The organism is Limnothrix sp. CMB-01, assembly GCF_055193175.1.
In genome coordinates this window covers 2,941,374-3,056,716 of the sequence record NZ_CM143720.1, presented here as the reverse complement: position 1 = coordinate 3,056,716, position 115,343 = coordinate 2,941,374, and the positions used below count along the sequence as shown (strand labels likewise).

General features: G+C 56.1%; 93 protein-coding genes and 1 riboswitch (1 of these 94 only partly in view). Of the genes, 50 read left to right on the top strand and 43 right to left on the bottom strand.

The window, feature by feature from the left end:
* From ACZA91_RS12740 to ACZA91_RS12730, 3 genes are all read right to left on the bottom strand, one after another.
* A protein-coding gene (locus ACZA91_RS12740) for a ribulose bisphosphate carboxylase small subunit (protein ID WP_463182505.1) crosses the window boundary here: on the bottom strand, positions 1 to 995 show its 5' portion. The gene continues 910 nt to the left of window position 1, outside the view; only the first 995 of its 1,905 coding nucleotides appear in the window; it begins with the start codon at positions 993 to 995; the stop codon falls past the left edge of the window.
* A 409-nt stretch (positions 996 to 1,404) separates the two neighbouring features.
* The gene (locus ACZA91_RS12735) at positions 1,405 to 1,740 is read right to left on the bottom strand and encodes a EutN/CcmL family microcompartment protein (RefSeq protein WP_099533297.1); all 336 of its coding nucleotides are present in this window, start codon (positions 1,738 to 1,740) and stop codon (positions 1,405 to 1,407) included.
* A gap of 472 nt (positions 1,741 to 2,212) precedes the next feature.
* Entirely contained in the window at positions 2,213 to 2,521 is a 309-nt protein-coding gene (locus ACZA91_RS12730; RefSeq protein WP_099533298.1) for a carbon dioxide-concentrating mechanism protein CcmK, read from the bottom strand.
* Positions 2,522 to 3,465: 944 nt separating this feature from the next.
* Between ACZA91_RS12730 and ACZA91_RS12725 the strand changes: the two genes are divergently transcribed.
* The 6 genes from ACZA91_RS12725 (at position 3,466) to ACZA91_RS12700 (ending at position 12,154) form a co-directional block, all read left to right on the top strand.
* The gene (locus ACZA91_RS12725; RefSeq protein WP_463186437.1) at positions 3,466 to 5,319 is read left to right on the top strand and encodes an NAD(P)H-quinone oxidoreductase subunit F; all 1,854 of its coding nucleotides are present in this window, start codon (positions 3,466 to 3,468) and stop codon (positions 5,317 to 5,319) included.
* 148 nt (positions 5,320 to 5,467) lie between these two features.
* Complete coding sequence (locus ACZA91_RS12720; protein ID WP_099533313.1) at positions 5,468 to 6,979, top strand: NADH-quinone oxidoreductase subunit M; 1,512 nt, start codon at positions 5,468 to 5,470, stop codon at positions 6,977 to 6,979.
* A gap of 313 nt (positions 6,980 to 7,292) precedes the next feature.
* Positions 7,293 to 8,417, top strand: coding sequence for a CO2 hydration protein (locus tag ACZA91_RS12715; RefSeq protein ID WP_463182504.1), 1,125 nt, complete (start codon positions 7,293 to 7,295; stop codon positions 8,415 to 8,417).
* Between the two features lie 57 nt (positions 8,418 to 8,474).
* Positions 8,475 to 8,861: a DUF4346 domain-containing protein gene (locus tag ACZA91_RS12710; protein ID WP_099533300.1), complete on the top strand. Its 387-nt coding sequence runs from the start codon at positions 8,475 to 8,477 to the stop codon at positions 8,859 to 8,861.
* Positions 8,839 to 11,280, top strand: coding sequence for a hypothetical protein (locus ACZA91_RS12705; protein ID WP_463182503.1), 2,442 nt, complete (start codon positions 8,839 to 8,841; stop codon positions 11,278 to 11,280). The genes ACZA91_RS12710 and ACZA91_RS12705 overlap by 23 nt, the downstream gene beginning before the upstream one ends.
* Positions 11,281 to 11,533: 253 nt before the next feature.
* The gene (locus tag ACZA91_RS12700; RefSeq protein ID WP_463182502.1) at positions 11,534 to 12,154 is read left to right on the top strand and encodes a Uma2 family endonuclease; all 621 of its coding nucleotides are present in this window, start codon (positions 11,534 to 11,536) and stop codon (positions 12,152 to 12,154) included.
* Between the two features lie 21 nt (positions 12,155 to 12,175).
* Here the strand turns inward: ACZA91_RS12700 and ACZA91_RS12695 are convergent, their stop codons facing one another.
* From ACZA91_RS12695 to ACZA91_RS12680, 4 genes are all read right to left on the bottom strand, one after another.
* Positions 12,176 to 14,242, bottom strand: a complete 2,067-nt coding sequence (locus tag ACZA91_RS12695; RefSeq protein ID WP_463182501.1) for an NAD-binding protein — start codon at positions 14,240 to 14,242, stop codon at positions 12,176 to 12,178.
* Positions 14,243 to 14,285: 43 nt separating this feature from the next.
* Complete coding sequence (locus ACZA91_RS12690; protein WP_463182500.1) at positions 14,286 to 14,921, bottom strand: Uma2 family endonuclease; 636 nt, start codon at positions 14,919 to 14,921, stop codon at positions 14,286 to 14,288.
* Between the two features lie 92 nt (positions 14,922 to 15,013).
* The gene (locus ACZA91_RS12685; protein ID WP_463182499.1) at positions 15,014 to 16,417 is read right to left on the bottom strand and encodes a (Fe-S)-binding protein; all 1,404 of its coding nucleotides are present in this window, start codon (positions 16,415 to 16,417) and stop codon (positions 15,014 to 15,016) included.
* 87 nt (positions 16,418 to 16,504) lie between these two features.
* On the bottom strand, positions 16,505 to 17,803 hold the full coding sequence (locus ACZA91_RS12680) for an FAD-binding oxidoreductase (RefSeq protein WP_463186436.1): 1,299 nt from the start codon (positions 17,801 to 17,803) through the stop codon (positions 16,505 to 16,507).
* Between the two features lie 502 nt (positions 17,804 to 18,305).
* On the opposite strand from ACZA91_RS12680, the gene ACZA91_RS12675 reads away from it, so the two are divergent.
* The 5 genes from ACZA91_RS12675 to ACZA91_RS12655 all read left to right on the top strand — a co-directional run bounded on the left by ACZA91_RS12675 (position 18,306) and on the right by ACZA91_RS12655 (position 26,481).
* Positions 18,306 to 18,890, top strand: a complete 585-nt coding sequence (locus tag ACZA91_RS12675) for a hypothetical protein (RefSeq protein WP_099533307.1) — start codon at positions 18,306 to 18,308, stop codon at positions 18,888 to 18,890.
* 274 nt (positions 18,891 to 19,164) lie between these two features.
* Positions 19,165 to 20,043: a hypothetical protein gene (locus tag ACZA91_RS12670; RefSeq protein ID WP_190355488.1), complete on the top strand. Its 879-nt coding sequence runs from the start codon at positions 19,165 to 19,167 to the stop codon at positions 20,041 to 20,043.
* Between the two features lie 501 nt (positions 20,044 to 20,544).
* Positions 20,545 to 22,044, top strand: coding sequence for a TAXI family TRAP transporter solute-binding subunit (locus ACZA91_RS12665; RefSeq protein WP_463182498.1), 1,500 nt, complete (start codon positions 20,545 to 20,547; stop codon positions 22,042 to 22,044).
* An 824-nt stretch (positions 22,045 to 22,868) separates the two neighbouring features.
* The gene (locus tag ACZA91_RS12660; RefSeq protein ID WP_463182497.1) at positions 22,869 to 24,914 is read left to right on the top strand and encodes an elongation factor G; all 2,046 of its coding nucleotides are present in this window, start codon (positions 22,869 to 22,871) and stop codon (positions 24,912 to 24,914) included.
* A gap of 508 nt (positions 24,915 to 25,422) precedes the next feature.
* The gene (locus ACZA91_RS12655) at positions 25,423 to 26,481 is read left to right on the top strand and encodes a Fe(3+) ABC transporter substrate-binding protein (RefSeq protein WP_190355485.1); all 1,059 of its coding nucleotides are present in this window, start codon (positions 25,423 to 25,425) and stop codon (positions 26,479 to 26,481) included.
* Between the two features lie 390 nt (positions 26,482 to 26,871).
* On the opposite strand, the gene ACZA91_RS12650 is transcribed toward ACZA91_RS12655, so the two are convergent.
* Entirely contained in the window at positions 26,872 to 27,885 is a 1,014-nt protein-coding gene (locus ACZA91_RS12650; protein WP_463182496.1) for a hypothetical protein, read from the bottom strand.
* On the bottom strand, positions 27,882 to 28,397 hold the full coding sequence (locus ACZA91_RS12645) for a pentapeptide repeat-containing protein (RefSeq protein WP_158234392.1): 516 nt from the start codon (positions 28,395 to 28,397) through the stop codon (positions 27,882 to 27,884). Before ACZA91_RS12645 ends, ACZA91_RS12650 begins: the two co-directional genes overlap by 4 nt.
* A gap of 749 nt (positions 28,398 to 29,146) precedes the next feature.
* On the opposite strand from ACZA91_RS12645, the gene ACZA91_RS12640 reads away from it, so the two are divergent.
* From ACZA91_RS12640 to mnmE, 9 genes are all read left to right on the top strand, one after another.
* Positions 29,147 to 29,410, top strand: coding sequence for a DUF3493 domain-containing protein (locus tag ACZA91_RS12640; protein ID WP_099532774.1), 264 nt, complete (start codon positions 29,147 to 29,149; stop codon positions 29,408 to 29,410).
* A 728-nt stretch (positions 29,411 to 30,138) separates the two neighbouring features.
* Complete coding sequence (locus ACZA91_RS12635; RefSeq protein WP_242027970.1) at positions 30,139 to 30,693, top strand: LptA/OstA family protein; 555 nt, start codon at positions 30,139 to 30,141, stop codon at positions 30,691 to 30,693.
* 58 nt (positions 30,694 to 30,751) lie between these two features.
* On the top strand, positions 30,752 to 31,480 hold the full coding sequence (gene lptB, locus ACZA91_RS12630) for an LPS export ABC transporter ATP-binding protein (protein WP_190355482.1): 729 nt from the start codon (positions 30,752 to 30,754) through the stop codon (positions 31,478 to 31,480).
* 153 nt (positions 31,481 to 31,633) lie between these two features.
* Positions 31,634 to 32,755 (top strand): LptF/LptG family permease, encoded by a 1,122-nt coding sequence (locus ACZA91_RS12625; RefSeq protein ID WP_190355538.1) that lies wholly within the window; start codon positions 31,634 to 31,636, stop codon positions 32,753 to 32,755.
* 442 nt (positions 32,756 to 33,197) lie between these two features.
* Positions 33,198 to 34,349: a tRNA guanosine(34) transglycosylase Tgt gene (tgt, locus tag ACZA91_RS12620; RefSeq protein WP_199291584.1), complete on the top strand. Its 1,152-nt coding sequence runs from the start codon at positions 33,198 to 33,200 to the stop codon at positions 34,347 to 34,349.
* Between the two features lie 125 nt (positions 34,350 to 34,474).
* The gene (locus tag ACZA91_RS12615; protein ID WP_099532778.1) at positions 34,475 to 34,948 is read left to right on the top strand and encodes a Tic20 family protein; all 474 of its coding nucleotides are present in this window, start codon (positions 34,475 to 34,477) and stop codon (positions 34,946 to 34,948) included.
* Positions 34,949 to 35,121: 173 nt separating this feature from the next.
* Positions 35,122 to 35,460 carry a 30S ribosomal protein S6 gene (gene rpsF, locus ACZA91_RS12610; RefSeq protein ID WP_099532772.1) on the top strand — a complete coding sequence of 113 codons (339 nt, stop codon included), beginning with the start codon at positions 35,122 to 35,124 and terminating at the stop codon, positions 35,458 to 35,460.
* A 411-nt stretch (positions 35,461 to 35,871) separates the two neighbouring features.
* On the top strand, positions 35,872 to 36,513 hold the full coding sequence (locus ACZA91_RS12605; protein ID WP_463182495.1) for a DUF1499 domain-containing protein: 642 nt from the start codon (positions 35,872 to 35,874) through the stop codon (positions 36,511 to 36,513).
* 130 nt (positions 36,514 to 36,643) lie between these two features.
* Complete coding sequence (gene mnmE / locus ACZA91_RS12600) at positions 36,644 to 38,053, top strand: tRNA uridine-5-carboxymethylaminomethyl(34) synthesis GTPase MnmE (protein ID WP_463182494.1); 1,410 nt, start codon at positions 36,644 to 36,646, stop codon at positions 38,051 to 38,053.
* Positions 38,054 to 38,460: 407 nt separating this feature from the next.
* Here the strand turns inward: mnmE and ACZA91_RS12595 are convergent, their stop codons facing one another.
* Positions 38,461 to 39,435, bottom strand: a complete 975-nt coding sequence (locus ACZA91_RS12595) for an isoaspartyl peptidase/L-asparaginase (RefSeq protein WP_463182493.1) — start codon at positions 39,433 to 39,435, stop codon at positions 38,461 to 38,463.
* A 573-nt stretch (positions 39,436 to 40,008) separates the two neighbouring features.
* Here ACZA91_RS12595 and ACZA91_RS12590 point away from each other — a divergent pair.
* Complete coding sequence (locus ACZA91_RS12590; RefSeq protein ID WP_463182492.1) at positions 40,009 to 42,015, top strand: CHASE2 domain-containing protein; 2,007 nt, start codon at positions 40,009 to 40,011, stop codon at positions 42,013 to 42,015.
* Positions 42,016 to 43,118: 1,103 nt separating this feature from the next.
* Positions 43,119 to 46,142, top strand: coding sequence for a bifunctional diguanylate cyclase/phosphodiesterase (locus ACZA91_RS12585; protein ID WP_190532817.1), 3,024 nt, complete (start codon positions 43,119 to 43,121; stop codon positions 46,140 to 46,142).
* On the opposite strand, the gene recJ is transcribed toward ACZA91_RS12585, so the two are convergent.
* The 5 genes from recJ to ACZA91_RS12560 all read right to left on the bottom strand — a co-directional run bounded on the left by recJ (position 46,114) and on the right by ACZA91_RS12560 (position 51,127).
* Positions 46,114 to 48,252, bottom strand: a complete 2,139-nt coding sequence (gene recJ / locus ACZA91_RS12580) for a single-stranded-DNA-specific exonuclease RecJ (protein ID WP_463182491.1) — start codon at positions 48,250 to 48,252, stop codon at positions 46,114 to 46,116. The two genes, ACZA91_RS12585 and recJ, sit on opposite strands and share 29 nt — an antisense overlap.
* Before the next feature lie 112 nt (positions 48,253 to 48,364).
* Positions 48,365 to 49,114 carry a 3-oxoacyl-[acyl-carrier-protein] reductase gene (gene fabG, locus ACZA91_RS12575; RefSeq protein WP_099534767.1) on the bottom strand — a complete coding sequence of 250 codons (750 nt, stop codon included), beginning with the start codon at positions 49,112 to 49,114 and terminating at the stop codon, positions 48,365 to 48,367.
* A gap of 203 nt (positions 49,115 to 49,317) precedes the next feature.
* Positions 49,318 to 49,926: an orotate phosphoribosyltransferase gene (gene pyrE, locus ACZA91_RS12570; RefSeq protein ID WP_463182490.1), complete on the bottom strand. Its 609-nt coding sequence runs from the start codon at positions 49,924 to 49,926 to the stop codon at positions 49,318 to 49,320.
* 62 nt (positions 49,927 to 49,988) lie between these two features.
* Entirely contained in the window at positions 49,989 to 50,150 is a 162-nt protein-coding gene (locus ACZA91_RS12565) for a hypothetical protein (RefSeq protein ID WP_190532809.1), read from the bottom strand.
* A complete protein-coding gene (locus tag ACZA91_RS12560; RefSeq protein WP_099534760.1) occupies positions 50,150 to 51,127 on the bottom strand; it encodes a cysteine synthase A in 978 nt (325 codons plus the stop codon). Before ACZA91_RS12560 ends, ACZA91_RS12565 begins: the two co-directional genes overlap by 1 nt.
* A 547-nt stretch (positions 51,128 to 51,674) precedes the next feature.
* Positions 51,675 to 51,827: riboswitch (cyclic di-AMP (ydaO/yuaA leader) on the top strand.
* 3 nt (positions 51,828 to 51,830) lie between these two features.
* Between ACZA91_RS12560 and ACZA91_RS12555 the strand changes: the two genes are divergently transcribed.
* Positions 51,831 to 53,192 carry an ArsB/NhaD family transporter gene (locus ACZA91_RS12555; protein WP_463182489.1) on the top strand — a complete coding sequence of 454 codons (1,362 nt, stop codon included), beginning with the start codon at positions 51,831 to 51,833 and terminating at the stop codon, positions 53,190 to 53,192.
* A 259-nt stretch (positions 53,193 to 53,451) separates the two neighbouring features.
* On the opposite strand, the gene ACZA91_RS12550 is transcribed toward ACZA91_RS12555, so the two are convergent.
* The 6 genes from ACZA91_RS12550 to ACZA91_RS12525 form a co-directional block, all read right to left on the bottom strand.
* A complete protein-coding gene (locus tag ACZA91_RS12550) occupies positions 53,452 to 53,790 on the bottom strand; it encodes a HepT-like ribonuclease domain-containing protein (RefSeq protein WP_190532807.1) in 339 nt (112 codons plus the stop codon).
* Positions 53,777 to 54,133, bottom strand: a complete 357-nt coding sequence (locus tag ACZA91_RS12545; RefSeq protein WP_190532803.1) for a nucleotidyltransferase family protein — start codon at positions 54,131 to 54,133, stop codon at positions 53,777 to 53,779. Before ACZA91_RS12545 ends, ACZA91_RS12550 begins: the two co-directional genes overlap by 14 nt.
* Before the next feature lie 59 nt (positions 54,134 to 54,192).
* A complete protein-coding gene (locus tag ACZA91_RS12540; RefSeq protein ID WP_190532799.1) occupies positions 54,193 to 54,549 on the bottom strand; it encodes a HepT-like ribonuclease domain-containing protein in 357 nt (118 codons plus the stop codon).
* Complete coding sequence (locus ACZA91_RS12535; protein WP_190355471.1) at positions 54,536 to 54,892, bottom strand: nucleotidyltransferase family protein; 357 nt, start codon at positions 54,890 to 54,892, stop codon at positions 54,536 to 54,538. Before ACZA91_RS12535 ends, ACZA91_RS12540 begins: the two co-directional genes overlap by 14 nt.
* A 132-nt stretch (positions 54,893 to 55,024) precedes the next feature.
* A complete protein-coding gene (locus ACZA91_RS12530) occupies positions 55,025 to 55,384 on the bottom strand; it encodes a VOC family protein (RefSeq protein ID WP_463182488.1) in 360 nt (119 codons plus the stop codon).
* Between the two features lie 6 nt (positions 55,385 to 55,390).
* Positions 55,391 to 56,902, bottom strand: coding sequence for a UbiD family decarboxylase (locus ACZA91_RS12525; protein WP_463182487.1), 1,512 nt, complete (start codon positions 56,900 to 56,902; stop codon positions 55,391 to 55,393).
* Between the two features lie 175 nt (positions 56,903 to 57,077).
* On the opposite strand from ACZA91_RS12525, the gene ACZA91_RS12520 reads away from it, so the two are divergent.
* The gene (locus tag ACZA91_RS12520) at positions 57,078 to 59,594 is read left to right on the top strand and encodes an HAD-IC family P-type ATPase (protein WP_463182486.1); all 2,517 of its coding nucleotides are present in this window, start codon (positions 57,078 to 57,080) and stop codon (positions 59,592 to 59,594) included.
* On the opposite strand, the gene ACZA91_RS12515 is transcribed toward ACZA91_RS12520, so the two are convergent.
* Positions 59,575 to 60,876 (bottom strand): acyltransferase family protein, encoded by a 1,302-nt coding sequence (locus ACZA91_RS12515; protein WP_463182485.1) that lies wholly within the window; start codon positions 60,874 to 60,876, stop codon positions 59,575 to 59,577. The two genes, ACZA91_RS12520 and ACZA91_RS12515, sit on opposite strands and share 20 nt — an antisense overlap.
* Positions 60,877 to 61,009: 133 nt before the next feature.
* On the opposite strand from ACZA91_RS12515, the gene ACZA91_RS12510 reads away from it, so the two are divergent.
* Positions 61,010 to 62,428, top strand: a complete 1,419-nt coding sequence (locus tag ACZA91_RS12510; protein WP_463182484.1) for a hypothetical protein — start codon at positions 61,010 to 61,012, stop codon at positions 62,426 to 62,428.
* Positions 62,429 to 62,640: 212 nt separating this feature from the next.
* Here ACZA91_RS12510 and ACZA91_RS12505 read toward each other — a convergent pair whose 3' ends face one another.
* Positions 62,641 to 62,811, bottom strand: a complete 171-nt coding sequence (locus tag ACZA91_RS12505; protein ID WP_463182483.1) for a CU044_2847 family protein — start codon at positions 62,809 to 62,811, stop codon at positions 62,641 to 62,643.
* A 230-nt stretch (positions 62,812 to 63,041) separates the two neighbouring features.
* On the opposite strand from ACZA91_RS12505, the gene ACZA91_RS12500 reads away from it, so the two are divergent.
* Entirely contained in the window at positions 63,042 to 63,527 is a 486-nt protein-coding gene (locus ACZA91_RS12500; RefSeq protein WP_463182482.1) for an REP-associated tyrosine transposase, read from the top strand.
* Positions 63,528 to 63,812: 285 nt separating this feature from the next.
* On the opposite strand, the gene ACZA91_RS12495 is transcribed toward ACZA91_RS12500, so the two are convergent.
* The 4 genes from ACZA91_RS12495 to ACZA91_RS12480 form a co-directional block, all read right to left on the bottom strand.
* Positions 63,813 to 65,777 (bottom strand): GAF domain-containing protein, encoded by a 1,965-nt coding sequence (locus tag ACZA91_RS12495; protein WP_463182481.1) that lies wholly within the window; start codon positions 65,775 to 65,777, stop codon positions 63,813 to 63,815.
* 636 nt (positions 65,778 to 66,413) lie between these two features.
* Complete coding sequence (locus ACZA91_RS12490) at positions 66,414 to 70,193, bottom strand: GAF domain-containing protein (protein ID WP_463182480.1); 3,780 nt, start codon at positions 70,191 to 70,193, stop codon at positions 66,414 to 66,416.
* Positions 70,194 to 70,955: 762 nt separating this feature from the next.
* Positions 70,956 to 71,693, bottom strand: a complete 738-nt coding sequence (locus ACZA91_RS12485; protein ID WP_099534996.1) for a DUF554 domain-containing protein — start codon at positions 71,691 to 71,693, stop codon at positions 70,956 to 70,958.
* Positions 71,680 to 71,817 carry a hypothetical protein gene (locus ACZA91_RS12480; protein WP_463182479.1) on the bottom strand — a complete coding sequence of 46 codons (138 nt, stop codon included), beginning with the start codon at positions 71,815 to 71,817 and terminating at the stop codon, positions 71,680 to 71,682. The genes ACZA91_RS12485 and ACZA91_RS12480 overlap by 14 nt, the downstream gene beginning before the upstream one ends.
* Positions 71,818 to 72,036: 219 nt before the next feature.
* Between ACZA91_RS12480 and psb32 the strand changes: the two genes are divergently transcribed.
* The 9 genes from psb32 (at position 72,037) to ACZA91_RS12435 (ending at position 81,814) form a co-directional block, all read left to right on the top strand.
* Positions 72,037 to 72,765 carry a photosystem II repair protein Psb32 gene (psb32, locus tag ACZA91_RS12475; RefSeq protein WP_190532776.1) on the top strand — a complete coding sequence of 243 codons (729 nt, stop codon included), beginning with the start codon at positions 72,037 to 72,039 and terminating at the stop codon, positions 72,763 to 72,765.
* Between the two features lie 640 nt (positions 72,766 to 73,405).
* Positions 73,406 to 74,107 (top strand): aldehyde oxygenase (deformylating), encoded by a 702-nt coding sequence (locus ACZA91_RS12470; protein ID WP_463182478.1) that lies wholly within the window; start codon positions 73,406 to 73,408, stop codon positions 74,105 to 74,107.
* Positions 74,108 to 74,490: 383 nt separating this feature from the next.
* Positions 74,491 to 75,522 carry a long-chain acyl-[acyl-carrier-protein] reductase gene (locus tag ACZA91_RS12465; protein WP_099535008.1) on the top strand — a complete coding sequence of 344 codons (1,032 nt, stop codon included), beginning with the start codon at positions 74,491 to 74,493 and terminating at the stop codon, positions 75,520 to 75,522.
* 97 nt (positions 75,523 to 75,619) lie between these two features.
* Positions 75,620 to 76,624, top strand: a complete 1,005-nt coding sequence (locus tag ACZA91_RS12460; RefSeq protein WP_190528362.1) for an acetyl-CoA carboxylase carboxyltransferase subunit alpha — start codon at positions 75,620 to 75,622, stop codon at positions 76,622 to 76,624.
* Positions 76,625 to 76,730: 106 nt separating this feature from the next.
* On the top strand, positions 76,731 to 77,126 hold the full coding sequence (gene psb28, locus ACZA91_RS12455) for a photosystem II reaction center protein Psb28 (protein ID WP_463182477.1): 396 nt from the start codon (positions 76,731 to 76,733) through the stop codon (positions 77,124 to 77,126).
* A 242-nt stretch (positions 77,127 to 77,368) separates the two neighbouring features.
* Positions 77,369 to 78,286 carry a thylakoid membrane protein ThyD gene (gene thyD, locus ACZA91_RS12450; protein ID WP_463182476.1) on the top strand — a complete coding sequence of 306 codons (918 nt, stop codon included), beginning with the start codon at positions 77,369 to 77,371 and terminating at the stop codon, positions 78,284 to 78,286.
* 201 nt (positions 78,287 to 78,487) lie between these two features.
* Positions 78,488 to 79,171, top strand: a complete 684-nt coding sequence (locus tag ACZA91_RS12445; protein WP_463182475.1) for a class I SAM-dependent methyltransferase — start codon at positions 78,488 to 78,490, stop codon at positions 79,169 to 79,171.
* Between the two features lie 87 nt (positions 79,172 to 79,258).
* On the top strand, positions 79,259 to 80,251 hold the full coding sequence (locus tag ACZA91_RS12440; RefSeq protein WP_463182474.1) for a methyltransferase domain-containing protein: 993 nt from the start codon (positions 79,259 to 79,261) through the stop codon (positions 80,249 to 80,251).
* Positions 80,252 to 80,380: 129 nt separating this feature from the next.
* Positions 80,381 to 81,814, top strand: coding sequence for a cytochrome P450 (locus tag ACZA91_RS12435; RefSeq protein WP_463182473.1), 1,434 nt, complete (start codon positions 80,381 to 80,383; stop codon positions 81,812 to 81,814).
* Positions 81,815 to 81,850: 36 nt separating this feature from the next.
* On the opposite strand, the gene ACZA91_RS12430 is transcribed toward ACZA91_RS12435, so the two are convergent.
* The gene (locus ACZA91_RS12430; RefSeq protein ID WP_463182472.1) at positions 81,851 to 83,233 is read right to left on the bottom strand and encodes an FGGY-family carbohydrate kinase; all 1,383 of its coding nucleotides are present in this window, start codon (positions 83,231 to 83,233) and stop codon (positions 81,851 to 81,853) included.
* An 88-nt stretch (positions 83,234 to 83,321) separates the two neighbouring features.
* On the opposite strand from ACZA91_RS12430, the gene ACZA91_RS12425 reads away from it, so the two are divergent.
* The 8 genes from ACZA91_RS12425 (at position 83,322) to ACZA91_RS12390 (ending at position 94,570) form a co-directional block, all read left to right on the top strand.
* Positions 83,322 to 84,722: an aldehyde dehydrogenase family protein gene (locus tag ACZA91_RS12425; RefSeq protein WP_463182471.1), complete on the top strand. Its 1,401-nt coding sequence runs from the start codon at positions 83,322 to 83,324 to the stop codon at positions 84,720 to 84,722.
* Positions 84,723 to 84,942: 220 nt separating this feature from the next.
* Complete coding sequence (serA, locus tag ACZA91_RS12420; RefSeq protein ID WP_099534988.1) at positions 84,943 to 86,523, top strand: phosphoglycerate dehydrogenase; 1,581 nt, start codon at positions 84,943 to 84,945, stop codon at positions 86,521 to 86,523.
* Positions 86,524 to 87,372: 849 nt separating this feature from the next.
* Entirely contained in the window at positions 87,373 to 89,103 is a 1,731-nt protein-coding gene (locus ACZA91_RS12415) for an ABC transporter ATP-binding protein (protein ID WP_463182470.1), read from the top strand.
* A gap of 107 nt (positions 89,104 to 89,210) precedes the next feature.
* On the top strand, positions 89,211 to 90,809 hold the full coding sequence (gene gpmI, locus ACZA91_RS12410) for a 2,3-bisphosphoglycerate-independent phosphoglycerate mutase (protein ID WP_099534986.1): 1,599 nt from the start codon (positions 89,211 to 89,213) through the stop codon (positions 90,807 to 90,809).
* Positions 90,810 to 90,889: 80 nt separating this feature from the next.
* On the top strand, positions 90,890 to 91,120 hold the full coding sequence (gene secG / locus ACZA91_RS12405) for a preprotein translocase subunit SecG (RefSeq protein WP_099534985.1): 231 nt from the start codon (positions 90,890 to 90,892) through the stop codon (positions 91,118 to 91,120).
* 13 nt (positions 91,121 to 91,133) lie between these two features.
* A complete protein-coding gene (locus tag ACZA91_RS12400) occupies positions 91,134 to 91,985 on the top strand; it encodes a matrixin family metalloprotease (protein ID WP_463182469.1) in 852 nt (283 codons plus the stop codon).
* Positions 91,986 to 92,061: 76 nt separating this feature from the next.
* Positions 92,062 to 92,406 carry a DMT family protein gene (locus ACZA91_RS12395; RefSeq protein ID WP_393015107.1) on the top strand — a complete coding sequence of 115 codons (345 nt, stop codon included), beginning with the start codon at positions 92,062 to 92,064 and terminating at the stop codon, positions 92,404 to 92,406.
* A gap of 76 nt (positions 92,407 to 92,482) precedes the next feature.
* Positions 92,483 to 94,570, top strand: a complete 2,088-nt coding sequence (locus tag ACZA91_RS12390) for a thioredoxin domain-containing protein (protein ID WP_190532761.1) — start codon at positions 92,483 to 92,485, stop codon at positions 94,568 to 94,570.
* Positions 94,571 to 94,774: 204 nt separating this feature from the next.
* Here the strand turns inward: ACZA91_RS12390 and ACZA91_RS12385 are convergent, their stop codons facing one another.
* The 5 genes from ACZA91_RS12385 to ACZA91_RS12365 all read right to left on the bottom strand — a co-directional run bounded on the left by ACZA91_RS12385 (position 94,775) and on the right by ACZA91_RS12365 (position 97,347).
* Complete coding sequence (locus ACZA91_RS12385) at positions 94,775 to 95,272, bottom strand: hypothetical protein (protein ID WP_190532758.1); 498 nt, start codon at positions 95,270 to 95,272, stop codon at positions 94,775 to 94,777.
* A gap of 202 nt (positions 95,273 to 95,474) precedes the next feature.
* Positions 95,475 to 95,993 (bottom strand): tetratricopeptide repeat protein, encoded by a 519-nt coding sequence (locus ACZA91_RS12380; protein WP_099534981.1) that lies wholly within the window; start codon positions 95,991 to 95,993, stop codon positions 95,475 to 95,477.
* Positions 95,994 to 96,272: 279 nt separating this feature from the next.
* Entirely contained in the window at positions 96,273 to 96,632 is a 360-nt protein-coding gene (gene rplT / locus ACZA91_RS12375) for a 50S ribosomal protein L20 (RefSeq protein ID WP_099534980.1), read from the bottom strand.
* Positions 96,633 to 96,758: 126 nt separating this feature from the next.
* Positions 96,759 to 96,956 (bottom strand): 50S ribosomal protein L35, encoded by a 198-nt coding sequence (gene rpmI / locus ACZA91_RS12370; protein WP_099534979.1) that lies wholly within the window; start codon positions 96,954 to 96,956, stop codon positions 96,759 to 96,761.
* A 157-nt stretch (positions 96,957 to 97,113) separates the two neighbouring features.
* The gene (locus ACZA91_RS12365; protein WP_234407086.1) at positions 97,114 to 97,347 is read right to left on the bottom strand and encodes a DUF3134 domain-containing protein; all 234 of its coding nucleotides are present in this window, start codon (positions 97,345 to 97,347) and stop codon (positions 97,114 to 97,116) included.
* A 151-nt stretch (positions 97,348 to 97,498) separates the two neighbouring features.
* Here ACZA91_RS12365 and ACZA91_RS12360 point away from each other — a divergent pair, with 151 nt between their 5' ends.
* Positions 97,499 to 98,086 (top strand): PAP/fibrillin family protein, encoded by a 588-nt coding sequence (locus tag ACZA91_RS12360; RefSeq protein ID WP_463182468.1) that lies wholly within the window; start codon positions 97,499 to 97,501, stop codon positions 98,084 to 98,086.
* A gap of 27 nt (positions 98,087 to 98,113) precedes the next feature.
* Here ACZA91_RS12360 and ACZA91_RS12355 read toward each other — a convergent pair whose 3' ends face one another.
* Positions 98,114 to 99,199, bottom strand: coding sequence for an ABC transporter permease (locus ACZA91_RS12355; protein ID WP_099534977.1), 1,086 nt, complete (start codon positions 99,197 to 99,199; stop codon positions 98,114 to 98,116).
* 136 nt (positions 99,200 to 99,335) lie between these two features.
* Between ACZA91_RS12355 and tatC the strand changes: the two genes are divergently transcribed.
* Positions 99,336 to 100,133, top strand: a complete 798-nt coding sequence (gene tatC, locus ACZA91_RS12350) for a twin-arginine translocase subunit TatC (protein WP_463182467.1) — start codon at positions 99,336 to 99,338, stop codon at positions 100,131 to 100,133.
* A gap of 109 nt (positions 100,134 to 100,242) precedes the next feature.
* Here the strand turns inward: tatC and ACZA91_RS12345 are convergent, their stop codons facing one another.
* The 4 genes from ACZA91_RS12345 to ACZA91_RS12330 form a co-directional block, all read right to left on the bottom strand.
* Positions 100,243 to 100,782: a COP23 domain-containing protein gene (locus tag ACZA91_RS12345; RefSeq protein ID WP_099534975.1), complete on the bottom strand. Its 540-nt coding sequence runs from the start codon at positions 100,780 to 100,782 to the stop codon at positions 100,243 to 100,245.
* A gap of 452 nt (positions 100,783 to 101,234) precedes the next feature.
* Positions 101,235 to 101,882, bottom strand: a complete 648-nt coding sequence (locus ACZA91_RS12340; RefSeq protein ID WP_463182466.1) for an anti-sigma factor family protein — start codon at positions 101,880 to 101,882, stop codon at positions 101,235 to 101,237.
* Positions 101,883 to 102,265: 383 nt separating this feature from the next.
* Positions 102,266 to 102,922 (bottom strand): sigma-70 family RNA polymerase sigma factor, encoded by a 657-nt coding sequence (locus ACZA91_RS12335; protein ID WP_099534973.1) that lies wholly within the window; start codon positions 102,920 to 102,922, stop codon positions 102,266 to 102,268.
* 193 nt (positions 102,923 to 103,115) lie between these two features.
* On the bottom strand, positions 103,116 to 103,670 hold the full coding sequence (locus ACZA91_RS12330) for a late competence development ComFB family protein (protein WP_099534972.1): 555 nt from the start codon (positions 103,668 to 103,670) through the stop codon (positions 103,116 to 103,118).
* A gap of 595 nt (positions 103,671 to 104,265) precedes the next feature.
* Between ACZA91_RS12330 and ftsH2 the strand changes: the two genes are divergently transcribed.
* From ftsH2 to ACZA91_RS12310, 4 genes are all read left to right on the top strand, one after another.
* Entirely contained in the window at positions 104,266 to 106,158 is a 1,893-nt protein-coding gene (ftsH2, locus tag ACZA91_RS12325; RefSeq protein WP_099534971.1) for an ATP-dependent zinc metalloprotease FtsH2, read from the top strand.
* Between the two features lie 62 nt (positions 106,159 to 106,220).
* Positions 106,221 to 106,484 carry a hypothetical protein gene (locus ACZA91_RS12320; protein ID WP_463182465.1) on the top strand — a complete coding sequence of 88 codons (264 nt, stop codon included), beginning with the start codon at positions 106,221 to 106,223 and terminating at the stop codon, positions 106,482 to 106,484.
* A gap of 250 nt (positions 106,485 to 106,734) precedes the next feature.
* Entirely contained in the window at positions 106,735 to 107,850 is a 1,116-nt protein-coding gene (gene mraY / locus ACZA91_RS12315) for a phospho-N-acetylmuramoyl-pentapeptide-transferase (RefSeq protein WP_190355623.1), read from the top strand.
* A 398-nt stretch (positions 107,851 to 108,248) separates the two neighbouring features.
* Positions 108,249 to 109,211 carry a glycosyltransferase family 2 protein gene (locus ACZA91_RS12310; protein ID WP_463186435.1) on the top strand — a complete coding sequence of 321 codons (963 nt, stop codon included), beginning with the start codon at positions 108,249 to 108,251 and terminating at the stop codon, positions 109,209 to 109,211.
* Between the two features lie 74 nt (positions 109,212 to 109,285).
* Here the strand turns inward: ACZA91_RS12310 and argS are convergent, their stop codons facing one another.
* Together argS and ACZA91_RS12300 are read right to left on the bottom strand one after the other, a co-directional pair.
* Entirely contained in the window at positions 109,286 to 111,040 is a 1,755-nt protein-coding gene (argS, locus tag ACZA91_RS12305) for an arginine--tRNA ligase (RefSeq protein WP_190532878.1), read from the bottom strand.
* Positions 111,041 to 111,258: 218 nt separating this feature from the next.
* Complete coding sequence (locus tag ACZA91_RS12300; protein ID WP_190532743.1) at positions 111,259 to 111,789, bottom strand: pentapeptide repeat-containing protein; 531 nt, start codon at positions 111,787 to 111,789, stop codon at positions 111,259 to 111,261.
* A 508-nt stretch (positions 111,790 to 112,297) separates the two neighbouring features.
* Between ACZA91_RS12300 and ACZA91_RS12295 the strand changes: the two genes are divergently transcribed.
* Positions 112,298 to 113,038, top strand: coding sequence for a tetratricopeptide repeat protein (locus tag ACZA91_RS12295; protein ID WP_347278345.1), 741 nt, complete (start codon positions 112,298 to 112,300; stop codon positions 113,036 to 113,038).
* A gap of 93 nt (positions 113,039 to 113,131) precedes the next feature.
* Here the strand turns inward: ACZA91_RS12295 and ACZA91_RS12290 are convergent, their stop codons facing one another.
* The 3 genes from ACZA91_RS12290 to ACZA91_RS12280 form a co-directional block, all read right to left on the bottom strand.
* A complete protein-coding gene (locus ACZA91_RS12290) occupies positions 113,132 to 114,028 on the bottom strand; it encodes a tetratricopeptide repeat protein (protein WP_463182464.1) in 897 nt (298 codons plus the stop codon).
* Positions 114,029 to 114,249: 221 nt separating this feature from the next.
* Positions 114,250 to 114,612: a response regulator transcription factor gene (locus ACZA91_RS12285; protein ID WP_099534967.1), complete on the bottom strand. Its 363-nt coding sequence runs from the start codon at positions 114,610 to 114,612 to the stop codon at positions 114,250 to 114,252.
* Positions 114,613 to 114,671: 59 nt separating this feature from the next.
* The gene (locus ACZA91_RS12280; RefSeq protein WP_190532740.1) at positions 114,672 to 115,151 is read right to left on the bottom strand and encodes a secondary thiamine-phosphate synthase enzyme YjbQ; all 480 of its coding nucleotides are present in this window, start codon (positions 115,149 to 115,151) and stop codon (positions 114,672 to 114,674) included.
* Between the last annotated feature and the right edge of the window lie 192 nt (positions 115,152 to 115,343).

Here is a 115,343-nt window from a genome sequence, read left to right as displayed (position 1 = left end):
CGCACTTGGGTGGCCAAATCACCACCAACCGCACCATTGCTGGTCGGAGCTTTGGAGCCGTTGCCGTTGCTGCTCGGTTGGCCGGCTTTGGCACTGGTGACCGTGCCTTGACCCACCTTGTCGCCCGGGCGATGGACAACCGATTCATAAACCCGTTTCTTAACCGCAGGATCAATTCCGATCACCCGCACATATTCACCCGCGTGATCACGCAGGCAGCCTTCTAGGGCCGTCAGCACGTCGCTTTCATAGGCCGATCGCGGCAGGGCGCAGCTCGTCCAGGCATTGGCCCGGAAGCGGCGTGCATCGGCATATTCAGCGCTGACTTGGTATCCCTGAGCCAGCAATTGGCGAACCTGTTGCACCAACTCGGCGCTCAACGTCGTCGTAACCACGGAACCCCCAGAACCTTCAGAACGATAATCTTGAACAGCAGAACCGTTGGCGGGCCAATTGCCCGTCGGGTTGGCGATCGCCCCCTCAGGCCAATGATCCAACCCGGCCAACTGGCGCACAAACTCCCGATCGCGCTCCCGAGCCACCGGCAACGCATCGGCCTGTTCCTGCGTCAGAATCGTTGAACCCGACGGCACGTAACGCCCCGACGGAATTTCCACGTCTTGAATCAGCACATGCATCATCACAATACAGCCATCGCCGACCCGCGCATTAAACACGGTCGATCGAAAGCCAATGAAGCAATCGCTGCCGATGTAGGCGGGGCCATGAATCAGCGCCAGGTGTGATACTGTCGCCGATTCACCAATCCAAACCGCATAATCTTGGCCGTCATCCCCCAACACACAGCCGTCGGCCAACCCATGGATCAACGCTCCATCTTCCACCGATGCCCCCGCACCGATGTGGAACGCTGCGCCCCGATCAGCTCGCACCGATGTGCCTGGCCCCACCCTTGCCCCAGCGGCGATCGTTACTTGACCAACCACATTGGCGAACGGATGAACTTGAGCCGTGGGATGGATGGCGGGCCGCACGGATTGATCGGAAGCCAGTGACTTCCGATCAATAACCGTTCCATTTGCCCCTCGCGATCCCATGCTTAAAACCTCCGTCACGACTTCACTAACAATTGCTGCAATTCGCTAGCGAATGCTGCAACCAGGAAGCTTCCTACTCAATCGCGGTGCAGGTGGCTGCGTTTGCGACCCAGGCTGGCAGGGCCAAACTGGCTGCCTTCCATGTCGTTGATTTAGATGATCAAGTGACTCCATTGAGTTGACCTGATCGCTAGATCGCCGCACTTCAGTTGCCATTCACCCAAGTTGCCATTCACCCAAGCTGCCATGAGTCCCCATTGCCATTGGCCACCTTTAATTGCAAATCCCTGGAACAGACCTAGAAGTAAGTCCCTAGACCATTCCTGGCAACTCCGCACTGGTGACCCTAATTCGGCAACCGGGCATTATTGGGCAACAGCAGCCGGTCTTCATCACTCTTGCTGTACAAGCGCATATTCTCAGCGCTCACGGTGTCGATGATCGCAATGGCCGCCGCGTCAATTGGACGACCTTCGCCCCCCTCCACTTGACGAGCAGCACTGCCCCGGGCCACCAGCACCCATTCATCCATGCCAGCCCCCACCCCGTCAGCCACCACCTCATATTTCGGCGTGAGCTGACCAGCCGCATCGACCAACTGCACTAACAGAAACTTCACACCCCGTAGGCTGGGTTCCTTTTGGGTGCTAACCACCGTGCCGCAGACCCGTGCAATTTGCATAGCAACTGATTCAAACCAGCACTGTGAACGATCGCGAAAACAACAGGCACTTTGAAGCTTTTTTTACGAGGACTCACCCTCAACACTTCCTATCCGTTTTAGCCACTGACCTGATCGAAGCGATCGCCTCGATCAGAAAGTTCTAAAAACGCTTTGCAATTCAATAAATTGCATTGTTTCGGAATATCGGGACAAGCACTGACTAACCGACAGTGCGATCGAGTCGTTATCAGACCCAAACAAAAATTTTTGGCCCGTTGGATGAAGTTAGGTCTTAACCAATTTCGATAGGGCGATCGCGTCATGCCAGCGCATTCGGAACCTTGATCTCAACACCAATGGTTTAAGCTCCCCAGTTCCCTGGGGTTTGCCCGCTGATGGAGACGACTGATTCTCATGCTCGATCGCTTAAAAACTGCTGCCCGCTGAAATTGCGTCAAAGCCTAACGCAGCCAACTTCGCGCTTGGATGACTATTCCGAGAACTGTTGCACTGCCTCGGTGTAGCGGATCGGCAGCACATACTCCAGGTTTTCGTGGGGACGGGCAATGATGTGGGTCGAAACCACTTCACCACCGTTCACGCGGCGCACAGATTCCACGCCAGCGGCCACGGAAGCTTGCACTTCCGACACATCGCCACGGACGATTACGGTCACGCGGGCGCTACCAATCTTTTCGTAGCCCACCAAGGTCACCCGAGCGGCCTTCACCATCGCATCAGCGGCTTCCACAACGGCGGGAAAACCACGGGTTTCAATCATTCCGACTGCAATAGGCATTGCCGAACTCCTTATGTTGTGTCGTAAACGCGAATGTTGTAGAACGCCTTGGTTGTTTCCAAGGACGATCGTCCCTGCGCTAGTGCGATCGCGGCATTTATCGTACCCCCCTTGGGGATCTGGCGCTAGCCATTATTTCTCAAGAATTGGAAATAATACGCACGATAGAGCGCGGGTTTTCGTAAAAAAACCCGCTGAACCCGCGATTCCCCCGCAGAATAGCGTTGACGAACTTCCCAAGCCTAGTTACGGCTCCCTACGCATTAGGCTACAGGGGGCAGCACCTAAGGCAATTCGCCCCGCAACGATTCGTTACGGATTGCTACCTGGGCAGGAATGAACGCTTTACTAACTAGTTTGCCTATTCCCTAGTGTAGTGAAAAGCGTCCCCAATCAGCTTTTTTAATCTCAATCGTTTTGATAACTTGCGGTTAAGCCCTCGTTCGCTTATCAGAAAATCAGAAAAATTAATCCCCCTGCAAAGGAATTACAAAGTTGATCTCGATTGCCCAAGGCATCCCATCAACGCCTTTGCATGACCTTTGCATGAAATGATCAAAAACATTGGATCATCGTCTTCAACGTTGATATCCTCCCCAGCCTAAAGGCGTAGGGATTCCGGCCCTAACCGAACAACCGAAGTTGCTCGACTAGACCATGGGGTCAAAATACCCGATCGCCCCGGGCACAATTCCCTTGGCAGCGGCACAAACCCAGCTACAGGGGATGCCAAACTGAGGATCGCAGAGGATCAAAACCGATCCAATCACTTGCTAGGCTTAACGATGGCCGGCCAACTTGCCGTCTGTTTCGCGCCTGATTGTTTTTAGCTCTATTGCTGGCTATTGCTGTCTTTTTCGCCTGATTGCGCCTTTTTGCGCCTTTTTAAATTTTCCTGTTCACCCTTACCTTGAGCGCGATCGCCCATGACCGCCTTACCCCCTCTGACTCAATGGCTGGTGCAAACCGTCTGGCTTGTGCCGGCCTATGGCTTGATTGGGGCGTTGATGACCCTGCCTTGGGCCACGGGAACCATCCGACGCACGGGGCCCCGGCCCGCCGCCTACATCAACCTATTGATGACGATCTTGGCCGCCATCCACGGCGGTTGGCTGTTTCGGGAGTTTTGGGGTCAGGAGGCGCAATACCTCAGTTTTAATTGGCTGGAGGTGGCGGATTTCAAGCTCTCCTTTGTCTTGGAGGTTTCTCCGGTCAGTTTGGGGGCCATGGAGCTGGTCACGGGGCTGAGTTTGGTGGCGCAGGTCTACTCTCTGGGTTACCTGGAAAAGGACTGGGGCTTAGCGCGATTCTTCGCCATGATGGGCTTTTTTGAAGGGGCCATGAGCGGCTTAGCGATCAGCGATTCTTTGCTGTTGAGCTACTGCCTGCTGGAGATGCTGACCCTTTCCACCTATCTGATCGTGGGCTATTGGTATGCACAGCCCTTGGCCGTTACGGGGGCCCGCGATGCTTTTCTGACCAAGCGGGTGGGGGATATTTTGCTGCTGATGGGGACATTGGCCCTTTCGACCCTCAGCGGCAGTTTGAATTTTTCGGACTTGGCGGATTGGGCCCAAACAGCTCAGTTAACGGACTGGCAAGCAGGTTTGCTGGCGATCGCCCTCATTGCGGGGCCCACGGGCAAATGTGCCCAATTTCCGCTGCACCTGTGGCTGGACGAAGCCATGGAAGGGCCCAATCCAGCTTCCTTGATGCGGAATTCGATCGTGGTGGCCTGTGGAGCCTATGTGCTGATTAAGCTGGCTCCGGTGTTGGCCCTGTCGCCCTTGGGGTCGGCGATTCCCATTGCCTTGGGAACCATGACGGCGATCGGGGCTTCGTTGGTGGGAATTGCCCAAGTTGACCTGAAGCGGGCCCTGTCCCACACCACCAGCGCCTATCTGGGGTTGGTGTTCATTGCGGTGGGGTTGCAACAAACGGATGTGGCGTTGCTGTTGCTGCTGACCCATGCGATCGCGAAGGCGGCTCTGTTCACCAGCATTGGCGGTGTCATTCTGAACACCAGCACCCAAGACATGACCCAAATGGGCGGCCTGTGGTCAAAAATGCCCGTTTCGACTATGGCTTTTGTGGCTGGCTCCATGGGGATGGTCGCCCTGTTGCCCTTGGGATCCTTTTGGGCCATGGAGCGGTGGCTCAGTGAGCCAGCCATGCCCAGTTGGTCGATCGCGGTGGTCTTGTTGGTGAATGGCTTGACGGCACTGAACTTGGCCCGGGTGTTTGGGCTGGTGTTTGGTGGCTCCACACAACCCAAAACTCGCCGGGCCCCGGAGGTGGGCTGGACTATGGCCGTGCCGATCGTGTCCTCGATCGTCCTGACCCTGTTGGTTCCCTTGATGTTGGAGCGGTGGCAACTGCTGTTAACCCGAGTGGGAATGCTGCAATTTCCGATCACAGAAACGATCGCCCTGGTGACTTCGGCGGCCCTGGGCGCGGCGATCGGGATTGCAATCTATAGCTTTGGGGTTGTGGCGCGGCCGGTGAAGTTGCCGATTCCAGCCCTGCAAGATTTGTTGGCCTACGACTTTTATATCGATCGAATCTATCGGTTTACCATTGCCCTCGTGGTCGGGGCGGCGGCCCGGTTCACGGCCTGGATCGATCGCTACGTCATTGACGGACTGGTGAATTTGGTCGGGGTAGCGGCCCTATTTGGTGGCGAGGGCTTGAAATACAGCACCTCTGGCCAATCCCAAGGCTACGTTTTGGTGGTGCTGATCAGCGTCAGCATGATGGTGGTCTTGGCTGGATGGTCTTTGGCGCAACTGTGGTTCTAGGAACCCAATGGGCAAGAAACGGAAGATTCAGAAGCGAATAGCAGGCAAGTCACGGGCGAGCCACGGGCCAATAAACGGCTGATTGATGGCTGAGATAGATGATTGGTTGCTGATGATTGATGGCTGAGACAGAGAGGCAAAAACTGTGCTGCTGAGTTTGTTGGTTTGGATTCCCATTGTCGGCGCGATCGCGATCGCCCTTTGGCCGGGCAAAGTCAACGCCACCCAGGCCCGCCAGGCGGCCATCTTGAACTGGATTGGCCTGACGATTATTACCGGGGTGATCGTGACCCAATTTGACCCCGGCACCGATCGCCTGTCCCTGGTTGAATCCTTCCCCTGGATCGATCGACTCGGCCTCAGCTACAGCCTCGCCATTGATGGCCTGTCCTTCCCGCTGGTGGTGCTCAACACCATGCTGGTCGGCATCGCCATCTTCAGCACCAACGAAGCCATCAACCGCCCCCGGTTTTACTACAGCCTGCTGTTGTTACTCACCAGCGGTGTCTATGGAGCTTTCCTAGCACAAGACCTGCTGCTGTTCTTCCTGTTCTATGAACTAGAACTCATCCCGCTCTATTTCCTAATTGCCATTTGGGGCGGGGCCCGGCGCGGCTATGCGGCCACCAAATTTTTGATCTACACGGCCGTTTCTGGAATCTTGATCTTGGCCGCCTTCCTAGGATTAGCCAGCGCCGCCGGTTTCAGCACCTTTGGCTATGAACCCCTGCGGGAATTTGCGATCGCCCAAGCCACCGCCCCCGAATCCCTCTTGCCCGCTGCGTCCCAACTCTTGCTGCTGGCGCTGCTTGTAGTGGGCTTTGGCATCAAAATTCCCCTGGTTCCTCTCCATACCTGGCTGCCCGATGCCCACGTGGAAGCCTCCACACCCATCTCCGTTCTGCTAGCCGGTGTGCTGCTGAAGCTGGGAACCTATGGCTTAATCCGGTTTGGGTTGGGCATGTTCCCCGAAGCCTGGACCCAAATTGCACCTTGGATGGCCGCCTGGGCCGTGGTGAGCGTGCTCTATGGTTCCTTTGCCGCCATTTCCGAAGGCATCGCCAATGGGGACATGAAACGCCTGGTCGCCTACAGTTCCGTGGGGCACATGGGCTTTATTTTGCTGGCGGCGGCAGCGGCCACCCCCGTCAGCCTCATGGGTGCGGAATTTCAGATGGTGGCCCATGGCTTGATTTCTGGCCTGTTGTTTCTGCTGGTGGGGATTGTTTATAAAAAGGTGGGTACTCGCCAACTGAGCGCCCTCAGCGGGTTATTTAATCCCCAACGGGGTTTGCCGGTGGTGGGGTCGTTGATGGTGTTGGGGGTGATGGCCAGCAGTGGCATTCCCGGAATGGCGGGCTTCATTGCGGAGTTTTTGATCTTCCGAGGCAGCTTCCCCACCTATCCGATCTATACCTTGCTCTGCATGGTTGGCACGGGGCTAACGGCAGTCTACTTCCTGATTTTGCTGAATCAGTCATTTTTTGGGCGGCTGACGGAGCGGGTGGCCAATTTGCCCTCGGTGAGTTGGCTCGATCGGGCCCCGGCCATTGCCTTGGCTGTCCCGATCGCCCTGTTTGGTCTGCAACCCAGTTGGCTGGCCTACTGGAGCGAGCCGGTCACCACCGCGATCGCCCTAGCGGCTCATCACAGTCCCTAAATACTCACCGCTTCAGGCCCCGTTTCAGGGCTTGGCACTGCCCGATCGCCCGTCATCACCCCGCGATCGGGCACGAACATCACCAACCGCCGGCCGATTCTGATTGCTCCTTTGGGATCCTCATATAATCAGATCATCATCAGTAATCAGACCATCATCAGACCCGATCATTAGAATTGTCAGTTCCCAAACTGTGAATTCAAACTGCGAATTCAAGCTATGAATTCAAGCCACGAATTTAAACCGCAAATTTAAGCTGTGAATTCAAGCTGCGAACTTCAACACCATTGCCCCAGCTTAAGGTTTTCAACCCATGCTCTCTATGACTGCCACCCATCCCCTAAACAGCACGATCGAGCGGCTCTTGCAAGGGGAAGCCATGCTGAAAGATAGCCCCAGCAACGTGCTGGAAGTGGTGGGCATTCTGCATAGCTACGGCATTATTTTAGATGCCTATTCTAACAACCTAAACTATATTGCTCTGCATCAGTTTTTGCGATTTTTTCCATTTTTTAAATACTTTAATGGCGAAATTTCGCTACCGAAGTTACTGAAACATTGGCGGCACGATCGAATCAATTTTGAATATGCCGAATATTGTATGAAAGCCATGTTCTGGCATGGGGGCGGTCGCTATGATAACTATCTAGATTCACCAGAATTTATTACCCTTGCCAAAAAAGCGATTCGGGCCCGTTTCGCCAAAAACCCGATCGTCTTGGGAATGGATCAGCTCTTTCCTGAGTTTTTGCTAGAACAAGTGCGGCAATTAGCCTATTACCGAGCCTTGGGGCAATTTTGGCGAATCATGAGCGACATGTTCATGAGCCTTTCAGATCAGTACGATCGCCGCAAAATCACCACCATTCCCCAAGTGGTTCAACATATCCAAGACGGTCTAGTGGCGGGGGCCAATTCCCCCATTGAATATGCCGTGGAATTGGGTGGGGTGACCTATGACATTGTGCCCCGATCGGCCAAGATGACCTTCCTAATGGATGCGGCTGTGCCCTACGTGGAGGCGGTCTTTTTCCGAGGAACCCCCTTCAGTGGCACGATTTCCTACAATGCCCAAGCGGCCCGCATTCCCACCGAACAGGGCGATTTTGCCTATGGTGCGCTCTACGCTGACCCGTTGCCCGTGGGCGGCGCAGGCATTCCGCCGACTCTCCTGATGCAGGACATGCGGCATTTTGTGCCCGATTATTTGCACCAATTCTATGAAAATAGCCTGCGCCATGAAGACGATTTATTGGTGAAAATTTGCCAATCATTTCAAAAGTCCATGTATTGTGTCACCACGGCGGCTCTGCGTGGCTTGGCTCCCCATCCCCTGGAGTCGGTTGACCCGGCCCATCAATCGGCTAATATTGCCTACTTGAATGGTTGGATGGATCGGTTTATTTCGTCGCAGCTTGGCAATGTGAACCGTGATTAGGCATCAAATTCATCTGATAATTGATCCATTCATCTACCCGTCAATATGTCAGTTGATATGACCCTCAATTCTGTGGAAACACGCCAGGCGATCGACGATGAATTATCCAAACGGCCTTTAGACCTTGACCCGGCTGGCTATTTCGTGATCTACCTCGATCGGGAACAGGCCTTAATTTGCGCCAAGCACTACAGCACCGTGATTAACGATCGAGGCTTGGCCACGGATCCGGTCACCGGCAAGGTGATTCCGGCGAAGGGTTCTGTTCCGCGCACGGCCGAGGCCCTCTATACCGGACGCACCGCCAAGGAACTCTGTGTGAAATTGCTCGAACAAACCCAGCCGATACCGGTTTCAATGCTGGATCATGCGGCTTATCTAGGCCGAGAGTTCATGCGTGCAGAACAGGCTTTGGCCACCGGTGCGGAATATATTCAAGACTAAGACCAAGGCCCTGGCAGCGGCCTGGCGCAGCGCCCGAACACAACATCCTCAGGGGTGGTGGTTGGCGGCGCTGTTGTATGGTCTGCTGGGGGTTTTGATTTTGGGGCCCCAGCCCTGGCTCCCGGTGGTGGGAGCGGGGGACACGGATCTCTGGGAAGCGATGGGATTTTATGTGCGGGAGCATTGGCACTGGTGGCCCCTGCCGCATATCGATTTAGTCAGCGATCGGGCGTTTTATCCCTACGGGGGGCAAGTGGCTCTCCAGGCCTGGGGTCTGGAGCGAGATTTGTTCTATGCCTTGCTTTTCAGTCTGGGCGGGGCGGGCCCTTGGCTGAAGCTATATTTTCTGCTGTCGGTGGCGATCGCCCTCTTTGGCATTGCGCGGATTTTGCAGCCGGACTTTGGGGAGCGGCGGGCAATTTTAACAGCGATCGGGGCGGTGTTTTTGAACATCTACGCCCTAATTTGTAAGTTTCCGTTTCACAGCAACATGGCAATCGTCCATTGGCTGGGTCTGAGCCTGGCCACGGATTTTGTGTTGGTGTGGCGATTTGTGCGGGGCCGGGCGATCGGGCGGGCCTGGTGGCTGGGGCGCATGGCGTTGGTGCTCCTGAGCTTGGGCCAGGACTTGGGCTATGTGGCGGGGTTTGGGCTGCTGTCGCTGGTGCTGTCGGGGGGATGGATGTTGGCGGTGAGGTGGTGGCGGTGGCGAACCCAAGCAATTGAGCTGGCCGCCGATGCCCACCAAGACGCAAAGAACCAAGATTGGCAGCTCCGGCTTGGCTATTGGATTTATGGCTGGCCACCCTTCCGCCCGATCGAGTGGGGATTGATCGCCCTCATCATTTGGGCCGCTTGGTTATATCTGCTGCCGGTGATTCCCATCGTGCAGTTAGCCAAGGAGTTGGACTGGAGCAACACCTTCGATCGCGCTTGGTTTGCCCATCCCCTGCGCCTTTTGGCCCCCTATTGGCCGCAAATCAACCCGATCGCGGCGGCCGGCTGGTGGCGAGCCGTGCTGCCCAGTCCCCTAGAAACAGATTTTGATGGGGTGGTTGGCTGGGGGTTGTTGCTGGCGGGGGCGATCGGCTGCTGGCAACGGCGGCGCTGGTGGGCGGCTTTTGTGCCCCTCGGTTTGCTGATGGGCTGTTTAATCGCCTATCGCCCCTGGGATTTACCGATTTTGCAGTGGTTTCCCTGGTTTTCGTTTAATCGCGTGGCCGGACGGGGTACGGTGGTCTTCCCGATCGCCCTGGCCCTATGCAGCCTGGGTTGGCAGCCGGATGCAAGCCGATCGGCCCGAACGCGACAATGGAACCGCTGGGCCGCCTTGGCCGTAGCAGGCATCTGCTTGCTGGACTTAATCGGCGGCTATGGCCTCAAGCCCCGCGCACAACCCCTAGATCCCAGCTTTCAGCCCTACATGGCCCTGGTGGCCCAGCAGCCAGGCACGGCTGTTTTGGACTGGCCCTTTTGCGTAACAGGGGGAAACGGTGTGGGCAGTGGCGATGGCACCTGCCCTTTTTTTGCCCATCATCCCAGCACCCACGCCCTCAGCCGGTTTCACCACAAGGCCACCGTGGGGCAATACTTGGGGCGATTGCACCCCAGCCAGCTCACCCCCTACCTCGAAGCCGGTTGGCAATATTTGGCCCTGCCCGATCATCCGGATTTAAACCAAACCCAACGCCAGCGCCGCTGTTTTCGCAGGGACGAATGGGAGTTTTTTCGGCGATTCTTCCAATTAGGCGATTTTGCGGGCATTAATCTCTATGTCGATCGCCTAGCCCGGGGATGTGAAAGGGAGTTTTATGCCCAATTGGGCCACCCGATCGCCCAAACCACCGTGCCGGGCATGGGGCGTGTGGTGTTTATTCCCAAGCCAGCCCCCTGGCAAGGCCTAGTTGATTTGGATCAGGCGCGACTGTTGCGTTTTTCGCCCTTTCTCGACCCAGCCCCCGTCAGCCCGGATCCTGCCAATCGCGATCGCCTGGATCCGGAAACCGCCCCCCTGAAAACCGCCGTGCCGGAGCTAGACCTCGTGCAGTTCGGAACCGTGCGCGGTGTGGAAATTCGCGGCGGGTTGGATCGCAATCGCCAAGGTCAACGCTGGGGTTTGGCCCCCATGACCGTCCTGGATTTGCAGAGCGATCGGTCTCAAACTCGACAGCTCAAAATTCAAGCGACAGTGCCTGTGACCAATCAGCAACTCAGCATCTTTTTAGATGATCAACTCCTGTGGCGCAGTGAGCTTTTATCCCGTAACCAAGCCCTGGATTTGAACTTGCCGATCGCCCTACCGGCCGGCAAGAGTCAGCTATGCTTGGTTTATGAGCAATCCATCATTCTGCGCGATCAAATTCCTGCGGCTGGCAACCGCCCGATCGCGTTAACTTTCCAGCATTTAGCAATTGAATAATTATCAATTCAAGTTACTTAAAATCACAATACAGACCTTACCCCGATTACTAAGCACAGTTGCCCGTAGGGTGGGCAATGCCCACCAAACCGTTGCTTCATGGCATCTGCAATATGGCGTGCCAATAATTCTAGGTAAAGGCTGTAATTACTAGCCCAAATCACGATCAGGCAAAATTCCAAACTATCTCGAACTTTAATGGAATCAAGATTTCAAACAAGAACCAAAATAGCCAACATCAGGACAGAACTCGATGGTTACAACTCGCGATTGCCTCTTGACCTTTGAGGACTATCTCAATCATCAAACCGATGATGCGGCCAGTGATGTTCGTTATGAATTAGTGGATGGTGAACTAATTCCCATGAATCCACCCAGAATCGAGCACTTTTTGATTGCTCAGTTTTTAAGTGACTATCTTCGCCAGGTAATTGGTCAAAACAACCTACCTTGGATGGTATTTGCCGAAATTGGTGTCAGAACGGGATTTCGGCGATCGCGCGTGGTGGATTTATGCGTTGTGCAACGGGAGCAGGTGCAGGAATTAGCGGGGCGATCGGCAGTTTTTGAAACGCCGCCCTTGCTCGCTGTGGAAATTGTCAGCCTTGATTCGATCGGGCGGGATTACCGCTACAAGCGATCGGAATATGCCGCAGCGGGAATTCCTGAATATTGGATTGTAGATTCCCTCGAAAATCGCTTGACTATTCTGCAATTACAAGAAGGGTTATATGACGAAATTCCCCAAGATCAATCCGGCTTAATTCAGTCGCCTATTCTTTCAACCATGGGCCAGCAATCGGCCGATCAGCAGCCAGCGATCACGATCGAGCAAATTTGGCAAGCAGCTAATCTGGATCAGAATCCTCTGTAAAATTCCCAGCGATCGCGAGCCTTATCCCAAATCTGTCGCCCAGCAGAGGGCTTCCGCGTCCACTAGGCGCTGTCGCAAACTGGCCACCAGCGATCGCGCCTGATATTCATACATCGCGCAAACCGTGGGCGGCTCCCCCGCTTCCACCAAGGTGGGCAACCGCTGAAACAGCGATCGCGCATGGGCCAAGCTGCAGCCTGTGATGCGGGCGATCGCGTTGGCCCCTTCAAAATCCGCCTGGGGACTGGCGGAATGCAACCGCACACACCACGATCGAGGAGCCAGCTCGCCCCGTTCAATCCGCCGCAACCCCTCAATGGAAGCCAACACCACCAGGCGATCGCCCGATCGCAAGTGGCGATCGAGGCGCGGAAAGTCCAACTCCCCATCCGCCAACGCCTTGCGACCCACCCGCTCATGCAACAACGGCACAGCACCATAGCCACAGGCAAACTCCGCCAACAGCAAATCCACTAACGTATCGCCCGGCTCAATCCGATATTCCGCCACCAGCATCGTGGTGCGCCCCCAGCGGTAGAGACTGAGGATATTTTCGCCAAAGGCCGCCCCCGCAAAGGCTTCCGCCGCCAGGGCATAGGCGCAAAGCACCTGCGCATCGGGCAACAGCCCCACCAAGGTATCGCTGAAGGCGCGATCGAACGTGCGAATCACCAACCCTGTGGAGAGCGACGCTTGGCGCACCATCAACGCCATTTCCAAATTGGCAATTTCGTCATCGGTGGCAAAGACGATCGACTTAGCCCGCTCCAGTTCCACCCGATCCAGCGTATCCGGCAACTTACCCACCATCAGCGGCAAATCGCCCAAGGTATTGTCATCCAAGCCCTGGCGTGTCAGCCCCGCCACCGACTGCCCAGACTGCAACAGCAAACGGGCAATTTGCTGGCCCACCTGTCCCATACCCACCACCAGCACATGATCCTTGTCCGGCAGGCGGGGGCGACTGGGAGAAAACCGCAGCCGCAACGACAACAGCCGCTCCGTCAGCAGCGCATAGAGCACGCCCACCAAACCCGTGCCCACCACCGTCAAGCTAAACCCAAACAAACGCAACCAGCGAGGCACAGCACTGGACTGGGCGGGATCGCCAAATAAATCGGCATAGCCCCCCAGCAGCAACAAAGCCGTGTTGCAAAAGGCATCGAACCAATCGCGATAGGGCGAATAGTGCCGCAAAATCACGGTTCCCAGCAGCAGCAAGCCCAGCACGGCTCCGGCGTAGATCAGGGCAATTTGCAACAGCCGACTGCGATGCAGCAGCGATCGCGCGGCTTGCTGGAGCGATCGCAACAGTTGCCAACGGGGTGCCGATCGCGGAGTCGTCGTCAGCATTGGCCGCGTCGGGTGCAAGGTGGCGGCAGCTTCCCACTCATGCCAACGGCCCCCACGCCGCATTTCCACATAGGCCACCCAATCACCGAGCCGCAAGGGTTCCATGATGCTCGACCCGTAGAACAAAGAATCCGGCGGCAGGGGTAGTGATCCTGTCCAGTGACCCAAAATCAGGCGCGATCGATTGTTCAGATTCGCGGGAATGTCCCCCAGCCAAGGATCATCCGCCTGGAGAGAGCGCTGGCGCACCCGATAGGCCACGCCGTTGATTTCAAAGGCCCCGATCGTCTGATCCTGCAATGCGGCCAGGGCAAAGGCCATGGCAGATAACCGAGAAGGCTCGAAGGCCACAAAATTGCCAAATTGCCGAGCCAGCAAGTCATTCAAGTGGGGACGGTTGGAGCGCACCACCAGCCGCACCGCCGGATTCAGCAACCGCGCCGCCAAGGCCGCCTTGAGGTTAATTCGGTCATCCCCAGCCAGCAACAAAATGGCTCGACAATCGGCAATCCCCGCCTGCTGCAAAATGCTCGATCGACAAAAATCCCCCTGAATCACCTGTTCCAGCATGGCGGGCAAATCCGGCACATCCCACCCGCTTGGAATCGTGCGTTCGATCGCCCGGACTCGCACCCCAAAATTCGCCAAGGCCGCGACGCAATGTTGACCTAAATTGCCTAACCCACAAACCAAGAACCTGTCAGACAGCACCGTTTGCATCTGCGAATTTTGCATCTGCCAATTTCGCACCCGCCAACCTTCTGGGACAGGCGATTAATCAACCGTCGCCCCACCGAATCTCTTCATAGATCATGGCCAATGTGTCTGAAAAATCCAAACTTTGTAGTGCAAATGACACTTCTAATAATGAGCGCTGTTGTTCGTCAGGAGTCAGGATTTTGGGATCAAAATCGATCGCACTGTAGCGGGTCAGTTCCCAGCAATTTGGCGCAGCACCTTCGGGGCGATAGTAGCGATCGAGGGCCGGGCGATCGCTGCTGATCAACACATATTCCTTGAGGGATTCCATCCGCGCGTATTGCTGAAACTTTTGGTCGCGATCGAACTCGGCGGTTCCGGGCGACAGCACCTCCGCAATCAAGCAAGGATATTGAATGGCTTGGCGCGATCGCAAATCCCGAGGATCACAACTCACCACCAAATCAGGATAGAAATAGGGCCCTTTTTCCGAAACGTAAACCTTCACATCACCGATAAAGACTCGGCAGGTTTTACCGCGTAGGTAAGCTTTCAGTGCAAAAAATAGATTTCCAGCGATCGTGTTGTGGTCAAGCGTGCCGCCGGCCATGGCGTAGGCTTCACCGTTGAGGTATTCATAGCGCTCCGGCTGTTGAGCTTCCCAGGCGAGAAATTCTTCGGGAGAAAAATAGCGGGAATCCGTTAAAGCAACCATGGCCGTGCCGACATACGGGATTTTTGGATAGAGCCGGTAGGGGCAGGTTTCAAACCTGCCCCTACGACAACGGTAGCAACTGTAAAACCAGTCTAGCGATCGCCCTTGGGTAATGCTTCACCCCGCATGGCGCGATCGAGCAATTCGATCGGGTGCAAAATCGGCACAGTTTTCCCCTGCAAACCCAGGTGTTTTTGAATTTGCAACGAGCAGCCCGGATTCGGCGAGGCGATCGCGTCGGCTCCCGTGTTGGTCAGATTTTGCACCTTCAGTTCGCCCAGCTCGTCGGCGATTTCCGGTTGCAGCAGGTTGTAGATCCCCGCGCTGCCACAGCAGAGTTGCGAATCGATCGGCTCGCGCAGGGTCACGCCGGGAATTTGCCGCAACAGGTCGCGGGGTGGGGCGCTGATTTTTTGGCCATGCAACAGGTGGCAAGCGTCGTGATAAACCAGCGTCACCGGTTCCGGGGCGATCGGCTGAAGCGGCGCAATCCAGCCCACTTCCGCGAAAAATTCGTGGATGTCGCGCACCTTTTCCACAAAGGCAACGGCCCGATCGCGGTACTGCGGATCGTCTTGCAGGATGTGGTGATATTCCTTGAGCGTGTGCCCACAACCGGCGGCGTTGATGATGATGTAGTCCACATTGGTGGCCGCGAAGGCATCGATCATCTGGCGGGCGATCGCCTGGGCCTGGTTGGTTTGACCCTGGTGGGCGGGCAGGGCCGAGCAGCAACCCTGGCTGGGCGGAATCACCACCTCGCAACCGTTGGCCGTCAGGGCCCGCAGGGTGGCAGCGTTCACCCCGCCAAAGAGGGTGCGCTGCACACAACCGAGAATCATCCCCACCCGATAGCGCTGGGTTCCTTGGGCGGGAATGGTTTCGGGAAAGTCGCGGTTGAGGGTGTCCCAGCTCAGGCGCGGCAAAATTTCTTCCATGGCCGCCAGGTTGGGCAGCCATTTTTTCAGCAGGCCGGTCGATCGCACCAGGGTTTGCAAGCCCGACTGTTGATAGAGCAACAGGAACGGCATCAGCAGTTTCAGGCGATCGGGATAGGGAAAAATTTGGAAAATCAGTGTCCGCAGGGCCTGTTCCGGCAGCGATCGGGGCACGTTGCGCTCCACCTGCGGCCGGGTGGCGCTGATCAGTTGGTCATATTTCACCCCGGACGGGCAGGTGGTGACGCAGGCCAGGCAACCCAAGCAGGTGTCGAAATGCTGGGCGGTGGTGCGATCCAGCTCGGCCGTACCTTCGTTGATCGCATCCATCAGATAGATGCGGCCGCGGGGCGAGTCGGTTTCCTTGCCCAACACGCGGTAGCTGGGGCAGGTGGAAAGGCAAAACCCGCAATGGACACAGGAATCGAGCAGCTTGGGATCGGGCGGCGAGTCGGGGTCAAAGCCCGATCGCTGACCGGCGGCCAATTCACCCAAGTGGGGGTTTTGGGCCAGAAAGTTGCTCTCTTTGGCAGGAATCGGGCGATCGCTCGTTTGCATGGGTCGGTGGGGTGAAACCAATAGGCGATGGCAATTCGTAGGGGCGCACCGCCGTGCGCCCTCCATAATCTGATGCTGAACCGGGCGCTAGACCACGAATCGGCCGGGATTCAGGAGCTGGTGCGGATCAAACTGCTGTTTTATTTTCCCCATTAGGGCCAGGGCAGAACCGCGATCGCCCCAGCGATCCGATTGCTTAAACTGATGGGTCAGTTCAGGGGGCACTTGCAGCAGCGTCAAAAATCCCTGTTCCGCTTCGCAGGCGGCCCGCAATTGCCGAATCCAACGGGAAGTCCGTAGCCAATCGCCCTCGATCGCCCCGAAGCTGGCCCAACCAAGGCCGCTGCTGGCGTGGATTTGCCCTTGGCTGATCGGGCCGCTGGCCAGGCGATCGAGCAGGGCCGGGGCCGCCGTGGGCAATGCGCCAAACTTGAGCGTGATCGGGCGATCGGCTGTGGGGGCGGTGCTGGCGGCGCGGCTGGCCTGCCAAAAGTCCGCCTCATCCGGTTCGCTCAACACCCGGGATTGCAAGCCCAACTGCTCGGCCAAGGCGATCGAGCGGCGCACCTGTTCCGCCACACTGGGGGCCACACTGCCAAACCGCAGGGCCAAGCCCACCGCCCGCTCCGGCAGGGCCGGGTTACCCCAAACCCAATCCAGGGCGATCGGGGTGAGGGTGGAATTGCGGAGGCCTTGGGCCGCCTGGGCCAGGGCCGGGCGATCGCCCCACAGCAGCAGGGTTTGGCACTGTTCGGGAATCGGGTAAGTCCGCACGGTCAAGGTCGCCAGCAGCCCCAGCGTGCCAAAGGAGCCGGTAAACAGCTTCATCAGGTCATAGCCCGCCACATTTTTGACCACGCGGCCACCGGCTTTGGCGATTTGCCCGTCCCAACGGACGATCGACAGGCCCAACAGCAAATCCCGAATGCCGCCGTAGCGTTGGCGCAGGGAACCCGTGTCCGCCGTGGCCACAATGCCGCCCAGGGTGGCCGTTTCCGCAAAGGCCGGGTCGATCGGCAACCACTGACCCGAGGGAGCCAAGGCCGCTTGCAGATCCCGCAGTTTCATGCCCGCTTCCACGGTGGCCACCAAGTCCGCCTCGTCATGCATCACCAGGCGATCGAGCCGACCCAATCCCACGGGCAACAGCGATTTCTTAGGCAGGTCGCCCCAAGCCAGTTTGCTGCCGCTGCCGAAGGGGGCGATCGGCTGGTGTTGGGCCGCGCAGGCCGCCATCACCTCGGTCAACTGCTCGATCGACTCGGGCATCACCGCCGGGCGAGCCAACTGGCCGATCGATCGAGCAATTAACTGATCGATCGATGGATCTAATAAATCATTTAAATCATTGGGATCATTCAGATCGTTTGGATCGATCGCACGCATCACGGGCCCAACCTCAAGACAATCAGCAATTGATTTGAAATACCTTGAAATGCATTGAAAATGCTTTGATCAGAGTTTCTAGAATTCACCCCAGGCAACGGGTTAAATTTAGCCTTAAAAAACGCCGAAATTTCCAAAAGGGCAGAGATGATTGAGCAAAATCCATCATTCTTCAAGGTTGCCGTTTTGCTGTCTCCAGCAACCGTTCCGCACCGGAGCGATCGGGTCGATCGCCCATCAAGTCCCCATCGATCATTAACCAATTCTTAAATCATTGACTGAATTGATCGAATGTAATCGATTGGATTAATTGGACTAATTGGACTAGTTAGATGGATCCCGAGGCCAATTCGATCCGAATTCAATTCCCCTGCTTGCACCGATCGCTGCCAAGTGTGGTGAACCCATCTTCTCGGGCGGTGGGCACATCTGTCCGGTGATGAAAAACGCTGCCTAGACTGGAAAACAAGTGACCAAACCCTCATGATAAGGAAATTTGCCCATGAATGCGCCGTCTAAGGCCGGTCGTTGGCTGGCGGGTGCTGTTTTGACCCTGTTGCTGGTGGTGGGCGGTTGTGTGGCCCTCAACGATCGCAGCGATCGCGGCCCGGCTCCCAGTCCCACGTCAACCACGGTGGTCGATCGCTCCGGTGATCAGTCCACCGATCGTGGTTCCAATCGTCGATCGCCCAAACCCAGCCCCAGCGTCAGCCCCTCGCCCATTGATAAAAAGCCAGTGGCGGGCGGCAAGCTGAATAAGTATTTCCCGAAAACTAGCGATGGCTACAGCCTGGTTTTCCAACAGGAAAAGAAAGGATTTGCGGAAGCCAAACTGAAGAAGTCGGGCGAAGAAGTGGCCAAGTTGTCGATTAATGACTTGGCGAACAATGCGAGCGGTCTCAGCAAATTCCAAAGCAGCGATGATGACATTGACGGCTATCCTGCCGTTCAAGTGGGCAAAAATCAAACGGCTGTCTTGGTGGGCGATCGCTATCAGGTGAAGGTGCAGTCTACGACGCTCAAACCAAGCGATCGGGAAGACTGGATTGAGAAATTTAATCTCTCAGGCTTGGCCCGTTTGAAGTAGTTGGCTTTTCTATTTTCCAAATTGGCGCTTAGTTTGGACTTAATAGCGTGGCAAGCTAATTTTGATCGATCAGGTCAAATAGCTATCACCGTTGCCTAACCATTAGGCAGCAATGGGCTTAAGCCCATTGTTATAACGACTGATTCCGAAACCTTGCCCCCACGATCTAAAAGAGTCACGCTATTAACTTGCGTCTGGTCTTTGCCCAGTTTCGGTTGAGCTTGTTGTTTGTTTCTTGTTTGGAAACCCTGTGTCTTAGTGAGGATCAAAATTCATGGGTAAATCCATTGTGCAATTGGTTGATGAATTGCCCACCAGCGGCATGACCATCACGGTTCTGAATGCGTTGGATTTTGTGGTTCCCGGCGAGTGGGACAACTTGATTGGGTTCGATCGCACGATCAAAACCGTCACGGGCGAAGACGATCCGGGCTTAATTTCTCAAATCAAAGACCGGGCGATCGAGCTTTACAACGACGAAGGCGAGGGCTATCAACGCGCCGTTTGGCTCTATCAAACCGTGGACACGGCCGCCAGCGCCTTGGGCACGGCTGCCATGGCCAATAAGGTGGGGCAAGATATTTCGTTTTTGGGCTTTTTGCAAAATTTGACCCCCAAACCCGAAAAGGCCCAAGCGATCGATTTGGGAATGAAAATTGTGGTGGAATTGCTGGCCTATTGCCAAATTAATGGCATTCCTGGCGACAGCATTGGCGACTTTTTGGGTTCCTTGGCCGACTACGGCGGGGAATCCAAAATGCGGATGGCCGCCATGGTTTGCTTGGATGGCTTAGTGCCCTTGGGCCCGAACTTCATCAAAGCGGCCGGCGATTGGATCGGCAGCGCCACCCAATCCAGCCTGGAAGAAAACGAGGCTTTCCGGAATATTCAAAAGATGATTCCGGGCACTGACAAGGTGGCATTTGTTGGCCAAGCGTTCAACTCGGTTTCAAGCTGGATGGGGAACTTTGTGAGCGATCGCGGTCTCAGTCCCCAAACCATCCTGCAACACCTACAAGGGTTTGTGGATATTGCCGATGACAAGCTGGATTATGTTGGTGCATTTTTGGACATGAGCACCAATTATTACTATCACACGGGTGTCCAAACGGTTGCCAAGCGCCTGATCGATCGCGCCTATGCTGAAATTTAGCGCTTGAACTGGATTGGCTGAATTCAAACAACGATTGATTATTGGCTAGATTTTATTAATCATCTGATCAACAATCACTTGGTTAAAAATCACCTGATTCAACGTTGTCCAAATCCCAGTCGCTAAAGCGTTCAAAAGGCGACACTCAAAAAACGGGGCTGCTAATCTGGAGTCGTGATCCTAATTCATGACATGACCCAGGGTGGCCCCGCTTTTTGTTTATATTTTGACTGAATATTTTCAGTGACCTGTAGACCCGTAGGGTGGGCAATGTCCGTCGAATCGTTGCTTCATAGCATCTGCGATAGGGCGTGCCAATTATCTTAGGTAAAGGCTGTATTCTGGTTGAATATTTTTAGGTTCAATATTTTTAGGTTGAATGTTTTTAGATCGAACTATTTAGATATATGGTGTAAGCGCATATTTCTTGGACACATAATTTTGGACGCATAATTTTGGACGTATGGTTTAGTATTTTGGGAATTTGCCGGGGGATTTTTGATGGTGAAGCTCAAACAACGGGGCTGGGGCTTGGTGTCGCTGGTGATTGTGGGGGTGATTGGGGTTGGCGGTTGCGGCCAGTCCAAAAACACGGTCTCGATTTCTGCGGGCAAGGCCGGTGTGGGCTATGACCTGATTAGCGAGCAATTGGGGCGATCGACCGATCGAATCGTGAGCCTGAAGCTGACCGACGACAAAAACTCCAATGGTTCCCGCGATAACCTCGATCGCCTGGTGCAAGGTCGGGTTGATTTTGCCCTCGCCCAACTTGACGTTTCCCGCGATTTGTTGCGCAGTGGCCAGGTGGAGACCGTCGCCATTTTGGGCCATGAATATCTGCATTTGTTGGTGCGGGCCGACTCTCCCTTCAAAACCCTGACCGACATCAACGGCAAACGGGTGGCGATCGGGATTCAGGGCAGCGGCACCAACTTCACCACCACCCAAATCTTGACCCGCAGCGGCTTGCGAGTGATCACCAGTGCGCCTCCCCTGAAGGAAGGCCTGGCTAAGTTGAAGGCCGGAGAGCTGGATATGGTGGCCTACGTGGGCCCCTTGGGATCCAGCAGCATCATTCAAAATGCCATTACCAGCGATCCGCCCCTGCGTTTGCTGGAAATTCCCCCCTCCATTACCAATCACCTGGCGGTGCGCTTCCCTGAGTCCTATCGCTCTTCGGTGATTCCCGCCGGAACCTATGACCCCCTGCGCCCCGAGCCGCCCCAGGATTTGCCGGTCTTGTCCACGGGAATTGGCTTGATGGCCCGAGGCGATGCTCCCGCCGACCAAGTGGGGCTAATGGCTTGGTCGATTTTGGCCACGGCGCGTCAATATGCCAGCTTTTATCCAGAATTGGCCGATGGTGATCCGGCTGGCCTGTTGCAACGAGGTGGGGTTTATATGGCTCCGGACGCGACAGAAACCTATGAAAAAGGGGATCCCCGATCGGCTTGGCTGCGGTTCATTGAAGAAAACCAGGTTGTTCAGGAATATTTGCTGGTTTTGGGCTTGAGCAGTGCGGCGGGGTTGTTGGTCACTTGGCTGCGATCGCGCCGATCGCGCCAGTTGGTGAAAAGCAGTCGCCAAGCCTTGACCGAAATTAAGGAAGTTCATGGCAACAAAACCAAGGCAGCCCTGGCGGCGGCCCAAGATTTGGCAGAGCGCTATCGGTTAATGTTCATTGACGGCAATCTGTCACCGGAAACCTACGAGGAGATCGATCGCCCCGTTCAGCTCTATCTCCAAAGTTGCCAGGCGCTGATTGAGCAGGAAGACCGCCAAACCCTCAGCGAAACGGTGAACCTGCTGGATGATTCCGAAGCCCTGCTGAATATGCCGCTATCGGTGGCGGTTCAGCGGTTGCAGGAGTTGGAAGATCGCTACTCGCAAATGTTGCTCTCCGGCACGATCGAACTGATGACCTATCTGCAATTCCGGCAATGGGCGTTGGCGGTTTTGCAAGCCAAGTCCCATGAACCGGAAACCCCAGTCATGTCATAGGTTTCGGGAGCCAGCGGCCAAGTCGCTGGCTTCTGGGTCACCAAAACTGAGGATCGTGGATGGCGGATCGATCGCCGGATCCAACTCCCAACCCCAAGCGCCGCCCGATCGATCGGTAAATTTTTAACCAAAGGAATTGACCTAGCTTGAATCGGCAGCGATTCAAATACGAGTTAATTTTTATTCACAATCCCTAACAAAAAACCAAAAACAGTTGATAAACTGCGCGAATTTATAAACAACCATTGAGTAATTGGCCTAAAGAATTCTGCAAGCACTCATAATCAAATCAGAACCCAGTCAGAACCCAATCAGATTTCTTGTAGACAGTCCCGATCGCTCCTCCTTTTCCCTGTCAACGGGCGATCGCACCATAATTCTTTCTACTCGCCAATCATCTGATCCATTCAATCTAGTCAACTCAATTTTGCAAATTTCATCCAGTGGCTTTGAGCACTGAGCCTACGACGCTCGCCCCTGGCAACGCTCCATTACGGCGTTAATTGAATCTTTGCTGAGTATTTGACGAACATTAGCCGAGTATTTGACGAACATTAGCCGAGCATTTTTCTCTTGTTCTCGCTCATTGGGAATCGGGAATCTTTTAGGCATGAATTAGGCATGAATTTGATCTTGATCTGATTTCTCATCAAATTTTGCAAGATTTTGAATTTGATATTGATCAGACATCACACTGATCAACTCTGCGCTTCATCCCTAGTCCTATTTTCCCTAGTTCTATTTTCTCAGTCTGCAATCATTTCAGCTTGCATTGAGCTGACATCAATTTTTTACTGGGAATTTTCATTCCCATGGAGGTTTTCATGAAAGGTGACCGTACCCCCCGCATCAGAAATATTGCCATTGTGGGTCCCTACTCCAGTGGCAAAACGACGCTTTTGGAAAGTATTTTGTTTTTGTCGGGCGCAACCACGCGCAAGGGCAGCATTAAAGATAACAATACGGTGGGTGACAGTTCCCCGGAAGCGCGCGATCGGGGCATGGGCCTGGAGCTAAATGTGGCCAGCGCCGCTTATAAGGATGTGCAATTTAATTGGATTGACTGCCCAGGTTCCGTGGAGTTGGCCGCAGAAACCTACAACGCTTTGGTCGGGGTTGATGCGGCCGTGGTGGTTTGCGAACCAATGATCGATCGCGCCATTGTGTTGGCTCCTTTGTTTCAGTTTTTGGACACCTGGAAAATTCCCCATGTGTTGTTCATTAACAAAATGGATCGGGCATCGAGTCCCATTGCCGATATTTTGTCGGTATTGCGGCCCGTTTCCAGCCGCCCGATCGTGCTGCACCAGTACCCGATTCGCCAAGGCAACAGCCCGATCGGCTACATCGATTTAGTCAGCGAAACGGCCTATCACTACCACCCCGACGCGGAAGGCGATGACCCCGTGCCGCTGCCCGAACATTTGCGGGCGGAAGAACAAGCGGCTCGCCACGAAATGCTGGAAAGCCTGGCCGATCATGACGATGTGCTTCTGGAAAAATTGCTGGAGGATATTCAACCCAGCGAAGAAGAAATTTTGGTGGATCTGAGGCTGGAGTTGGGAGCCGATCAGATCGTGCCGGTGTTTGTGGGCATGGCGGAACAGCACTTGGGCGTGCGACCGCTGTTGGATGCCCTGCTGCGGGAAGCCCCAGACGCAACGGTGACGGCCACCGAGCGCGGGGTGGACGCGATCGCCCCCGATGCCGATAGCCCGATCGTGCAGGTGCTGAAAACCATGTATGCCAGCCAAGGGGGCAAGCTATCGATCGCTCGGGTCTGGAATGGCGCGATCGAAGATGGCATGAGCCTCAATGGCGTTCGCATTGGTGGCCTCTATCGCCTGATGGGCAGCCAACAAAAATCCCTGACCCGGGCCGAAGTGGGCGACATTGTGGCCCTTGGGCGGTTGGACGGGGTGGCCACCGGAGAGGTGCTGGCACTCGATCGGGCGATCGGGCGGGATGAGTTACCCAAAGCAGAATTACCGCCGCCGGTTTTTGCTTGGGCGATCGTTCCCGAAAACCGCAGTGACGAAGTGAAGCTCACCGCCGCCCTGGCCAAGCTCACGGACGAAGACCCCGCCGTCCGCTGGGAACAACATGGCGACACCCACGAAATCATCCTTTGGGGCCAAGGGGAAATTCACCTGCAAATCGCCATCGATCGACTGCGGCGCAAGTACAACCTGCCCATGGCTCCCCACCTGCCCCAAGTGCCTTACAAGGAAACCATTCGCAAACCCGTTTCCCGGATCCATGGGCGCTACAAGCACCAAACCGGCGGCCATGGTCAATTTGGGGATGTGTATTTGGACATTCAACCCCAACCACGCGGCGCAGGCTACGACTTCCAGCAAAGGATTGTGGGCGGTGTTGTGCCCAAGCAATATATCCCCGGTGTGGAATCGGGGGTGCGAGAAGCGCTCGATCGCGGGCCCCTGGGCTTCCCGATCGTCGATGTGGCCGTGACCCTCACCGATGGTTCCTACCACTCCGTTGACAGCTCCGAGCAAGCCTTCAAGATGGCGGCCCACGTGGCCATGAAAACGGGCATTCCGGCAGCCCAACCGGTACTCCTGGAGCCGATCGACCTGGTGGAAGTTGCCATGCCCAGTGAGTTCACCGCCAAGGTCATGCAGCTAGTGACCGGGCGACGCGGCCAACTGATGGGCTACGGGCCCAAGGACGGTTGGGCCGGCTGGGACACCATGCAGGCCTATCTGCCCCATGCGGAAATGCAGAGCCTGATTTTGGAATTGCGATCGCTCACCTTGGGCGTGGGAACGTTCTCTTGGCAGCATGACCACTTGCAGGAAGTGCCCGACAAACTCGCCGATCGGGTCTTGGCCCAAACCGGCAAAGGCTAGAAACGGTCGCTCGTTTCCATCCATTCCCAAAACTTTCCATTCCCCAAACTCCGATCGATCCTTTTGAAACCTTAAAAGCGCCTGGCCATCCCCTGGATGGGCCGGGCGTTTCCCTTTGCAGCCCCCGCTCGATCGCCCAACACTTCCCCAGTGGTTCTCCCCCCAAACACCGCGCCCGCCACCGAGGACAGTTCCGAAACCAACTCAAGATTAGACCTCTTGCATTAATCAAGACCCTCACCCTAAATCCCTCTCCCGACTTGGGAGAGGGACTTGATCACCCGCCACGAGATCGCCGTAACCCAACAGTTCTGGCTCCCCTTCGCCCACCTTGGGAGAAGGGGTTGGGGGATGAGGGCAACGAGCTGATTCGTGCAAGAGGTCTATTTGTTCAAGCCATTCGGAGAGTCCTTAGGAAAAATTCCAGAGAATTTTGAGAATATTTCTCAGTATTGATATACTGCTTTCGCCACCCAAAATTCAATTACTGCATTCCTAAGAGCGAAAAATGACGAGTAAACTGACTCGGCGGGTGTTCTTGGCAGGGGGATCAGCCCTAGCCACCGTGGCCCTGAGCGGACTGAACCGGGCCAACGCCCAAGGTGCAGGGGAAGTGAACCTGTACTCCGGTCGCCACTACGACAGCGATCGCCAACTGTATGAAGCCTTTACCCAAGCCACCGGCATCAAAGTCAACCTGGTGGAAGGCAGCGCCGATGCCCTAATCGAGCGCATCCAATCGGAAGGGGTCAACAGTCCCGCCGATGTTCTGATTACCGTGGATGCCGGTCGCCTTTGGTTAGCCGACAAGGCCGGTCTGTTCCGTCCCGTGTCCCAAAGCGCTGCCCCCAACCTTTATCGGGCGGTTCCCAGCAACCTGCGTCACCCCAATGGTCACTGGTTCGCCCTGTCCAAGCGGGCCCGCGTGATCATGTACAACAAAGACCTGGTGAACCCCGCAGACCTCTCCACCTACGAAGCCTTGGCCGATAGCCGTTGGCGCGGCAAGATTTTGGTGCGGACTTCAAGCCATGTGTATAACCAATCCCTAGTTGGCGAGCTGGTGGGCGCATTGGGCGAACCCACCACGGAAACCTGGGTGCGCGGCCTGGTGGCAAACTTCGCTCGGCCCCCGGAAGGCAACGATACGGCTCAGATCAAGGCCTGTGCAGCAGGTCAAGGATCGATCGCGATCGCCAACACCTATTACCTGCCCCGTTTGGTCAATTCCAAAGATGCCGCTGAGCGGGAGATTGCCGCCAAGGTGGGTGTGTTTTTCCCGAATCAACAGGGACGCGGCACTCACGTCAACATCAGCGGCGGCGGCGTGATTAAAACCGCCAAGAACCCGGAAGCAGCCGTGAAGTTCCTTGACTTTTTGGCAACCCAAAAGGCCCAAGAACTCTTTGCCCGCAGTGGCTATGAATATCCGGTGTTGTCCGGCGTGGCATTGGATCCCACCCTGTCTAGTTTTGGACAGTTCAAGTCTTCTAGCGCCAGTGCCAATGAGTTTGGGGGCAACAACGATCGCGCCCTCCGACTGATGGATCGGGCCGGTTGGCGCTAGGGCCAGTTGACCAGCGGGGGCTGATTGCGCGATCGGCCCACGGCGTTCCACTGTCTATGTTCAGCAAGCATCTATCCCAAGCGAGGCTATGTCTCGGCTTGGGAGTTTTTCATGGCAATTGTTGATCGAAACCTTGCCTTAACACAAACATTGCCATGGCAATTTCGCCCAAAGATTTTCTAGCAATCTGCTTTCCGAAAACCTCTTTTCGAGAATTTCTTTTTAAAAATCTCTCAATCTCTTTTCAAGACTCTTTTTTTTAATTACAGCCTTTACCTAGAATTATTGGCACGCCATACCGCAAATGCCATGAAGCAACGGTTTGGTGGGCAGTGCCCACCCTACGGGCGACTATGCTCAGTAATTGAGGTAAGAGCTGTAATTAACTAATTAATTAATTTCCGCACCCGCCGCCGCTTGGATAGCATCCAGGGATAGCAGTCGATCGCGGCTGCCGACAATGATGGCCCCCACCTGACCACGCACTTGAGTGGAAATTACGTAGTAATAACCCACCACTTGATCGGCTGAATCGCGACGGGGATCCGACACCACAAATTCCCGAGCCTGTTCCGTATTTTCGTAGATTGCGGGAATTTCGGCCACCGTCACATCGGGGCCCAGGGAATTTTGGATCACCTCTGGCGTGACGCTGTGAATGCTGAGGTCTTCCGGCAGGGAATAGCACCCATCGGGGCGATCGGGGGCACAAGCGGCCCCGCCAGCATTCAACCCCGCCAACGCCGGTAAACCTTGGGGCGTGGGGCTTGGGCTAGGTTCGGGGCTAGGACTTGGGCTGGGCGTGGGGCTGGGTGTGGGATTGGGGCTTGGGCTGGGTGCTGCCGACGGAGCCGGGGCCGGTTTGGCGGTTTGGGGCTTGGGAACCACCACCCGATTGGGCTGATTGACTTTCGGTTTTGGTTTTGGGGTTGCGGCCCGATCGGCCCGGCGTTGGGCCGGGGTCGATCGCGCGGGGCTGGGGGAAGGGGTCGATCGGGCCGGGGTGGTTTTCGGCAAATTGGTGACCCGAATGGGGGCCTCTTGGGCGCTCAGGGGCAGGGCCACCTTGTCCGGCTCCTTGGGCATTGGCAGCAACAACACCGCCCCATGGAGCACCACGGACACCACCACGCCCAGGCCCATGGCCCCCCAAAGGCTGATTTTGGCACTGGGAGACCAGTCCACCAACTCGGGCCCTCGCCTTGGGGGGGCGTTTTGTTGCGATGCGCTGCTGGGTGATGGGTTTCTGGTGGGGGAATGGCTAGGCGGGGACTCCTCCATCGGGTCGATCGCCCCTGCGTCGGGCCCCTGGCTCCCCACGATCGCCGATCGAGCAGTCCTGGGAACTTCTTCTGAACGCACAGTCACCAAGGCCTGATCGGAAACCGGAAGGTTACTGCTCATTTTCCTTGGCTCCCATCCGGCAAGGTTGTGCCCAGGGTTTTGACCCCGTTGAGATCAAGCTTGGAGGGGCTGGCGTTCAGCAAATCTGCGCCGCTCAAGTCGGCCCCCGTCAGCTTGGCTTGGGTCAAGTCAGCTCCCCGAAGATAGGTTTTGGTGAGCCGGGCTTCGCTGAGGTTCGCCCCCGTCAGCTTGGCTTGGTTCATGCCCGCCTGGCTCAGGTCGGCTTTGGTTAAATTCGCTTGCTGAAAATTGGCCCCGTCCAGCTTGGCCTGGCTCAGGTTCGCCCCGGTCAGATTGGCCTTTTGAAAGTTGGCTCCATTCAGGTTCGCCCCAGCAAAGTCTTGATTGCTCAGATCCTTGCCCGCAAAATCACACCTCGGGCAGTCCTTGGGGTTTCCGGGCGATCGCTGGGCCGTGGGCTGGGTGGGGCAACCGCTCAGGGTCAACCCCAGGGCGATCGAAACCGTGAGCAACATTCCGCGCCCGATCGCGCCCCCAAGTTCCCATTTCAATGAGCGCTCCCTCTTACCGGTTGCCGCGCGATCGCCCACAATCGCCCCTCTGATGCCAAGCCCCATGCCCAAACCCGAAGTCGTGAAAGTGTTCCCAAAACCGTTTTAACTCAAAGATTTCTCAATAAGCGAACTGCTTTAAGGTTGAGGAGGATTTAGATCTTTGAGAATTAGTTTCAGTAAGCATAGCATATTCTTACTGAGGTGCTTTCTGAAAGCCTTTTCCAGGTAGCTTCGCCAAGGGATTGAAATTTCTCTCAGAGGCTGTCTGAACAGTATTTTTGGACACAGATCAAGCACTAATCGTCGTTAGGGCAAGGGACTGAAGCTTCTTGTCTTCGTTAGTGGGTAAGACCCGCAAAGCAAAACCAGATACTCTAAAATTCATTCGTTGTATTACAAGTTGCATTGTAAGGATTCACCAAAACCAATCAAGAACCAGCTCCAATTTGCTTAAAATAAAGACAATTCTAGAATTGATCAAAACAAGCAATCATAAAAATCAAAAGCAGAGATTAACTAAAAATCAAATTAACTAAAAAAATTAATTGAGAGTTTTGAATAACTGAACTGCCATCGATCAACCCTTGATCAGCACAACCGGCAGTTAAGAGAATTTCAGTCATCAACAATCCTTTAAGTCACCAGATCAGGCGATCGAGTGACCTGGTGATAAAATAATCAAGCGGTTTCCCAAAGCCGTCCAAATGTTCCAAATCAACGCCAATTCCATCAGGCAATTCCCCAACATGGCCAATCGTCCTCGCCCCCTAGATGCAGAAACCATGGCTCGACTGCGAGCAGAAGCCGCCGCTCCCTATCGAGGTCTTCGGCGCTTGTTCTATGGTGCTTTTGCTGCTTCGGGAGCACTGGGTGGGTTCATTTTTTTGCTGAAACTGTTAGCGGGCGAAAACCCAGCGGATGTGTTACCTAATTTGGCACTGCAAGCGGGTGTGGTGGCATTGATGGTTTGGTTATTTCGGATCGATCGGGGACGGGAGCGAAATCAATAAGCATCATCAATGATTTGGGGAAATTAATTAGAGCATTTAAAGAATAATCGTCAGAAAACAACTTACAAATCGCAATTGATTGATCGCGATTCATAGGCAACCATTCATAGATTACGCACAGACGATTTTTAGGTAGTTCATCGACCATCTGCCAGGGTAATCAAAAGCTAATTCCCAAAAACCACCAGCACCGAACCAGCAACAACGACAGACAAACTAGAGGCAAACTACAGACAACGATCGCCGGATGCATTCAGCCGCTAATGGGAACCGGGGCGATCGGTTCTGAATCTTTAGAGTTCTGAGGCAGGGAGGCAAGGGCGAAATGACCGACCGCACGAACCTTTGAGACGTGGGCCGCCACCACCGTTTGGCAAATGGGCAATGACGAACGGTTGACGTTGCAAGCGTTCGCTAAACTATCTGGGGCGATCCTATGATCTCGATTGATCTCGATTCATCTCAACGCTGCGGATCTCAAGGCTGCGCGATCGCCGTCGGGTGATCTCCCCTCTTGGGTTAATGTGGGTTGTCTCTGGTATGTTGCCAAATTCAATAGACCACTGAAGCAGCAGCCCCCTCAAGCACCCTGAAACGTCGATCGAGCGATTGAACTCAATCGAACCAATCAGTTGCTAAGTGGGCTACTGGGTGATCGTTGAGTTAGCCATCTTTAGCATTAGCCGTCTCTTCTTTGCCTTTAAACCTTCGTTTTTGAACCAATGACTATGGTGGGTCAACCAGTGGGCAGAACTCGATCGAGCCAAAGGGCCGCAGCCAAGCGGGCCCGGCGGGCCATGGGAGCCAGTCTGATGGCGGCGGCGATGGGAATTGGGCAGGTGTCCCAGGCGATCGCCCAGCCAGCGCCCCCCACGCAGCCGGTTCCAGTGCGCCAGCCGATGACGGTCATCTCCGACGTGCAAGAGGCCAACTCGATCGCGGGAATTGTGACGGCGCGGGGCAACGTTCAGGTGGACTATCCCGCTCGGATGCTCAAAGCCACCGCCGCCCAGGCACAATATTTCAGCAACGAACGCCGCTTGGTGATGTCGGGCGATGTGTTTGTGCTGCAAGACGGCAATAGCCTGCGGGCCGAAACGGTCACCTACTATGTCGATGAAGGGCGATCGATCGCGCTGCCCTTGCCCAACCGCCAAGTGGAATCGGTCTACTTAGTGTTGGACACCACCACGCCCACGGTCTTGCCTTCGTCTTCGGGGCCGGCGGGGGGACTGCCTGCCGCGCCGGCCGTGCCTTCGCTGTTTGCCCCCACCGCGCCCTAAAATTTACCGCTGTTCGATCGCCGCTGGCCGGCTTGCATCCTTTCGTGGGGGTACACCGTTGAAGATTGTTCTTGAAAACGTCCAGAAAGCCTACGGTGAGCGTCTAATTGTCAACCGCGTTAGCCTCACGGTGGAACGGGGGGAGGTGGTTGGGCTGCTGGGGCCAAACGGCGCAGGCAAAACCACCGTTTTCTACATGGCCACGGGGTTGGAACGGCCCGACAGCGGCCATGTGTGGCTTGATGACCAAGACATTACCGAACAACCCATTCACCAACGGGCCCGCCTCGGCATTGGTTACCTGGCCCAAGAACCGAGCGTGTTTCGCCACCTGAGTGTGGCGGATAACTTGCGCCTGGTGTTGCAGCAAGCCAAGCTTCCCCGAGAGATGCAGGAGCGTCGTCTCCAGCAGTTGGTGCAAGATTTTGGGCTGGAGAAAGTGGCTCACACGCCGGGAATTCAGGTGTCAGGGGGTGAGCGCCGCCGCACGGAAATTGCCCGCGCCTTAGCCGTGGGATTGGAGGGGCCCCAGTTCCTGTTACTGGATGAACCCTTTGCGGGCATTGACCCGATCGCGGTAGCCGAAATTCAACGCATCGTGGCCGGCCTGCGCGATCAGGGCATGGGGATTCTGATTACCGATCACAACGTGCGGGAAACCCTGGAAATTGTCGATCGCGCCTATATTTTGCGGGAAGGTCAGATCCTCGCCTCCGGAAACGCCACCGAGCTGTATGGCAACCCCTTGGTGCGGCAATATTACTTGGGTGACAAATTTCAGCCCTAACGTTCCACCCCTGCCTCAGCCCCCACTCCAACCCTCGCCTTCTCGCAGGCCCCTCAGCCGCTATTCCCGACCAGACACCCTATGACCTCCAACACCGTACCCCAGCCATCCTCCGCCCCCCCTTGGCAAAACTGGCTGCCACAAATCAGCGTGATGGATCGTTACCTGGCCAAGGAATTGGCCATGCCCTTTCTGTTTGGGGTTGGTGCATTCTCCTCGATCGGGGTCTCCGTCGGCACGGTTTTTGACCTCGTGCGCAAAGTCGTAGAAGAGGGATTGCCCATTCACCTGGCCATGCAGGTGATGTTGCTGCAAATGCCCTACTTCATCGTGCTGTCTTTCCCCATGTCCACCCTGTTGGCCTCCATGATGGCCTTTGGGCGGCTGTCCAACGACAGCGAATTGGTGGCCCTCCGCAGTTGCGGCATTGGGGTTTATCGAATTGTTGCGCCGGCCTTGGTACTCAGTCTGTTTGTCACGGGTTTAACTTTTGTTTTTAACGAAGCATTAGTGCCCGCCGCCAACTACCAAGCCACCACCATTTTGGAGCGGGCCCTAGGAACCGACGATAATCAACCCTCTTTCCGGGAAGAAAATATTTTCTATCGGGAATTCAGCGAAGTCGAAAAACCGGATGGCGAGAAAAAAAGCATTCTCAGCCGTGTGTTTTATGCCGAGCGCTATGACGGCAAGCAGATGCTGTCCCTGACGATTATCGATCGCTCCCAGGCGGGCATCAGTCAGATTGTGACCGCCAAATCTGCCGTTTGGAATCCCCAAGAACGGGCCTGGGATTTCCGAGATGGCACGATTTATTTGGTGGCTCCCGATGGTTCCTACCGTGACATTTTGCGTTTTGAACAACAACGGTTGCAGCTACCCCGAACGCCCCTTGATTTGGCCGTGCGCGATCGCTTCTCCAATGAGCTGAATATTGCCGAAGCCCAGGAACGTTTGGCCATTTTGCGTCAGAGCGGCGAGCGAGCAGAAATCACCAAGTTAGAGCTGCGAATTCAGCAAAAATACGCATTTCCCTTCATTTGTGTAGGCTTTGGTTTGGTGGGTTCAGCACTGGCCAATCGTCGCCATCAACGCCTTGGCCGCGCCACCAGTTTTGGGGTGAGCGTGGTGGTCATTTTCGCCTATTATTTGTTGGCTTTCCTGATGGATGCCTTGGCCCGCACAGAGTTTCTGTCTCCGATGGTGGCGGCTTGGTTGCCTTTGCTGGTGGTTGGGGCGTTGGGGACGGGGCTGCTGGTGCGGGCGGCACGCTAAATTCCCCAGTTCAACTCCATCCAACCCAATTCAATTTTCCCAATTCAATTCAATCCAACTCAATCCAACCGTTCATCCAAAGCTAAATTCAACATTCAATTCAGGAACCTACCCGAGTTTTCGGGATAAGGGACTTGGAGAATATTTGAAAAGTATCTTAAAGCCCTGATCAAGTCCCAATCGTCTTGGGCAGCAAGGGGCTTAGGGCATATCGTCAAATCACCTGAAACCCTGATTCCGCCGTTGGCAGATTGTGGGAAACAAGGGGCTTAAGCCCCTTGTTACGACGACTAGGACATGGAAAATCAATCGCTTCCGCCTGATCCTAGGAAATGATGACAGGCCCTAAGCCCCTTGTCTGGATTAATCGTTGGAGTTAGCAAAAATCCGTTTAGGGTTTTCAGAAATTCGCTCAGCAGTCCGAAAAATTTTGCCCCCGTTCATGAGTGCTATTGCCCCCGATTTTCGGTTTGAGTTAGTGGCTGAATGTTCCCAAACATCGGCCCGCGTTGGTGTTTTTCACACGCCCCACGGCATTGTGGAAACCCCTCGCTTTATGCCCGTGGGCACATTGGCCAATGTCAAAACCCTGTCGCCGGATCAAGTGGCCGCCACCGGGGCCCAGATGATTTTGTCGAATACCTATCACCTGCATTTGCAACCCGGTGAAGGCATCGTGCAGGCGGCGGGCGGACTGCACAAGTTTATGAACTGGCAGGGGCCGATTCTGACGGACTCGGGCGGGTTTCAGGTGTTTAGCCTCAGTGAAATGCGGCAAATTAGCGATCGGGGCGTGACGTTTCGATCGCCCCACGACGGCAGCATCATTGATTTCACCCCCGAAAAATCCATTCAAATTCAAAACGCCCTCGGATCCGACGTGATCATGGCGTTTGATGAATGTCCGCCCTACCCAGCCACCCGCGAACAGGTGGAAAAGGCAACCGATCGCACCTACCAATGGCTGCTGCGGTGCATCGAGGCCCATCAGCGTTCTGATCAAGCCCTATTCGGCATTGTCCAAGGGGGAACCTACGCGGATTTGCGAGCCAAGGCGGCGGCGGATTTGGCGGCCCTGGATCTACCCGGCTACGCGATCGGGGGGGTGAGTGTGGGGGAACCGCCGGAACTGATTGAGCACATCGTGAAAGCCACCACGCCCCTGTTGCCTCCCCACAAATTGCGCTACTTGATGGGTGTGGGGACTTATCGGGAAATGGCCCAGGCGATCGCCGCCGGGATTGATGTGTTTGATTGCGTGATTCCCACAAGGCTGGCGCGGCACGGGGCGGCCCTGGTGCAGGGTGAGCGTTGGAACCTGAAAAACGCCCAATTCCGGGAAGATTTCCGGCCACTGGATGAAACCTGCCCTTGCTACACCTGCCAAAACTTCAGCCGCGCCTATATCGGCCACCTGATCCGCGCCAAGGAAATTTTGGGCTACACGCTGCTGGCAATCCACAACGTGACGGAGCTAATCCGATTCACACAACGGATTCGATCGGCTATTTTGGCGGGCAATTTTGCCGATGAATTTGCCCACTGGTTGCGCCCGGCTGATGACCTAGCCGCCGCCGCCCGCCTCGATGATTGAGCATCCACCCATGATCCACGGGCGATCGCCAGCAGAAGCGCGATCAAGTGGGGCGATCGCACCATGGCCCGCCCAAAACCAGCGTCTAAAATAGATCAATTCATTGCTCTCGGGAGATGCCGATCGTGAACTGGCGCGGAACGACGACAACTTGGCGCGATCGCCTGTTTGGTGCTTTGGTCTATGCCCTGCCGCTGGTGGATGTGGTGGGCTTTGGTGGCTCCATCTTCCGGGAACTGCCGTTTTTGACGGTGTTGTATGTGCCGCTGCTGCCCCTGCTTCAGCTCTACCAAATTCCCTTCATGAGCTTCATCATCTTTTTGGTGCTGTTCCTGTTGGTGGTTCGTAACAGCAACATCAGCTATTTCATTCGCTTCAACACCATGCAATCGATTCTGATTTCGATTTTGGTGTCCCTTTGTGGGCTGGTGATTCAGTATGTTTTCCAGCCGATCGGGGGCTTTGTGGTGCAAACCCTGGCCAGCACGGTGTTCTTGGGAGTTGTGGTGGCGGCCATTTACTCGATCGTCCAGTCGGCTTTGGGGCGCTTGGCAGAAATTCCCAGCCTCTCGGAAGCGGTGCACATGCAGGTGCGCTAATCGCTGTCCACGGCATCGGGGCGATCAGGAGAATTCGGGCGATCGGGCAGCCCCTCGGTGGGGTATGATATACAGCCCGTGAATCCTTGTCGATCGGCAACAGCGGGGCCCTCAGCATTGCCCCCCAGTCAGCCCGATCGACCATTCTATTGTCCGCAAGGAACTACCCATCCATGTCTGCAAATCGCCTCTACGAAACGATGTACATCCTGCGCCCCGACCTCAACGAAGAGGCCGTGGATGCCAACATCAACAAATATCGGACGATGCTGACGGAGCAAGGAGCCACCGGCCTCGAAATCCAACACCGTGGCAAGCGCCGGTTGTCCTATGAAATCAACCGTTGCCGCGAAGGCGTGTACATCCAAATGAACTACGAACACGCCACCGGCAGCCACATCGCCCCCATGGAAAAGGCCATGCGCCTCAGCGAAGACGTGATTCGCTACCTGACGATTAAGCTCGATCCTCGCAAGGTGAAGGCCGCCGCCGAAGCGGAATCGGCTGCTTAAATCCCAAGCTCGATCGAGTGGGGTTTGAGCTTCCGTTCAAACCAAAACAACTTAAGGGCCAGGGCGTGGGAGCTACCGCGCCCTTTTTTGCGCTCATGTTTGCGCCCGTGGTTTTGCCCAAACCCTGATCCCAGCCAGCCAACTTTTTGGGAAATCGTTACTCTAGGGCCAGGGAAATCGATCAAACGCATCCGTTCCGCAGCGTCGGGCTGGCTCCGTGAAGATGCATCCCTGATTTTGCAACAGTGCTGGCCTGAAGATTTGCCCAATTGACTTGACCAAAATTCAGCTCAACTAGGCTAAAAACTGAGCCGATCCAACTCAATTGGCTAAGCTCAGTTCGTCCAATTCAGTTCATTCAATTCAAGACCCAAAATTAACAAACGGCGGATGCAACCTATGGGTGGGGTGATGGGGAAACCACAAGATCAAAATCAGTTCAGAACCCAAAGCCATTCGCTGCGATCGGGCAACGGCAACGCCCCCGGCTGGTTGGCTTGGGTGGCGGCCCTGCTGCTGTGGCTACCGGCAACCACGGCCTGGGCCGCGCCCGGGCCGGTCATGGGTTCTGTTTTTGGCAATTTGTTTGCGGGCAATCGCCCCGAAAACTTGGGCGCAGTGGCGGGTCAACTTCGCCCCTGTCCCAACAGTCCCAATTGCGTCAGCAGCCAAACCCCAATCACGGATTTGCAACACACGATCGCCCCGCTCCAGATTATGGGCGATGCGGATCATGTCTTTGCGGCCCTGACCGAATTGGTGAAGGCGACGGAACGCACCACCGTGATTACTGAATCGCCCGATTATCTCTACGCAGAATTTGCCACACCGCTGCTGGGGTTTGTGGATGATGTGGAATTTTTGCTAGATGGAGAAACCAATCAAATTCAGGTGCGATCGGCTTCGCGATTGGGAGAATCAGACTTGGGACTCAATCGCCAGCGCATCGAAACCCTGCGGGCCCAATTGACCCAAAAGCTGGCTTTGGAACAGGCCGCAGTGATCCCCACGCCCTCGAATTCAACTCCTGAGAATTCAACTCCTGAGAGTTAATCTCCTCATAATTCAGCCCCTGAATGAGTTTTCTAAACTCATGGGCTAATTTGGGCGAATTCATGCCCTAGATTAGTCCCCTGATTCCTGAAAACAGAACCATTGCAGAGGATTGCAACAGACCGAACCTATGGGTGCATCGGCCACAAAGCAAGACACGATCGCTGCGATCGCCACGGCGATTGTGCCGCAACAGGGCAGCGTTGGCATTGTGCGGATGTCGGGGCCCGAGTCCTGGGCGATCGCCCGGCGAATTTTTCGGGTCCCTGGCTCTCAACCCTGGGAAAGCCACCGAATTTTGTATGGCTATTTGTACAATCCCCAAACGGGCGAAACCGTTGACGAAGCCCTGCTGTTGTTGATGGCGGCTCCGCGCACCTACACCCGCGAGGACGTGGTGGAACTCCACTGCCACGGGGGAATGATGGTGGTGCAACAAACGCTACAGCTCTGTTTGCAGCAGGGGGCGCGCCTGGGACAGCCGGGGGAATTTACGCTGCGGGCGTTTTTGAATGGGCGGATTGACCTGACCCAAGCGGAAAGCGTCGCGGACTTGGTGGGGGCCCAGTCGCCCCAGGCGGCCCAGGCGGCCTTGGCGGGGGTGCAAGGGAAGCTGGCCCGGCCGATTCGCGATTTGCGATCGAGCTGTATGGACTGGTTGGCGGAAATTGAGGCCCGCATTGATTTTGAAGATGATCTGCCGCCGCTGGATTTGCCCGCCGTGACGGTGGCCCTGCAAACCATCGCCAGTCAGATCGATCGCTGGTTGGCCACGGCCGATCGGGGTGAGCTGTTGCGCAGCGGCTTGAAGGTGGCGATCGTCGGGCGACCGAACACGGGCAAGTCCAGCCTGTTGAACGCTTGGAGCCGGAGCGATCGGGCGATCGTCACGGAGCTACCGGGAACCACGCGGGACGTGGTGGAATCGCGGCTGGTGGTGGGCGGCATCCCGATCCAAGTGCTGGATACGGCGGGGATTCGGGAAACCGATGATCTGGTGGAAAAAATTGGGGTAGAGCGATCGCGGGCTGCGGCCCGATCGGCGGATCTGCTGCTGTTGGTGATTGAAGCGCCCCGGGGCTGGACGGGGGGCGATCGAGCTATCTATGAACAAATCCGTGCCGCCGACCCCGATCGACCTCTGCCGCCGACCATTTTGGTGGTGAACAAAATCGATTTGGTGGCTCCGGAAACGATTTCGTCTCTGTTGCCCCAGGATTTTGCCCAAGTGGTTTACACGGCAGCGGCGGAAGGGCGCGGCATTGACGATTTGGAGCAGGCGATTTTGCAAATTGCCCGATCGGGTCGGGTGCAGGCAGCGGATTTGGATGTGGCGATTAATCAGCGGCAGGCGGCGGCCTTGCTGCGGGCCCAACAGGCGATCGGGCGGGTCTGCGAAACCATGGATCAACAATTGCCCCTGGATTTTTGGACGATCGACCTGCGGGACGCGATTCAAGCCCTGGGGGAAATCACCGGAGAAGAGGTCACAGAATCCGTGCTCGATCGAATTTTCAGCCGCTTTTGTATTGGTAAATAATCAACCCACAGAAACCCCTAGGGGCCGTCGATCAAAACCGGTCAACCCCGTAGGGGCGTACCGCGGTCATTCGCTTCAACTTAAGCTGTTTTAACCGCGAAAATGGCTGATTCCCTCATCCCCCAGCCCCTTCTCCCAAGTCGGGAGAAGGGGAGTCAGAATAGCCCCTCTCCCGCTCTGGGAGAGGGGTTGGGGTGAGGGCAACCCGAGAGTCGCTAGAACGACAATTTCGTTAAGTTGAAGCCAGTGACCGCGGTACGCCCCTACCCGACCTTGCGCTTGTATCGATCATGCCTTGACGGTTGGCCGGGTCAAAATTATGCCAATCGGAATGGATTGAAACCGGCCAAACCTTTGAGGGCGTACGGCGGTACGCCCCTACCCAGACTTTGATCCGCCGATCGCCCCTAGCAACTGCCCACTTGCAACCCGTCGGGCAACTCCAGCGTGTCGCCCAGGGTCGTGCCGTTGTGGTAAGCCGCCAGCAAGACTTCACTGGTTTTGCCCCAGGCGATCGCCCCGGTGGCATCCAGCCCGATCGCCCCCAAATCGCGACCCCGATCGGCCGCCTCCGCCATCGACTTTTCAAAGGCCGCTGCCAGGCCCAAGCCGTCATCCACCCGGATCACAATCTTGGCCGCCAAGCATTCGTCCAAAATGTCTTCGCCAATGCCAGTGCAGCTCACGCCCGCGCGGGCCGTGGCGTAGTTGCCCGCTGGGGTGGCGGAGTCGCTGACCCGGCCAATGCGCTCAAAGCCTTTGCCCCCGGTGGATGTGCCGGCCGCCACGCACCCTTGCTGATCCAGCGCTACCACCCCGATCGTGCCGCGGCCCGCCGAGTCCGATCGCGCACCGGCCTCGACTTCGGCGATCGTGGAAGCCATCGATCGCTTGCTGAAGTTGTCCTTGCGCTCCTCGATCCACTCGTTCAGCCGCAAATCCGTCAGCGGGTTATAGATCGGCAGGGCTAGCTCCCGCGCCAACTCCGCCGATCCCACATCCGACAACACCCGATCGCTCTGGGTTTGTAAAAAGGCCGCCAGTTCGATCGGGTTTTGGATCCGCGACACATTAATCGTGCCGCTGAACCGTTGGGCGCTGCCATCCATCAGGGATGCGCTCATGCGAATTTGCCCATCGGACTGCAACACCGACCCCGTACCCGCATTGAAGCGCGGTTCATCTTCCAACAACCGACAGCCCAGCACCACCGCTTCCTGGGCGCTGGCTCCGGCCAACAAACGTTCATAGACCTGTTCCACAATGCCGGACAGCAGCGCCCGCACCGCGGCCACGCCCCCTTTGCCCTGGAGCGAGCTGCCCGCACCGCCGTGGATGATCAATTTGGGTTGGGTGTTGGGTTGTGTAGATGCTTGACTCATGGCGGGTGATCGAAAGGGCGATCGCAAAAAGACCGCCTCAGATTGTCCGGCTTTGGGGGAGGCTTGTCCAGGGCATCGGAAGAGGGCGAAAGCCTTAGAGAATCCATGAAACGGGTCGATCGGGATTTGCTAAGCCTTGACCCGATGCCAACCAAACACCGACCCGATCCCGATCGCGACGGGACTAGGGGGTAAAAAGGAGACCATTCAAGTATCAATTTTGACGAACCAGCCGCCGCCTTGGCCCGCAACGCCTCTTCGTTCTAATTCGGGGATCTTGCTCGTTCTCCAGCCAAGCAGGCTACAAATGTTCCAGAATCAGCGATTCTGAGGATTCAAGGCTAAGGTAGGGGGTGATCGCGGCGACTCTCACTCAATTACTGATCTCAAGCATCATCAATTCATAGCAATCCAGCGATCTGAGTAGATCTAAGGAGGTTTAAGGAGATCCGAGAAGATTTCAGGAGATCCGAGAAGCTTCAAAGAGATCTGAGCGGATCAACGAAGCAATGATTTAGCACCTGACCGGCCCGGCCATCCCCATGACCATCCGCCCACCGTCGCCTGCGTTCCATGTTGGCTCAACCCTTGCTTAAAACCCTTACGAAATGGATTCGCCTCCTGAATCGGTTATGGGCCGGGTCAGTGTTGCTGTCTTGGCGCGATGGGACAGCGATCGCCCTGTTGGTGGCGGTGGTGGTGGTGATGGTGCGGGGGTTGGGCTGGATGCAGGGGCCAGAGTGGGCCGCGTTTGATTTGCTGGTGCGGTGGCGGCCGGCCCGTTTGGAGCAACGGGTGGTGTTGGTGGTGGTGACAGAAGCGGACTTACGCTTGTTTCGGCAATGGCCCCTGTCCGATGAAAAGTTGGCGGACTTGCTGGAAACGTTGGAAGAGTATGAACCCCGGATGATTGGGCTGGATTTGGTGCGGGATTTTCCCATGCCCCCGGGCAACGATCGCCTGGAAAAGTTGCTGCGCCAGTCCGATCGCCTGGTGGGAATCCGCAAGGTCAGTGGTGAGGGCATCGCGCCGCCCCCGGCCCTCATCCACAAGCCTGGGGCGATCGCCGCGTCGGATTTGCTGCTGGATCCCGATCGCAAGGTACGGCGGGCGATTTTGTCCTTGGCTGACCAGCAGGATCAAGCGGTCTTTGGTTTGGGAACCCAATTGGCGCTGAACTATCTGGAGCGCCAACCCAACCCGATCACGTTGGAAGCCCTTGATGAAGAAGCGGGCCTCTATCAACTGGGTCGCGCCACCATCGCCCCCTTTCAGGGTAATGACGGAGCCTATGTGGGGGCGATCGATGATGGCTATCAACTGCTGTTGGACTATCGCGGCTTGGCCTGTCCCACCGACAGCCAGCGCAATTGCGGGTTCCAGGTTTATTCGGCCAATGATGTTTTGAATCGACGAGTGCCCCTGGATGCCCTCTACGATCGACTGGTGCTGGTGGGAGTCACGGCGGAAAGTCTGGGCGATCGGTTCTATACCCCCTACAGCGACACAGACCAGGGCCCACAACTGACCTCCGGCGTGGAAATTCATGCCACGATCGCCAGTCAACTGCTGTCGGCGGCGATCGACGGCTGGCCCCTCCTTCAGGTTTGGAGCGACTCCTGGGAAATGGGCTGGATCGTGCTTTGGACCGTGGGGGGCACGCTGCTGGGCTGGACCCTGCGCCAACCGTTGCTGCTGTTTGCCATGACGGCCTTGGGCATCGTGGCCATTCTGGCGGCCGCTTGGCAAGCGTTGCAATGGATGGTTTGGATTCCGCTAGTGCCACCGGTTTTGGGGCTGGTGGGCGGTTCCTTTGGGGCCTCGTTGGGGTTGGCGGCCAAGGAACGGCGCGATCGACAAACCATCACCGAGCTGTTTGAGCGCTACGTTACACCGCAGGTGGCCCAGGTGATTTGGCAAAGCCGCCATCAAATTGTGCGGCGCGGAGAATTCATTGGGCAAATTTTGCCAGCCACGGTCATGTTTGCGGATTTGGTGGGGTTCACGTCGATCGCGGAATCCAACCCACCGGAAATTATCTTTCCCTGGCTGAATGAATATATGCAGTCCATGACCCAAAGCGTGCTCGATCGCAACGGCATCGTGAACAAGTTCATTGGCGACGCAATCATGGCCCTGTTCGGCGTACCGGTTCCCCAATCGCGCGATCACCAGGTGGGTGACGATGCGATCGCCGCCGTCACCTGTGCCGTGGAGATGGGTCAACGGCTCCAGCGCTTAAATCAACAGTGGCGCGATCGGGGCCGCCCCACCGCCGCCATCCGAATTGGCATCGCTTCGGGCCCCGTGATGAGTGGTTGCATTGGCAATGTCCGCCGGTTGGAATACACCGTTATTGGGGACACTGTGAACATAGCCGCCCGATTGGAAAGTTATGACAAGTCCTTTGATGGGGGGCTTTGTCGCATTTTCATTGAAGAAGAAACCTATCGCCATGTGCGCGACCGCTTTCCCACCCGCTTCATTGGCCCAGTTACCCTCAAGGGGCGAGAACGGGCCACAAATATCTATCAAGTGCTGTTACCTTTGCAGCCAGATGATCTCAACAAAACCCCTTAGAATGCTCGCTGCAACCCCTGCTTTCCCGCATTCTGGAAGAGCAAGGTTAAACCGGCCCCGTCGGCCCAAGAATGGAAAAAGACTCGCATCACCCGGTCGGCAGGTTTTGAAAATGGTGCGGGTGAAAGTGGTGTGGGATCGGTCAATCTCGATCCATCCTGTTCCAGCTCTCTTAGCTCAGGCTATCCCAGTCTCCCATGGGACTTTTGGGCAAACACCAGCATTATTCAGCCATTTCTGAAGTATTTTAGAACCACTTTTCAAGTTATTTTGCCGACCGGCTCTTGGGTGATTTTTTCTAGTCATTTTCTTTAGTCATTTTTTAAAGGCATTTTGCTGCTTTTTTCAAAATTCCTTTTCCAATCCACTTCAAAACCCACTTCCTAAGTGCATCCCGTGGCAATGGCCCAATCCCGATCGCCCACTCAGCCACTGATTGACTAGTTTGCTCGGTCACCGATCACAGGGGATTCGGAGCCAAACCGACTCGATCGACCGTCGGCCCAGCGGCCACCAGCCCCTTGATCCAGACCTCAGACGAAATATGAAAGGGTGCAATTCTCATTCATCACCTAAAATGTGACCTTGTTCAACACCAAGCAAGAAGGGGCGAATATCTTTGGAGGAATACCCTTGAGCAAAGATATTCCTCCAAAGATCTTTGTTATGTCATCACTTTGATCACAGCATTGCATCCGGTCTGCTCGGTGACGAATGGCCAAGATTTCTTCTGTTGATTGCCGATGGGTTGCCTATTGATTGCCTGTCAATCGTTAATTGCCTGTCAATCGCCCATTGCCTGTGTGTTAGTTGCCTGTGTGTTAGTTGCCTGTGTGTTAATTACCTGTTCATGACCTGCTAGCGACCTGTTGACGACCTGCTGACGACCTGTCAATCACCTGTTGATCCCCCGTTGATGCCTATCAATTCCCCTTTGACTGCTTGGCAATCGCCCGTGGATCAGATAGCGATCCCCGTTGATTGCCCTCGATCGCCCAGTTGATCGCTCACCTGCCAACTGTCTGTCGGGAGGTCACCACCCACCCCGAAGCCCCAACAATCACGCGGCGGCCCAGTCGCTTTGTGCTTATTTGGTTTTGTCTATGAAGATGCCTTGGCTACCCACGATCGTTGCGAGCGGAACTGTTGTTGCGATTTTGGCCGGCACTTGGCTGTTTGATCAGGCCGATCGCGATCGCCGTTTATACGATCGACGATCGCGCATTTCGGCGGAGCTGACGGCCCTGGAAACCCAAATTCAAAGCAACTTGAAGGTGCGGGCCATGCTGGGCTACAGCCTCGCCACCTACATTGCCACCGAAGGGCGACTCAACACCGCCGCATTTAACACCTTTGCCGGTTCAATCATTGCCGATGACCCGGCCATTCAAGCGGTGCAGGTGGTGCAGGGGCCGCGGGTTTTATACCGCTATCCCCCGTTGTCACCCACCGAAATTAACCCCCGAGTTCCCACTTCAGCCGCTTGTCCGCCCCAATCGATCGCAGCGGGTCGATCGTGGGCCCCTTCTTGGACATTAGCCACGGATTTACCCTGGGATTTAAATCCCGTTTGCCTCCCCCGTCTCCAGTTCGATCGCCCCCGGCCTCTGCTTCTCATCAACACCACCATGCCCATTCGCCAGTTGGCCCCCTCGAGTCAACCCCCCATCCAGGTGCAAGTGGCAATCAAGGTTAACCAAGTGGTGGAAGATTTGCGCGCCAATCGCCAATCGTCGGTGCATCTGGCCGTGTGGGTGCGAGGTCAAGCGCTGGAGCGGCAGTTTGGGGAATTAATTTTGGCTCGCCAGCAACCGGTGCGATCGTTCCTGCAAGTGGGCAACAGCCATTGGGAACTGGCGGCCCTGCCCCGAGATGGTTGGGTGCTGTACTCGCGTCGATCGCTCTGGACTTGGTTAACCGGCTGTGGCTTGGCGATCATTGGCGGTATCCAGATCTATCGCTGGATGCAATTGCCCGCCCGCCTGGCCGATCGGGCGCAATCCAACGAAGACCGCTGGCAACTGGTGCTCCAGGGCAACAATGACGGCATTTGGGATTGGAACCCCAAGTCCGATGAAGTGGTCTACTCCAGCCGCTGGAAATCCATGTTGGGCTATCAAGCCGATCAAATTGGCAACCGCCGATCGGAATGGATTTCTAGAGTGCATCCCGATGATTTGGGTCGGGTTTTGCGGGGCTTTGACGATTATGTCAACCGCAAAATCGATGAATATTCCATGGAATATCGGCTGCGATGTCGCGATGGCCAATACAAATGGATTTCGGCTCGGGGTCAAGCCCAGTGGGATCGCCGGGGACAAGTGCAAAGAATGGTGGGATCCATTACCGACATTGACAAACGCAAGCGCTCAGAAGCAGCCCTCCGAGAAAGCGAAGAACGGTTTCGGGCAATTGTGGAACAGGCCGCGATCGGGATTTGCCAAATTGACCCCAACGGCCGCTATTTACATGTCAATCAGCGGTTCTGTAACCTCCTGGGCTACACAGAAGCAGAACTTTTGCAGCAAACTTTCCAGGATTTGACCTATCCCGGCGACTTGGCCGAAAACCTCCAACAATCCCAGCGGCTTTGGCGAGGCGACATTTCCTCCTTTTCCCTGGAAAAACGCTACCTGCGCAAGGACGGTCAGCTCCAGTGGGTGAATGTGACCGTTTCCCTGGTGCAATCCGCCAGCGACGCACAACCCTACACCCTGGCCCTGGTTGAAGACATCAGCGCCCGCAAACAGGCGGAAGAACAGCTAACCTACAACGCGTTCTACGATGCCTTGACCGGGCTGCCCAATCGAAACTTATTTGTCGATCGGCTGAAAGTTTGCCTCAGCCAATCCCAGCGCCACGCCAATCGGATGTTTGGGGTGTTGTATGTGGACCTCGATCGGTTCAAAGTGGTCAACGACAGCCTGGGACACCATGCGGGCGATGAACTCTTGGTGCAAATTGGCCGCCGTCTGCAAAGTTGCCTGCGGTGCAACGACACCGTGGCCCGGCTGGGGGGCGATGAGTTTGCCGTGATTTTGGATGATGTGGGCACGAGTGAGGAAGCCCTTTGGGTGGCCGATCGGGTGCAGGAACACCTGAAACAGCCCTTTCATATCCATGGCCATGACTTCTACACCAGCGCCAGCATTGGCGTGGCCCTCAGCCAGGATCCCGCCACCCAACAGCCCTACGCCAACTGGCAAAACCTCATGCGCGATGCGGATATTGCCATGTATCGCGCCAAGGCCAACGGCAAGGGCTGCTCCCAAGTCTTTGAGCCAATGTTGCACCACAGCACCCTCACGCAGTTGCAAATCGAAAGCGATTTGCGCCAAGCCCTCAGCAACAACGGTTTAGAGGTCTATTTCCAACCGATCGTCCGCATTCAAGATCGGCGGTTGGTGGGCTTTGAGGCCCTGGTGCGCTGGAACCACCCCCAACAGGGTTGGATCTCGCCGTCCGTGATGGTGGCGGCAGCAGAGGAAACGGATCTGATTGTGCATTTGGGGGAATGGGTGTTGGCGGCGGCCTGTGCCCAACTGCAACAGTGGCGATCGCACTGGCATCGGGATCATAGCCATCTCCCCCTCTCCATTAGCGTCAACATTGCGGGGCGACAGTTTGCCCAAGCGAATTTGGTGCAGCAGATTGAACGAACCCTGATGGAAACGGGCTTGCCGCCGGCCTGTTTGCGGATTGAGGTGACCGAAAGTGTGATTGCGGAGCGGGTCGATTCGGTGGTGGATAAGCTGGCACGGCTCAAGGCGTTGGGGGTGCAATCCTGCATTGATGATTTCGGCACGGGCTATTCTTCCCTCAGCCGATTGCAGCAGTTCCCGATCAATGCCCTCAAGGTCGATCGCTCCTTCGTGAAGGATCTGCCCTACTCGGAAGACAGCGCCGCCATTGTGCGGACGATCGTGAACTTAGCCCGCAGTTTGAACATTCACACAGTGGCCGAGGGCATTGAAACCCCAGAACAGTTGCAATGCCTAGAACAGTTGGGCTGTGACTATGGCCAGGGCTTTTTGTTTGCCAAACCCATGCAGGCGGCCGCGGCGGAGGAATTGTTGAGGGGCGATCGGGTACTGTCGGTCATTCGGCCCCAGTTAGGCCTGAATTAGCGGGATCAGCCCCAGTTAGGGCCCCTTTGGCGGCGGCAATCAGCGATCGAAAAAAGGGATGATTCAAATCCACTGGCTCGGCGGTTTCCCGGTTGGGGCCAAGCAGGCCGGTGGGTTCCCCGTCCACTAGGGCCAGCACTTTGCCCTCGGGGTTGCGGATCCGTAATTCTGGCTGGCCGTCTCGATCGCCCCAGGCGCAGTTGTAGGGGCGATCGCGGAAGGTAAAGCTAGCCCGCTTGGGACTCGGGGGGGCAAGATGCTCAAGCACCTTGTCTGGCACGGTGACGGTGGCGGCTGGATCGTAGGTGGCCGGGCGATCGGCTAGGACAGGCGATCGAGCGGGGGCGCTACCAGCGACAGCGGGCCGGATCGCCACCACGTCTAGTTCCAAATTCACCGCGCCGTTCCAGTGGTTTTCCTTGAGCTGATAGGCCACATCCACCACGGGCGGCAACGGAAATGCATCGCCCCAGCGCCAGGCGATCGCCTCCATTTGGCCCGTCCCATCGGACACCGTGAGCCGCAAATGCTTGCGATCCTGGCCCAACTGCCGCTGGCCCACCACCTGCAACCCTGGCGACCAAAACACCGGGTCGGGGTTGCCAATGCCACAGGGGTGCAGCATATCGATTTGCTCGTAAAGTTCCCCATCCAACTCGCCCAGGCTGGCCCGCACATCGGGCTGCACCAGTGGGCAAATATGCTCCGGTTGCAAGCAGGTTTGGGCAAATTCCCGCAATCGCGCCTCAAAGGCCGGCAAATTCGCCGCCGGGAGCGAAAAGCCGCCCGCCGCCCGGTGGCCGCCATGTTTGGTCAGCAGGTCTTTGCAATATTCCAGGGCTTCAAAGACGTTGAATTCCGGGATGCTGCGGGCGGAACCGCGCACCTGCTCGGGGTTTTCTTCTTCGTAAGTGCCGATGAACACGGGCGCGCCGTAACGCTCCACCAACCGGGAGGCAACAATCCCGATCGTCCCGTGGTGCCAATCCGGTTGCACCACCAGCATCACCCGCGCTGCCTTCAGATCCAAATCGCTGGACTGATACCAGGCGTGGGCTTCCTGCTCAATTTGGTTGCAAATCTGTTGGCGCTTCTGGTTGATTTCCTCGCATTGCATGGCCCGCTCCAGGGCCTCACCGCTGTCATCGGTGGTCAGCAGGTCGATCACCACGTTCGGCTGGTGAATCCGCCCCACGGCGTTGATCCGCGGCCCGAGCCGAAAGCCGATCGCCTCCGGTTTCAGGGGGCCTTTGCTGGTGCTGGCCGTGGCGTTGCCGTCCGTTTGCCCATCGCTGGCCACGCTGATCCCCGCCACCTGTTGCAGGGCACGAATCCCGGGAACCGTGGAAAAGGGCAGCAAACTGAGGCCCCGCCTGACCCAGCGCCGATTCACACCGGTCAGGGGCGCAAGATCGGCGATCGTCCCCAAGGTGAACAGTTGCAACAGGGATTTCCACGGGGCCGATCGCTCCATCCGCTGGGCCAAAGCAACGGCCAACACGTAGGCCACACCGACCCCGGCCAATCCAGCGTAGGGCGAGGCCGGGTCGATCAATTTCGGGTTCAGGATCGCGTTGGCGGGCGGAATCCGGGGCGGCACATCGTGGTGATCGGTCAGGATCACGGTTAACCCCAGCTCCCGGGCCCGGGCGATCGGCTCGTAGGCGGCGATCCCGTTGTCCACCGTCAGGATCAGGCGGATCCCATTTTGGTGAAACTCCTCCACAATCCGCTGATTAATCCCGTAGCCGTCGGTCATCCGGCTGGGAATCGAGGCAGTCACATCGGCTCCCAAATGGCGGAAGGCGCGGATCAACAGGGCGGTGCTGGTCATGCCGTCCGCGTCGTAGTCGCCGCAAATCCCGAGCCGATCGCCCCGTTCGATCGCCTCCGCCAACAGATCCAGCGCCGGGGCTAAATCGGGAAACTCCGCGATCGGGCTGGGCAGTTCCGCCAAATCCGGATCGAGAAACAGCTCCGCCAGCTCCGGTGAATCCACGCCCCGGTTGATCAGCACCTGCGCCAACAGCGGCGACAGGCCCGTGGCCGCTGCAATCTCAGCGGCGCGATCGGCATCTTCCGGGGCGATCGCCCAGCGCGTGGCTCTCATGACCATAGGTGCTCCAAAGCTGACTGCCCGACTCGCTCGCAGTCGTGGGGGGCAAGGGGCTTAAGCCCCTTGTCTACAACGGTTGGCGCAGGTTTAGTGTGATCGATCGCCTTTAGGCCATCACCATGCCGCCATCGACGTTAATCGTTTGGCCCGTGATGTAGGCCGCCGCCGGATCGGCCGCCAAAAAGGCCACCGTGCCCGCAATTTCCTCGGGCTTGCCGTAGCGACCCAACGGAATTGCCTTCAGGATGCCTTCGCTGTCCAGTCCTTCGGTCATGTCCGTGCTGATGAAACCGGGGGCGATCGCATTTACCGTAATTCCCCGCGCTGCCAGTTCCTTCGCTACCGTCTTCGTGAAGCCAATCACACCCGCCTTCGCAGCGCTGTAGTTGGCTTGGCCTGGGTTGCCCATTTGCCCCGCCACGGAAGCAATGTTGATGATCCGGCCGGACTTTTGCTTCAGCATCACCTTGCTGACGGCCTTCGTGCCCAAAAACACACCGGTCAGGTTCAGGTCAATCACCGCCTGCCAGTCTTCCAGCTTCATCCGCAGCAGCAGCGTATCGCGGGTGATCCCAGCGTTGTTCACCCACACATCGACGCGGCCCCATTTATCCAAGGTGGCTTGCAACAGCGCGTCCACCTCGTCCGGCTTGGACATATCGGCTTTCACGGCGATCGCCTCGCCCCCGTTCCCGGCAATTTCCGCCACCAAGCTTTCAGCCGCCCCGCTGGAGGCCGCATAGTTCACCACCACCTTGGCCCCTTCGGCGGCCAGCGCCAGGGCGGCGGCTCGGCCAATCCCCCGAGAAGCCCCGGTCACAACAGCCACTTGGTTTTGCAGGCGGGTTCCAGTCACGGTTACAAGCTCCCAAAAACAGATTTCAGACAACAAAATTCGATACGAAAATCTACCCGTAGGGGCGCACCGCGTGTGCCCAGCCCCCACCCGAATTGATCGAATTGGAAGGCGAATCGCGTGTGCCCAGCCCCCACCCGAATTGATCGAACCGGAGGGCGCACCGCTGTGCGCCCCTACGGAAATGCGGGTCGGGTGATCGATTAAGGTTGGGTCGATCGCGCCGCGTAATGGGCCTGGACATCGGCGATCGAGAACAGTGCCTCAAAGGCCAAGCCCTGTTGCGCGTAGAGTTCCGCGCCACCCTGGAGCCGATCGACGATCGCCACCACCCGATCGACCTGGTAGCCCGCTTCCCGCAGGCGATCGACCGCCTTCAGGGCCGACCCCCCCGTCGTCACCACATCTTCGAGCACCACCACCGACGAACCCGGCTCCAACGCCGGCCCCTCGATGTAGGCCATCGTGCCGTGGCCCTTGGCTTCCTTGCGGATAATCAGGGCAGAAATCGGGCGGTTTTCCAGCGCCGACACCACACTCACCGCCGACACCAACGGGTCAGCCCCCAGGGTCAACCCGGCCACCGCCGCCGCCCCCGTCGGCACTTGCCCCAGCAGCAACCGCCCCAGCGCCAACGCCCCCTGAGGATGCAGCGTCACCGGTTTGCAGTTGATGTAGTAGGTGCTTTTTTGGCCCGACGAAAGGGTAAAGTCCCCTTCCCGGTAGGCGCGATCGCACAGCAAATCCAACAGGCGATCGCGCAATTCAGCCTCACCGGCAGTGGCGGCCCAGTTCCCAGCGGTAACGGTCATGGCGACAGATGGAGCGACAGGACGAAGCAAACGAATAGCAACAAAAATTGCGACTCCCTATCCTACCGCGCCGGGTACGCACCACCGATCACCACTGGTTGACCGGGCGATCGCACCACCACCTCCGTAGGGGCGCAACGCCTTGCGCCCTCCGGTTCGATCGCCTCAGAGAGGACTAAGCGCAACGCCTTGCAACCTCCGGCTTGCGGGGATTTAACCTGCATTAATCCGGCATCACCAGCCCCTTGCTGGCCAGCCACTCCGCGTTATACAGCCGCGATTGATACCGCGACCCGCCATCGCACAGCACCGTGACGATCGTGTGGCCCGGCCCCAGTTTTTCCGCCAGCTTCACCGCCGCCCCCACATTGATGCCGACAGAGCCGCCCATAAACAGCCCCTCCTTTTTCATCAACTGAGCCAGCACCGCCAGCGCCTCCGGATCCGTCACCCGAATCGCATCATCGATCGGCACGCCCTCCATATTCGCCGTCACCCGCGAATTCCCGATCCCCTCGGTGATCGAGTTGCCCTCCATCGTCAGCTCCCCGGTTTTCGCGTAGCTGTAGAGCGCACTGCCCATCGGATCCGCCAGCACCATTTGCGCTTGGGGGTTCTGCTCCTTCAGGAACATCGCCACCCCCGCGTAGGTTCCGCCCGTGCCCGTCGCCGCCACCCAAGCGTCCACCGTGCCGTCTGTTTGCGCCCAAATCTCCGGCCCCGTCGTTTCGTAGTGGGACTGACGATTTGCCAAGTTGTCGAACTGGTTGGCCCAAATGGCGTTCGGGATTTCCGCCGCCAACCGACCCGACAGCTTCACATAGTTATTAGGATCGCGGTAGGGCACGGCGGGCACGGTCTTCACCTCCGCCCCCAGCGTCCGCAGCAGGTCGATTTTTTCCTGGGACTGGGTATCGGGAATCACGATCAGACACTTGTAACCCTTGGCGTTGCAAATGTGGGCGAGGCCGATTCCGGTGTTGCCTGCCGTGCCTTCCACCACCGTGCCGCCGGGTTTCAGCAACCCGCGCCGTTCCGCATCTTCAATAATGTAAAGGGCCGCCCGATCTTTAACCGACCCACCAGGGTTCAAAAATTCCGCTTTACCCAGGATTTCGCAGCCGGTTGCGTCACTAAAGCTGTTGAGCCGGATCAGTGGAGTATTACCAACTGTCCCGACGAATCCATTTTTGATATCCATTGCTCGGGGTCTAACGGCGATTTGGTGACTCAATTTACGGTGAGTTTGACTCGTTTATTCACAGTACCGGAACTTGGGAATTGTACCTAGAGCCAAATCCTAGGCGATCGCCCCTTGATTGACCCACCCAAGTTATCCATGCTAGCGTCAAACGGCAGTCTGTCCAAATAACCTGTGATCCATGACACAGGTTTAAATCCACCGAGCCAACTCAAAAGAAATTCATCAAAATCTATCAGTTGCCCAAAGTCTTTAGGCTGATTCCACCTGAGTCTTCATGCATTGCCTCCATGCTTGGAATGACATGCCTAGAGCTATTGATTTTGCAATCACCAAAACCAATAGCAAAATGAAGAAACTTTTTGGCAATTCGTCAAGAAATTTCATCAGTCATGGTTAGCCAACCTCAAGGCAGACATTTCTAGCTGAAGGGCAATTAGACCAAGTTTGGATTTTTTTGAGTAGACACTTGATTGGATTAAGTCGCTTTATGTCATTGATAAACGACATGGACAAATTGCAACTTTCACTATCTCGTAGTCAACGCTTAATCGATCGGCTCTGGTCTTTAAGTCCAATTGAAGCAGGGCGATCGAGCGGGGGAACCAGCCTAAATTTTGGGGCGAATCTTGTGCTGCAAGAAGGCTACTTCCAAGCCTAGCCCGTCAGCTAACCTCGTCAGCCAATGGAAGGAGAATCGGAAATGCTAGAGCAAATCGGAAACCTAGACGCTTGGATTGCCGGAATTGTCTTCATCACCGTCATTGTGGTGATCATGACGGAATGGATTCACCTCACGGTTGCAGCCTTTTTGGGAGCGCTGGTGTTGGTGTTTGCCCACGTAATGAGCTTGAAAGAGGCGATCGGGTACATCAGCCAGAGCCATGGAACCCTCGCCCTCTTCTTGGGAGTCATGATTTTGGTGCGGGCCTTTGAACCCACCAAAGTTTTTGACTACTTAGCCACCCAAATGGTGATTTTGGCCCAAGGCAAAGGCAAAAATTTGCTGTTAGGGATTGTGGGCATCACAACGCCCATTTGTGCTGTTTTACCAAACGCCACCACAGTCATGTTGTTGGCTCCTTTAATTCCCCCATTGGCAGAAGAAGTGGGCGTAGATTTCGTGCCCCTTCTGATTTTGATGGTTTTTGTGGCCAACAGTGCCGGACTTTTAACCATTGTGGGTGACCCAGCCACCTACATTGTTGGGGACGCAGTAAATTTAACCTTCACCGAATACCTAACTCGCCTTAGCCTAGGGGGTGCTGTGGCGATCGGGGTGATTATTTTGCTGCTTCCTATTCTGTTCCGAACCACTTGGAAGAAAGAGCTGAAAAATCTGGACGACTTGCCCCACCCCAAAATTAATCACCCGCGCACATTAGCCTTTGGTGGTCTGATTGTGCTGCTCGTGTTGGTCTTTTTTGTGATTGGTGAGTCGTTGCCCATTCCTGTTTCTCCCGCCGCCGTTGCCCTCCTAGGTGCTGCGTTAGCCTTACTCTTAGCCCATCACAGCAAAATTGACACCGTTAATAACATTTTGCGAGATGTGGATTGGAGCACATTGCTGTTTTTCATGTCCATTTTTGTGCTGATCGGCGGCTTGCAAAAAACTGGCGTGGTCAGTCTTTTGTCAGGAGCCTTGGCAGCTATGCTCGGAACCAATATTTTCTTGGGTTCGATCGCCCTGATTTTCTTTGTGGGCTTGGTGTCTAGCGTCGTTCCCAATATTCCTTTGGTCGTGGCAATGGTTCCCCTGCTCAAGGAATATGTGGTGAATGTAGGGATGGCTGGGCCAGAAATCTTGGCGCAGGATTATTCTGGGAGCTTTCCTCCACAAGTGTTGCCCCTGTTTTACGCAATGATGTATGGGGCAACCTTGGGAGGAAATGGAACCCTAGTTAGCGCTTCTTCTAACATTGTGGCGGCTGGAATTGCTGAATTGCACGGCAAAAGCATCTCTTTTCACCGCTTTTTGAAGTATGGAATTCCGGTGATGCTAGCCCAACTAGTTGCTGCTTCTTTGTATATGATGATTCGGTTTTTGCTACCGGGTCAGTCCTAAGTTTGTCTACCAACTTAAAAGTAACGAGTAGAATACGGGCTGGCAATTGTCAGCCCATTTTTTATGCCAGCTTTCAAGCATGAATAGTCTGAAATCCTAGGGCATATCATCCAATGAAGTTGGTTGAAGCTGAAATGACTAATTGTCGCAGCTCAACCGCCCTAGACAAGGGGCTTAAGCCCCTTGCTCCCCACAATCCCATAACAACGCAAGCATCAGGGTTTTGGGGATTTGATGACAACCTCTAAGCCCATTCTATTCATTGCAGCTCTTGATCTACTGAAGTCAAAACATTCAGCAAATTCGGCAAGTCACTTTGCACAACATCCCAGATTCTTTCAGCATCAACACGATGATAGTCGTGAACAATGATGTCTCGAGTTCCTGCAATTTCTTTCCAAGGAATTTCTGGGTAACGTTGACGAAATTCAGGGGATAACCGCTTTGTTGCTTCACCAATTACTAAGATGCGTCTGAGGACGGCATCTTGCTTTTCGTCGCTGGCCATAAAGTCAGCCATTGTCATTCCTGCTGTATAGGTCAGGATTTTACTGATTGAATCAACAATATCAAATACCGATTCCCTATCCCTCAACATAGATGACCTTGGCAGACTCTAGGATATGTTGACGGCGAATAGTATTAGGATCTTCTAAAACTGCTTTTTTACTGATTAGATCCACTTTTCGATGCAGCATTTCTTCAAGCTCAAACATCATCTTGACTTGAAGGATTAGATTTTTTCGAGCATTGACTTGTTCAGAAAATAACAAGTCAATATCGCTGGGAATTTCGCCATTCAAACGAAAATCGTCTCGCAAAATTGAACCAAAAACCGCTAATTCGGCAATCTGCCACCGAATGCAAAAATCCCTGAGCTGTTCGGGTGTGATGGTTAGGCGATTGTAGACTTCTTGAATTGATATTGTGTCAGTTTTCATATCATTTACTCTCTGAACTAGTGATAACAACTGGGACATTAACTTAGATCATTAATGGGCTATGAATTTTGAGGTGGCGTTGGTAGTAGTGGCTCAATCTGTCGCAAAACATCAGGCAATTTGACCTCAATGATGGGCTTCAGTCGCTCAAAGTCAATACCATCATAGTCATGTACGATCACATCTCTTAAACCTGCCATCTCTTTCCAAGGAATATCAGGGTGAGCATTGCGAAACGTCATTGACAATCGTTTGGTCGCCTCGCCAATAACAATCAGACGACGAATGACAGCATCTTGATTTTTGACAGATTCCAGGAACTCACCCCAATTAGGGATATATTCCATGATTAACTGAATGGAGTCGGCAATATCCAGTAAAGATTGATCATCTCTAGATGCACTATTTTTGGGCATATAGAATCATCTCTGAATTTAAGATTTCTTGGCGGCGCAGCCAATTACGACTATTTTTAATTCCTTGTTTGCTAATCAAGTCAATTCTTCGATGGCAAAGCTTTTCTAGTTCTTCGCGCATCTGCATGATGTCGAAAAGGCTATGACTTGAAGACTGATTCAGGCTGTAAAGCAAATCAATATCACTGACATCATCTCCGCGATCGCAGAAATCGTCTCGCAAAATTGAACCAAACACGGCTAATTCGGCAATCTGCCACCGAATGCAGAAATCCTTGAGCTGTTCGGGAGTGATAGTTAGGCGATCGTAAATTTTCTGAATTGAGATTGCATCAGTTGCCATACTCCTGCTCCACTGATGACCATGATGGCGAAGGCTGCCCACTATTTTAGCCGCACTGACTGTCAGAGATGTGAGTACTATCACAATCAGCGCAGACGATAATTCACGGGTTTGCGACGAGTCAAGAGGGATTTAGGATTGCTGGAGTTCTAATAAATTGCCGTCGGGATCAGGGGCAAAAATGGCGGCGCGACCGGAGGCGCTGGCTTGCCAGGAAATGCCTGCTTCGGTGAGTTGGGTTTTGAGGGTTTCTAGGTCATCCACCGCGATCGCCAGGTGGGCATTGCGACCCCAACGATCGTCCTGAATGCTACTCACCACCCGGGGCGCAACAATCAGGTGAATTTGCCAATCGCCGATCGCATACCAAAGACCGGGAAATTTCAGGGGGCGATCGATTAATTCCAGCCCCAACAATCCCCCGTAAAATCTGGCGGCGCGATCGAGATCGGTCACATTCAATGCCACATGTAGCCCCCGGATTACCGCCACGATCGCCTACCTCCGAATGTCGTAACCAAACAAATTGGCATCCACTTCCATTAGGTTAATATCCGCCAAGCCGTATTCTGCCCAACGCCGATCGACCGTGGCGGCCACCTCCGGATCGGATTCCAAAACCTTGCCCCATTCCCGATCAATTTCAGGGTAAATCTTGTCGGTGGCATCAATGCCCATCCGACTGCCGAGACCGGCTTTTTCGGTAGCAAAATCCAAGGAATCTAGAGGATTTTCCGGCAGGATAAACACATCCCGATCGGGGTCAACTTTGGAGCAAACAGCCCACATCACCTGGCGCGGATCGCGAATATTAATGGACTTGTCCACCACGATCACAAACTTGGTGTAGGTGAACTGGGGCAAGGCGCTCCAAAAGGCCAAGGCGGCCCGGCGGGCTTGACCTGGATAGGCCTTGTCGATCGAGATGATTGCCGCTTTATAACTCAACCCTTCCATCGGTAGGAAAAAGTCCGTAATTTCCGGCACTTGCGTCCGCAAAATTGGCGTATAAATCCGGTTGAGGGCGATCGCCATCATCGCCTCTTCCTTGGGCGGTCGGCCGCTGAAGGTGGTCAGGTAAATCGGGTCTTTGCGGTGGGTGACGGCGTGCACCCGCAGCAGGGGGCCGGGAGCCGCCGGGCCGTAGTAGCCCATGTGGTCGCCAAAGGGCCCGTCGATCGCCGTTTCGCTCGGGTCGATCGTTCCTTCCAAAATCATTTCGCAGTTGGCCGGCACTTCCAAATCCAGGGTTTTGCACTTGGTCAGGTGTACGCCGGAACCACCGTAGAGACCCGCAAACAGCCACTCGGACAAGTCCACGGGGATCGGTGTGGCCGCCGCCATCAGCAACAACGGGTCAGCCCCCAGGGCGATCGCCACTTCCAGTTTTTGACCCCGTTCCGCCGCCTTCCGCAAGTGACGCGCGCCGCCCCGCACCGACAGCCACTGAACGGTCATCGTGTTGTTCGATTGCCGTTGCAGCCGGTAAACCCCCACATTCGGGATCTTGGTTTCGCAATCTTTGGTAATCACCAGCCCGAGCGTCACCACATGGCCCGCATCGTCGGGATAGGGGCGAATCATCGGAATTTCGTTGAGATTCACCTCTTCGCCCCGTTTCACCACCTGATGGCAAGCGGGAAATAGGTCGATGTCGGGCTTGGCGCGCAACACATCAAACAGCACCTTGCCAAACTCGATCGCCTGGGAAATTTTCTTGGGCGGCTTCGGCTGCTGCAACATGGACAGCTTGCGGCCCAAGGTTTCCAGCTCCTCGGGCGAGTCCATGTTCATGGCCCAGCAGGTGCGCTCCACCGTGCCCAACAGGTTCACGGCCACGGAGCTAGGGCTGCCCTTGACGTTTTCAAACAGCAGGGCCGGCCCGCCCGCCGCCAGCATCCGATTGGCAATTTCGGCGATTTCCAGGTTGGGATCAACGGGAACCGTAATCCGGCGCAGTTGACCGCGCTCATCCAAAAGCTTCAAGAAGCCGCGTAGATCTCGGGGCATGGGGCGATCGAGGGGATAGCGAAGGGGTGACGTAACGAACCGTAACGATCCCCATTATCCCGAAATTCGTCACTGACCCGCCGTACCAAGGGCGATCGCCCCTGATCGAGCCAGACCCAATCGGGCCGGGTATGATGGCCTGCTAGTTCGATCGCCCGTCCATCGCCTGTCACCCGTGAATCAGCCGAATCTTCCGCCCCATCTCCAAGGTCTGACCCGCAGCGAAGTGCTGGAGCGCCGGGCCGCCGGCCAGGGTAATGATGCCCCCCTGAAAACCAGTCGCTCCTATGCACAAATTCTCCGGGAAAACATTTTTACCTTTATTAATTTTGTTTTCGTTGCCATTAGTGTTGTTTTCTTATTTTTAGGCAGTTTTAGCGATGCCATCTTGGTGGCGGCGGTCATTTTGAGCAGCGTGGTGATTAATGCCATTCAAGAAGTGGCGGCCAAGCGCAAACTCGATGAAATTGCCCTTCTAACCCGGCCCAAGGCCACCGTGGTGCGCGAAGGTCGTGAGCAGGATATTGACCCGAGCGAAATCGTGGCGGGTGATGTTTTAGTGTTGCGATCGGGCGATCAAATTCTGGTGGATGGGGAGTTGATGGCCGGGGAAATCGCCGCCGATGAATCGCTCTTAACAGGAGAGTCAGACCCCATTGAAAAGGAAACCGGCAGCCCTGTTTTTTCGGGAACCATTTGTTTAAGCGGTAGTGGCTATTATTTAGCCCAAAAAGTGGGCCGCAACAGCTTGGCCCACCAACTCACTGAAAGTGCTCGCACCTTTCGCCAAATGCTCACGCCCTTGCAATCGGAAGTGAATTTGGTGATTCGGATTTTTATGATCATTGCCTGCTTTTTTTGGGCCCTGGTAGCGATCGGGTTCATTGCCAAGGCCATTTCCTTCAATGAAACAGTGCAGCGATCAGCCGTGATTGCCGGTCTGGTTCCCAGCGGTTTGTATTTAACCGTCACCCTGTCCTATGCCCTGGCGGCGGTGCGGATGGTGGGCAAGCGGGTGCTGATTCAACAGGCCAACGCCGTGGAATCCCTGAGCAATATAGATGTGCTCTGTGTGGACAAAACTGGAACCTTGACTGCGAACCGAATTCAGCTCACGGAACTGTGGCCGATCGCCCCCGGCCAGGACTTGGCCACCCTGACTCAGCAGGTGGGAACCTATGCCGCCAGCACCCGTTCCGGCAACGCCACCAGCGAGGCGATCGCCCTCGGTTGTCCCGCTCCCGGCCAAGAACCGCTCTATGAAATTCCCTTTTCATCAGCCCGCAAGTGGAGCGCAATCGCCTTTGGGCCTGACCCGATCGCCCCACCAGCCGCCGGGCCCGTGGTGGGGTATTACGTCCTGGGTGCGCCGGAAATGGTGAGCGTGGGCCTGGCGGAACCGCTGCCCCCGGAATGGCGCGATCGGGCCCAGACCCTGGCTCGCCAAGGATTTCGGGTGTTGCTGTTTGCCGTCAGTCCCACCATTCCGCCCAAACCCGCCAAACGCGACAGCGCCCCCCTGCCCCAGGATTTGCAACCCCTGGGCCTGTTGGTGTTTAGCGACGAGCTGCGCCCCAGCGTGACGGAAACACTCCAAGGATTTGCCGAGGCGGGCATTCGGCTGAAGATTATTTCTGGCGACAACCCCGACACCGTGCGGGCGATCGCGGCTCGGGTGGGTTTGGGCGAAAACCTGTCGGCCGTGTCCGGAGCCGACCTGGCCGCCATGACTGAGGCGGAATTTGCCCAAGCTGCGATCGAGCATCAAATCTTTGGGCGGATCGTTCCGGAACAAAAAGCCCGCTTAGTCACGGCCCTGCGACGTGCGGGCAATTATGTGGCCATGATTGGCGATGGCGTAAACGATGTGTTGTCCCTGAAGCAAGCCAACCTGGGCATTGCCATGGAAAGTGGCAGCAAAGCCACCCGCAGCGCCGCCGACATTGTGTTGCTGGGCGACTCCTTCGAGACCCTGCCCTATACCTTTTTGGAAGGGCAACGGATCGGCAACGGCATCCGTGATGTGCTGAAACTGTTTATGGTGCGGGTGTTTTGCGTCACCCTGTTGATTTTATGTACGGGGCAAGTGCTGGGAACCTTTCCGCTGCTGAATAAACACAGCGCTGTGGTGACGATCGTGGCGGTGGGGCTGCCCACCTTTGGATTTCCCCTGTGGGCCCGGCCCGGGAAACCGCGCCAAAAGAGCGTCCTCAAGTCCATGCTGAATTTCACCTTGCCTGCGACCTTGACCCTCACCCCGATCGCGGTGGCGGTTTACTTGGGCTATCTGGTCACCACCATTTGGAACGCCACCCAAACAGGCGAAGAGTTGGTGGTTTTGAACGATGCGCTCTTGGCCGTGCCCCGCAGCGCCCTGGTGACGCTGTTGGTAAGCTGTGGCCTGTTGCTTGTGCCGTTTTTGAAGCCGCCAGCGGGGCCTTGGGTGGCAGCGGAGCCTCTCTGTGGCGATCGCCGCTATTCCCTGCTGGCCTTGGGCCTATTGGGGGTCTATGCCGGTTTGGTGGCCCTGCCGGGAACGCGCGAGTTTTTTGAGTTGGCGCTGTTGCAACCGGTGGACTATTTGCTGATTGGGGCGATCGCCCTGAGTTGGTGTTTGCTGTTGCGATATATCTGGCGATCGGGATTGTTCGATCGATTCTTGGGCTTCAAACTCAGCGATTGGAATCACTAAGGGATCGTTCGGGCGATCGCTGGGCTTTTTTGCGCCAACGGATTGCCGGAATTTCGATCGCCCAGTAGGTGAAGCTGGCCAGGGCGATCGACCCTAAAAACACCAACCCCAACCGTTCGCCATAGGCCACCAAGGGCGATCGATTCGTGATCAACGGGCCGATCACCTTCAGTAAGGGATAGTGCCAAACATAAAGACCAAAAGACAACAACCCGAGCAATTCCCAAGCCCGGAGCGGATTAGCCGCCATGGCCGACCGCGAGAGCGGCCGGTTGCGCCCGGAGCTGAAATAAACCCGTCGTTCAAAGGCAAAAATAAACAGCCCCGTCGCCAACACCGTCAGCCCCGGAGCCACCAACAACACCCGATCGCTCCCTTGATATTTCCACCAGGCGGCCAACCCATAAAGCAACACCATCGCCCCGATCGCCCAGCCTTTCCAGGGCAACCCCAGAATCGATCGGCCCCAAGCCAGGGCCACCCAGGGCCGAACCGGTAACCGTTTCCCTGGCTCGATCGGGTCTGTTTGCCCCTCCGTTGGGTCGATCGTTGGGGGTCGGTTTTGGTGCAGCTTTTGCATCAGCGGATTCAGCCAAAAACCCACCAGAAAGGCATCTAAATTGGCCGGCAAAAAAGTATAGATATAGCGAATAAAATAGGGATTCCCCTCTGTGCTGCCCAATAATTGTTCAATTAACTCAAAAACTCCGAACCGATAGAGCATTAATCCACTGGTCACCGCTGCCATGGCCACCAGTAATAATTGCCCGGTTTTCAGCCAGCGCCGACTCGCCCAAAAAATAAGAGGGGCGATCGCATAAAATTGCACTTCCGTGGAAAGCGACCATAGGGGTGCATTAAACTCAAAGGGCAAAGAATGCTCATAGGTAAAAGTCAGCAACCGCAGCAAATGCCCCCAATGATTGGGTTGCCAACTGTGGGGATAAAACACCGCTGCCGATATCAAAATACAGGCATAGTAAAGCGGCAAAATTCGGGTGGCGCGGTTTTGAAAATATCGAATGATGCCAGGGAGATCGAACCGATAGCGTTCGGTATAAAATCCCTTACCGATTAAGTAGCCTGACAAGCAAAAAAACACCCGCACTGCCACGCCCCCCGGCGCAAACAGCAGCCAACTCCAATCCTGTCCAGCCCAGACCAAGCTTTGGGCCGGCGGGCCGCAGTGGGCCACAATCACCAAACAGCAAGCCACCCCCCGCAAGGTCAGCAATGCATCCCAACGGTTGGGCGGGCACAAACCAGAACCATCAGCAACCATGGCCAAGTGCCGCCAGCAAAACACTACGGTAAAGTAACACTACGGTTCGCCGCTGCTCGCCCGTCGCGCCCGGTTCAGTCTCTTTTTTATTCCAGTCTCTTTTTCATTCAGTTTTTCCGGGGACAATTCACCCATGCCTGCCCGTTGCGTTCCTTCCCGCGCTGAATTTTCCCTGAATGGACTGCTGCGATCGCTGCGGTGGGCAATGTCAGCGGGGGCGATCACCCTGGTCTTGGCCAGCGCCGGGGAAGTGGCTCGCGCCCAGTTGCCTTTCCTGGATAACCTGCCGATTTTTGACATCTTTTCGCGGCCGGCCAGGGATGAATTTCCGCCCAGTCCGCTGGAACTGTTAGAGGCGGATCCGCTACTGCCGGAGTTTCCCATGAAGCGGGAACTGTCGCCCACGGAGCGCGATCGGCTGCGTTTGGCCCTCGATGAATTGAACCTCCAGGCGGCGGCCACCCTGCGGGCCGGCAAAACCCTAGAAGCCTTCGCCCTTTGGAATCGAGAACTGCGATTGCGGCGGTTTTTGGGCGTATTTGCAGAATTGCCAGCCCTGGGACGGGTGGGCGAGCTGGCTTGGCGGGAAGGGGCCGTGGAAGAAACGCGGGTGGTGACCGATCGAATCAAGGCGATCCAAGCAGGGCAAACGGGCCCCAAGCCGGTTTTGCCCGACGAACAACCGCTGCCCATCCCTGAAGATCCGGCCCTGCTGGAGGCCCTGGGCTTGGCCTATTACCAAGTGCGTGCGCCCAAGTTAGCCTTGGCGGTGTTGGAACCACGCCTGTTGATGGCCAGAACGGCCGACGATCCCACGGGAATTGAAAAATATCTGGTGGCGATCGGCCAATTGCGAGCCAGCCTGTTTGAGGATGCGGCGGCTGTGGATGCCTACCGGGAGCTGCTGGCGATCGAGCGGGCCAAAATTGCTGCGGGTCGTTGGGTGGCGGTGCCCGTGCCGCCGGGCACAGAACCCACCATTCCGCTCCATCGCCAGGCCGAGGTGCGCTATGCGCGGGAATTGGTGATGTTGTTGAATCGATCGCGCCAATGGGATGAGGCGATCGCCGCCCAGCGCGATTTGTTGGGGGTCTATCAAGAATTGGGGATTGTGCGGCTCATTCCGCCCTTGATGAGCGAGTTGGCCGCCAATTTTGACCGGGCCGATCGTGTGGAAGAGGCGGTGTTGCAATATCGCGAAACGGCCGCCGCCGCCCGCTCCATCAAGCAGTTGGGCATTGCCCGAGAAGCGCTCGATCGCCTGGCCACTCTCTATCGCAGCCGCCCCGCCTTTGCCGACAAGCCCGATCTGCTCGCCAGTCTTTACATCAGCCTGTTGGAGTTGGCCCGCGAGGCGGCGGACGGCTACGGGATGATGGACACCTACGAAAAGTTGGGTGATTTGTTTGTCAGTTTGAATCAGCGCGATCGGGCCCGCATTGCCTACGAACAGGCGGCGATTTTGGCGAAGCAGTTGCAACACCGCGAAAGCTATTTCGCCCGCAAGCTCCAAGACCTGGGCCCCGCCCCAACCCCCTTCAACCAACCGTAGCGGACGAAAACTGGCGAAAGGCTCCCATACAAATGTAGGGTGCATGGGAGAAGGCTTGGAAGGCAATCACAATCTTGATTCATCTCCCATGCACCGCCACCTGTGACGCATCCAACGACCATGATCGGTTGGGTGACAATCGGGCTGCGGTGCATGGGAGTACGAATTAACCGTTTCGTGACTATTGGGGCTTGCTCCCATGCACCCTACGGCTACTCGATCCCAAAGTCGTAGTCCATGGAGCCGCGCACCAAGAAGGGAATCCCACCTTGACCACCAATTTTGACGTTGAACTTCACGGTCATTTCTTCAACGTTGGCCGCCGAGAACTGGCGAAAGGCTCCCATACAGGCGAAAGGCTCCCATACAAATATAGGGTGCATGGGAGAACGCTGGGAAATCAACAACAATTTGGGTTCATCTCCCATGCACCACCACCTGTGACGCATCCAACGACCATGATCGGTTGGGTGACAATCGGGCTGCGGTGCATGGGAGTACGAATTAACCGTTTCGTGACTATTGGGGCTTGCTCCCATGCACCCTACGGGATTGGTGGGATTTGTAGGGTGGTGAATAATGGATGGGGTGATCTGTTACGGGGAGGGATGCGATGCCCAATTATCGGCGCTGGCGATCAGAGGGGGGCACGTACTTTTTTACGGTTGTCACCTATGGTCGCTATCCGTGGCTTTGTGAGCCGATCGCCCGGCAAGCCCTGCGCCAAGCCATTCGCACCACCCAAGCCGCCTATCCGTTCTCGATCGATGCATGGGTGCTGCTGCCCGATCATCTCCATTGCATTTGGACGTTACCGACAGGTGACGATGATTTTTCGACCCGGTGGCGGCTGATCAAAACTCGCACCACTCAGGTTTGCACCCGCCAATTCCCGATCGATTTACCCAGCAGTCGATCGCGTCAAACCCAAGGCGATCACCCCTATTGGCAACGTCGGTTTTGGGAACACCAAATTCGTGATGAGGCCGATTTCCAAAACCACATCCACTACATTCACCAAAACCCCGTTAAACACGGCCACGCCATCACCCCCACCGACTGGCCCTATTCCACCATCCACCGCTCGATCAACCCGTAGGGTGCATGGGAGAACGCTGGGAAATCAACAACAATTTGGGTTCATTTCCCATGCACCGCCACCCATTCAACGACCATAATTTGGTTGGGAGGAAATAATAATCTCCATTCATCTCCCATGCGCCGCCCCCCATTCAACGACCATCTCCGCGTGCCACAACCCACCACAAAGAAACGAGCATCCCTGGTCTGTTGGGTGGCGATCGCCCTGCGGTGACCCATCAGCCATTGCAGGGTGCTGTGGTTGTGCTTTCACAGGCTCCACCTTGCACCGCAACCCGTGAGCCTAGATCGGAATTTCCACGGTGAACGTGGTTCCCTCCTGGGCCGTTGAATGGCAACCGAGCGATCCTTGGTGCTGTTCCTGCACAATTTGGTAGCTGATGGCCAAACCCAGCCCCGTGCCCTGGCCGATCGGCTTAGTGGTGTAAAACGGCTCAAAAATCTTCGATCGCAGCGCTTCGGGAATGCCCAAGCCGTTGTCCTGGATGGAAATTTGCACCCGATCGGGCTGGCTGAGGCGTGTGGCGATGTGCAATTGGGGCACAAATCCGGCTCCCTCGTGGGCCCAGCGATCGGCCAAGGCATCGATCGCATTGCTCAACAGATTCATAAACACCTGATTGAGCTGATTGGCATGGCAAGTGACCGGAGGCAAAGGGCCATAGTCCTTGGTCACTTGAATCGCCGGGCGATCACCCTGGTCAATCAATCGGTGATTCAAAATCATCAATGTGTTGTCCAGCCCTTCATGCAAATCCACCGCCTTCATGCTGGACTCATCCAAGCGGGAAAAATTCCGCAGCCCCAACACAATATTGGTGATTCGTTGGCAACCGGATTGTAAGGAGCCGAGCACTTGCGGTAAATCGGCAATGAGGAAGTCGAAATCCAATTCTGCCAGGCGATCGCGCATGGCCGGCGAAAGATTGGGATATTCCGCTTGATAGGCCTGAATAATGCTCACCAAATCCTGGAAATAGGCTTCCATGTGATACAAATTCCCCGCAATGAAAGCTGTGGGGTTGTTAATTTCGTGGGCAATTCCGGCCACCATTTGCCCCAAGCTCGACATCTTTTCCGCTTGGATTAATTGGGCTTGGGCCTGGCGCAATCGTTGAAGGGTGTCTTGAAGCTTGGCGGTGCGTTCTTCCACCTTTTGTTCCAAGGAGAGATTGGCGGCTTGCAAGGCTTCGGCCCGGCGGTGGGCTTCCATGGCAATGCTGGCCAGGCTGGCGGCGGTGTTGATCACCTCTCGGTGATAGGCCGTGGGCTGGCAGGGAAACCGGTGCGACAGGGCAAAGGTTCCCAGCACCTCACCGTTGGCGGCCAAAAAGGGCGACGACCAGCAGGCCCGGATACCGTGGCTGAGGGCAAAATCTCGAAAGGATGACCAAAGGGGGTTGGTGGCAATGTCCGTGGCAAAGACCGGCTCACCGCGATAGGCCGCCGTGCCGCAGGATCCGGCACATTCGCCAATCATCAGCCCATCAACCCCTCGGGCAAATTCGCTGGGCAGGCTGGGGGCGGCCCCGGCGCGCAGGCATTTTTGCTCGGGATCCAACACCAAAATTGAGCAATAGGCTCCGGGAAGTTCCTGCTCTAGCAGTTCACAGAGTTGATTGAAAACGAATTGCAGGTTGGCTCCTTGGGCGATCGAACCGAGAACGCGGCTTTGGGTGTCAATCAAGGCTTCCGATCGCCGCCGTTCGATCGCCCCCGCCAGCACATTGGTCACGGCTTGCAGGAAGTAAACGTCATCTTCCGAGAACGATCGGGGCTGTTCGTGATGAATTTCCAGCAGCCCCAGCAGTTGATCGCGGCCCACCACGCCCAGCAGCAAACCGCTTTGGCTGTTGGCGGGCAAGGGAAGGGGAAAGTTCTGTAAATCGTGACCCAAGGGCACATTCGCCGCCAGCAACTGCGATTCCACACTGAAGAGCGACTGCACCAGGGGCACGTTAGCCACGGTCACTTCCGTGGGTTCGTTGGCGGCGGCGGGAATGGTGGCCACGCGCCGCAGGGATTGGCGATCGGACAATACGCGCCAAATGCTGCTGTAGGAGACTTTCAGCACTTCTGTCACCGCCTGCACGGCCCGCTCAAACAAGCGATCGAGCTGATTTTCAAGCAAGGCCCACTGGCTTAAGGCTGTGATCACCATCTGCGCATTGCGATCGCTCAAGCAAGAGTAGGTCGCGCGATCGGGAGCCATCAAAGGAGAGTGGATTGCAGGATTCGCAAAGCTCATAGGGATTAAATGCGGTGGAGTTTCGGTCAGAGTGCTAATGAAAATTTGTATTCACGAAAACGCTATTCACGAAAATGCCATCTACAAAAACACCCAAGAACCCAGTGAATCGCCTCGGGCATTCTTGTGCTTAATCGGGGTTTGAATCCTGTTGCAGGATGGCTCAAAAACCGAATTTCAAAAGTCGGCATTGATACTCAATTTGCCCTAGCAGTAGGTTGGGTTGAGCTTTGCAAAATCCAACGCAATCCATGCAATCTTTGCAATCTTTGTGGTTGTTGGATGACCCTGCGGAAAGCAAGCCACGGGCCTCAAGCCAACCTACCAGTTGAGCAATTTTGACAATTTTGTCAGTCAGCCAGCCTGATGGGGGAGAGAGATGTGGGTGCGGGTCTTGAGGGGTGCAAGCGGCCACGTGGCGATCGCTCGCAAATCGCGTTGCTTGCGAACTGCGAACCAAGGGTCGGGATTGCCCTGATGGGGGCCTACGGTAGCGGCTAAAGGCGAAAAACTCGGGAATAGGCTCCCAAAAACGCGAAATTCCCGAATGTGAAGGGTTTTCATGACAAATTAGTTACGAAAACGACCTAATTCGGCTTGGTTAGCGAGCGATCGCCTAACGAATTTGGGCAAACCCTAACGATTGAGTAACCATTTTTGGATTAATTCCATCAGTTGCTTCAGGCGCATGGGCTTGCTGAGGTAATCGTTGGCCCCCGCTTGCAAGCAACGCTCCCGATCGCCCGGCATGGTCAGGGCCGTGAGCGCAATAATCGGCACGTCCGCCAGTTCCTCATCGTTGCGAATTTGCCGCATCGCTTCAATGCCATCCACTCCAGGCATCTGGATATCCATCAAAATCAAGTCGGGCCGCTCCAGGGTAGCCAAGGTCACGGCGGCCGCCCCGTCCCGAGCCACCAACAGCCGATAGCCCTTCGTATCCAAATAGGACGACACGGTGACGATGTTCGCCTCGTTGTCTTCCACCAACAAAATCAGGGGCGCGGATTCGGGCCCATCCAGCAGCGATGTGGTTTCCGTTACCTCAGCCCCTTGGCCGCTGACCGCTGCCACTGACACGGCCTGCGTGAGGGGCAACGTAAAGGAAAAACAACTGCCCTGGCCCAGGGTGCTGGTGACGTTCACCATGCCCCCATGGAGGTTCACAATCCGCTTCACCAGGGCCAGGCCCAAGCCGGTTCCTTCGTATTGACGGTTCAAGGCACTATCCACCTGAATGAAGGGCTGGAAGAGTCGTTTCAGGTTTTCTTCGCTGATGCCGATGCCGGTGTCGGTGACGCTGAACCGCAGGGCTTCGTAAAGGTTTGGGCTGTTGGGGTCGGGCTGGTCGATCAAGCCGTCCAGGTTGGCATAGCCCACCTCCAGCAAAATGGAGCCACCTTCTGAGGTGAACTTCACCGCATTATTTAACAGGTTGATCAACACCTGTCGCACCCGCCGTTCATCAATGCGGATGGGCGGAAAATCCCGGGGCAATTTGGTGCTCAGACGAATTCGTTTTTCCAAGGCTTGTTGTTTCACAAAAGCCAAACTGGAATCGCAAAGGGGGCGCACTTCCACATCGTTGTAGGCCAATTCCACTCGCCCCGCTTCGATTTTGGCCAAATCTAAAATGTCGTTAATTAGGGACAACAAATGATTGCCACTGCGTTCAATAATTTGCAGCACTTTGATTTGTTGCTCGGAAACGGGGCCAAACACATTCTCTTGCAGCCCTTCCACAATACCCAAAATGGCATTGAGCGGGGTTCGTAATTCATGGCTCATATTGGCCAAGAATTCATCCTTGAGGCGGGTGGCGCGGGCCAATTCTTCGTTGTTGAGGGCAAGCTGTTGGTTACGCTCGGTCAGTTGTGCTTGGGCGGCTTGCCGTTGGGTCAGTTCCTGTTTCAGTCGATCGACCAAGGTGGCTTGCTGAATGGCGATCGCCAATTGGTTAGCAATTTGTTGCAGCAACTGAGCTTCAGACTCTTGCCAAACCCGCTTTTCATGGCAAGCATGAACCACCAAAACACCCCAGAGTTTGTTGGGTGCGGCAGGGGCAACCCAGCGGTGATCTTCGTGGGCAAAGGCTTCCTGCAAAATCGGAGCCACAATTTTGGATTGAATTTGGCCCTCTTGGGAATATTCCCGCAGACAATCGGTCCAGCGATCGTCCATCACGTCGGCCACAATTCTGGCCTTGCCTTGCCAATACCACTCCAAAATTTCCGAAGACCAAACTTCATCTTCCCAATGGCGATCCTTGAGGTGAACTAATCCTTCAAGGACGGCTTCTTCGACGATCGCGCTGCGGCCATCATCAAACAGTTGAAACACAATCACCCGATCGCACTGCATCACCGCTTGCACCTGCTGGGTGACGGTGTTTAAGATTTGGTGCAAATCTAAGGATTGCCGAATGCGTTCGGTGATTTGTGCCAAAACAGTTTGTTCCTGTAACTGGCGGCTGATGCGTAATTCGGCCTGTTGACGCACCTCCAGTTCTTGCTGCACTTGGTAATAGAGACTGGATTGTTGAATTGCGATCGCCAATTGATTAGCAAGCCGGTGGGCCAATTCCACCTCATCCGGCAACCAGTGGCGCGGGCGATCGCACTGATGAATGCACAGCAAACCCCACAGTTCTGAACCACAAAGCAGCGGCATCACCAAATTAGCCCGCACTTCAAATTGGGCCAGAATATCGCTGTGGCATTTGGTGAGACCGTTGTTGTAAATGTCATCCACCACAAAATAGCGACCATTAGCATAAAGCTGGGAATAGTTATCCCCAAAACAATGGTCATGAACACGAAGACTGAGGGCAGAAGAATAGGGCGGGATTACCGATTCTGCCACAAAGCAACCATCGTCGTAGTCAGATGGGGGATAAAACCGAAAAATTCCAACGCGATCGGCCTTTAATACAGCTCGAATTTCATTGCAAGCCACATCAAAAATAGTTTGCAAATCCAAAGATTGCCGAATTCGTTCAGCAATCATGAGCGCTAAATGCTCACTTTCGGCTTGTTTTTTTAAGGTAGCCTCGGCCTGTTTGCGTCTCGTAATTTCCTGAGCTGTTCCCAAAATTCCAAAAGTGCGGCCATGAGCATCTTTGAGCGGAATTTTGTTGGTTTCTAACCAAATTGTCGAGCCATCTGCCAAGCCATATTCCAATTCACAGCGGAGAACAGCTTCCCCCGATCGCAAGATTTGTCGATCTTCTTCTTGGATCTGTGCCAGAGTTTCTGGATTCCAAGGTAGTTGATCGTCTCCGACTCCAATTAACTCCTCAGCAGAATTTAGTCCAATGATTGTGGCGCTGTAGTTATTAATGCCTTGATATTTCAGGCGCTGATCTTTCCAAAAAACAGCAATTGGAACCGTATCCAAAATCCCTTGCAGGAGTTGTTGGGATGCATGACACGCACGCTCGGCCTGTTTTTGGGCGCTGATATCACGACAAACGCAAATTAATAATCCATCGTCTGTGACGGTGAGGGATAAGCCCTCATCAAAGCTACTCCCATCAGACCGCTTGGCAATAGCTTCCCCTTGCCAAGCCCGATCGCGGATCAAAATTGGAAAAATGTCTCGTTTAAAGCGGTCTAATTCTGCCTCGCTATAGAGACTGCGCCAAGACTTTCCCAAGAGCTGCTCTGGGCTATCATACCCAAACATTTCCAAATGGGATTGGTTGAGGTAAACGTAAGTATCTTCCTTGAGAATGGCGATCCCATCTTTGGCGCATTCAATGGCGGCTAATTGCTGCTTCAAAATTGCGTTTAGGTGTTGCTGGTCGCGCAGATCAAGAGAGAGATGGGAATATGACCCGGCGCATAATTCAGAAGATGCAGAGCAGGAAGCGATCAAAGACTGAGCTTGTTGAGCATATTGAGCAATTGGTGGCTGAGAAAGTTCAGGATCTGGCTTGGGTTCTGGCTCAACTTTTTGTTCGATCGCCTGTTTAACCAAACTGCGATGCAACAGCACGGCGGCCACTGTTTTGCGGAGGGCCAAACCGGTTAAATGCTCTTTAACTAAATAATCCATGGCCCCCAGTTTCAGGGCCTGTTCCGCCAAGGATTCTTGGTGGGCTTGAATCAACACAATCACCGGCAGTGGCAATTGACGTTTGATGCCCTCGTGGAGACTTTCGAGCACGTGAATGCCCGTGCGATCAATCAAATCTAACAGCACCACATCGGGCCGGTGCGATCGCCACCACTCAACACCCTGTTCCCGACTCGGCGGAACCAAAATTTCATATTGCCGATGGAAATCACTCTGCAAGATCGCTTGCAAATAACTGGTATAAACTTTTACTTCGCTCTTAGAGGCCCCAATTAATAAAACTTTTGTCGGTGATTGCATCGGCGGAGTAACAGCGGTATTGAGGCGTAGTTGGCTCATGGATCAAGATAGCGCGGTAATTTAGGGAGAGCGAGTTGATTGCGCTGAGGTTTGCGAAAGCCACACAGAGCAAAATCTTCCTACCCCAACCGAATCAGGCGAGCATAATGAAATTTCAAAAGACGTGGAAAAATTGAAAAAGGGTGAAAATTGTTCAAAACTAGCCCTAATTTGCTATTTGCTGCCCTCAGGATTCGTTCTCCTTATTTCTAGGATAGATGAATTTTGATGGATGATGATCCGTGAACAAGAGAGAATCAGGGTAAAATCAGGTATTAATTTACACAAGTATGGTTTTCTTGAATATTCGTTAAAAATTCGATTTTGAAGAACATGGTCGCGACTGAGTGACCAGTGTTTCAAAATCTTTCTGGATTAATTCCCGTGATCAGGGTTTTGAAAGTCCTGACCACAAAAAACTTAATGGGTGAAACCAATCACCCAGTCCCAATATTTTTAATAATCCCTAATTTCTAGGCTAACAGGGCGAAAAGGCATTGTCTACCGTGGCGAAGATGTTCTGAATCTTCAAAAATACCCGCTTAAAACAATTAGAACTTGAAAAAAGTTGAAATACTTGAAAAAAGCTGAAATTACAGACTGTCTGATTTCTATTTCTGGTTCTGGCTGCCGCTGACGGTGACTATTGATACCTCTCGGGAAACGCTGATGCCACCAAAATAGTCCAGCCCTGGAAGGCTCATTTTGAAAGCATGATTGAAAAGCATTTCCCAGCCCCTGCTATGACTGTTTTCAGGTCGGTTAGCCGATCGCCCGGAGCAGAGCATACATAGCCGGAGCGATCGCCAGGGCTGGCAAAAACGAACCAACCCGAATTTGAGTCACCGCCAACAGGTTCAACCCGATCGCCACAATGGCCAAGCCGCCCACACCAGTGAGGGCCAACACCTGGGGATCGGTGGCTGGGTTGGGCACAAATTGGGTCAGCAAGCCCGCCGCCAGGGACAGGGCCCCTTGATAGATCCCCAGGGGCAACACTGAAAAGGCCACCCCCAACCCGGAGCTACCGGCCAGGGCGATCGCCGCCAGGCCGTCCATGGAGGCCTTGAGAATCAAGATTCGATCGTCGCCCGTGAGACCGTTGTTCAGGCAGCCCACCAGGGCCATGGGCCCCACGCAGAACAACAAACTGGCGGCCACAAAGCCTTCGGTGAATTGACCGTCGCCCTTGACTTTGCTCTTGAGCCAGTCGCCCCACTGTTGCAAGCGGCGTTCGATCGCCAAGGCTTCTCCTACCAGACCACCCACCACCAGCGCCACCAGCCCCAACACAATCCCATCGATCGCAATGCCCTGAAGCCGGCTCAGGCTTTGGGCCATTTGCAACCCCACCAAAATCACAATTAGCGCCACGCCTTGGGTGACGATTTGCAGCATGTTGGCAGACCAGTAGTTGCGCAGTAGCAAACCCAGGCCGCTGCCAACCAAGATGGTGGCAATGTTGATGATGGTTCCGCTGAGGGGATTAAAGGGGGCCATGGGGCGATCGGGGAAGGTTAAGCGAGCAGGTTGAGAAGACGGGGGCGCGAACGCCGCGATCGCGCAACACAATCGACCAGCGTAGGGCCATTTCAGGCGATCGCAAGGGGCTGATTGGGATCATGCTTAGGATTTGCTGGGGAGCCATTGGGCCGCGCCAGTCAAGAGACCAGCTTTCGAATTTGTTCCTGAATCAAGTTTCTGAATCCCCTGAATTCAATTTCTGAATCATTTGAATGAGTTGCGAGCAATTTGGCCGCGCCAGCGGAAACACCGGCTTTTAAAATGGGCCAGGGAGCCAACTATCAACGCTGCCAATCTTTGTCATAAATTCTGATCATCCATGACCCCACTCAGCTCCTTTAATCCCCCACCCCGTCACTCACAGCCCCCCTTGGGCCGCCGTTTATGGGCCCTGACCCTGGCGTTGGTGGCCGCCGTTGGCCTTTGGTTTAGTGCCAGCGCGCCCGCCGCCGCCACGGGGGTGTATGACATGCCGACCTTTGACCCGCAAACTTGGGTGCTCGATCGTGCCGATTTGTTCAGCCGCCTCACCAAAGGCAGTCTCGAAAAGTCCCTGCGCGATGTGGCCCAGTCCACGGGGTCAGAAGTTCGGTTTGTGACGTTCCGCCGCTTGGACTATGGCGAAACGATCGATAGCTTTGCCCAAGAACTTTTTGAAACCTGGTTTCCGGAAGCCGAAGACCAAGCCAACCAAGTGTTGATGGTGTTTGATGCGGTCACCAACGATGCGGCGATCGAGGTGGGCAGCAGCGCCCAAGCAACCCTCACCGCCGACATTGCCACCAGCGTGGCCCAAGAAACCCTGCTGGTGCCAATCCGCGATGGCAACTACAACGAAGCGTTCATCGCAGCTAAAGATCGGCTGGCCGTGGTTTTGGCTGGCGAACCGGATCCCGGCCCGCCGGTTGTCGTCAGCAAAATTTCCGTAGAAAGCACCTTCAAAAAAGCTGAAGAGACCGATCGCAATGGCTCCACGATCCTGGTCGTGGTGCTGTTGATTTTGGCCACCGTGATCCCCATGGTCACCTACTTCGCCTACGTGCGCTGAGTTCGATATTTTTGGGCCTGCGCTGGCGGAGATGTCTTCAGACCTAGACCTGAGGTTGGCTGAGTGCTTCCGAGTTGCCAGAGTCTCTAGGACCATGGCAAAAGCCATAACCTTGGCTATGGTCGTCTTTCAAGTCATCTCGCGTTGCGGGGGCTGGCCTGGGGCGGTCTAATGGGAGGGGCAAAAATTTCTGGCCCTTCCCTGAATCAAGACCAATTTCGCCGAAATTCAGGCACAATGGCGGGCACAATTAATAAAATCATTAACACTCTTGATAGTAGTAATTCCTTCCGGTTAGTTCTGCTCATCTTTAGGCTCAGTTCTAGGACGCTTCCTGACCAATTCAAGGGGCACTGACCCATAGCCCGCCATCAGCCCGAATCAACACAGACCGGCTCGATCGGCTCCTACCCTGGGCCAGATGCTTGCCCAATTCAATCGCTGATTACCCCCCATCCTGACTGCGCTCCCCCCCTGGGAACCTATGGCTAGGGTGATAGAATTTCAAATATTTGTTCGGGACAGCGCCGGAAAGCAGCCGCGCGTAGGTGTTGCAGCTCTCAGTGCAGCCCTCCAGTGATGAGCAACCCGATCTCAGTCAACGTTTTCCGACCGTTACCCACGAGGAGAAAAACTACCTATGCCGCAACTCGAGGCACCCGCTGCGATCGACTACCAAAGTGAAACCTACAAAGATGCCTACAGCCGCATCAATGCGATCGTGATTGAGGGCGAAGACGAAGCCGCCAGCAACTACGTGCGTCTAGCCGAGCTGATGCCCACCCATGCCGACGAATTGGCTGACTTGGCCAAAATGGAGGCCCGCCACAAAAAAGGCTTCACCGCCTGCGGCAAAAACCTGAACGTGACTCCCGACATGGACTTCGCCAAGAAGTTCTTTTCGGATTTGCACGGCAACTTCCAAGTGGCGGCGGCCAGTGGCAACATCGTCACCTGCCTGCTGATCCAAGCGCTGATCATCGAAGCCTTTGCGATCTCGGCTTACAACGTCTACATCCCCCACGCCGATGATTTTGCTCGCAAAATCACGGAAAACGTGGTCAAGGATGAATATCTGCACCTGAACTTTGGCGAGCAATGGCTTAAGGCGAACTTTGAAAGCGCTAAGGATGAGCTAGAGCGTGCCAATCGCGAAAACCTGGCGATCGTCTGGCGCATGTTGGACGAAGTGGCCGCTGACGCACTGGTGCTGGGTATGGAGAAGGAAGCCTTGATGGAAGACTTCACGATCGCCTACCAAGAAGCGCTGCAAAACATTGGCTTCACCACCCGTGAAACCCTGCGAATGCTGACGGCCGGCTTGGCAGCCGCTGCCGCCTAAGGCGAAGGGCAGGCTTGGGGGGTTCCAGTTCACGCTGGGCCCCCCAGCCCAATTCCCGCCGCCCGATCGCTGTAGATTTGCGCCCAGCTTGGGGCCATGATTTTCCAAGACTGTTGCTGTGCAGTCTCCGACCTCGATCGTGATGATTTGGCGATCGGGGTCATGTTCTTGAACGCAGTCACCCCAGCCTGGCCCCCGTCTTGACAGGGCTTGCAAAAGGGCAGAACCAGTAAAAGGCCAAATCAGTAGCCAAAGCGGCTGATTCTGGCCCAAACCGCTGCTTTGATGGCTCTGTGATGGGCTTGTGCAATGGGTTGGATTCCTGCGCTTCCCTGTTCGTTCCCTTCGCTTCCTTATCCCCCTTCAACCCGTTTAGCAAAGAGATGTTTGGTCTTATCGGTCACTCCCCCAGCTTAGAAAGAACGCACGAAATCGCGCGCGAGTTGGGTCTTCCCGAATGTGCCGATCGGGATTTGGAGTTTTGGTGCAGTGCGCCGCCCCAAGCGGTCGATACCGTGCGGGTGAAGAGCGCCACTGGACAAGAAATCGAAGGTCAGTATATTGACTCGGGATTTTTGCCGGAAATGCTCACCAGCAATCGCGGGAAAACCGCTGTGCGCAAGGTGCTGAACGCGATGGCCCATGCCCAAAAGCTGGGGTTGTCAGTGACGGCGCTGGGGGGCTTTTCCTCGATCGTGTTTGAAAATTTCAATTTGTCTCAAACTCGTTTGGTGCGGAATGTGGAGCTAGACTTTGCTCGCTTCACCACCGGCAACACCCACACGGCTTACATCATCTGCCGCCAAGTGGAAGAGATGGCCAAGCGGTTGAATCTGGAACTGTCCCGAGCGACCGTGGCCGTCTGCGGAGCCACGGGTGATATTGGCAGCGCCGTTTGTCAGTGGCTCAATGCCCGCACAAATATCCAAGATTTGCTGTTGATTGCACGCCAAGAAGATCGCCTGCAAGCGCTGCGGGATGATCTGGGACGCGGCAAAATCCTGTCCTTGGAAGAATCTTTGCCCCTAGCGGACATTATCGTTTGGGTGGCCAGTATGCCCAAGGGGGTGGAAATTGATCCGACAATGCTGAAAAAGCCTTGCCTGATCATCGATGGTGGCTATCCGAAAAACATGGGCACCAAAATCCAAGCGCCGGGTGTGCATGTGTTGAGCGGTGGTATTGTGGAGCACACCCTGGACATTGACTCGCGGATCATGCGGGCGATCGGGATGGTGAACCCAAAGCGCCACATCTTTGCCTGCTTTGGAGAATCAATGCTGTTGGAATTTGAGAAGTGGTACACGAACTTTTCGTGGAACCGCAACCAAATCACGATCGAGAAGATGCTGCAAATTGGAGAAGCCTCGATTAAGCACGGTTTCAAACCCTTGTTGCTCGATCCTGTCGGCTAAAGACCCCATGCGCCAGCTTTGGGGCCCCGTTGCCCACCGGGGCCCCTGCCGAAGTTGGCAACCACGACCGTTGCGCGATCGCGCCTGTGTTTGACCTATGGCTACTGCAAATCGAAAACCTCTGTATCTGGACTTTGAAAAGCCGCTCGTGGATCTGCAAGAGCGCATTGAGCGGATCCGTCGCCTCGCGGAGGAGAACGGGGTGGATGTGAGCGATCAAATCCAGCAGTTGGAGGAGCGATCGAACCAGTTGCGCCAAGAGGTCTATGGCGGTTTGTCGGCGGTGCAGCGGTTGCAAGTGGCTCGCCATCCCCGCCGCCCCAGCACCTTGGACTACATCAACGCCATGACCGATGATTGGCTGGAGTTGCACGGCGATCGGCGCGGGGGAGATGACCCAGCGATTGTGGGCGGCGTGGCCAGTTTGGACGGAATGCCCGTGGTGATTTTGGGCCACCAAAAAGGCCGCGACACCAAAGACAATGTGGCCCGGAATTTTGGCATGGCAACCCCCGGCGGCTATCGCAAGGCCATGCGCCTGATGGAACATGCCGATCGGTTCGGAATGCCGATCATTACCTTTATTGACACGCCCGGTGCTTGGGCGGGGGTTGATGCCGAGCGGCTGGGCCAAGGCGAGGCGATCGCCTATAACCTGCGGGAAATGTTCCGGCTCAATGTGCCCATCCTTTGCACCATCATTGGCGAAGGCGGCTCCGGCGGGGCCCTGGGAATTGGCGTTGGCGACTGGCTGATGATGTTTGAGCACTCGGTCTACACTGTGGCTTCGCCGGAAGCTTGCGCCTCAATTTTGTGGCGAGATGCGGGCAAGGCGGCCCAAGCGGCCGAGGCCTTGAAGATCACGGCGCGTGATCTGAAGGATTTGGGGATTTTGGATGAAATTCTGTCGGAACCCTTGGGCGGGGCCCATTCCAACCCGCTGGAAACGGCCGAAACCCTGAAGCAGGCGATCGTGCGGGCCTTGGAACAACTCCTGAGCCTGTCGCCCCAGGCCCGGCGCGATCGCCGCTATCAGAAATTCCGCAAAATTGGTCAATTCACCGAAGGGCCGATCGAATCGCTGGCGACCTCCGCTTCGTAGCCGTTGCCGTGGGCAGATCCAATTAAGCGTCTGTATCCGATCATAGAAATGAGCATCCTGTATTTTTCCCGTGGGGATCAGTCTCGCAGGGGCCTTGGAGGTATCTATGAGCGATGCGACCAGCGGCGCGATCGACCGTGCGATCGCCCCATCTATGGAGTTTTTTGATGGGGTGGTTGAAGATCCCAGCAACGTGAGCCTGCGACGGGATCCGGCCACGGGTGCAAAGATCGTGATGATGGTTTTTGAGCAACTGAACTGCATTGAGCGCTTTCGGGCCGTGACCAATCGGTTTTCCGGGAGCCTGCGCCTGCGAGACGAGGAAGGTGACATTTTGGTAGAACCTTCCAGCGTGCGGTTTATCTTCGGCGGGCCCGAAGGTGATGATTTTGAGCGGTTTGAATGTCAATTTCGGATTGAAATCCCGGAACAGTGGGATCGGTTTATGCGGTTCATGAATCGCTATGCCGATGCCAATGGAATGGGCTATGCCCCGCGCTAGGCGATCGCCATGGCCGGTGATCGGGTGGGTGAATCAACGGCTAATTCACGGCTAATTCATGGGGGCTGATCGACAAATCGACAATGGATCGACAATAGGATGAGTCGATCTTTAGGCATGGATGATGCGTTCTCGAGATCTGAGTCCTTCAAAGCCACTCAGCCAAAATCACTCAGATCCGTTGTGCCCATCCATCCATTCAGATCCCGCGTTTCTACCGTTTTTCTGGCGAAGAGTCCCCCATGAAAGTTGCAATCACTGGAGCAACCGGTTTCGTTGGCCGTGCCTTGGTGCAGCGGTTGAATCAGCAAGGGGATTCCCTGGTGCTTTTCAGTCGCGATCGGGCAAGGGCGGAGCGCTGTTTCCCCCGATCGGCCTTTCCCAACCTGTCGATTGTGGGCTATGAACCCACGGCCGCTGGCGATTGGCAACAGGCGATCGCGGGGTGCGATGGGGTGGTGAACCTGGCCGGTGCGCCGATCGCGGAAGGCCGCTGGACTACGGCCCGCAAGCAGGAAATTTTGGACAGTCGCCAACTGGGAACCCGGCGAATTGTGGAGGCGATCGCGGCGGCCAATCCCAAACCCACCGTTTTGGTGAATTCCTCCGCGATCGGGTTTTATGGCCCCAGCGAAACGGCCACCTTCACCGAGGCCAGCTCGGCCGGCCAGGGCTTTTTGGCCCAGGTTTGCCAAGCTTGGGAAGCGGAAGCCCAGGCTGTCACGGCCCAGCAAGCCCGGTTGGTGATTTTGCGCACGGGCATTGTGCTGGGAGATGGGGGTGCGCTGGGCAAAATGCTGCCGGTGTTTCGGGCCTTTGCGGGCGGCCCCTTGGGCACGGGTCAACAGTGGTTTTCCTGGATTCACTTGATAGATGTGGTGAATCTGATTGAGCGATCGCTCAAGGATCCCAGCTTCAGTGGGGTTTATAACGCCACCGCTCCCAAACCGGTGCGGATGGGGGAACTGTGCCAGGTGCTGGGCAGTTTGCTGAATCGCCCCTCTTGGTTACCGGTGCCTGCCTTTGCGCTGGATCTATTGCTGGGGGAAGCGGCTCAGGTGGTGTTGGAAGGTCAATGTGTGCTGCCCGATCGGGCCCAACAGGCGGGCTTCCAATTTGACTATGGGGATTTGTCGGCGGCCTTGCGTGAGATCGTCTAGGGCTTGTCGGGGCCGGGGGAGCCAAAACGGTGGATCCCCCCGCTGCCCGGTGGCTCCTGTTCCTTGCTGGCTCAGAGTCTCCGGCATTTAGACTTCTGGCTTTTTCAACCTTGTTTCCGGTTTTGGTTGCAGCCCTATTGCCAGCCCTATTGTCAGCATTAATATCTGTGGCATCCGTCATCTCGCCCGCCCCCCTCTGCCATGTCTCCTCGCACGCTGGATCTGAGCGATCGCCTCTATGACTATTTGTTGGCCGTGTCCCTGCGGGAAGCGCCAATTTTGCAGGAACTGCGGCAGGTAACCGCTCGCCACCCCGCCGCCCAAATGCAAATTGCGCCGGAACAGGGCCAGTTCATGGCTCTGTTGGTGCAACTGATTGGGGCTGAGCGGGCGATCGAGGTGGGAACCTTCACGGGCTACAGCACCCTTTCAGTCGCCTTGGCCATGCCCGATCGGGGGCGGATTGTGGCCTGCGATGTGAGCGCCAACGACACCGCGATCGCCCAGGAATTCTGGCAACGGGCCGGCGTTGCCCACAAAATCGATCTGCGAATTGCGCCGGCCCTCGAGACGCTCGATCAATTGCTGGCGGACGGTCAGGCAGATTGCTTCGATTTCGCCTTCATTGACGCGGACAAAAAAAATTACCCCAATTATCTCGATCGCTGCCTGGCCCTAGTGCGACCCGGTGGCCTGATCGCCATTGACAATGTGCTGTGGGCCGGGCGCGTGGTCGATCCCACCAACCAGGAAAACAACACGGAAGCGATTCGCGAATTCAACGCTCGGTTGCACCAAGACCCTCGGGTGGATCTAAGCCTCGTCCCGATCGGGGATGGGATGACCCTCGCTCGCCGCCGTCCCTGCCCAAATCTGGCAAGCTAGACATGGGCCGCCCCTTGGAGGGGTTAATCAACAGCCCAACTCGATAGATCCTGTCCATTGCTTCATGACCGCTTGGTTGCCTTTGCCATGACCCTGCCCCTATCCCTCCCGATCGCCCTTGGCCTGTTCGTTGGTTTGCCCCTTTTGGGTCTGGCGTTGTATTTGTGGTCTCCTCGGAAGTACCAGTCCGCCAACTCCGTCGCCAACGCCTATGACGAGTGGACCACAGACGGCATTTTGGAATTCTATTGGGGTGAGCATATCCATTTGGGTCACTATGGCTCTCCCCCGCGCCGCAAGGACTTTTTGGCGGCCAAAGCGGATTTTGTCCATGAAATGGTGCGTTGGGGCCAGCTCGATCGCCTGCCAGCCGGCACAACCCTGCTGGATGTGGGCTGTGGCATTGGCGGCAGCAGTCGCATTCTGGCCAAGGACTATGGTTTCCAGGTCACAGGCATTACGATCAGTCCCCAGCAGGTGGCCCGGGCCCAATCCTTGACCCCGCCGGATGTGACCGCACAATTCGCGGTGGATGATGCCATGGCCCTGTCGTTCCCCGATGCCAGCTTTGATGTGGTTTGGTCGATCGAAGCGGGGCCCCACATGCCCGACAAGGCCGTTTTCGCCAAGGAACTGCTGCGAGTGCTCAAGCCCGGCGGAATTCTGGTGGTGGCTGACTGGAACCAGCGGGACGATCGACAAGTGCCCCTCAACGGCTGGGAGCGCCCCGTCATGAAACAACTGCTGGAGCAATGGGCCCACCCGGCCTTCGCCAGCATTGAAGGCTTTGCCGAAGACCTGGCCGCCACGGGTCTCACGGATGGCGATGTGATGACGGCTGATTGGACTCCTGAAACCTTGCCCTCTTGGCTTGACTCCATCTGGCAAGGGGTAGCCAGACCCGCCGGTCTGATCAAGTTTGGTGTTCCGGGCCTGGTGAAGTCTTTGCGGGAAGTGCCCACCTTGCTGCTGATGCGTTTGGCCTTTGGGGCCGGGCTTTGTCGGTTCGGCATGTTCCGAGCAGTGCGGGCGGCGGCTCCGGTTTTGGCTCAACCGGCCACGACTACCACCGCTCGTTAAGGCAAAAGGCTTGCTCAAGTTGATCGCCCAAGTTGATCGCCCCAATCGATCGCCCAAGTTGATCGCCCCAATCGATCGCCCAAGTTGATCGCCCCAATCGATCGCCCAATCTGACGTTCCTCGCAAGTCATGCTTTTTCCCAATCCTGTGCCGAGTCCCGCCGGGTGGCAACTGTTTCGCTGGCTGTTTGATCCGCTAACTTTTCTGGATCAATGCACCGATCGATGGGGGTCAACGTTTTCCCTGGGACTGGTCACCGGGTTGCGCATGACCCTTGTGGCGGATCCAGAGGCGATCGCGGATGTGTTTTCCCTGGATCCCAACCACATCGAAAGCGGTTCCATGAATTATCTGCTGGAGCCGCTGGTGGGTCTCAATTCCCTGCTGTTGTTGGATGGTAATCCCCACCGTCGCCATCGCAAGTTGCTGTTGCCGCCGTTCCATGGCGAACGCATGACAACCTATGGGCGGTTGATTTGTGACTTAACCCGCCAACAGGCGGCGGATTGGGGATCACAAAAGGTCATTGCTGGGCGCAAGGTAACCCAAGTCATTACGCTGAAAACCATCCTGAAAGCGGTGTTTGGGCTGGTGGATGGCGATCGCTATGGCCAAATCCAAGTTTTGGCAGCCAAAATTCTAGACCTGCTGGGATCGCCCTTCACCTCTAGCCTGTTGTTTTTGCCGTCCTTGCAGCGGGATTGGGGGCCATGGAGTCCTTGGGGCTATTTTCTGAAGTTGCGGAATCAGCTTGATGTCTTGCTCTATGGGGAAATTGCCGATCGCCGTGCTGAGCAAGTCCAAGCTCAACAGAACGCTGCTCAACCGAACCCAGACACCAATCGGGGGCCGAGCGATCGCACCGATATTTTGAGCTTGTTGTTGGCGGCTCGCGATGAAGCGGGCCAGCCCATGAGCGACGAGGAAATTCGCGACGAATTAATGACCCTGCTGCTGGCCGGCCATGAAACCACCGCCACGTCCTTGGCTTGGGCCCTGTGGTGGGTGACGCAGTTTCCGGCCATGGGCGATCAAATCCGGGCGGAAATTGCCGAACTGGGGCCGGATCCGGAACCGATGGCGATCGCCAAACTGCCCTACCTGAACGCTTTTTGCCAGGAAACCTTGCGCCTGTATCCCGTGGCCCTGATTGGCAGTCCGCGCCGCTTGCTGAAGCCCACAACGATCGGGCGCTATGACTATCCCGCCGGGGCCATTGTCTCGCCCAACATTTACAGCGCTCATCGTCGGCCGGATTTGTATCCCAACCCAACCCAGTTCCAACCCGAACGATTTTTGGAGCGATCGTTCAGCAATTCGGAATTTTTGACCTTTGGCGGCGGCAGCCGAAGCTGCATTGGCATGGCCTTTGCCCAGTTTGAAATGAAGCTGGTGTTGGCAACGCTGCTGATGGACTGGTCGGTGGCCTATGCCGGGGTGTTGCCTCCCCGCCCGGCCCGCCGAGGGGTGACCGTGGGGCCTGATGGGCCGCTGCGATTGCGGATGACCCGGCGCGATCGGGTGGCTCCTGCCCCAGTGCCCAAGCCCCAAACGGTGGCCTAGGGCTGATCGATCGGGCGGTGAATGATGGGGCCGCGATCAAGTCGGCCCAAGCAAACCGGCCCAAGCCAGCCAGGCCGTGCCATAGGCCGCCTCCGTCTGCTTTGCCGATCGCACGGGGCAACCCAAATGGCGCGATCGAATGGCCGTCCATACATCATTTTTTGCCCCACCACCGGCCGTCTGCACCGATTGCAGCGGGCTGGCTCCCAATTGCTGAAGTAACTGATAGCCTTGGGCCTCAATCCGGGCTAGGCCTTCCAAAATGCCTTGCAAAAAGGCGGCGGGATCCGCCGGTCGGGGCGTGAGGCGCGGTGGCAAATGGGGATCACAAATGGGGAAGCGATCGCCCGGTTCCAGCAGGGGGTAATAGTCGAAGGGGCTGGGCTGCTGGGGATCAATTTGGGCAGTGAGCCGTTGTAACTCTTGGTCAGAAAAAAAGTGCCGCAACACCCGGCCGCCGGCATTGGAAGCCCCACCCACCAACCAGCGATCGACCAAGGGGGGACTAGCGGTCGTGTTGCCACTCCCAGGGGCCAAGGGGGCCATAGCCAAACGGGCCATTAACGATCGCCCCAGAAAGTGGCTATAGACCCCATGGGCGCGATCGGCCACGGGCTGCTCGCTCAGTAATTTAATCGCTAGGGTAGACCCCAAGGACGTGACCGCCTGGCCGGGTTCCTGGACTCCGCTGGCCAAAAATGCCGCAATGCTATCGGTAGTGCCGGTGCAAATTTGGCAATTGATCGGGAAATCCCAGCGATCAGCCCACAGGGGCAAAATGGTTCCGACCGCCTGGCCCGGTTGTGCAATCTTGGGCAGCGATGGCCCAATATCCAAACGGCGCAACCATTGGGGATAGGTTTGGCGGATGGGGTCGCCCCCCAACTTCAGTGCGTTGTGATAGTCCGTGATGCCAAATTGACCGTGCAGTTGGGCCCCGAGCCAATCCGCTTGATGGAGCAATTGGGGCGGATCCACCGTGGGCCACTGACCGCCATATTCTGTGGCTCGCCACCATAGCAACTTGGCTAGGCTGGAGGTGGCGCTGTGGGTGACGTGATCTGCCGGGGCGATCGCGGCAATTTGGGGCAAAACGGATTGGCCCCGATCGTCATCGTAAACAAGAGGAGCGGTCAGGGGATGACCCTGGCGATCGCACAGCAGCACGGTTCCCGAAGTGCCATTGATGGCGATCGCCCCCGTTTGTTGCCGCACCGATCGGGGCAAATCCGCCAGCAGAGCCGTCAATTGCGCCAGCCAATCGGCTGCACTCCCCGATTCCGTCCCCGATGTGCGCACCTGTGCCTGGGCCACTACGGCTCCCTGTCGATCGACCACCATGGCTCGGGCCCCGGAGGTTCCAAAGTCAATGCCCATGGCCAACTGATTAGCCCATTGTTGATCGCGGCCCCAATCCATACTCGTGGCTCCTAGTGGGTTAATCAACGGTTAACTGCTAGTGCGTTAAGTTGAAGCTTGATTGCTGCCTTTGCCCGATTTTGCCCCTATGCCCCAGCCGATCGCGACTTCTGCCACCTCGCCCCAGGAATTGGTGAAAACCCAGCACGACTTTTTTAAATTGGGCTACACCCGTGATGTGGATTATCGGCTGCGGCGGCTTCAGGATCTGCGCCGGGCCATTGAAGAACAACAGGATCAGCTCCTGCGGGCCTTGCAGGTGGATTTGGGCAAACCTCCCTTTGAAGCGGTGCTGGCGGAGTTGGAATTTTGCCTGCTGGAAATTGACCACGCCCTCAAACATCTGCGGAGTTGGACTAAGCCCCGATCGGTCGGGTTGCCCGTCACCCTCTGGCCCGGTCGAGCCAAGGTGCAGCGGGAGCCGTTGGGTGTGGTGTTGATTATGGGGGCCTGGAATTATCCGGTGCAGTTGACCTTGGGGCCGCTGGTGGGGGCGATCGCGGCGGGCAACTGCGCAGTGATTAAGCCCTCAGAGGTTGCCCCCCAAAGCTCCCGGGCGATCGCGGATTTAATTCGCCGGGCCTTTGACCCGATGTATGTGGCGGTGGCGGAAGGGGGAATTCAGGTCAGCCAAGCCCTGTTGGAAGAACCCTTCGACCATATTTTCTATACGGGTGGCCCCACGGTGGCCAAGGTGGTGATGGCCTACGCAGCCCAGCGACTCACACCGGTCACCCTGGAGCTGGGGGGCAAAAATCCTTGCATTCTCGATCGCTCGGCCGACTTCCCGATCGCGGCCCGGCGAATTGTGTGGGGCAAGTTTTTCAACGCAGGACAAAGCTGCTTGGCTCCTGACTATGTGTTGGTGCCGCGCGATCGGGAAGCGGAGTTTCTGGCGCTGGCCCAAGCGGCCATTACCGACTTTTTTGGCCCCACCCCCAGCCTCAGCCCGGATTTTGCCCGGATTGCCAATGACTATCACCTAGAACGGTTGTTGCGGCTGATTCCCGGCTCGGGCCAGGTGGTGATCGGCGGAGATGCGGATCCGAGGCAACGCTACTTGGCCCCAACCCTGTTGGCGGCGGTGCAGTGGAGCGATCCCGTGATGCAAGAGGAGATTTTTGGGCCCATTTTGCCGGTGTTGGCCTATGACCACCTGGACGGGGCGATCGCCCAAATCAACGCCCGGCCCCATCCCTTGGCTTGCTATGTGTTTGCCAACGATCGCACCATTAGCCGGGCGATCGGCCGGGAAACCACCTCGGGATCCCTTTGTGTGAATGATCTGTTGGTGCAAGCCACCGTGCCCGATTTGCCCTTCGGCGGCGTGGGAGCCAGCGGCATGGGCCGCTATCACGGCCGGGCTGGGTTTGAGCTATTTTCCTATCAGCGCAGCCACCTGTGGCGATCGGCCAAGCCGGAATTTCCAATGCGCTATCCGCCCTACGACGACAACAAATTATCCTGGCTGTCGCGATTGCGGTCTTAACCGTTCCTTAAGCCCAAAGAAACCCTAGGGGACGATCGTGATCGTGATCACCCCCTGTAGAATAGGAGGCTGCAAGTTAGCCCAACCCGCTCCTAAATCACCCAATCGCAGATCCTCAGTGATTTGTCGCGATTTTGGCTGGCAACTTTGGGCCAACCCCTCGCTTCGTCAACCCGCAGCGAACTAGACCTTTCCTATCTGCCAACCGCACACTCGCCCCATGCCGAAGGTACTTGTCTCCGACCCGATCGACAAAGCCGGCCTCGACATTCTGTCGCAAGTGGCCCAAGTCGATGTCCGCACCGGCCTGCCCGAAGATGAGCTGGTGCAAATCATCGGTGAATATGACGCGCTCATGATTCGATCGGGTACCCGCGTCACTGCCCGTGTGATCGAAGCCGGCCAAAGCCTGAAAATTGTTGGCCGCGCTGGGGTCGGAGTCGATAACGTGGATGTGCCCGCCGCCACCCGCCAAGGGGTTGTGGTTGTGAACTCGCCGGAAGGCAACACGATCGCCGCCGCCGAGCACGCCCTGGCCATGATGCTGTCCATGTCGCGCTACATTCCCGCTGCCAACGAATCCACCAAGGCCGGCAACTGGGATCGCAAGAACTTCACGGGCGTGGAAGTTTACAAAAAGACGCTCGGGGTTTTGGGCTTGGGCAAAATTGGCTCCCATGTGGCCTCCTGTGCCAAGGCCATGGGCATGAAGCTGCTGGCCTATGACCCCTTCATTTCCAAGGAACGCGCCGAGCAGTTGGGTTGTCGCTTGGTGGATTTGGACTTGCTGTTCCGTGAGTCGGACTTCATCACCCTGCACATGCCGAAAACGCCGGAAACGGCCAACCTGATTAATGCTGAAGCGCTGGCGAAGATGAAGCCCACGGTGCGGATCGTTAACTGCGCCCGGGGCGGCATCATCGATGAGCAAGCGCTCTACGAAGCCCTGAAGGAAAATCGGATTGGCGGCGCGGCCCTTGATGTGTTTTTGGATGAGCCGTTGGGAGATTCGCCCCTCAAGGGCTTGGGCAAGGAAGTGGTGCTGACTCCGCACTTGGGTGCTTCCACCGAAGAGGCCCAGGTGAACGTGGCGATCGACGTGGCGGAGCAAATCCGCGATGTGCTGTTGGGGCTGCCAGCGCGATCGGCCGTGAACATTCCGGGTCTTTATCCCGATGTGATGGAGCAACTGCGGCCCTACCTGAAGTTGGCGGAAACCCTGGGCACTTTGGTGAGCCAACTGGCTGGCGGTCGGGTGGAATCCCTGACGGTGCGCCTGCAAGGGGAATTGGCAGAAAAAGACAGCAAACCCATCACGATCGCAGCCCTGAAAGGTTTGTTGTCCCAGGCTTTGCGGGAGCGGGTGAACTACGTCAACGCCAGCATTGAAGCCAAGGAGCGGGGCATCCGGGTGATTGAAACCCGCGATTCTTCCGTTCGGGACTACACCGGCTCGCTGCACCTGTCGGCGGTGGGTTCGTTGGGCGAGCACTCGGCCACGGCCACTCTGCTGAGTGACGGGGAAATTCACATCACCGGAATTGATGATTTCCCGATTAACGTCACCCCCACCCGCTACATGCTGCTGACCAAGCACCGGGATATGCCGGGGATCATTGGGAAAATTGGTTCGCTGCTGGGGAGCTTCAATGTGAACATCGCCAGTATGCAGGTGGGCCGCAAGATTGTGCGTGGCGATGCGGTGATGGTGCTGAGCATTGATGATCTGCTGCCCGATGGCCTGCTCGAAGAGATTGTGAAGGTTCCGGGTATCCGCGATGCCTTCACGGTGGTGCTTTAGCGATCGCTCAGATTAGGGTTCAGATTAGGGTTGGGAAACCCAACCCCTACGGCGGTGGCAATGACGACGGATCCTAGGGCCTGTCGTCATTTCCTGAGATCAGACAACAACAGTTGATTTTTCATGCCCCAATCGTCGTAACAAGGGGCTTAAGCCCCTTGTCCCCCACGATCTGACAACGGTGGAAGCAGGGTTTCAGGCGATTTGACGACACGCCCTAGGCTTCTTTGCTGAAAAACTATCCGGAGCTAATGACTGGAGGGCTGAAAACCACTCCATGTAGATGCACCCCGATTGAAGCCTCGATTGCTGGCTGGCCCAGCTCGAGGTTTTTTCTTGCGCAAAAATCGGCTGATCACAAAAATCGGCTGATAAGTAGATCGATGGGCTAACCCATGAGTCAGCCTATGAGCAAAATTAATGGTCACTCCCTGACAAAAAAACTAGGCGATCGGGCCTGACCCTGCTACCATACGGCCTAAGTTTTGTTACAAAGACAACAGTTTGCTGGTCGCATCTTTATTGATGCTGCTCACCGAGTCTGGCTGAGTCTAGCTGGATAAAACCTAAAAGGGGTCGGCAATTGGTCGGAGCAACGGCAAAACCGGATAACCGATTAAGCGCGATCCGTAACGTTGGCAAGCTGTCCTATACCCATTTGGCTTCGATCACCTGATCGATCCCAATCATTTCACTGTGGTATGAGCCTCAAGCCGGAACCACTACCGAAGGGAGTTTCACGCTCAAGGCTTTTACGCTTTCGTGCATTGGTCTAAGATTCCCTTCAGTTTGAAGCTCAACCAGTTCAACCACGTTAACGACCAGCAAACCTGAAACCGGGAGGCAAACGTGCTGCGTTTGGAACGCATCCAAAAAATTTACCCAACGGGCCAAGTCCTGCGGGATGTGAGCTGGGAGGTCAAGCCCGGCGATCGGGTTGGGTTAGTTGGTGTGAATGGGGCAGGTAAATCCACCCAACTCAAAATCATCATGGGTGAGATTGAGCCAACGGCCGGGCAAATTACTCGCCCGGCTGATTTGCGCATTGGTTATCTCAACCAAGAGTTTGATGTGGATCCTTGCCGCACGGTGCGCGAAGAACTGTTCTCGGCTTTCACGGAAGCTTGCGAGGTGCAGGATCAAATGCACCAGGTGCAAAACGAGATGGGCGCGGCGGATCCCGATCGCCTAGAAGCCTTGCTGCGCGATCTCGACCACCTACAACGCCGGTTTGAAGCCCTGGATGGCTATGGTCTAGAAGCCCGGGTCGATCGACTGTTGCCGGAGTTGGGGTTTGAGCCGGACGATGGCGATCGGCTGGTCAGCTCCTTCAGTGGCGGCTGGCAAATGCGGATCTGCTTGGGCAAGGTGATGCTGCAAGAGCCGGATCTGTTGCTGTTGGACGAGCCGACCAACCACTTGGATCTCGAGTCGATCGAGTGGTTAGAAGGCTACCTGAAGCAACTGGGCAAACCGCTGGTGCTAATTTCCCATGACCGAGAATTTCTCGATCGACTCTGCACCACAATTGTGGAAACCGAGCGCGGTGTGTCCACCACCTACTTGGGTAACTATTCCCAATACCTGGCCCAAAAAGAAGAAAATCGCAGCGCCCTCCAGGCGGCCTACGATCGCCAGCAAAAGGAACTAGACAAGCAACAGGCCTTTGTCGATCGGTTCCGGGCCAGCGCCACCCGCAGCACCCAAGCCAAGAGCCGCGAAAAACAACTGGAAAAAGTGGAGCGCCTCGAAGCTCCCGTGGCCGATGTGCGCACCCTGCGATTTCGGTTTCCGCCCGCCCCGCGCAGCGGTCGCGAGGTGGTCAAAATTGAAGACCTGACCCACGCTTGGGCCGATAAGATCCTGTTCCTGGGTGCGAACTTGACCGTGGAACGGGGCGATCGAATCGCCTTCCTTGGGCCCAATGGTTGCGGTAAATCCACCCTGTTGCGCATGATCATGGGTCGGGAAGCCCCCACCGAGGGAACCGCCCAAATTGGTCAACACAACGTGATCCCCGGGTATTTTGAGCAAAACCAAGCCGAAGCCCTGGATTTACACAAAACCGTCATTGACACCCTGCGGGACGAAGCCCCAGACTGGAAAGAGGAAGAGGTGCGCAGCCTCTTGGGCCGTTTCCTGTTCAGTGGCGAAGCGGTTCTCAAGAAAGTTGAATCCTTGAGTGGGGGCGAAAAGGCGCGTTTAGCCCTCGCCAAAATGCTCGTTCAGCCCGTTAATCTGCTGATTTTGGACGAGCCAACCAACCACTTGGACATTCCTGCAAAAGAAACCCTCGAATCAGCCCTGACGCAATTCGATGGCACTGCCTTGATCGTGTCGCACGATCGATACTTTATTTCGCAAGTTGCCAACAAAATTGTGGAAGTTCGTGAAGGCGAACTGCGCGTTTATCAGGGCAACTATCGCTACTATCTCGACAAGATTGCCGAGGAACAAGAGCAAGCAAAGTTGGCAGCCATTGCCCAAGAGAAGGCGGACAAAGCGGCCGCCAAGCGCGAGAAAGAGCGCGAAAAGCAACGGGCCAAGCAGGACGCGAAAAAAGCAAACACCGGTTTGTAAATACCTTGTAACGTCTGGGATGCGCCACAAACCATCCCAGGCTTATAGGTTAAATCTCGGTGCTATTATGGCGGGAAAATTAAGCAAATATGAAGAGCAATCAGAGTATGGTGGAGTCAACTGTCTCCCCTGTCGTGCTGATCATTCTTGACGGCTGGGGCTACCGCGAAGATCGCAACGGTAATGCGATTGCCGAAGCGAAAACCCCGATCGTTGATAGCCTTTGGGCAGCCTATCCCCACACACTGATCCGCACATCAGGTAAGGCGGTTGGCCTGCCCGAGGGGCAAATGGGTAACTCCGAAGTGGGCCACCTGAACATTGGTGCGGGTCGGATTGTGCCCCAAGAGTTGGTTCGCATTTCCGATGCCGTTGAAGACGATTCAATTTTGAGCAATCCTGCCCTGGTCGCCACCTGTCAGCAGGTTAAAGCCAGTGGCGGCAAGCTCCATCTGATTGGCCTTTGTTCCGATGGGGGTGTGCATTCTCATTTGGATCATGTGGCCGGGTTGCTGAAACTGGCAACGCAACAGGGAATCACGGAAGTCTGTATTCACGCCATCACCGATGGTCGCGACACCCAGCCCAACAGTGGCATTGAGTTTCTGACTCGACTGCAAGGGCTGATTGATGACGCGGGGGTGGGTCAAATCACGACGGTTTCCGGGCGCTACTACGCGATGGATCGCGATCGCCGCTGGGATCGGGTGCAAAAGGCCTACCAGGTGATGGCCACGGAGGGTGAAGTGGATGGGCGATCGCCCGTGCAGATCCTTCAGGACTCCTACGCGGAAAAGGTTTTTGATGAGTTCATTCTGCCGGTGCGGGTGGCTCCGGGGGCCGTGGCAGCCCAAGACGGCGTAATTTTCTTCAATTTCCGTCCCGATCGGGCGCGGCAGCTCACCCAAGCATTCATGGATCCTCAGTTTGATGGGTTTGAGCGCGAACTGGTGCAACCGATCCATTTCGTCACCTTCACCCAATATGATCCCGAGCTACCCGTGGCCGTGGCCTTCGCGCCGCAGGATCTGAAAAACATTTTGGGTGAGGTGTTGGCGAATCATCGCCTCCGCCAGTTTCGAGCCGCCGAAACGGAAAAATATGCCCATGTCACCTACTTCTTCAATGGTGGTTTGGAAGATCCCTTTGAAGGGGAAGATCGGGTGCTGATCCCGAGTCCGATGGTGCCAACTTACGATCGCGCGCCGGCCATGTCTGCGGACGCAGTGACCGATGCGGTGGTTTCCGCCATCCAAAAGGAGGTCTACTCCTTGGTGGTGGTGAACTATGCCAATCCGGACATGGTGGGCCACACCGGACAGATGGAAGCGGCCATTCAGGCCATTGAAACGGTCGATCGCTGTTTGGGCCGGGTGTTAACGGCGGTTTCCAAGGTGGGCGGCACGGTGCTGATCACCGCTGACCACGGGAATGCGGAATACATGTTCGATGAGGCGGGTAATCCCTGGACGGCCCACACCACTAACCGTGTCCCATTCATCGTGGTGGAAGGGGAGCGCCGCAAGGTAGTCGGCCATGGCTGCGATGTTCAGTTGCGGGATGATGGTTGCTTGGCGGATATTGCGCCGACGATTCTGCAATTGCTGAATTTGCCCCAGCCCTCTGAAATGACGGGCAAGTCGATCGTGGCTCCGGCGGCCTATGAAGCCAAGTTGAATCGCACGCCGGTCACGGTAGGCGTTTAGACCAACGGGGGCCGCTGGGGGTCTCCATCCGGCCGTAAAATGTTGATTCCGCTATTGCTGGGTACAATCCTGCATTTCCTATGTTGACCACGATTTTGGAAATAATCTGGGCCCTGTCTGCCCTCGGTTTGGTGGTGTTTGTGCTGTTGCACAGCCCCAAGGGTGACGGTCTCGGCGGCATTGGCGGCCAAGCTCAACTGTTTTCGAGCACCAAGAGCGCGGAAGCCACGCTAAATCGCATTACCTGGACGCTGGCTTTGGTGTTCATGGGTTTGGCGGTGGTGCTGAGTGCCGGCTGGCTGAAGGGTTAGGGGCGATCGCCCAATGGGTGGGGTGTCCCGCAACCGACAACGATGGCAGAGCGCGATGGTCTATGGGGCGATCGCGCTCTGCTGTGTTTTGAGCGGTTGGGTCTGGAGTGGTCTGGGAATTTGGGGGCTAGCCGATCGAGGGGGGGATTCGCTCGCCCAAGCAACGGAACCGCCGCCGGCCCTGCTCTCCCAATTGCCGCCGCCCCAGGTATACCCGTTGCCAACCCGTTTGCAACAGTGGCGCGATCGCCCTGCGGCCCAATCAAGACTTGTTCCGCCGCGTAACGGGGCCGGGGATGACTTCGACCCAGATTCCTCTAGTCCAGATTACTTCGACCAAATTGAACCCTCGATCGTGGGTCACCTGATCTGGTCGCAGTTTCCGATCACCGTTGCCCTTGCCCCCACACCGCCCCGCGCGGCAGCTTGGCGCAAGGCCGTGACCCAGGCGATCGCCGATTGGCAACCCTATCTATCGCTGCAACTGCTGGACGCTGGGGATTCAACCCCGGCCGACATCACCATCGCCCTGGGCAATCCCACCCTGCGCAATGCGGCCGGTTTGCCCCGAGCCGCCAACGCCCGCACCACCTATGAGTTCTATTGGGATCTACGGGGCGATCGCCCCCGACTGGCCCACCGATTTACGATGCTGTTGCGGGGCGATCGTGCGTTTGCTCAACTGTTGGGCACGGCTCGCCATGAGTTGGGCCATGCCCTGGGACTTTGGGGCCACAGTCCTAATCCCCAAGACGCGCTTTATGCCGCCGCCGTGGCCAATCCGCCCCCCATTTCCGATCGGGATCTGAATACCCTAGTAAAAATCTATGAGCAACCCACCCGCCTCGGTTGGCCATTAAACTAGGGCGATCGCCAGTCAAAATGCGCTCAGTCCTGCTTAGAATCCCATCTCTTCTGAATGGTGTTAAACCCTTCTGGCTATGTGGAACCTCATTGGCTTATTGATGATTTCCAATATTTTTATGACCTTTGCTTGGTATGGTCATTTAAAAGATTTGAAGACTGCACCCCTGTGGATTGCAATTGTCGTAAGTTGGCTGATCGCTTTTCTAGAATATTGTTTTCAAGTACCTGCCAATCGCCTGGGCACGCAATACTTTAATCTACCGCAACTCAAGGTTTTGCAGGAAGTTATTACGATGGTGGTGTTCGCTGGATTTAGCGTTTGGTATATGAAAGTTCCCGTGACACGCAATTACTTTCTAGCTGCTATGTTGCTGGCGGGTGCTGCTTATTTGATTTTTAGTGATCAAACCAAATCTTAAGCAAACAAAATCTTAAAATCGTCGCCACCGAAACTTAACCGTTCAAATTTAGCCCATCCCAGTCGCCTAAATCATCATGCCTAATCGCCTTGCTAGTAGCCAGAGTTTATATCTACAAAAACACGCGAATAATCCCATTGACTGGTGGCCTTGGTGTGAGGAAGCCCTTGCCCAAGCGAAACAGGAAAATAAACCGATTTTTTTGTCCATTGGCTATTCCAGTTGCCATTGGTGCACGGTGATGGAGGGTGAAGCCTTTTCAGATCCGGCGATCGCGGATTACCTGAATGCGAATTTCTTGCCCATTAAGGTCGATCGGGAAGAGCGCCCCGACATCGACAGCATCTATATGCAAGCGCTGCAAATGATGATTACCCAAGGGGGCTGGCCGCTGAATATTTGGCTGGATCCCTACGACTTAGTGCCGTTTTATGGGGGAACCTATTTTCCGGTGGAGCCGCGCTATGGCCGGCCAGGATTTTTGCAATTGTTGCAAGCGTTGCGCGATCACTACGACCAACAGCCGGAGCAAGTGGCCCAAATTAAGGGGCAAATTCTGGCGGCCCTGCAACCAACGGTGGATTTGGCGACGGGGGCCAATTTGTTCGATCGCACCCTGGTTGAGCAAGGTTGGCAGGAAAATGCAGCGGTTTTGGCCGAAGGGCGATCGAGCAATCGGTTTCCAATGATTCCCTATGCGGATTTTGTGTTGCGGGGCTATCGGGTCACCAGTCCCGAGCCTTGGAGCGACCAGATTCCAGAAGCCCTGCGCCCCAGTTTGCAACGGGGGGTGGCCCTGGCCCTGGGCGGCATCAACGACCATGTGGGCGGCGGCTTTCATCGCTACACCGTTGATCCCACCTGGACTGTGCCCCATTTTGAAAAAATGCTCTACGACAATGGGCAAATCGTGGAGTTTTTGGCGAATCTGTGGAGTGCGGGGGCCCAAGATCCCTCCCTGCGATCGGGAATTTTTGGAGCGATCGACTGGCTCCGCCGTGAAATGACCAATCCCGATGGCGGCTTCTATGCGGCCCAAGATGCCGACAGCTTCACCGATCCCGCAGCGGCGGAACCGGAAGAAGGTGCATTTTACGTTTGGGGCTGGGATGAGCTGGAATCCCTGCTGGAACCAGAAGCCCTCTCGGCATTGGTGGAACAGTTCACGGTTTCAGTGCCGGGCAACTTTGAAGGTGTGAATGTGTTGCAGCGGCGATCGGGCGGAACCTTGCCGGATGGGGTGACAGAGGCGCTCGATCGCCTGTTCACGGTGCGTTACGGCCAGCCCCGCGCCCAGTTGGCCCAATTTCCACCCGCCCGCAACGCCACCGAGGCGAAAACCGTCGCTTGGCCCGGTCGCATTCCCGCTGTCACCGACACCAAAGCGATCGCCGCTTGGAATGGTTTGATGATTGCCGGGTTGGCCCGGGTGGCCGCCGTGTTTCAGGACTTGCCCGCCTACCAGTTAGCTGCCGGAGCGGCCCGCTTTTTGCAAACTCATCACGGTGCGGGCGATCGCTTCTATCGGCTGAACTACGACGGACGACCGGCGATCAGGGTCCAAGCAGAAGACTACGCCGAAGTGATCCGCAGCCTGCTGGAACTGCACCAGGCCGCAACAGCCCTGATCGCCACGGGGCAAATTACTCCCTCAGAGGCGGATCAGTGGCTGGCCTTGGCGACCCAACTTCAGGCGGAATTTGATCAGCACCTGTGGGATGCCGATCATGGCGGATATTTCAACGCGGACGATCGCCCGGATTTAATCATTCGCGAGCGGAGCATCATCGACAACGCCACCCCCGCCGCCAACGGCACAGCCCTGGGCAACTTGGTGCGCCTGGCCCTGCTCACGGAAAATTTGACCTATCTCGATCGCGCTGAACAGGGCTTCCGCAGTTTCCATCGTTTCTTAGACGAGCACCCCCGCGCTTGTCCCAGTTTGCTGGCAGCCTTGGATCAGTTCCAGCGGCCCGTGCTGGTGCGGGCCAAGGCGGAAACCCTGACCCTCTTGGCCCAGCAATATTTGCCCACTACGGTTTTGCGGCTGGATCAGCAATTACCGCAAGGGGCGATCGCCCTGGTTTGCAAAGGGCTAACCTGCCTGCCTGCCGCCACGGATCAAGCTCAACTCTGGTCTTTGCTGAAGCAATGCCAGGGGTAGGCTCGCAGTGGCTAGTTCCAGCTCGCCACGCTAGGAACGGTTATCAATTCACCCAAAACCCTGGTTCCACTGTGGTGAGATCGCGGGGGACAAGGGGCTTAAGCCCCTTGTTACGGCGCTTAGAAGATGGAAGATCAACCGTTTTCGCTGGATTCCAGGCAGTGACGACAGATCCTAGCGTTCATGTTTGCGATCGAACCAGCCCTAGCGATTCAGGTATTTCATCGCCAAGCCCATCAAATCCGACATATCAATATCCCCATCCCCGTCGCTATCCAAATAGCCACTAAGGAGCGAATTGCCTTGCTCGTTGGACTTTAAAAAGTTCAGCATCAGGGGCACTGCCATCGGCAAAATCGGTTCGATCGACCCGGCGGGCAGCCCTGTGCGGGCCTCAATTTCCCCCAGCATTTGTTCCACTTGGGGTTGATTCAAAAACGCCTCGATCGCCGCCGCATTGGGTTCCGTGCCGCCCAATTGATCAACCAACGCTTGGGTTTGGTCAAAACCATTGGCCGCCTGGTTAGCCTGCAAGCCCTCTTTCAAATATTTCGCCACAATTCCCATCACCGCTTGGGTGTTCGCCAAGTCCAATCCCCCTTGGCTACTGATGGCTTGGAAGGTTTGCAACATGGCTCCCAAGTCCCCTGAACCACCGGCCAGGGCAGGATTTCTCAGCAGCGAAGACAACATATCCAACATGGTCGAATCCTCAAGTTTTCCAATCAAGATCGCAAGCAGGCGTTAATTCCCAGGTTTTAATTCCCAGGTTTTAATTCCCAGGTTTTAATTCCCAGGTTTTAATTTCCAGGCTTTGATTGCCATCAACAGCCGTTGGTTAACCCCGTCGCGACAAAAACAAACAAGGGCAAGGTCTGTGGAATCCTTGCCCCTGCTGTTGATTTTATGCGCGCTTTTGCAATGACTCCAGACGGCGCTTCGCCACATCATTTTTGGGATCGGCCGCCAAGGCTGCTTCATAGGCTTCCAAGGCTTGCTTCACCAGTTGTTTTTTCTCGTAGGCAAATCCCAAGTTATTCCAGGCGGTCACGTAGCCGCCGTTGAGTTTGACGGCTTCTTTGTATTGCCGAATGGCCAAATCAAACTGCTCTTGGGCCACGTAGGCAAATCCCAAAGCGTTGTAAACAATGGCCAAGTTATCGGTGGATTCTTCTTCACCTTTCTTGAGCGATCGCTGGAATTGCTCGATCGCCTGGCCATACATTTTTTTATCCATATAAATACTGCCCAGTTCATAAAACGCCTGAGCACCTGCTTCCCCACTGCTGGCGGCTTTTTGCAAGCGGCTGAGGGTATTTTCTAGGCGACGAGTTTTGAACACCTGACGCAGTACAAAAAAGGCCACGATCGACAGCAGCCCCACCAAAATTGAAATATAGACAATACCAACTGAGCCTTCCATAGGGATTAAAGCAAGAGGATTGAAAGGGGGACTCGTTAATTAAAAAAATTGAAATTGCTAGGGCTTTTCGTTGACCAGCAGCTACATCAATAGCACCACATCAATAGCATCGCATCAATAGCAAAGGGCGCGATCGCCCGCGCCCTCACTATCCAGAAGGATCGATGTTGCTATCACGCCTGAGCACCACTGGCCATCGCCATCATTTTGCTGAACGAAGTGCTGAATTAAGCTGCACCCATCGGCTGGATTGATTCGCAAAATCAAGCGATCGCACCCTTAGCCCGCAGCTTTTGCCTTGGCAGCTTCGGCCACCTTGCCAAACACTTCAGGATCCAGAACAGCCAACTGGGCCAGCATTTTCCGGTTCAACAGAATATCAGCCTTCTTCAGGTTGCCCACCAATTGGCTATAGCTCGTGCCATTGATCCGAGCAGCAGCGTTGATCCGTGCAATCCACAGGCGACGGAAATCGCGCTTGCGGCGACGGCGATCGCGATAGGCGCTCCGCAGGGCCTTCATTACCTGCTGGTTAGCGGTGCGGAACAGACGCGAGTGGGAACCACGGAAGCCCTTGGCGAGCTTCAGAATCTTTTTGCGGCGTTTGCGAGCAACATTGCCGCGCTTAACACGTGCCATAGGGGTTGACTTTGCTTGAAACTAAAGCAATACAGAAAAAACAGAGGAAAGCGGGGAAGCGCCGATCGAGATAGCGGCAACTAGCATTGACAGGTTCCCCGGGCAAAAGCTGCGAGGATTTTGTCCTTAGAGATAAGGCAACATGAGTTGCACGTTGTCTGCATCGCGCTCGTGCACCAGAGCCGCACCGGCCAAACGACGCTTACGAACAGCGCTCTTCTTTTCTAGAAGGTGGCTACGCAGGGCGCTCCGGCGGGCAAATTTACCGCTACCGGTCTTGCGAAAGCGCTTGGCGGCAGCTTTGCGAGTTTTGAGTTTAGGCATGGACTTACCTCGGGGTTGGGCGCTTGGTTGGCGCGATTTCAAATCCTATCACTGCTAGCCCCATTGCGTAAATGATCGACCTATGCGGTCAAGGGGGCGCTGGGGGCAATGAAGCCTCTGAGGTCGATCGCGCTAATTGGTTGAAGGGTAACAGGGCCTAGGGTTCGTCGCTGGCCATGTCATCGTCGTCATCCAGCTCGTAGCCCGTTTCTTCGCCCACGAGCATATCGGCGATTTCTTCGTCGCGCTCGTTGTACTCAAAGTCCCGTTCATCGCGATCGCGCAGCCGACCTGATGATTCCAGCCAGTCCAAGATCGAAGCGTTGGTTTGGGCCGGGATCACGCCCGCACGAGCACGGCGCGGTTCTTCACGCAAAGCAGGAGTGTTCATCAATAGTTTAGGGATAGGTTGCTAGCGATATGGTGGATAGGGGCTTGTGCCTGTTGGGCTGGAAGCGGATCCTAGTGTTTCCACAAGAGGCCTCCCCTGTCAAGTGTGCCACGATCGCTCCGCCGCGTCCTACTGGATTGTTGAATTCATCATGCTGGGAAAATCAGATTTGCTTGCGGCCCTGGTGGGTCAAAACTTGGGTTTAAAAACCACGACCTCGGACAAGGCGGCTATTTTGGCGCTGATCACGCGGCTGGAGGAACGCAACCCAACCCCCAGCCCGATCGAGCAGCCGGCCAAGCTCGCGGGCGATTGGCAACTGCTTTACACCACCAGTCGAGAACTATTGGGTATTAATCGCCCCCCGATCGCCAATTTGGGCGCGATTTATCAATGCATTCGCCCCGATCGACAAACGATCTATAACTTGGCGGAACTCAACAACAACTTCCCTTGGCTGGAGGGCTATGTGGCGGTGGCAGCCCGGTTCGAGGCTTTGTCGGCGGTGCGGGTGGCGGTGCGTTTTCAGCGAATTGTGGTGGGTTCCCAGCGGTTAGCGAACTATCGCCAAATTACCGATTGGGTCGATCGGGCTGAACAGGGGGATCAGTTTCGAGCACTGAATTTCACCTTGAACCCCGCCCAGCAACAGGGCTGGTTAGACGTGACCTATTTGGATGATGATTTGCGAATTGGTCGGGGCAATGAAGGAAGCGTGTTTGTGCTGCGGCGAGTCTAGGTTTTTGCCCCAAGGGTTAAGCAACAGCTATTCACTCAAGCGGCTCGATCGCTCCGTGCTGCGCGGATCCAGAGCATCCCGTAGCCCATCGCCCAACAGATTAAAGGACAGCACCGTCAGCACCACCGCGATCGCCGGGGGCCAAACCAACCAAGGCTGCAACGTCAAAATCGAAGCATTGGTTCCCAAAGACAATAGATTGCCCCAGGAAGGATCAGGCTGCTGAATCCCCAGCCCCACCAAGCTCAACACCGATTCCGCCACAATGAAACTCGGCACGGCCAAAGTTGCGGAAATAATCGTGTAGGTGGCCGTTTGGGGCAACACATGAAGCACCACAATCCGGAGAGTCCCGGCCCCCATGGCTCGGGCCGCCTGCACAAAGGGCCGCTCCTTGATGGACAACACTTGGCCGCGAATCACCCGTGCCAGGCCCGACCAACTGATGAATGATGTGATGGCCACAATCAGGAAGAACCGCTGGGCACTGCTCAGACCGGGGGGCAAGACGGCAGCCAAAGCCACCAACAGGTAAATGCCCGGAATGGTCATCAGCACTTCCGTGAGCCGCATGATTGTGCTGTCAATCCAGCCGCCAAAGTAGCCAGAAATGCCGCCAACCAACAGCCCGATCGGGAAAGAAATCGCAATTCCTACTAGTCCAATGCTGAGGCTGATGCGGCTGCCATAGACCAAGCGACTGAACTGATCGCGCCCTTGCTCATCGGTTCCTAACACGTTCCAGCGCCCGGGCCCATCGGTGCCAAATAGATGCCACCGAGCGGGGATCAATCCCCAAAGCCGGTATTCAGGGCCCGTGGTTAGCAGTCGCAGTCGAGAAGGCTGCGATCGATCCACCCGCAAAGGGCGATCGCCCGTCTGTAAATCCGTTGCCCCCAGCGTTGTGGGATAAACATGGGGCCCCAAAAACTGCCCAGCCTGATCCTGCCAATGAATCACCGTGGGTGGCAGCAGGGCCCCCTGCGCTTGGACGCTGTAGGGGTCATAGGGAGCCACAAACTCCGCAAACAGGGCAACGGTGTAAAGCAATCCGAGCACGATCGCGCCCCAGCGTGCCAGCGGACTTCCCTTCAGCTTTTGCCACCATTTCATCGTTACGGAGGCCCCTTAGAATGTTAAGAAATGAATCTGTGCTGACCAATCTTAACTGACCAGCCCCAGCGGGTTTTCCCGGCCGTCCGGCGCTGCCCAGCCTCACCGCCTCGATCGCCCCATTTTTCCTTCCCCTATGACCGCTTCCTCTGACCTCGACCAGCCCCACATCACCCCGCCGGCCATGCCGTCGCCCGAGCCGATCAACCCGATCGACCCCAATGATGAGCTGCCCGATGAAGTGGAAATGTCCCTTTTTGAGCACCTAGAGGAGTTGCGATCGCGCCTCTTTGCGGCCCTGGGGGTGGTGGTGTTGGCGATGGGCGTTTGCTTCGTCTTTGTCCGGCCGATCGTGCGGCTGTTGGAAGCCCCGGCCAATGGGGTGAAGTTCCTGCAACTGACACCCGGTGAATTTTTCTTTGTCTCGATCGAGGTCACTGGCTACTCGGGTTTGCTGCTGGCAACCCCCTATATCCTTTACCAAATTATTCAGTTCGTCCTGCCCGGCCTCACTCGGCGCGAGCGGCGGTTAGTGCTGCCCGCCGTTGCGGGATCCAGCGTCCTGTTCATCATGGGGCTAGTGTTTGGTTACCAAGCCCTTGTGCCAGCGGCCCTCAACTTCTTCGTGAGCTATGGCGGCGATGTGGTCGAACAGGCTTGGTCGATCGAGAAATACTTTAAATTTGTGCTGCTTTTGCTCTTCAGCACGGCCCTCACCTTCCAAATACCCGTTTTGCAAGTGATGCTGGGTTTATTGGGAGTGGTTTCCTCGGGGCAAATGCTGGCGGGGTGGCGCTACGTGCTGTTGGGCGCGGTGATCCTGGGCGCGGTGCTGACTCCCTCCACCGATCCCTTGACCCAGGGACTCTTGAGCGGCGCAGTCCTTGGCTTGTATTTCAGTGGTGTTGGGGTGTTGCGCCTGCTGGGTCGTTAATTGGGTTGTTAATTGGGGTCTTGATTCTACCGAGGCATTTCCCCCGTGCCCCATGTTGAAGGCCGCCCATCCTGCAAGGGGCCTAAAGAAAGCAACCTAAAAAAGCGACCTAAAAAAGCTGATTCACCAAACTTTCCAAGTTCACGTAGGGTTGACCGCCCGATTCTTGTACCGGGTTGCCGCTGCTGAGAACGCGCGTGTTGAACAGTCGCTCCAACACTTCACGGGGATCGTTCGATCGGCGGTTGGTTTGGCTGAGGGTAAAAAGCACGTTGTTGCGATTGCAGCCCGATCGCATGTTGCCCACACTACAAACCACCGTGTGGCTATTCACCCGTCCCACGGTTAAGTAGATATTACTGAGGCGATTACCGTTCTCCCGCAGCACGCCGTTTAACCGGCTGGTGACTTCGCCGCAACGGCGCTGGGGGGTGTAGCCCGCATCGCTAAATTCTTCACTGGTCCAGGCAATGACCGGAGCTGTGCGCCCATTTCGCTGAACGGCCACGGTGGCGTAATAGCCATTGACCTGTTGGCATTGGAAGGAGGCTAAGGATTTAATAGCGCCGGCTCTGGCGGTTTCGGCGGTCATCCAAGGCAGGTTGAGGGCCACCAAACCAGCGATCGCCCATTTCATAGCTGACTTCATCGAAAACTCCTGGGTCTGAAACCCCGTACTTTGAGGATGACTTGGCGTTAAGTTTGACTGTATACCGGGGAATATTCGGAAATTCAAGTCTGGGAAGCGAACAGAAAACCGTAACTCCCGCAATCCTTTGAAATCAGGTCAGCACATTGGAGTAGCTTACGAAGCGCAATGACTGGGGTCTATGGCCTGAAAGGGGAGCGGATTTCGGCACTATCAAGAACAGCACCACCTGAACGGCATTTCGTTGATAGCTTCTCAGACGTGCTAACCCCCCAAAAAGCTCCCAGGGATCTCTAACCCGGGGTCTCAAAATCCCAAGGACAGGGGCGCATGGTTACTGATCCTCAGGGCGATCGACGATTGCGCAAAGCGAGGCAGCAACTTAATCAAAAGAATCGGCAAAACGCCACAGGGGCGCAATGCCGATCCGAGGGCTGTTCCGTTTGAGCCGTCTATTCGATGATCAGGGCACGATCGACCACCGATCGCGGTGTTTGACCAGTGGGCGAAGCGGCCGGCTCCGTGGGGGCCAGCGTTGGCGATTGGCTAGACAAGGCCAGGGACTGCTCAGGAGTCGATCGATAGCTCGCCATTTGCCAGCTTGGCTCCTGCCAGCCCGTGCTGATGGAAGCCAAGGCCGCCGTCACCACCGCCGCAATCGCGGAGCCACCAACCCATTGCAGTCGCTGTTTCCGGCGATCGAGCTTGGCCAACACGCCTTGCACCGTTTGCTCGATCGGGGCCGCAGCGGGCACCGGGATCTGAGTGATCGATCGGCTCAAACCACCCATCGTTCTAAAAACCTGTTGCACCGCTGAATCCGTCGCCAACCAGGTTTCGACCTGTTGTCGCTCTTCAGGGGTGACTTCATCATCAAGATAGGCACTGAGCAACTCAAACTGCTCAAGGCCAATGGGGGAACCCGAACCCCAAGATTCCGTAATCGCAGGATCGGAGTTTGGGTCGAGGTAATCCTGCTCTAGGCGATCGCCGTCTAGGTCTTGGTTGAGGCTGCGATCAGAATCCGATGCCGCAACCCGAGACCAGAACGCTTCGGACCAATCAGGGTCTTGTCCATGGGGACGCATTTCAGAAGTCATAGCAGCACCACAGCCCTTAACAAACCAATCACAACAGCACTCGCGACACACCGTTCAATCACACAAGACCTTGGAACCTGCTAATTGGTTCCAGCTTTAGTCTAAATCTTTAGGAACCGAGATTTCTACCCTGAAACGCTTTCAATGATCAGCATTCGATCGCTGATTTCCTGATGACTTCGCTCGGTTTTTTCTTGGGTATTTGGCAAGTTCTCATTGGAACATCCAAGCAACCGGAACTTTACCGATTCAACCCGTTTTTTGAGTATACGGAGTAGCGAATATAACCTCAAACTTCTCCGCAATTCAAACCCCAATTCAAGCCCTAACTCAAGCCCCTATTCAAACCACTGGCTTAGTCCATTGAGATTAATGGCTCAGCACTAGTGATTGAGGTAATTTTGCAGTTGCGTTTGCAAGCGGGCCCGGGCCCGAGCAATTCGCGATTTCACTGTGCCCAATGAAACCCCGGTCATTTCCGCAATTTGCTCGTAGGGCAAATCTTCAATTTCCCGCAGAATGATCGTGGTGCGGAAGGCTTCAGGCAAATCGGCGATCGCCTCTCGCAGCTTCTCGTAGAACTCTTGCGAGGATAGGTTCTCTTCGGGGCTGGGGTCAGGGGAGGCAATTTCCCAATCCAGTTCGCCATCGTCCAGTTGCCGCGTGGCATCTAAGGAGACGGGGGCCCGATCGCGCTTCCGTTTGCGCAATTCGTCATAAAACAAATTGGTGGCAATGCGGCTCAACCATCCCCGGAACTTTTCTGGCTCCTTGAGGCGGTGGAGGTGGCGATAGACCCGCAACCACACCTCCTGCGCAAGGTCTGCCCGATCGGACCAGTCCGGCGCAAGGTGATATAGCACGCGATCCACATGGGGCTGGTAGCGCCGCAGCAGTTCTGAAAAAGCAGCCCGATCGGGCTGCAAGCCTGCTTGGCAACGCAGCACCAAATCAGCGCTTGATAATTTCTGAGGCGGCACAGGCGTTTGGGGCAAGGCGGCCTCGATCTTGGACCAGGGCACGGGCGGGGAGTAGCTCATACGCGCATCTGGGTTGATGGATATCCCATGCTTTCCAGACGCGGGGGTGGTCTTCAGAGTTCCTGGCTTAAGGATTTTGCGATCGCTCGGGTCTAAAATCACCCGTTTTGGCGCAAGCTTTGGCGACTAGCGGCAACCCGTCGCTGGACTGAAAACCAGCAGCGACGGGCAAAACGAATTGAATAGCCGGGGTCTAGCGTTTGGTACTACCGGGCACATCGGCCTCGAAGGCCGGGGCCGAAGATTGCAACAGGGCGCTAACTTGCGAGAGCACATCGCCGCTGGGCTTGCCAAGGGGTTGCCGCTCTGGGAAGAATTCCGGCTTGGATTGGCTGTGAACAATGGCTTCGTTCACTTGGCTGGCAATCAGGTCTTGGAGCTGTTCCTTGGCCCGTTGGCGTTGGTAGTTGGCTCCCTCCTCGGTGGTGGCATAGAGGGGCGGCAAGCGATTGAGGGCATAGGCAGCAATATCGCCCACATCCAAAGCCCGATCGCTGGTGGTTTCAATTTCCGCGACTCGGGTAATGGCCTCCGTGAGCACCAATTCTTCCATGACGTTGATAAATTGCTTGCGCGGCAGCACAACCACTTCACCAGTCAGCAATGCACCCATCAATCGATCGAGAGCCATATACTCCTCGATCGATAACTCGGAAGCTGTATCGCAAATCCGCCCCACTTCCGCTTCCATGGCCGGAGTCAAATAGCCATCGCGTAACGCTTGTTCAACAATTTTTTCGATGCTCATAACTCTGCGTGATACCAGGATTCGAGGTCAGTCGGGGTCAGATTGACGGGACTTATAGACAGGGTAAAGTATGCGCGGAAAGCCAGCGACCTAATCCCTCCCTCAAGACGTAATGATGATTTGGAGGTGCGGTGCGATTTTCTGCCGTAGCCACTCACACCGGTCTAGAAACGGTTTGATCTAGAAATCCAATCTAGAGGCAAACGTTTTCCATCACCATTTTTTTAATCACCATTTTTGGGTGGCCATTCTTTCACAATTTTCCGCTGCTAATTTGACGTTTGCCAACTTAACCCTACGGCCGATGGCTACCCCGCTCCCATTTAACCTTGCTGGTTTCTCCCTCAATCTCAGGGAACGGCAGGCAGGCGATCGCCCGCTAAGTAATTGTAACTAGCTCCTCAAGGCATCAAACCCAGTCATGGCAGTAGTTTTGGAGCAAGTTCCCCGATCGCCACGGGCCACCACCGGAACCGAACCAAACTGAGTTCGGTTGCTGGCTGCTTAACAGTAAGTTACATTTGGTTAAGACTCGGGATCGCCCGAGCCGCATAACAGGCACATAACAGGCATTGATTGAGGGGCAACTCATCAGATGAAATTCTCTTGGAGAGTCGCGCTGCTGTGGACGTTGCCCGTCCTGATCGTAGGTTTTTTCCTATGGCAGGGCGCAGTTTCGGGCCCCACAGCAGACATGGGTAAAAACGCGGCGAATACCCGGATGACCTACGGCCGCTTTTTAGAATATTTGGATGCAGGCCGGATTGTTGAAGTTGACCTGTATGAGGGTGGCCGCACGGCGATTGTCGAGGCTGTCGATCCCGAGCTGGATGGTCGTCTTCAGCGTTTGCGGGTTGATTTGCCCGTGGCCGCGCCAGACTTGATTGCCAAGCTGCGCGAAGCCGGGGTGAACCTGGATTCGCACCCGATGCGCAACGATGGGGCCCTGTGGGGTCTCCTGGGGAATTTGGTGTTCCCGATTTTGTTGCTGTCGGGGTTGTTTTTCCTGTTCCGGCGATCGAACAACGTTCCCGGTGGCCCTGGCCAAGCCATGCAATTTGGCAAGTCGCGGGCCCGGTTCCAAATGGAAGCCAAAACCGGCGTGATGTTTGATGACGTGGCCGGCGTGGACGAGGCCAAGGAAGAGCTGCAAGAAGTTGTGACCTTCCTGAAGAAGCCGGAACGCTTTACGGCGGTGGGCGCACGAATTCCCAAGGGCGTGTTGTTGGTGGGCCCTCCGGGAACCGGCAAAACCCTGTTGGCCAAGGCGATCGCCGGGGAAGCGGGCGTACCGTTCTTCAGCATCTCCGGTTCGGAATTTGTGGAAATGTTTGTGGGCGTGGGTGCTTCCCGCGTGCGCGACCTGTTCAAAAAAGCTAAGGAAAACGCCCCCTGCATCATCTTCATTGATGAAATTGATGCGGTGGGTCGCCAACGGGGCGCAGGCATCGGCGGCGGTAACGATGAGCGTGAGCAGACCCTGAACCAAATGCTGACCGAAATGGACGGCTTTGAGGGCAACACGGGGATCATTGTGATCGCAGCAACCAACCGCCCGGATGTGTTGGATTCGGCCCTGCTGCGACCGGGCCGGTTCGATCGCCAGGTGACGGTGGATGCGCCGGATGTGAAGGGCCGTGTGGAGATCCTGAATGTCCACGCCCGTAACAAAAAGCTGGCGGATGAAATTTCCCTAGAGGTGATCGCCCGTCGGACTCCTGGCTTTACGGGGGCTGACCTGTCGAACCTGCTGAATGAAGCGGCTATCTTGACGGCTCGCCGCCGCAAGGACGCAATCACGATGCAGGAAATCGATGATGCGGTCGATCGGGTGATTGCTGGGATGGAAGGCACGCCCTTGGTCGATAGCAAGAGCAAGCGCCTGATTGCCTACCACGAGATTGGCCACGCGATCGTGGGGACGCTGATGAAGCACCACGACCCGGTGCAGAAGGTGACCCTGATCCCGCGCGGTCAAGCTCGCGGTCTGACCTGGTTCACCCCCAGCGAAGATCAGATGCTGATTTCGCGATCGCAAATCATGGCTCGGATTTCCGGTGCTTTGGGCGGTCGTGCGGCGGAAGATGTGATCTTCGGTGATGCGGAAGTGACGACCGGGGCCGGCGGCGACCTGCAACAGGTGGCCAACATGGCTCGGCAAATGGTGACCCGCTTTGGGATGTCGGACATTGGCCCGATTTCCCTGGAGACCCAATCGTCTGAGGTGTTCCTGGGTCGTGACTGGCTGACCCGATCGGACTATTCCGAAGAGATCGCAGCCCGGGTGGATGCCCAAGTGCGCTCGATCGTGGATCACTGCTATCTGGAAGCCAAGCGGATCGTTCGCGAAAACCGGACGGCGATCGATCGCCTGGTGGATCTGCTGGTGGAAAAGGAAACGATCGATGGTGATGAGTTCCGCCAAATTCTGGCCGAATACACCACGATTCCGGACAAGGAACAGGCCTCGACCCAGTTGGTGTTTTAGGCTGAGCCAACCTTGAGGACGTAAGCCACAATCCCAATGAAATGACCGGGAGCGATTGACCCATGGGGCGATCGCTCCCGGCTTTTTTGCGGGATCGCCTGCCCAATCTCCCCGAGCAACACCTGGGCGTGATTAACCAACAGGGGCGATCGACTGGATTTTTCGAGCGATCGGGATCAGCAGTGCAGGATCAAAATTCAGCATTGGCAATTAGCCGATCCTGTGCCACAACAATTCTTAATGGATTTTTGATGAGGATTTTGCCAGTCGATCCGGGTTCGGAATTCCAAGGAGCGGATCGCCGATCATCAGGATTCGTGCTTTAATGAGCGCCTAAGGTTGCCCATCCCGTATCTAATCAAACGGGTCATGGTTTTAGCCCCTCAGCGCGGTTTCCTAACATCGTGATCGCCCATGCTGCAACACCGTTAACGACCATCTTCGCGCGATGCCCAGGGTCTACCTCCAGGGAGTCAGGGAATGATGGAAAACGTTAAATCGGGAACGCGGCACGGATAGAAGCGATGCTTGGACAGATGGTGTGTGTGGTGTGACGAGTGAGTTACTGGTTTTGTCGTGGATGCTAAATTTCCAGTTCAAAAATCCTTTGCACTAACCGGCACGCAGCTATTTTTGCTGCTGACGGGTTGCCTGAGCGCTGCCGCAGTGACAATCGATGGCCTGTCTGGGCGATCGCCCTATGGCCTGGAATCGCTCACCTTGCCGCTGGTGACAGCCGCCGCTGTGACCGCTGCGATCGGGTCTTGGGTAGTGCCCCTGTTGCGCCGCCTCAAAACCGGCCAGGTGATTCGAGAAGATGGCCCCCAATCCCACTTTGTGAAAGCGGGAACCCCCACCATGGGCGGCATCTTCTTTGTGCCCACAGCCGTGGTTTTGACCCTACTTTTAGGAATAGGTTGCGGTTGGTCTGGTTCCCAGTGGGCCGATGCACTGGCGGTGGGAGCCTTGACTCTGGCCTATGGTTTCATCGGTTGGATTGACGATTGGCAGGTCTTGCGCCGCAAATCAAATAAAGGCATTACCCCGCGCCAAAAGCTGGCGCTGCAAGTGCTGTTTGGTGGCTTGTTTTGCCTCTGGTTGGGGCTGACAAAATCTTGGGATTTAACAACGGTGGCCCTGCCCTTGGGGTTTGCGCTGCCCTTGGGAATTTTGTTTTTCCCGATCGGCTGGTTCACCCTGGTGGCGGAAAGCAACGCTACAAACCTCACCGACGGCTTGGATGGACTGGCGGGCGGCACTGGGGCGATCGCCCTCTTGAGCCTGGGAGCGATTGTTTACCCCACTTCTCCGGCCCTGGGTCTCTTCTGTGCTTGCCTGTCGGGAGCCTGCCTGGGTTTTTTGGCCTATAACCGCAATCCAGCCCGCGTGTTCATGGGCGATACGGGATCTTTGGCCCTCGGCGGTGCGTTGGCTGCCGTGGCCCTGTTGACCCACTCGCTCTGGAGTTTGGCCATTGTTGGCGGGGTGTTCCTGGCTGAAACCCTTTCGGTGGTGTTGCAGGTGAGCTATTACAAAGCCACCAAAGGCCCAGACGGCAAGGGCAAGCGACTCTTCAAGATGGCCCCGCTGCATCACCATTTTGAGCTTTCTGGCTGGTCAGAATTGCAAGTGGTTTCCACGTTTTATCTGGTGGCTGCGGCCCTTGGCGCTCTGGGACTCTGGTGGCGTTGATCATCCCCTCCGTTGCAGTTGCAATTGATCTGGTTGCTAGCGCAATTCCCTGCCATCCAAGACTCAAACCCTCCGAAACGCCTGAAACGATACCTGAAATAACGCCTGAAATTGCGGGGCCCCGGGCCCCGTTTTTTGTGGGGCAATCATCCCGTGGAATGGCAAACTCAACAGTATCCTGAAGGGGGCAAGCTGCCGGGGCTGTGGTGATCGCCTGACCGATCGAGCCGATGGCCTTGATCAACCAGCGAATTGAGTCAGCGAATTGAGTCAGAGCATCAAGCCCATTGGTTAAGCAGCATGATTTTTGGATGTTCCTTGGCGTTCTAGCAAGCATGGACGATTCTGATCTGGATTCGAGGGAACCGGTGAGCGCAGAGGGGCGATCGACCGTTGCCATGGAGCCGGAGTCTTGGCCCATGGTGTCCGTGATTGTGCCGATTTATAACGGCGAGGCGGACTTGCCTCCCTTGGTTGATTGCCTGTTGGCTCAGGACTATCCCCCCAGCCAAGTGGAATTTATTCTGGTGGACAATCGCAGCGGCGATCGCTCCTGGGGTTGGCTGCAGCGGGCCCAGCAAATGGCTAGCGATCGGGGATGGCAACTGCATCCTCTTCAGGAATTGACGATTCAGTCGTCCTATGCGGCGCGGAACCGGGGAATTCGGGTAGCGCGAGGGGAAATTCTGGTGTTTACGGATGCGGACTGTCGCCCTCGGCCGCAATGGCTGCGATCGCTGGTGGGAGATTTTGCCGATTCCGCGATCGGGATGGTGGCTGGGGAAATCACGTCCCTGCCGGGCCACACCCTGCTAGAACGCTATGCCGATCGCCAAGAAACCCTCTCGCAAAAACACACGATCGACCATCCCTTTTTGCCCTATGGCCAAACGGCGAACCTGGCGGTGCGGCGAGAAGTTTTCCAGGCGATCGGGCTGTTTCGTCCTTATCTGACCACCGGAGGCGATGCGGATTTGTGTTGGCGGATGCAACAGGCCACGGATTGGGCGATCGCCTTTGCGCCGGGGGCCATTGTGGAACACCGCCATCGGGCCACCTGGCAGGAATTTGCCAGTCAATGGCGACGGTATGGCCGCTCCAATCGCTACCTACACCAGTTGCATGGTGTGCCGCTGATGCGTCGTCGATCGGCCCGCCAGGAATTGCGCCGTTGGGTGCGCTGGAGCCTGCGAGAGTTACCCCTGGCTTTTGGGCGCTGGCTGTTTAAAAAAGGCTCCCTGCTCGATGCCCTATCAACGCCCATTGAACTGTTGGGCAGTCGTGAACGTTGGCGCGGGCAAGTGCGGGCCCAGTTACCCGATCGCGCGGATTGGATTGAGCCATTTGAGGCATTGAAATGAACTGTTGCTGAACCTTTTGGGTTCGCTTCTGAGATAACCAATTAGCTTGTTAACTTGGCTCGGAATTGATGAGCTTAGATTCGATCGAGCACTGCAATACCCAACAAATTCAGCCCCAGTTTCAGGGTACGTGCCGTGGCATCACAGAGCACTAATCGGGAAGTGCGATCGGGTTCTGCGGCATTCAAAACCGGGCAGCGATCATAGAATTTATTGAATTTTTTGCTCAGTTCAAAAAGATATTCACAGAGACGATTGGGCATCAATTCCGCCGCGATCGCCTCTAGAACTTCATCCAGTCGCAAAAGGTGCTTGAGCAATGCCCACTCGCTCTCGTCACTGAGGATGAGTTCGGCACTGTCCAAGTTCTGAAAATCAATTTCACCCTTACGGCTAATGCTTTGAATCCGAGCGTAGGCATAGAGCATATAGGGTGCTGTGTTGCCCTGAAGCGCCAACATTTTGTCGTAGCTAAAGGCATAGCTACTGGTGCGGTTTTGGGACAAGTCCGCATATTTCACCGCGCTGAGGCCCACAATTTGCGCCACCTGTTCAATGAACTCGGGAGTTTCACTGCGCTCTTCTGACTGCAACCGCTGTTCCACGTCGGCCCGCGATCGATCGATCGCCTCCGCCAACAAATCCTTCAGCTTCGGTGTATCTCCCGATCGGGTCTTCAGCTTTTTGCCGTCCTCACCCAGCACCAAACCAAAGGGCACATGCACCAGTTCCACTCCCGCCGGAACCCAGCCGGCCCGCTCGGCCACCTGAAACACCTGGGCAAAGTGGTTTGCTTGCCCCGAATCGGTGACGTAAATGATTCGATCGGCCCGGTCTTGGGTGGTGCGATAGCGAATGGCGGCCAAATCCGTTGTGGCGTAGTTGTAGCCCCCATCGGACTTTTGAACAATCAGGGGCAGCGGGTTCCCGTCCTTATTCACAAAACCGTCTAGGAACACGCAGCGGGCCCCCGCATCCTCCACCAGCAGGCCCGCCGTTTCCAGGGCGCTCACCACCTCCGACAGCAGGGGGTTATAAAACGATTCTCCCCGTTCCGTGAGTTGGATATCGAGTAGGTCGTAGATTTTTTGGAATTCCCGCCGGGATTGATCGCAGAGCAATTGCCAGGCGCGGCGGCTGTCGGGATCGCCGCCCTGCAAGCGCACAACCTCTTGGCGCGATCGCTCTTTGAAATCCTCGTCCTCATCAAACCGCTTTTTCGCTTTTTGATAGAACGCCACCAGATCGCCCAGGTCGATCGCATTGGCGTTGGTGAGGGCTTCCGGAGCCACTTCCCGCAGATGGGTAATCAACATCCCAAACTGCGTGCCCCAATCGCCCACATGGTTCAGCCGCAACACGTCGTGGCCCAAAAACTCCAAAACCCGGGCCAGCACATCGCCAATGATCGTGGAGCGCAAATGGCCCACATGCATTTCCTTGGCAATGTTGGGGCTGGAAAAGTCCACCAAAATGCGCTGCGGTTGCGCTACGGGGTCAATGCCCAGTCGATCGCTCCCTTGGCTCAATCGCAATTGCCCCAACAGGTAGTCGGCCTTGAGGGTCAGGTTAATGAAGCCCGGCCCCGCAATGGTAGGGGGTTCGCAGAAATCCTCGATTGCCAAGGCCGCCACGATCGCGCTGGCGACCTCGCGCGGTGGCTTGCCCCACTGTTTCGCTAAGGACAGGGCCACATTGGCTTGGTAATCCCCAAACTTGGGATTGCTGGCCGGAACCAGCATCGGATCCGTGCCAACCAACTCCGGGCCAAAGGCTTTGACCAGGGCGGTTTCCAGGGCTGAACGAAGGCGGGCGATCGCGTCTTTCACCGGCAAAAAGGGGAACGGTTTCCAGAAAAAAATCTCGCCCACAAGATAAGGCGCGGGGCGTTCGGCCGCGGCCAAACGTGGAGTTCCCCGCGCGCGAAGAGCAAAGGGCAATAGAAGATTTTACTGGAATTGGGGGAGAGCGAGGCCGCCCGCAAGCCGGATTCTGTTGGCTAGGTCAGTTGCGATCGGGTTAGCTAGGGCTAATTAGACTGCTGGCCCTAGCGATTCCGGCAGCGCACCCGCTCCAGATCGCCTTCAACATTGCGGGGAACTCGCCGTAAATCGACACCGGAGCGGTAGAGGGTTGCAGAATCCCAAAGCTTGGCCCCTTCAAGGTTGGCCCCTTCAAAGTTGGTATTTTCGTCCACGATCGCCCCGCCCAAGTCCACATTGCGCAGATCAGCTCCCCGCAGATCAGTTCCGCTGAGGTTGGCATCCACAAAATTGGCAAACCGCAGCTTGGTGTTGCGCAGGTTGGCACTGGCCAAGTTGGCGCAGGTGAAGTAGCTGCCCTCAAAGTTGCTGTCGGAAAGATTGGCCAGTTGCAGTTGGGCCTGACGCAGCCGCGCATTAACCCGACTGATGCCGCTGAGGTTGGCTTCCTGAAGATCGCAACCTTGGCAACTGCGGGCGCTGCCGCTGATGAACTGCTGGGGATCGGTGGTGTTTTGGGCCCAGGCCACGCTGGCCAAGCTGCCTGCCAACAGGAAGGTGATCGCGGCAGTCCAAGTTTTGTGGGACGTTTTCATGGGTTGACCTCTCAGCAAATCGGCAAGGATGGACAGGGTACGCGCCTTAGGCAGACATCGGTGAAACGGCTGTAATGGCAGGGAACGATCGCGCTAGGATGCTTATCGGTGTCCCCCAGAGTTCCAACCTATGCGAGTTTTACGCTTGTTCCAACTGTTGTTGGCTTTGGCTGGCTCGATCGTGACCGGTCGTCAATGGGGTTCGGGTCAAGGTCAGCACAGGGAGCACCGCAGGGAACCACAGGGGCGATCGGCGGTGACCGTGATGGGCAACCGGGTGAGTCGTTCTGGGTCAATACAACTCGATCGTCAGTTCGCCCGGATCGCTTGCGGGACAGTATTCAAACCGATATCTCAATTCGTAACTGCCCGTTGGCTCCAAGTCCAGGGGAGGCTTGAGTCAGAAGGGGCTGAACGCTTTCAATGGCGGTGCTTGCAGGGAATGGGGCGCAGCTTGGCGATCGGGCTGATAGGATTCCTGATTTGTGCCAGTTGGGCAATTGTGCCAATGCCGAGTTTGGCCGATGAGTTGCCCCTTGAAGCCCGCGTTCAGGCCGCGCGATCGCTCTTTGACCAAGCTTTTGAGGCCACCAATGGCGGGCAATTTGCCCAGGCCGAGCGTTACTGGACGCAAATTTTGGAACTTTTTCCCGACAATGCGGAAATTTGGAGCAACCGGGGCAATGCCCGCGCCAGCCAAAATCGGCTTCAGGAGGCGATCGCGGACTATAACGAAGCGATTAGCCGTGCTCCCAATGCGCCGGATCCCTACCTGAATCGGGGGGCGGCTCGGGAGAATGCGGGCGATTTGACGGGGGCGATCGCGGACTATGACCACGTGTTGGAATTGGATCCCAATGATGCGGCCGCCTACAACAACCGGGGCAACGCGGAGGCGGGCCTTGGCCAATGGGCGATCGCGGTTGACGACTATGCCCAGGCGGAGCGCTTGGCTCCCGATTTTGCGATCGCCCGGGTGAACCATGCCCTCGCCCTGTTCCAGGTGGGCGATCGGGCGGAGGCCTTGCGCCTGTTGCGGAATTTGGTGCGGAAATATCCCACCTTTGCCGATGCGCGGGCGGCCCTGACGGCGGCCCTGTGGGATGCGGGCGATCGCGGCGAGGCCGAAAGCCAGTGGGTCTCGGTAGTGGGTCTCGATCGGCGCTACAAGGATTTGGAGTGGGTGGCGAAGGTGCGCCGTTGGCCGCCCGCCATGGTGACCGCCCTGGAAAAATTCCTCAAGCTTTAACCTCTAGAGCAATCCAGCGGGCAAGAACTGGCATTGTCCAGCCCTGCTGGATTGAGGTGAAGTTGAGCGAGTTGCAGTTGAGCGAACTGGCATTTAGCGAGCGGCTGCCCGATCGCGCTTGAGGCGATCGAGCAACACTTGTGCATCCTTCAACAGTTGAGTGCCCCAGAGGTTGTCCTTCAGGTACTGCAAATCCGCATAGCGCTCATCGGTGTCCAAAGCTTCCTGGGCCAGGGCCAACCCCTTCAGGCAGTTGGGACCTCGGGCTTGGCTTTGGCAACCGGCAGCGGTGTAGGTGGCCGTGGCGATCGCTAGTTTGGGTTCTGCGGCGGTTGGATCCACGGCCAAAGCAGCTTCCCACTCCTTGAGGGCATTGTCCCGATCGCCCAACTCATACAGCGCCAAGCCGATATTGTTCACCGCTGGCCACATCCGTGCTTCCAGGGTCACCGCTTGCCGAAACTGCTCGATCGCCTGCTGGAACCGGCCCATGGTTAGGTAGACATTCCCCAAGTCAAACCGGCCCGTGGGCGAGTCCTGAAGCTTGAGGCCCGCCTGCAACGTGGTTAGCGCCTCATCCCAGCGCTTCTGTTGCCCGTAGGCCGACCCTAACGCCAACAACACCGATGGATCTTCCGGAGCCAAGGCCCGGGCCGATTCCAGCACCTGAATGCCCCGATCGATCTGTTGAGATTGGAGATATAAACCGCCCATCAACCGCAAAACCTGCGGATTTTTGGGAGCGAGATAGGCCGCCACTCGAATGCGGGCCAGGGCCTCATCGTATTGCTCAAACTGCACCAAACGCGCCGCATCTTGGGCTAGATCCAAAGCCTGCTCAGACCACTGGGGATCAATTGGCGGTGCATAGGGCAGCAACACTTCCGCCCGGGCCGGCATGGATAGCCCCATGCAACCCCAAAGCACAGCCAGAACCTGGAGCGCTCGGATGCTCTGTTGTTTCAAGCTCAGTTTGCCCAGTTTGCTCACAGTCCTGTTTATCCAATGCTGCTGACAACGATCGCAAGGCCATCTTAGCAACCTGAATTAATCCGGCGGGCGGTTAATCCGGCGTGGCGGGTGAACAGGGGCACAAAACTGGGTTGGGTTCAAGACTTGATCGCCCAATATCCCTGAAATTCCGCGCGATCGCAGGTGTTGCCAGGGAGGGGATTGGCCCAACTTCGAGATTCCAGACGCTCCTTCAGGTGCTACTTCAACAGTTGCCGCACCGTGTCGATCAGCTCTTCCGGTTGGAAGGGCTTGGCGATGTAAGCATCGGCCCCTTGTTTCATGCCCCAGTAGCGATCGAACTCTTCGCTCTTGCTGGTGCAAAGCACCACGGGCACGTCCTTTCGGTTGTTATCCGACTTCATCCAACGACAAAATTCATAGCCATTCATCCGGGGCATCACAATGTCTGTGATCACCAAATCCGGAGCACTGGCCTCAAATTGCACCTGTGCCTCTACCCCATCGCCCGCCAAAACCGTCGTCATGCCGTGTTTTTGGAGGAGTGCGGCAATCATCTCGCGCATCGTTGCGCTGTCATCGACAATTAGCACCTTACTCACGACATCCTCCTTCGCAGTTGGCGGCGGTTGCTGACCGCCATCCCTCGCAATCGGGCGAGTTAACCACCCATGATATGTACCACAACTTCGCGCGTGCGACCGTGCTGTCGATGTTCCCAGAGATAGATTCCCTGCCAAATCCCCAGTCCCAGTTGACCATGCACGATCGGAATTTGTTCAGAAGTGTGGGTCAAGGCGGTGCGAATGTGGGCCGGCATGTCATCGGGCCCTTCGGCACTGTGTTGGTAGGGAGCCGATTCGGGGACGAGGCCGGCGAGGAAGGCTTCCAGGTCTTGTAACACGTCAGAATCGGCGTTTTCCTGGATCACCAGGCTGGCGGAGGTATGCTGCACAAACAGCGTACAGAGGCCGGTGGTCACTCCCGATCGCGCCACCAGTTCCGAGATCGCGCTGGTGATGTTGTGCAACCGTTTGCCTTGGGTTGAAAGGCGCAGCACCTGTTGCACATGGGTCGTTTGCGATCGCTGGTCGATCGCCCCAACCGAAATGACAGTGGCGGAGGCGCTAGAACGACTCATGGAAACTGGAATAGGGACTGAAAAAGTTCTGCATGGAGCGATCGAAATATTTCAAAAAGCAATTATTCACAAACAACCACGAACAATCACAAACAATTATTCATGGATCCGGATCGGTCGCTCTATTCCGATGCAATGCCGCCATCAAAAATAGGGTTGACATCCTCCCCACCGCAAGCGAACGGGGATTCC

Excerpts from the sequence above, each read along its gene's own strand:
- ACZA91_RS12465 (WP_099535008.1), top strand. The coding sequence starts at position 74,491 with ATGTTTGGTCTTATCGGTCACTCCCCCAGCTTAGAAAGAACGCACGAA.
- ACZA91_RS12535 (WP_190355471.1), bottom strand. The coding sequence starts at position 54,892 with ATGGCAACTGATGCAATCTCAATTCAGAAAATTTACGATCGCCTAACT.
- ACZA91_RS12400 (WP_463182469.1), top strand. The coding sequence starts at position 91,134 with ATGGGTGGGGTGTCCCGCAACCGACAACGATGGCAGAGCGCGATGGTC.
- ACZA91_RS12440 (WP_463182474.1), top strand. The coding sequence starts at position 79,259 with ATGACCCTGCCCCTATCCCTCCCGATCGCCCTTGGCCTGTTCGTTGGT.
- ACZA91_RS12480 (WP_463182479.1), bottom strand. The coding sequence starts at position 71,817 with ATGATCCCAATCAGCCCCTTGCGATCGCCTGAAATGGCCCTACGCTGG.
- ACZA91_RS12445 (WP_463182475.1), top strand. The coding sequence starts at position 78,488 with ATGTCTCCTCGCACGCTGGATCTGAGCGATCGCCTCTATGACTATTTG.
- tgt (WP_199291584.1), top strand. The coding sequence starts at position 33,198 with ATGAGTGCTATTGCCCCCGATTTTCGGTTTGAGTTAGTGGCTGAATGT.
- ACZA91_RS12565 (WP_190532809.1), bottom strand. The coding sequence starts at position 50,150 with ATGCAGGTTAAATCCCCGCAAGCCGGAGGTTGCAAGGCGTTGCGCTTA.
- ACZA91_RS12735 (WP_099533297.1), bottom strand. The coding sequence starts at position 1,740 with ATGCAAATTGCACGGGTCTGCGGCACGGTGGTTAGCACCCAAAAGGAA.
- ACZA91_RS12380 (WP_099534981.1), bottom strand. The coding sequence starts at position 95,993 with ATGGAAGGCTCAGTTGGTATTGTCTATATTTCAATTTTGGTGGGGCTG.
- ACZA91_RS12550 (WP_190532807.1), bottom strand. The coding sequence starts at position 53,790 with ATGTTGAGGGATAGGGAATCGGTATTTGATATTGTTGATTCAATCAGT.
- secG (WP_099534985.1), top strand. The coding sequence starts at position 90,890 with ATGTTGACCACGATTTTGGAAATAATCTGGGCCCTGTCTGCCCTCGGT.
- rplT (WP_099534980.1), bottom strand. The coding sequence starts at position 96,632 with ATGGCACGTGTTAAGCGCGGCAATGTTGCTCGCAAACGCCGCAAAAAG.
- ACZA91_RS12655 (WP_190355485.1), top strand. The coding sequence starts at position 25,423 with ATGACGAGTAAACTGACTCGGCGGGTGTTCTTGGCAGGGGGATCAGCC.
- ACZA91_RS12340 (WP_463182466.1), bottom strand. The coding sequence starts at position 101,882 with ATGACTTCTGAAATGCGTCCCCATGGACAAGACCCTGATTGGTCCGAA.
- ACZA91_RS12300 (WP_190532743.1), bottom strand. The coding sequence starts at position 111,789 with ATGAAAACGTCCCACAAAACTTGGACTGCCGCGATCACCTTCCTGTTG.
- ACZA91_RS12280 (WP_190532740.1), bottom strand. The coding sequence starts at position 115,151 with ATGAGTCGTTCTAGCGCCTCCGCCACTGTCATTTCGGTTGGGGCGATC.
- thyD (WP_463182476.1), top strand. The coding sequence starts at position 77,369 with ATGAAAGTTGCAATCACTGGAGCAACCGGTTTCGTTGGCCGTGCCTTG.
- ACZA91_RS12590 (WP_463182492.1), top strand. The coding sequence starts at position 40,009 with ATGTTGGCTCAACCCTTGCTTAAAACCCTTACGAAATGGATTCGCCTC.
- ACZA91_RS12545 (WP_190532803.1), bottom strand. The coding sequence starts at position 54,133 with ATGAAAACTGACACAATATCAATTCAAGAAGTCTACAATCGCCTAACC.
- ACZA91_RS12605 (WP_463182495.1), top strand. The coding sequence starts at position 35,872 with ATGGGGAAACCACAAGATCAAAATCAGTTCAGAACCCAAAGCCATTCG.
- ACZA91_RS12685 (WP_463182499.1), bottom strand. The coding sequence starts at position 16,417 with ATGCAAACGAGCGATCGCCCGATTCCTGCCAAAGAGAGCAACTTTCTG.
- ACZA91_RS12540 (WP_190532799.1), bottom strand. The coding sequence starts at position 54,549 with ATGCCCAAAAATAGTGCATCTAGAGATGATCAATCTTTACTGGATATT.
- ACZA91_RS12495 (WP_463182481.1), bottom strand. The coding sequence starts at position 65,777 with ATGAGCTTTGCGAATCCTGCAATCCACTCTCCTTTGATGGCTCCCGAT.
- rpmI (WP_099534979.1), bottom strand. The coding sequence starts at position 96,956 with ATGCCTAAACTCAAAACTCGCAAAGCTGCCGCCAAGCGCTTTCGCAAG.
- ACZA91_RS12665 (WP_463182498.1), top strand. The coding sequence starts at position 20,545 with ATGGTGAAGCTCAAACAACGGGGCTGGGGCTTGGTGTCGCTGGTGATT.
- ACZA91_RS12345 (WP_099534975.1), bottom strand. The coding sequence starts at position 100,782 with ATGAAGTCAGCTATGAAATGGGCGATCGCTGGTTTGGTGGCCCTCAAC.
- ACZA91_RS12505 (WP_463182483.1), bottom strand. The coding sequence starts at position 62,811 with ATGCACCCTATATTTGTATGGGAGCCTTTCGCCTGTATGGGAGCCTTT.
- ACZA91_RS12310 (WP_463186435.1), top strand. The coding sequence starts at position 108,249 with ATGGAGCCGGAGTCTTGGCCCATGGTGTCCGTGATTGTGCCGATTTAT.
- ACZA91_RS12585 (WP_190532817.1), top strand. The coding sequence starts at position 43,119 with ATGAAGATGCCTTGGCTACCCACGATCGTTGCGAGCGGAACTGTTGTT.
- ACZA91_RS12660 (WP_463182497.1), top strand. The coding sequence starts at position 22,869 with ATGAAAGGTGACCGTACCCCCCGCATCAGAAATATTGCCATTGTGGGT.
- rpsF (WP_099532772.1), top strand. The coding sequence starts at position 35,122 with ATGTCTGCAAATCGCCTCTACGAAACGATGTACATCCTGCGCCCCGAC.
- ACZA91_RS12395 (WP_393015107.1), top strand. The coding sequence starts at position 92,062 with ATGTGGAACCTCATTGGCTTATTGATGATTTCCAATATTTTTATGACC.
- ACZA91_RS12320 (WP_463182465.1), top strand. The coding sequence starts at position 106,221 with ATGGGGCGATCGCTCCCGGCTTTTTTGCGGGATCGCCTGCCCAATCTC.
- ACZA91_RS12525 (WP_463182487.1), bottom strand. The coding sequence starts at position 56,902 with ATGCCCCGAGATCTACGCGGCTTCTTGAAGCTTTTGGATGAGCGCGGT.
- ACZA91_RS12510 (WP_463182484.1), top strand. The coding sequence starts at position 61,010 with ATGCCTGCCCGTTGCGTTCCTTCCCGCGCTGAATTTTCCCTGAATGGA.
- ACZA91_RS12335 (WP_099534973.1), bottom strand. The coding sequence starts at position 102,922 with ATGAGCTACTCCCCGCCCGTGCCCTGGTCCAAGATCGAGGCCGCCTTG.
- ACZA91_RS12515 (WP_463182485.1), bottom strand. The coding sequence starts at position 60,876 with ATGGTTGCTGATGGTTCTGGTTTGTGCCCGCCCAACCGTTGGGATGCA.
- gpmI (WP_099534986.1), top strand. The coding sequence starts at position 89,211 with ATGGTGGAGTCAACTGTCTCCCCTGTCGTGCTGATCATTCTTGACGGC.
- ACZA91_RS12560 (WP_099534760.1), bottom strand. The coding sequence starts at position 51,127 with ATGGATATCAAAAATGGATTCGTCGGGACAGTTGGTAATACTCCACTG.
- ACZA91_RS12460 (WP_190528362.1), top strand. The coding sequence starts at position 75,620 with ATGGCTACTGCAAATCGAAAACCTCTGTATCTGGACTTTGAAAAGCCG.
- ACZA91_RS12680 (WP_463186436.1), bottom strand. The coding sequence starts at position 17,803 with ATGCGTGCGATCGATCCAAACGATCTGAATGATCCCAATGATTTAAAT.
- ACZA91_RS12390 (WP_190532761.1), top strand. The coding sequence starts at position 92,483 with ATGCCTAATCGCCTTGCTAGTAGCCAGAGTTTATATCTACAAAAACAC.
- ACZA91_RS12435 (WP_463182473.1), top strand. The coding sequence starts at position 80,381 with ATGCTTTTTCCCAATCCTGTGCCGAGTCCCGCCGGGTGGCAACTGTTT.
- ACZA91_RS12635 (WP_242027970.1), top strand. The coding sequence starts at position 30,139 with ATGGTGGGTCAACCAGTGGGCAGAACTCGATCGAGCCAAAGGGCCGCA.
- ACZA91_RS12500 (WP_463182482.1), top strand. The coding sequence starts at position 63,042 with ATGCCCAATTATCGGCGCTGGCGATCAGAGGGGGGCACGTACTTTTTT.
- ACZA91_RS12360 (WP_463182468.1), top strand. The coding sequence starts at position 97,499 with ATGCTGGGAAAATCAGATTTGCTTGCGGCCCTGGTGGGTCAAAACTTG.
- ACZA91_RS12710 (WP_099533300.1), top strand. The coding sequence starts at position 8,475 with ATGACCCTCAATTCTGTGGAAACACGCCAGGCGATCGACGATGAATTA.
- recJ (WP_463182491.1), bottom strand. The coding sequence starts at position 48,252 with ATGAGAGCCACGCGCTGGGCGATCGCCCCGGAAGATGCCGATCGCGCC.
- ACZA91_RS12640 (WP_099532774.1), top strand. The coding sequence starts at position 29,147 with ATGGCCAATCGTCCTCGCCCCCTAGATGCAGAAACCATGGCTCGACTG.
- mnmE (WP_463182494.1), top strand. The coding sequence starts at position 36,644 with ATGGGTGCATCGGCCACAAAGCAAGACACGATCGCTGCGATCGCCACG.
- serA (WP_099534988.1), top strand. The coding sequence starts at position 84,943 with ATGCCGAAGGTACTTGTCTCCGACCCGATCGACAAAGCCGGCCTCGAC.
- ACZA91_RS12555 (WP_463182489.1), top strand. The coding sequence starts at position 51,831 with ATGCTAGAGCAAATCGGAAACCTAGACGCTTGGATTGCCGGAATTGTC.
- ACZA91_RS12355 (WP_099534977.1), bottom strand. The coding sequence starts at position 99,199 with ATGAAATGGTGGCAAAAGCTGAAGGGAAGTCCGCTGGCACGCTGGGGC.
- ACZA91_RS12430 (WP_463182472.1), bottom strand. The coding sequence starts at position 83,233 with ATGGATTGGGGCCGCGATCAACAATGGGCTAATCAGTTGGCCATGGGC.
- ACZA91_RS12595 (WP_463182493.1), bottom strand. The coding sequence starts at position 39,435 with ATGAGTCAAGCATCTACACAACCCAACACCCAACCCAAATTGATCATC.
- ACZA91_RS12730 (WP_099533298.1), bottom strand. The coding sequence starts at position 2,521 with ATGCCTATTGCAGTCGGAATGATTGAAACCCGTGGTTTTCCCGCCGTT.
- ACZA91_RS12670 (WP_190355488.1), top strand. The coding sequence starts at position 19,165 with ATGGGTAAATCCATTGTGCAATTGGTTGATGAATTGCCCACCAGCGGC.
- ACZA91_RS12715 (WP_463182504.1), top strand. The coding sequence starts at position 7,293 with ATGCTCTCTATGACTGCCACCCATCCCCTAAACAGCACGATCGAGCGG.
- ACZA91_RS12650 (WP_463182496.1), bottom strand. The coding sequence starts at position 27,885 with ATGAGCAGTAACCTTCCGGTTTCCGATCAGGCCTTGGTGACTGTGCGT.
- ACZA91_RS12385 (WP_190532758.1), bottom strand. The coding sequence starts at position 95,272 with ATGTTGGATATGTTGTCTTCGCTGCTGAGAAATCCTGCCCTGGCCGGT.
- ACZA91_RS12295 (WP_347278345.1), top strand. The coding sequence starts at position 112,298 with ATGCCGAGTTTGGCCGATGAGTTGCCCCTTGAAGCCCGCGTTCAGGCC.
- psb32 (WP_190532776.1), top strand. The coding sequence starts at position 72,037 with ATGACCCCACTCAGCTCCTTTAATCCCCCACCCCGTCACTCACAGCCC.
- ACZA91_RS12330 (WP_099534972.1), bottom strand. The coding sequence starts at position 103,670 with ATGAGCATCGAAAAAATTGTTGAACAAGCGTTACGCGATGGCTATTTG.
- ACZA91_RS12700 (WP_463182502.1), top strand. The coding sequence starts at position 11,534 with ATGGTTACAACTCGCGATTGCCTCTTGACCTTTGAGGACTATCTCAAT.
- ACZA91_RS12490 (WP_463182480.1), bottom strand. The coding sequence starts at position 70,193 with ATGAGCCAACTACGCCTCAATACCGCTGTTACTCCGCCGATGCAATCA.
- ACZA91_RS12695 (WP_463182501.1), bottom strand. The coding sequence starts at position 14,242 with ATGCAAAATTCGCAGATGCAAACGGTGCTGTCTGACAGGTTCTTGGTT.
- psb28 (WP_463182477.1), top strand. The coding sequence starts at position 76,731 with ATGAGCGATGCGACCAGCGGCGCGATCGACCGTGCGATCGCCCCATCT.
- ACZA91_RS12485 (WP_099534996.1), bottom strand. The coding sequence starts at position 71,693 with ATGGCCCCCTTTAATCCCCTCAGCGGAACCATCATCAACATTGCCACC.
- tatC (WP_463182467.1), top strand. The coding sequence starts at position 99,336 with ATGACCGCTTCCTCTGACCTCGACCAGCCCCACATCACCCCGCCGGCC.
- ACZA91_RS12625 (WP_190355538.1), top strand. The coding sequence starts at position 31,634 with ATGGATCGTTACCTGGCCAAGGAATTGGCCATGCCCTTTCTGTTTGGG.
- ftsH2 (WP_099534971.1), top strand. The coding sequence starts at position 104,266 with ATGAAATTCTCTTGGAGAGTCGCGCTGCTGTGGACGTTGCCCGTCCTG.
- ACZA91_RS12470 (WP_463182478.1), top strand. The coding sequence starts at position 73,406 with ATGCCGCAACTCGAGGCACCCGCTGCGATCGACTACCAAAGTGAAACC.
- ACZA91_RS12690 (WP_463182500.1), bottom strand. The coding sequence starts at position 14,921 with ATGGTTGCTTTAACGGATTCCCGCTATTTTTCTCCCGAAGAATTTCTC.
- ACZA91_RS12425 (WP_463182471.1), top strand. The coding sequence starts at position 83,322 with ATGCCCCAGCCGATCGCGACTTCTGCCACCTCGCCCCAGGAATTGGTG.
- ACZA91_RS12675 (WP_099533307.1), top strand. The coding sequence starts at position 18,306 with ATGAATGCGCCGTCTAAGGCCGGTCGTTGGCTGGCGGGTGCTGTTTTG.
- pyrE (WP_463182490.1), bottom strand. The coding sequence starts at position 49,926 with ATGACCGTTACCGCTGGGAACTGGGCCGCCACTGCCGGTGAGGCTGAA.
- ACZA91_RS12365 (WP_234407086.1), bottom strand. The coding sequence starts at position 97,347 with ATGAACACTCCTGCTTTGCGTGAAGAACCGCGCCGTGCTCGTGCGGGC.